The 99,116-nt window shown below is 70.4% G+C and carries 86 protein-coding genes, 1 tRNA gene and 4 pseudogenes; 48 read left to right on the top strand and 43 right to left on the bottom strand.

Annotation, left to right across the window (positions count from 1 at the left end):
- From CSC68_RS09605 to CSC68_RS09590, 4 genes and pseudogenes are all read left to right on the top strand, one after another.
- Positions 1-1,310: N-acetylmuramoyl-L-alanine amidase (locus CSC68_RS09605; RefSeq protein ID WP_162203330.1), on the top strand; the 1,310-nt coding region annotated here is incomplete at its 5' end.
- An 85-nt stretch (positions 1,311-1,395) separates the two neighbouring features.
- Positions 1,396-3,246: pseudogene (mutL, locus tag CSC68_RS09600) on the top strand (DNA mismatch repair endonuclease MutL).
- A 14-nt stretch (positions 3,247-3,260) separates the two neighbouring features.
- Positions 3,261-4,178 (top strand): DUF1684 domain-containing protein, encoded by a 918-nt coding sequence (locus CSC68_RS09595; protein WP_425501236.1) that lies wholly within the window; start codon positions 3,261-3,263, stop codon positions 4,176-4,178.
- The gene (locus CSC68_RS09590; protein WP_162203329.1) at positions 4,178-5,110 is read left to right on the top strand and encodes a TraB/GumN family protein; all 933 of its coding nucleotides are present in this window, start codon (positions 4,178-4,180) and stop codon (positions 5,108-5,110) included. The genes CSC68_RS09595 and CSC68_RS09590 overlap by 1 nt, the downstream gene beginning before the upstream one ends.
- On the opposite strand, the gene rnfB is transcribed toward CSC68_RS09590, so the two are convergent.
- The gene (gene rnfB, locus CSC68_RS09585; RefSeq protein ID WP_162203328.1) at positions 5,107-5,526 is read right to left on the bottom strand and encodes an Rnf electron transport complex subunit RnfB; all 420 of its coding nucleotides are present in this window, start codon (positions 5,524-5,526) and stop codon (positions 5,107-5,109) included. The genes CSC68_RS09590 and rnfB overlap by 4 nt on opposite strands.
- A 101-nt stretch (positions 5,527-5,627) precedes the next feature.
- Here rnfB and CSC68_RS09580 point away from each other — a divergent pair, with 101 nt between their 5' ends.
- The gene (locus CSC68_RS09580; RefSeq protein ID WP_246193518.1) at positions 5,628-6,110 is read left to right on the top strand and encodes a hypothetical protein; all 483 of its coding nucleotides are present in this window, start codon (positions 5,628-5,630) and stop codon (positions 6,108-6,110) included.
- Between the two features lies 1 nt (position 6,111).
- Here CSC68_RS09580 and CSC68_RS09575 read toward each other — a convergent pair whose 3' ends face one another.
- The 8 genes from CSC68_RS09575 to CSC68_RS09540 all read right to left on the bottom strand — a co-directional run bounded on the left by CSC68_RS09575 (position 6,112) and on the right by CSC68_RS09540 (position 19,042).
- Positions 6,112-6,705, bottom strand: coding sequence for an HAD family hydrolase (locus CSC68_RS09575; RefSeq protein ID WP_162203327.1), 594 nt, complete (start codon positions 6,703-6,705; stop codon positions 6,112-6,114).
- Positions 6,706-6,841: 136 nt separating this feature from the next.
- Complete coding sequence (gene metG / locus CSC68_RS09570) at positions 6,842-8,953, bottom strand: methionine--tRNA ligase (protein ID WP_162203326.1); 2,112 nt, start codon at positions 8,951-8,953, stop codon at positions 6,842-6,844.
- A 135-nt stretch (positions 8,954-9,088) separates the two neighbouring features.
- The gene (locus CSC68_RS09565; protein WP_162203325.1) at positions 9,089-9,526 is read right to left on the bottom strand and encodes a DUF2147 domain-containing protein; all 438 of its coding nucleotides are present in this window, start codon (positions 9,524-9,526) and stop codon (positions 9,089-9,091) included.
- A 125-nt stretch (positions 9,527-9,651) separates the two neighbouring features.
- Complete coding sequence (locus tag CSC68_RS09560) at positions 9,652-12,492, bottom strand: TonB-dependent receptor plug domain-containing protein (protein ID WP_162203324.1); 2,841 nt, start codon at positions 12,490-12,492, stop codon at positions 9,652-9,654.
- Positions 12,493-13,303: 811 nt separating this feature from the next.
- Positions 13,304-13,453 carry a hypothetical protein gene (locus tag CSC68_RS09555; protein WP_162203323.1) on the bottom strand — a complete coding sequence of 50 codons (150 nt, stop codon included), beginning with the start codon at positions 13,451-13,453 and terminating at the stop codon, positions 13,304-13,306.
- 15 nt (positions 13,454-13,468) lie between these two features.
- Complete coding sequence (locus tag CSC68_RS09550; protein WP_162203322.1) at positions 13,469-14,092, bottom strand: SEL1-like repeat protein; 624 nt, start codon at positions 14,090-14,092, stop codon at positions 13,469-13,471.
- Between the two features lie 83 nt (positions 14,093-14,175).
- Positions 14,176-16,143, bottom strand: coding sequence for a S9 family peptidase (locus CSC68_RS09545; protein ID WP_246193517.1), 1,968 nt, complete (start codon positions 16,141-16,143; stop codon positions 14,176-14,178).
- 103 nt (positions 16,144-16,246) lie between these two features.
- On the bottom strand, positions 16,247-19,042 hold the full coding sequence (locus CSC68_RS09540) for a TonB-dependent receptor plug domain-containing protein (RefSeq protein ID WP_246193516.1): 2,796 nt from the start codon (positions 19,040-19,042) through the stop codon (positions 16,247-16,249).
- Between the two features lie 164 nt (positions 19,043-19,206).
- On the opposite strand from CSC68_RS09540, the gene apbC reads away from it, so the two are divergent.
- On the top strand, positions 19,207-20,280 hold the full coding sequence (gene apbC, locus CSC68_RS09535) for an iron-sulfur cluster carrier protein ApbC (protein ID WP_246193515.1): 1,074 nt from the start codon (positions 19,207-19,209) through the stop codon (positions 20,278-20,280).
- Between the two features lie 104 nt (positions 20,281-20,384).
- Positions 20,385-20,957, top strand: coding sequence for a dCTP deaminase (gene dcd / locus CSC68_RS09530; protein WP_162203321.1), 573 nt, complete (start codon positions 20,385-20,387; stop codon positions 20,955-20,957).
- A gap of 84 nt (positions 20,958-21,041) precedes the next feature.
- Here dcd and CSC68_RS09525 read toward each other — a convergent pair whose 3' ends face one another.
- The 4 genes from CSC68_RS09525 to CSC68_RS09515 all read right to left on the bottom strand — a co-directional run bounded on the left by CSC68_RS09525 (position 21,042) and on the right by CSC68_RS09515 (position 22,634).
- The gene (locus CSC68_RS09525) at positions 21,042-21,227 is read right to left on the bottom strand and encodes a LiaI-LiaF-like domain-containing protein (RefSeq protein WP_162203320.1); all 186 of its coding nucleotides are present in this window, start codon (positions 21,225-21,227) and stop codon (positions 21,042-21,044) included.
- Between the two features lie 106 nt (positions 21,228-21,333).
- Entirely contained in the window at positions 21,334-21,498 is a 165-nt protein-coding gene (locus CSC68_RS15785) for a LiaI-LiaF-like domain-containing protein (protein ID WP_170296348.1), read from the bottom strand.
- A 27-nt stretch (positions 21,499-21,525) separates the two neighbouring features.
- Entirely contained in the window at positions 21,526-21,936 is a 411-nt protein-coding gene (locus tag CSC68_RS09520) for an HIT domain-containing protein (protein WP_162203319.1), read from the bottom strand.
- Positions 21,933-22,634 carry a dienelactone hydrolase family protein gene (locus CSC68_RS09515; protein ID WP_162203318.1) on the bottom strand — a complete coding sequence of 234 codons (702 nt, stop codon included), beginning with the start codon at positions 22,632-22,634 and terminating at the stop codon, positions 21,933-21,935. Before CSC68_RS09515 ends, CSC68_RS09520 begins: the two co-directional genes overlap by 4 nt.
- 173 nt (positions 22,635-22,807) lie before the next feature.
- Between CSC68_RS09515 and rimO the strand changes: the two genes are divergently transcribed.
- Positions 22,808-24,175: a 30S ribosomal protein S12 methylthiotransferase RimO gene (gene rimO / locus CSC68_RS09510; RefSeq protein ID WP_162203317.1), complete on the top strand. Its 1,368-nt coding sequence runs from the start codon at positions 22,808-22,810 to the stop codon at positions 24,173-24,175.
- A 178-nt stretch (positions 24,176-24,353) separates the two neighbouring features.
- Here rimO and CSC68_RS09505 read toward each other — a convergent pair whose 3' ends face one another.
- The 3 genes from CSC68_RS09505 to CSC68_RS09495 all read right to left on the bottom strand — a co-directional run bounded on the left by CSC68_RS09505 (position 24,354) and on the right by CSC68_RS09495 (position 27,623).
- Positions 24,354-25,379, bottom strand: a complete 1,026-nt coding sequence (locus tag CSC68_RS09505) for a DegV family protein (protein ID WP_162203316.1) — start codon at positions 25,377-25,379, stop codon at positions 24,354-24,356.
- Between the two features lie 96 nt (positions 25,380-25,475).
- Positions 25,476-25,976, bottom strand: coding sequence for a transcription elongation factor GreB (gene greB, locus CSC68_RS09500; RefSeq protein ID WP_162203315.1), 501 nt, complete (start codon positions 25,974-25,976; stop codon positions 25,476-25,478).
- 78 nt (positions 25,977-26,054) lie between these two features.
- Positions 26,055-27,623 carry a helicase HerA-like domain-containing protein gene (locus CSC68_RS09495; RefSeq protein ID WP_162203314.1) on the bottom strand — a complete coding sequence of 523 codons (1,569 nt, stop codon included), beginning with the start codon at positions 27,621-27,623 and terminating at the stop codon, positions 26,055-26,057.
- 107 nt (positions 27,624-27,730) lie between these two features.
- On the opposite strand from CSC68_RS09495, the gene CSC68_RS09490 reads away from it, so the two are divergent.
- Entirely contained in the window at positions 27,731-29,293 is a 1,563-nt protein-coding gene (locus CSC68_RS09490) for a transglycosylase SLT domain-containing protein (RefSeq protein WP_162203313.1), read from the top strand.
- A gap of 223 nt (positions 29,294-29,516) precedes the next feature.
- Here the strand turns inward: CSC68_RS09490 and asd are convergent, their stop codons facing one another.
- Both asd and CSC68_RS09480 read right to left on the bottom strand, forming a co-directional pair.
- Positions 29,517-30,365, bottom strand: coding sequence for an archaetidylserine decarboxylase (asd, locus tag CSC68_RS09485; RefSeq protein WP_162203312.1), 849 nt, complete (start codon positions 30,363-30,365; stop codon positions 29,517-29,519).
- Entirely contained in the window at positions 30,362-31,015 is a 654-nt protein-coding gene (locus tag CSC68_RS09480) for an SCO family protein (protein ID WP_162203311.1), read from the bottom strand. The genes asd and CSC68_RS09480 overlap by 4 nt, the downstream gene beginning before the upstream one ends.
- A 121-nt stretch (positions 31,016-31,136) precedes the next feature.
- Between CSC68_RS09480 and prmB the strand changes: the two genes are divergently transcribed.
- The 7 genes from prmB to CSC68_RS09445 all read left to right on the top strand — a co-directional run bounded on the left by prmB (position 31,137) and on the right by CSC68_RS09445 (position 39,074).
- Positions 31,137-32,069 (top strand): 50S ribosomal protein L3 N(5)-glutamine methyltransferase, encoded by a 933-nt coding sequence (gene prmB, locus CSC68_RS09475; protein WP_162203310.1) that lies wholly within the window; start codon positions 31,137-31,139, stop codon positions 32,067-32,069.
- A 170-nt stretch (positions 32,070-32,239) separates the two neighbouring features.
- Positions 32,240-33,358 carry a chorismate synthase gene (gene aroC / locus CSC68_RS09470; protein WP_162203309.1) on the top strand — a complete coding sequence of 373 codons (1,119 nt, stop codon included), beginning with the start codon at positions 32,240-32,242 and terminating at the stop codon, positions 33,356-33,358.
- A 10-nt stretch (positions 33,359-33,368) separates the two neighbouring features.
- Entirely contained in the window at positions 33,369-34,409 is a 1,041-nt protein-coding gene (locus CSC68_RS09465; protein WP_162203308.1) for a 2-hydroxyacid dehydrogenase, read from the top strand.
- A gap of 128 nt (positions 34,410-34,537) precedes the next feature.
- A complete protein-coding gene (locus CSC68_RS09460) occupies positions 34,538-35,563 on the top strand; it encodes an aspartate-semialdehyde dehydrogenase (protein WP_162203307.1) in 1,026 nt (341 codons plus the stop codon).
- Positions 35,564-35,833: 270 nt separating this feature from the next.
- Positions 35,834-37,642, top strand: a complete 1,809-nt coding sequence (locus tag CSC68_RS09455; RefSeq protein ID WP_162203306.1) for a FimV/HubP family polar landmark protein — start codon at positions 35,834-35,836, stop codon at positions 37,640-37,642.
- A gap of 5 nt (positions 37,643-37,647) precedes the next feature.
- Entirely contained in the window at positions 37,648-38,421 is a 774-nt protein-coding gene (gene truA / locus CSC68_RS09450) for a tRNA pseudouridine(38-40) synthase TruA (protein WP_162203305.1), read from the top strand.
- Positions 38,418-39,074: a phosphoribosylanthranilate isomerase gene (locus CSC68_RS09445; protein ID WP_162203304.1), complete on the top strand. Its 657-nt coding sequence runs from the start codon at positions 38,418-38,420 to the stop codon at positions 39,072-39,074. The genes truA and CSC68_RS09445 overlap by 4 nt, the downstream gene beginning before the upstream one ends.
- A 115-nt stretch (positions 39,075-39,189) precedes the next feature.
- On the opposite strand, the gene CSC68_RS09440 is transcribed toward CSC68_RS09445, so the two are convergent.
- Entirely contained in the window at positions 39,190-39,546 is a 357-nt protein-coding gene (locus CSC68_RS09440; protein WP_246193514.1) for a helix-turn-helix domain-containing protein, read from the bottom strand.
- Between the two features lie 442 nt (positions 39,547-39,988).
- On the opposite strand from CSC68_RS09440, the gene CSC68_RS09435 reads away from it, so the two are divergent.
- From CSC68_RS09435 to CSC68_RS09400, 8 genes are all read left to right on the top strand, one after another.
- Positions 39,989-41,245 carry an HlyD family secretion protein gene (locus CSC68_RS09435; protein WP_162203337.1) on the top strand — a complete coding sequence of 419 codons (1,257 nt, stop codon included), beginning with the start codon at positions 39,989-39,991 and terminating at the stop codon, positions 41,243-41,245.
- Between the two features lie 62 nt (positions 41,246-41,307).
- Positions 41,308-41,472, top strand: coding sequence for a hypothetical protein (locus tag CSC68_RS09430; RefSeq protein ID WP_162203302.1), 165 nt, complete (start codon positions 41,308-41,310; stop codon positions 41,470-41,472).
- A 272-nt stretch (positions 41,473-41,744) separates the two neighbouring features.
- Positions 41,745-43,859: a peptidase domain-containing ABC transporter gene (locus CSC68_RS09425; RefSeq protein WP_425501234.1), complete on the top strand. Its 2,115-nt coding sequence runs from the start codon at positions 41,745-41,747 to the stop codon at positions 43,857-43,859.
- A 624-nt stretch (positions 43,860-44,483) separates the two neighbouring features.
- Entirely contained in the window at positions 44,484-44,846 is a 363-nt protein-coding gene (locus tag CSC68_RS09420) for a hypothetical protein (protein WP_162203301.1), read from the top strand.
- 484 nt (positions 44,847-45,330) lie between these two features.
- Positions 45,331-47,853 (top strand): bifunctional aspartate kinase/homoserine dehydrogenase I, encoded by a 2,523-nt coding sequence (gene thrA / locus CSC68_RS09415; RefSeq protein ID WP_162203300.1) that lies wholly within the window; start codon positions 45,331-45,333, stop codon positions 47,851-47,853.
- An 11-nt stretch (positions 47,854-47,864) separates the two neighbouring features.
- The gene (locus tag CSC68_RS09410; protein ID WP_162203335.1) at positions 47,865-48,785 is read left to right on the top strand and encodes a homoserine kinase; all 921 of its coding nucleotides are present in this window, start codon (positions 47,865-47,867) and stop codon (positions 48,783-48,785) included.
- A 93-nt stretch (positions 48,786-48,878) separates the two neighbouring features.
- Positions 48,879-50,168 carry a threonine synthase gene (gene thrC / locus CSC68_RS09405; RefSeq protein WP_162203299.1) on the top strand — a complete coding sequence of 430 codons (1,290 nt, stop codon included), beginning with the start codon at positions 48,879-48,881 and terminating at the stop codon, positions 50,166-50,168.
- A 72-nt stretch (positions 50,169-50,240) separates the two neighbouring features.
- Positions 50,241-50,729 (top strand): NUDIX hydrolase, encoded by a 489-nt coding sequence (locus CSC68_RS09400; RefSeq protein WP_162203298.1) that lies wholly within the window; start codon positions 50,241-50,243, stop codon positions 50,727-50,729.
- Positions 50,730-51,144: 415 nt separating this feature from the next.
- Here CSC68_RS09400 and CSC68_RS09395 read toward each other — a convergent pair whose 3' ends face one another.
- Positions 51,145-51,903, bottom strand: a complete 759-nt coding sequence (locus CSC68_RS09395; RefSeq protein WP_162203297.1) for a 3-hydroxybutyrate dehydrogenase — start codon at positions 51,901-51,903, stop codon at positions 51,145-51,147.
- Between the two features lie 126 nt (positions 51,904-52,029).
- On the opposite strand from CSC68_RS09395, the gene pssA reads away from it, so the two are divergent.
- From pssA to CSC68_RS09360, 7 genes are all read left to right on the top strand, one after another.
- The gene (pssA, locus tag CSC68_RS09390) at positions 52,030-52,644 is read left to right on the top strand and encodes a CDP-diacylglycerol--serine O-phosphatidyltransferase (RefSeq protein ID WP_162203296.1); all 615 of its coding nucleotides are present in this window, start codon (positions 52,030-52,032) and stop codon (positions 52,642-52,644) included.
- 50 nt (positions 52,645-52,694) lie between these two features.
- A complete protein-coding gene (locus tag CSC68_RS09385; RefSeq protein ID WP_162203295.1) occupies positions 52,695-54,191 on the top strand; it encodes a poly(R)-hydroxyalkanoic acid synthase subunit PhaE in 1,497 nt (498 codons plus the stop codon).
- Positions 54,188-55,258: a class III poly(R)-hydroxyalkanoic acid synthase subunit PhaC gene (gene phaC / locus CSC68_RS09380; protein WP_162203294.1), complete on the top strand. Its 1,071-nt coding sequence runs from the start codon at positions 54,188-54,190 to the stop codon at positions 55,256-55,258. The genes CSC68_RS09385 and phaC overlap by 4 nt, the downstream gene beginning before the upstream one ends.
- Complete coding sequence (locus tag CSC68_RS09375; protein ID WP_425501233.1) at positions 55,258-55,665, top strand: YfeK family protein; 408 nt, start codon at positions 55,258-55,260, stop codon at positions 55,663-55,665. The genes phaC and CSC68_RS09375 overlap by 1 nt, the downstream gene beginning before the upstream one ends.
- Positions 55,666-55,694: 29 nt before the next feature.
- Positions 55,695-55,904, top strand: coding sequence for a PspC domain-containing protein (locus CSC68_RS09370; RefSeq protein WP_162203292.1), 210 nt, complete (start codon positions 55,695-55,697; stop codon positions 55,902-55,904).
- Between the two features lie 17 nt (positions 55,905-55,921).
- Positions 55,922-56,350 carry a hypothetical protein gene (locus tag CSC68_RS09365; RefSeq protein WP_211365728.1) on the top strand — a complete coding sequence of 143 codons (429 nt, stop codon included), beginning with the start codon at positions 55,922-55,924 and terminating at the stop codon, positions 56,348-56,350.
- A 145-nt stretch (positions 56,351-56,495) separates the two neighbouring features.
- Positions 56,496-56,732: a hypothetical protein gene (locus CSC68_RS09360; protein ID WP_162203290.1), complete on the top strand. Its 237-nt coding sequence runs from the start codon at positions 56,496-56,498 to the stop codon at positions 56,730-56,732.
- A 126-nt stretch (positions 56,733-56,858) separates the two neighbouring features.
- Here CSC68_RS09360 and CSC68_RS09355 read toward each other — a convergent pair whose 3' ends face one another.
- The 14 genes and pseudogenes from CSC68_RS09355 to CSC68_RS09290 form a co-directional block, all read right to left on the bottom strand.
- Positions 56,859-57,389: a DUF4468 domain-containing protein gene (locus CSC68_RS09355; protein WP_162203289.1), complete on the bottom strand. Its 531-nt coding sequence runs from the start codon at positions 57,387-57,389 to the stop codon at positions 56,859-56,861.
- A gap of 204 nt (positions 57,390-57,593) precedes the next feature.
- Positions 57,594-57,679 (bottom strand) — tRNA-Leu (locus CSC68_RS09350).
- Positions 57,680-57,709: 30 nt separating this feature from the next.
- Entirely contained in the window at positions 57,710-58,270 is a 561-nt protein-coding gene (locus CSC68_RS09345) for a cysteine dioxygenase family protein (RefSeq protein ID WP_162203334.1), read from the bottom strand.
- Between the two features lie 99 nt (positions 58,271-58,369).
- Complete coding sequence (gene metX, locus CSC68_RS09340) at positions 58,370-59,512, bottom strand: homoserine O-acetyltransferase MetX (protein ID WP_162203288.1); 1,143 nt, start codon at positions 59,510-59,512, stop codon at positions 58,370-58,372.
- Positions 59,513-59,625: 113 nt separating this feature from the next.
- Positions 59,626-60,648, bottom strand: a complete 1,023-nt coding sequence (locus CSC68_RS09335) for a tetratricopeptide repeat protein (RefSeq protein ID WP_162203287.1) — start codon at positions 60,646-60,648, stop codon at positions 59,626-59,628.
- Positions 60,642-61,111 (bottom strand): annotated as a pseudogene (locus tag CSC68_RS09330) (cytochrome c-type biogenesis protein). The gene CSC68_RS09335 and the pseudogene CSC68_RS09330 overlap by 7 nt, the downstream one beginning before the upstream one ends.
- On the bottom strand, positions 61,108-61,683 hold the full coding sequence (locus CSC68_RS09325; RefSeq protein ID WP_162203286.1) for a DsbE family thiol:disulfide interchange protein: 576 nt from the start codon (positions 61,681-61,683) through the stop codon (positions 61,108-61,110). Before CSC68_RS09325 ends, CSC68_RS09330 begins: the two are co-directional and overlap by 4 nt.
- The gene (locus tag CSC68_RS09320) at positions 61,680-63,602 is read right to left on the bottom strand and encodes a heme lyase CcmF/NrfE family subunit (RefSeq protein ID WP_162203285.1); all 1,923 of its coding nucleotides are present in this window, start codon (positions 63,600-63,602) and stop codon (positions 61,680-61,682) included. The genes CSC68_RS09325 and CSC68_RS09320 overlap by 4 nt, the downstream gene beginning before the upstream one ends.
- A gap of 69 nt (positions 63,603-63,671) precedes the next feature.
- Complete coding sequence (ccmE, locus tag CSC68_RS09315) at positions 63,672-64,139, bottom strand: cytochrome c maturation protein CcmE (protein ID WP_162203284.1); 468 nt, start codon at positions 64,137-64,139, stop codon at positions 63,672-63,674.
- Positions 64,136-64,312 (bottom strand): heme exporter protein CcmD, encoded by a 177-nt coding sequence (ccmD, locus tag CSC68_RS09310; protein WP_162203283.1) that lies wholly within the window; start codon positions 64,310-64,312, stop codon positions 64,136-64,138. Before ccmD ends, ccmE begins: the two co-directional genes overlap by 4 nt.
- The gene (locus tag CSC68_RS09305; RefSeq protein ID WP_162203282.1) at positions 64,309-65,058 is read right to left on the bottom strand and encodes a heme ABC transporter permease; all 750 of its coding nucleotides are present in this window, start codon (positions 65,056-65,058) and stop codon (positions 64,309-64,311) included. Before CSC68_RS09305 ends, ccmD begins: the two co-directional genes overlap by 4 nt.
- 219 nt (positions 65,059-65,277) lie before the next feature.
- Positions 65,278-65,967, bottom strand: a complete 690-nt coding sequence (gene ccmB / locus CSC68_RS09300) for a heme exporter protein CcmB (protein ID WP_162203281.1) — start codon at positions 65,965-65,967, stop codon at positions 65,278-65,280.
- Positions 65,964-66,602 carry a heme ABC exporter ATP-binding protein CcmA gene (gene ccmA, locus CSC68_RS09295; protein WP_162203280.1) on the bottom strand — a complete coding sequence of 213 codons (639 nt, stop codon included), beginning with the start codon at positions 66,600-66,602 and terminating at the stop codon, positions 65,964-65,966. Before ccmA ends, ccmB begins: the two co-directional genes overlap by 4 nt.
- Positions 66,603-66,805: 203 nt before the next feature.
- Positions 66,806-67,285: a DUF3293 domain-containing protein gene (locus CSC68_RS09290; protein WP_246193512.1), complete on the bottom strand. Its 480-nt coding sequence runs from the start codon at positions 67,283-67,285 to the stop codon at positions 66,806-66,808.
- A gap of 91 nt (positions 67,286-67,376) precedes the next feature.
- On the opposite strand from CSC68_RS09290, the gene CSC68_RS09285 reads away from it, so the two are divergent.
- The 3 genes from CSC68_RS09285 (at position 67,377) to CSC68_RS09275 (ending at position 69,978) form a co-directional block, all read left to right on the top strand.
- Positions 67,377-68,534 carry a pyridoxal phosphate-dependent aminotransferase gene (locus tag CSC68_RS09285; protein WP_162203278.1) on the top strand — a complete coding sequence of 386 codons (1,158 nt, stop codon included), beginning with the start codon at positions 67,377-67,379 and terminating at the stop codon, positions 68,532-68,534.
- 96 nt (positions 68,535-68,630) lie between these two features.
- Complete coding sequence (locus CSC68_RS09280; protein ID WP_162203277.1) at positions 68,631-69,440, top strand: amidohydrolase; 810 nt, start codon at positions 68,631-68,633, stop codon at positions 69,438-69,440.
- 88 nt (positions 69,441-69,528) lie between these two features.
- Positions 69,529-69,978 (top strand): hypothetical protein, encoded by a 450-nt coding sequence (locus tag CSC68_RS09275; protein ID WP_162203276.1) that lies wholly within the window; start codon positions 69,529-69,531, stop codon positions 69,976-69,978.
- Between the two features lie 412 nt (positions 69,979-70,390).
- Here CSC68_RS09275 and rluB read toward each other — a convergent pair whose 3' ends face one another.
- The 3 genes and pseudogenes from rluB to CSC68_RS09260 form a co-directional block, all read right to left on the bottom strand.
- The gene (gene rluB / locus CSC68_RS09270) at positions 70,391-71,908 is read right to left on the bottom strand and encodes a 23S rRNA pseudouridine(2605) synthase RluB (RefSeq protein ID WP_162203275.1); all 1,518 of its coding nucleotides are present in this window, start codon (positions 71,906-71,908) and stop codon (positions 70,391-70,393) included.
- A gap of 22 nt (positions 71,909-71,930) precedes the next feature.
- Positions 71,931-72,719 (bottom strand): annotated as a pseudogene (gene scpB, locus CSC68_RS09265) (SMC-Scp complex subunit ScpB); the annotation flags it as partial.
- Between the two features lie 35 nt (positions 72,720-72,754).
- Positions 72,755-73,669, bottom strand: coding sequence for a segregation and condensation protein A (locus CSC68_RS09260; RefSeq protein WP_162203273.1), 915 nt, complete (start codon positions 73,667-73,669; stop codon positions 72,755-72,757).
- A 409-nt stretch (positions 73,670-74,078) separates the two neighbouring features.
- Between CSC68_RS09260 and CSC68_RS09255 the strand changes: the two genes are divergently transcribed.
- From CSC68_RS09255 to CSC68_RS09220, 8 genes and pseudogenes are all read left to right on the top strand, one after another.
- A complete protein-coding gene (locus CSC68_RS09255) occupies positions 74,079-74,378 on the top strand; it encodes a YciI family protein (protein WP_162203333.1) in 300 nt (99 codons plus the stop codon).
- Positions 74,379-74,467: 89 nt separating this feature from the next.
- Positions 74,468-75,541, top strand: a complete 1,074-nt coding sequence (locus tag CSC68_RS09250) for a LacI family DNA-binding transcriptional regulator (RefSeq protein ID WP_162203272.1) — start codon at positions 74,468-74,470, stop codon at positions 75,539-75,541.
- 37 nt (positions 75,542-75,578) lie between these two features.
- Complete coding sequence (locus CSC68_RS09245; protein WP_162203271.1) at positions 75,579-78,545, top strand: TonB-dependent receptor; 2,967 nt, start codon at positions 75,579-75,581, stop codon at positions 78,543-78,545.
- Positions 78,546-78,696: 151 nt separating this feature from the next.
- Positions 78,697-80,303: pseudogene (locus CSC68_RS09240) on the top strand (glucoamylase family protein).
- A gap of 8 nt (positions 80,304-80,311) precedes the next feature.
- Entirely contained in the window at positions 80,312-81,595 is a 1,284-nt protein-coding gene (locus tag CSC68_RS09235) for a sugar ABC transporter substrate-binding protein (protein WP_162203332.1), read from the top strand.
- Positions 81,592-82,470, top strand: a complete 879-nt coding sequence (locus CSC68_RS09230) for a carbohydrate ABC transporter permease (RefSeq protein ID WP_162203270.1) — start codon at positions 81,592-81,594, stop codon at positions 82,468-82,470. The genes CSC68_RS09235 and CSC68_RS09230 overlap by 4 nt, the downstream gene beginning before the upstream one ends.
- Positions 82,467-83,321 carry a carbohydrate ABC transporter permease gene (locus CSC68_RS09225; RefSeq protein WP_162203269.1) on the top strand — a complete coding sequence of 285 codons (855 nt, stop codon included), beginning with the start codon at positions 82,467-82,469 and terminating at the stop codon, positions 83,319-83,321. The genes CSC68_RS09230 and CSC68_RS09225 overlap by 4 nt, the downstream gene beginning before the upstream one ends.
- A 26-nt stretch (positions 83,322-83,347) precedes the next feature.
- Positions 83,348-86,479: a discoidin domain-containing protein gene (locus CSC68_RS09220; protein ID WP_162203268.1), complete on the top strand. Its 3,132-nt coding sequence runs from the start codon at positions 83,348-83,350 to the stop codon at positions 86,477-86,479.
- A gap of 244 nt (positions 86,480-86,723) precedes the next feature.
- Here CSC68_RS09220 and eda read toward each other — a convergent pair whose 3' ends face one another.
- The 5 genes from eda to zwf all read right to left on the bottom strand — a co-directional run bounded on the left by eda (position 86,724) and on the right by zwf (position 92,657).
- On the bottom strand, positions 86,724-87,383 hold the full coding sequence (eda, locus tag CSC68_RS09215) for a bifunctional 4-hydroxy-2-oxoglutarate aldolase/2-dehydro-3-deoxy-phosphogluconate aldolase (protein WP_162203267.1): 660 nt from the start codon (positions 87,381-87,383) through the stop codon (positions 86,724-86,726).
- A 90-nt stretch (positions 87,384-87,473) separates the two neighbouring features.
- Entirely contained in the window at positions 87,474-89,387 is a 1,914-nt protein-coding gene (gene edd / locus CSC68_RS09210; RefSeq protein WP_162203266.1) for a phosphogluconate dehydratase, read from the bottom strand.
- Between the two features lie 120 nt (positions 89,388-89,507).
- Positions 89,508-90,221 (bottom strand): 6-phosphogluconolactonase, encoded by a 714-nt coding sequence (gene pgl / locus CSC68_RS09205; protein WP_162203265.1) that lies wholly within the window; start codon positions 90,219-90,221, stop codon positions 89,508-89,510.
- Entirely contained in the window at positions 90,218-91,210 is a 993-nt protein-coding gene (glk, locus tag CSC68_RS09200; protein ID WP_425501232.1) for a glucokinase, read from the bottom strand. Before glk ends, pgl begins: the two co-directional genes overlap by 4 nt.
- 1 nt (position 91,211) lies before the next feature.
- Entirely contained in the window at positions 91,212-92,657 is a 1,446-nt protein-coding gene (gene zwf / locus CSC68_RS09195; protein WP_162203264.1) for a glucose-6-phosphate dehydrogenase, read from the bottom strand.
- Positions 92,658-93,008: 351 nt separating this feature from the next.
- On the opposite strand from zwf, the gene CSC68_RS09190 reads away from it, so the two are divergent.
- The gene (locus CSC68_RS09190; protein ID WP_162203263.1) at positions 93,009-94,094 is read left to right on the top strand and encodes an ABC transporter ATP-binding protein; all 1,086 of its coding nucleotides are present in this window, start codon (positions 93,009-93,011) and stop codon (positions 94,092-94,094) included.
- A 13-nt stretch (positions 94,095-94,107) separates the two neighbouring features.
- Here the strand turns inward: CSC68_RS09190 and ygfZ are convergent, their stop codons facing one another.
- Entirely contained in the window at positions 94,108-94,980 is an 873-nt protein-coding gene (ygfZ, locus tag CSC68_RS09185; protein ID WP_425501231.1) for a CAF17-like 4Fe-4S cluster assembly/insertion protein YgfZ, read from the bottom strand.
- 60 nt (positions 94,981-95,040) lie between these two features.
- On the opposite strand from ygfZ, the gene CSC68_RS09180 reads away from it, so the two are divergent.
- The 5 genes from CSC68_RS09180 to CSC68_RS09160 all read left to right on the top strand — a co-directional run bounded on the left by CSC68_RS09180 (position 95,041) and on the right by CSC68_RS09160 (position 98,653).
- On the top strand, positions 95,041-95,193 hold the full coding sequence (locus tag CSC68_RS09180) for a DUF1674 domain-containing protein (protein ID WP_246193509.1): 153 nt from the start codon (positions 95,041-95,043) through the stop codon (positions 95,191-95,193).
- A gap of 63 nt (positions 95,194-95,256) precedes the next feature.
- Positions 95,257-95,649, top strand: a complete 393-nt coding sequence (gene sdhC / locus CSC68_RS09175) for a succinate dehydrogenase, cytochrome b556 subunit (RefSeq protein ID WP_162203260.1) — start codon at positions 95,257-95,259, stop codon at positions 95,647-95,649.
- The gene (gene sdhD, locus CSC68_RS09170) at positions 95,646-96,029 is read left to right on the top strand and encodes a succinate dehydrogenase, hydrophobic membrane anchor protein (protein ID WP_162203259.1); all 384 of its coding nucleotides are present in this window, start codon (positions 95,646-95,648) and stop codon (positions 96,027-96,029) included. Before sdhC ends, sdhD begins: the two co-directional genes overlap by 4 nt.
- A 23-nt stretch (positions 96,030-96,052) precedes the next feature.
- Entirely contained in the window at positions 96,053-97,846 is a 1,794-nt protein-coding gene (sdhA, locus tag CSC68_RS09165) for a succinate dehydrogenase flavoprotein subunit (RefSeq protein WP_162203258.1), read from the top strand.
- Between the two features lie 21 nt (positions 97,847-97,867).
- A complete protein-coding gene (locus tag CSC68_RS09160) occupies positions 97,868-98,653 on the top strand; it encodes a succinate dehydrogenase iron-sulfur subunit (protein ID WP_162203257.1) in 786 nt (261 codons plus the stop codon).
- Positions 98,654-99,116 lie beyond the last annotated feature (463 nt).

Below are 99,116 nucleotides of genomic sequence, written 5' to 3'. Positions count from 1 at the left end.
CGGGCTGGGCCCCCGGCTGCCGTCCCGGCCGGCCGGGCCCGGGCCCCTCCCCCATCGTGTTCGACCGGCCCCCGCCGGCCGCCACCCTGCCCGTCCGCCCGGACCCGACCGCCGCCGGGGCGCGCCTGGTGATCGGGTGGCCCGGCGATGGCCCGGCCGCGGCCTCGGCGCCCGAGCCGAAGCCCGCCGTGCCGGCAGCCGCTACGACCACCGCGGCGGCCGCTCCGTCCCAGGCGCCGGCCAGCGACGCCGAGGCCCGTGCCGAGGCCGCCCGCGCCACTGCGCTGCTCACCGCCCAGGTGGTGCAGGCCGGCAGCGCGGACGCGCCGGCTTCGCAGCCGCCGGCACCGGCATCCAGCTCCGTATCGCCGCAGGCCATCCTCGAGGGACGTGCGGTCGCCACCGCCGTGACCCCCGGTGCCGCTCAGGCGCCCGTCACCAGCACCTCGCCGGGCGCCGGATCCCAGGAGGCCGGCGGGCAGCCGGCTCCGGCGGCGACTGTTGCCTCCACTCCGGCTCCCGCCCCGGTGCGGCCGGCCGCCATCCCCGCCGGCGCCCGCCCGCTGATCGTGGCGATCGACGCCGGCCACGGCGGCCAGGACCCGGGCGCGGTCGGCCCGACCGGCAAGCGCGAGAAGGACGTGACCCTGGCGATGGCGCGGGAACTGGCGCGCCAGGTCGATGCCACGCCGGGACTGAAGGCCTTCCTGGTACGCGACAGCGACGTGTTCATCCCGCTGCCCATGCGTGCCCAGCGCGCGCGCGCAGCCAAGGCCGACATCTTCATTTCCATCCATGCCGATGCCGCCGAGAACCGCAACGCGCGCGGCTCCTCGGTCTACGTGCTGTCCACCAAGGGCGCGTCCTCCCAGCGCGCACGCTGGCTGGCCGACAAGGAAAACGCCGCGGACCTGGTCGGCGGCGTGCGCCTGCAGAAGACCGAGGCGGTGCTGGCCAACGTCCTGCTGGACCTGGCCCAGAGCGGGCACATGCGCGCCTCCGAGGACGCGGCCAACCACGTCCTTGGCGGCCTCAAGCGCGTGGGCAACAACCACAAGCCCAACATCGAGCGCGCGAACTTCGCCGTGCTGCGCACGTCCGACATGCCGGCGATGCTGGTGGAGACGGCCTTCATCTCCAACCCCGAGGAGGAGAAGCGGCTCTCCGACCCGGCCTTCCAGCGCAAGGTGGCCGGTGCGGTGCTCGACGGCATCAGCACCTACTTCACCCGGCAGCCGCCGCCGGGCACGCTGTTCGCGATGCGCGCCGAGGCCAGCCTTGCCGCGGCCGGCGCCGGCGGCACGCCCTGATCCGCGCCAGGCGCCCGCGCGGCGCCGGCGCGGCGGCTATCATCACGCCTGTTCCTCCTGCCGGCCGACGTGCCGCCGTGATGCCGTGCCGATCCGACCCCTGCCTGACACCCTGATCAACCAGATTGCCGCCGGCGAGGTGGTCGAACGCCCCGCCTCGGTGGTCAAGGAGCTGGTGGAGAACGCCCTCGATGCCGGCGCGACCCGGGTGGACATCGACCTGGAGGAGGGTGGCATCCGCCTGATCCGGATCCGCGACGACGGTGGTGGCATCCCGCCGGAGGAGCTGCCGCTCGCGGTCAGCCGCCACGCCACCAGCAAGATCGCTTCGCTCGACGACCTGGAGGCGGTGGCCACGCTGGGCTTCCGCGGCGAGGCGCTGCCCTCGATCGCCTCCGTCAGCCGCTTCATGCTGGCCTCGCGTCCGCGCGATGCCGAACACGGCGCCGCGCTGCACGTGGACGGCGGCCGGGTCGGCGAGATCGTGCCCAAGGCGCATGCGCCGGGCACCACGGTCGAAGTGCGCGACCTGTTCTACAACGTGCCGGCGCGGCGCAAGTTCCTGCGCGCCGAGCGCACAGAGCTGGGCCACATCGAGGAATGGCTGCGTTCGCTGGCGCTGGCGCGTCCGGACGTGGAGCTGCGGGTGAGCCACAACGGCAAGCCTTCGCGCCGCTACCGCGCCGGCGACCTGGATGCGGCCGCGCGCCTGGGCGAGACCCTGGGCGAGGACTTCGCGCGCAGCGCGCTGCGCATCGACCACAGCGGCGCCGGCCTGCGCCTGCATGGCTGGATCGCGCAGCCGCATTATTCGCGCGCCAGCGCCGACCAGCAGTACCTTTACGTCAACGGCCGCGCGGTGCGCGACCGCAGCGTCGCCCACGCGGTGAAGCTGGCCTACCAGGACGTGCTCTACCACGGCCGCCAGCCGGCCTACGTGCTCTTCCTGGAGCTGGACCCGACGCGGGTGGACGTCAACGTGCATCCGGCCAAGCACGAAGTGCGTTTCCGCGATGCGCGCCTGATCCATGACTTCGTGTTCCGCACCCTGCAGGAAGCGCTGGCGCACACCCGCGCCGGCGTCGAGACCGGCGTCGCCCCGGCGACCGGCGCGCAGCCATCCGGCGTGGGCCCGTCCTATCCAGCGTCGTACCCGGCACCTGGCACGGAAGGCAATGGCGGCGCGCGACCCTTCGTGCCATGGACGCCGGCCCCGCAGCCCCTTGGCCTGCGCGTGGACGAGGCGGTGGGCGCCCTTGCCGCGCTGTAGGGCACCCCCGGCATCGGCCCGACGCCCGCCATGCCGCCGCTGCCGCCCCAGGAAGCGGTGCTGCCCGAGGGCAACGGCGAGGTGCCGCCGCTGGGTTACGCGATCGCGCAGCTGCATGGCATCTACATCCTGGCCGAGAACGCCGAAGGCCTGGTGGTGGTGGACATGCACGCCGCGCACGAGCGCATCGGCTATGAGCGGCTCAAGGCCGCGCACGACGGCATGGGCCTGCGCGCGCAGCCGCTGCTGGTGCCGCTGTCGCTGGCGGTGGGCGAGCGCGACGCCGACGTCGCCGAGCGCGAGGCAGAGACCCTGGTGCAGCTCGGATTCGAGGTTACCCGCAGCGGTCCGCAGACCCTGGCCGTGCGCAGCGTGCCGGCCCTGCTGGCGCACGCCGACCCGGAGGCGCTGCTGCGCGACGTGCTGGCCGACCTGCGCGAGCATGGCGCCACCCGCCGCGTGGCCGCCGCGCGCGACGAGCTGCTTTCGACCATGGCCTGCCATGGCGCGGTGCGCGCCAACCGGCGCCTGACGATTCCGGAAATGAACGCCCTGCTTCGCGACATGGAAGCCACCGAACGCTCGGGGCAATGCAACCACGGGCGCCCGACCTGGGCGCGTTTCAGTCTGGGGGAGATCGATCGATGGTTCCTGAGGGGAAGGTGAAACCCGTCCTTGCCATGGGGATGGCGCTGCTGCTGGCCTTTGCCGCCGGCTGCGACAGGCACGGAACGGCCGAAGGCGACGCCACTGCCGTCAATTCGGCGTTCCAGGCCGAACACCGGGCCTGGCGCGACCAGCGCCTGGCAGAGTTGCTGCGCCCGGACGGCTGGACCAGCCTGGTCGGCCTGCACTGGCTGGAGCTGAAGGCCCACCACATCGGCAGCGGCGAGCGCATCGGCAACACCATGCGACTGGCCTTCGGTCCGGAACGCATGGGCCTGGTCACCCGCGACAACGACGGCAGCTACTGGTTCACCCCGGAGCAGGGCGTGGAACTGACCTACAACGGCGAGCCGCTGAAGGGGAGGGTGCGCCTGTACAGCGACCGCGACGGCGTGCAGTCGGTGATCGGCTTCGACGAGGACAAGGGCAAGCTGACGCTGGTGCAGCGCGGCGACCGGCATGCGCTGCGCGTGCGCCATTCCGAGGCGCCGACGCGGGTGCAGTTCGCCGGCCTGCAGTACTGGCCGGCGGATCCGTCATGGCGGATCGAGGGCCGCTTCATCGCCCATCCGCCGGGCAAGACCCTGCCCATCGCCGATATCGTCGGCACCCAGAACAATTCTCCCAACCCCGGCGTGGTCGAGTTCGTGCGCGACGGGCGTACTTTCCGCCTGGAGGCCCTGGCCGACGGCGACGGACTGTTCTTCGTGCTGGCCGACCGCACCAGCGGCCATGGCAGCTATCCGGCCGGCCGGTTCCTGGATGCGGCGGGGCCGGACCCCAGCGGCCGCGTGGTGCTGGACTTCAACCGGGCCTACAACCCGCCGTGCGCCTTCACCCTGTTTGCGACCTGCCCGCTGCCGCCGCCGGAGAACCGGCTCGACCTGGCCATCACCGCCGGCGAGAAGAACTACGTGGGCAAGGTCCACTGATGGGCCGCCGCGCACCGCGGGCCGGCCGCTGGGCCGCCCTGCTGCTCGGCCTGCTGCTGGTCCTGCCGGCGCTGGCCGCGCCGCCGGTGCCCTTGCTGTGGAAGGTTTCCGACGCCGACAACGCGGTCTACCTGCTCGGTTCCTTCCACCTTCTGCGCCCGGACGACTATCCGCTGGCCGCGGAGGTGCAGGCCGCGTTCGACGACGCGGCGGCGGTGGTGTTCGAGCTGCCGCCGGAGGAAATGGGATCGCCCGCGGTGGCTTCGGGCATGGCCCGGGCCGCGCAGCGCCGCAGGCCGGGCACGTTGCGCGAGGACCTGGGGCCAGGGCTGTGGTCGCGCCTGGAGGCCTACGCCGGGCCCAATGGCCTGCCGCTGGCGCAACTGTCGCAGGTCGAGCCCTGGTACGTGGGGCTGGTGGTGACGCTGGCCAGCATGCAGCGCCAGGGCCTGGATCCGGCGCTGGGCCTGGATCGCCACCTGATGGAGGCGGCCGTACGCGCCGGCAAGCCCACCGCCGGCCTGGAGCGGGCGGAGCAGCAGATCGCCGTGCTCGCGGGCATGGCGCCGGCCGAGCAGGTGCAGATGCTGGCCCAGGCGCTGGAGCAGGCCGAGGAGGGCCCCGACCTGGTGGACGGCCTGCACGCTGCATGGCGGGAGGGCGACGATGCGCGCCTGTGGCGGGAAATGGGCGAGCCATTGCGGCGCGGCTACCCGGACCTGTACGCGCGGGTCAACGTCGATCGCAACAATGCCTGGTTGCCGCAGATCGAACGGTATCTGGCACGCGACCGGGGCGACACGCTGGTGGTGGTCGGTGCGCTGCACCTGCTCGGCGACGATGGCCTGGTCGAGCTGTTGCGCGCGAAGGGCTACCGGGTCGAACGCGTCTGCGACGCCTGCGCGGCGCGCCGAGCCGGCCCTCGCACTTAGGGCGCCGGCTCCATCACGATGCAGTCCACCGGGCAGGCGGGCACGCACAGCTCGCAGCCGGTACACAACGGATCCAGCACGACGTGCATCAGCTTCGGCCCGCCGATGATCGCGTCCACCGGGCAGGCCTGGATGCACTTGGTGCAGCCAATGCAGTCCGCTTCCACCACCACCGCGACGGCCGGTGGCTTGCAGCTGCCGCGGTTGCGGTCGTAGGGCACGGGCGGTACGCCCAGCACCCGCGCCAGCGCCCGCGCGCCCTCGTCGCCGCCCGGCGGGCAGTGGTCCGGGTCGGCCTCGCCGGCGGCCATGGCCTCCGCATACGGACGGCAGCCGGCATAGCCGCACTGGCCGCACTGGGTCTGCGGCAGCAGGCGGTCGAGACGTTCGACCAGTGGAGGAAGCGGAGCGGACATGCGCGAGGGATGCGGCGGGCCGGCCATTATCGCCGCTGCGCAGGTTGTGCACACGCGCCAGCCCGCGCCATCCTCGCTGCAGCCTGGACAAGGAGGATGCGATGCGCCTGGAAACGATGCTGGTGCTGACGCTCTGGGCCACGCCCGCCGCGACGCAGGAGGCCGTGGCGCCCGGACACGCGGCGTACGCGGTGCAGGTGCAGGACTTCGCCACGGCGGCGGTTCCGCGCATCGCCGATGACGCCGCGGACGGACTCGGACCGCTGTTGGCCGAGGTCCTGTCGGGCGCGCCGGACTTCGCCGGTGACCAGGTGCTGGTGCAATGGGGTTGCGGTACCGACTGCCTGCGGCTGCTGGCCGCCGACCGCGGCAGTGGAAGGCTGGTGCCGCTGCCCGGTGCGGCCTGCTGCTGGAACGGAGCCGGCGAAATGCTGGACTACCGGCCCGACAGCCGCCTGCTGGTCGTTGGAGGAAAGCTCGAAGGCTTCCCCGGCCACGGCCGGCATTACTTCGTGTTCGAGGGCGGCCGTTTCGTACGGGTGCATTTCGAGCCGGTGGCGGAGACCGGCCCGCTGGCCGACTGACTCAGGCGCAGGCGCGCCGGCCGCGCCACCAGCGTTCGTGGGCCAGGGCGAGCATGGCGCGGTCCTCCCGGCTGTCGCCGTAGGCATGGACGCGCTCGTAGCGGGACAGGTCGTAGCGGGCGAGGATGTCGGCGACCTTGTGCCCCCCGCGGTCGCCGCCGGCGTAGCGGCCGGTGAGGCGGCCGTCCACGCTTTCCAGGCTGTTGCAGATCAGCTCCAGCCCATGCCGGCGGCACCAGGGCGCGAGGTAGACGTCCAGCGAGCCGGAAACGATCACGACGGTGTGGCCGCGTTCGCGGTGCGCGGCGATGCGCTCCATCATCTCCGGCCGCACCAGGCCGGGCAGCTCGCGTCCCGCGTAATCGGCGCCGGCGGCCTTGATCTCCGAGGCCTCGCGGCCGGCGAAGACCAGGCGGGTGGCGCGGACGCGCAGGGCGGTGGCGGAGACCACGCCCAGCCGGTACCCGGCTACCCAGGGGCCGATGCTCCAGCGGGAGCTGGTGATCTGTTCCGGCGTGGCCACGCGGCGCAGGAAGCGGGCGTAGGTGTCGCAGGTGGTGACGGTGTGGTCGAAGTCGACCAGGGCCAGTTCCATTGGCGTCCTTTGCGGGTGGCGAACACTCGTAGGGACTTCTTTCCCGGGCTGCGGCTCCCTTGCCGCATGCCCCTGCGGAAGCCGGCCACGGGCCGGCGCCGCTGGCGCCCCGCCGGTCGCGGGGCGCCGTGGCAGGTCAGCGTACCGGCATGCCGGCCTGGGCGCCCTCGTCGGCGTCCAGCAGGGCCAGCGCGCCGCCGTCGAAGCCGGCCGACAGGATCATGCCCTCGCTGATGCCGAAACGCATCTTGCGCGGGGCCAGGTTGGCGATGAATACCACGTTGCGGCCGACCAGCTTCTCCGGCTCGCCGTAGCTGGCGCGGATGCCCGAGAAGATCTGGCGCTGGCCCAGCTCGCCGGCGTCCAGCAGGAAGCGCAGCAGCTTGTCCGATCCCTCGACGAAGCCACATTCCAGCACCTTGCCGATGCGCAGGTCGAGCTTGGCGAAGTCCTCGATGCCGATGTACTGCGGCGCGTCCGCGGCCGGGGCGGCCGGCGCGGCCTCCTTCGTCCCGGCCTTCTTCTCGGGCTGGGCGGGGGCGGGGGCGGCGGCGAGGGTGTCCTTGGAGGCTTCGGTCATGGCGTCGATCAGCTTGGGGTCGATACGGGTGAACAGGGGGGTATAGGCGGCCACGGCGCGACCGGCCAGGTCCACGCGGCGGTCCACCGCCAAGGTGGCGCCCAGCCAGGCCTCGGCACGGGCGATGGTCGCCGGCACGATGGGCTTGAGCACGCCGGCGATGTCGGCGAAGGCCTGGATGGCGGTGCTCAGCACCAGGTGCAGGTCGGCGCGCCGCGACGGGTCCTTGGCCAGCGCCCAGGGTGCGGTACGCGCGATGTACTCGTTGGCCAGGTCGGCGGCGGCCATGGCGTTGCGGGCCACGGCGGCGAAGTTGTCCTGCTCGTACAGCGCCGGAGCCGGTGCCACGGATTCGTGCACCTGGGCCAGCAGCTGCCCGGCCTCCTGCGCCCAGCCTTCGCTGAGGCCGGCATAGTCGCCGGGCTTGCCCAGCACGTTGCTGAAATGCACGTCCAGCAGCTTGGCGCAGCGGCTGGCGATGTTGGCGAACTTGCCGACCAGGTCGCTGTTCACGCGGGCGACGAAATCGGACAGGTTGAGGTCCAGGTCGTCCACGCCGCCGGAGGACTTGCACGCGAAGTAGTAGCGCAGCGCGTCCGGCTCCAGTCCCACGTCCAGGTAGGTGCGGGCCATGATGAAGGTGCCGCGCGACTTGGACATCTTGGCCCCGTCCACGGTCAGGTAGCCGTTGACGTGCAGGCGGTCGGGCTTGCGTAGGCCGTTGCCTTCCAGCACCGCCGGCCAGAACAGGCCGTGGAAATTGACGATGTCCTTGCCGATGAAGTGGTGCAGCTCGCCATGCACGCCGGGCTGCAGCAGCGCTTCCATCGCGGCCTCGTCGAAGCCGGGCTTGTTGCCGCTGCGGGCCAGGGCCAGCAGGCTGGAGAAGTAGCCGATCGGCGCGTCCAGCCACACGTAGAAGGACTTGCCCGGGTGGCCGGGGATCTCGAAGCCGAAGTAGGGCGCGTCGCGGGAGATGTCCCAGTCGCGCAGGCCGCCTTCGCCGTCGATCCACTCGGCCAGCTTGGCCTTGACGCCGGGCAGGGCGACGTCGCCCTTCAGCCACTCGCGCAGGCCTTCGGTGTACTGGCCGAGCTTGAAGAAGAAGTGCTCGGAGGCGCGCAGCTCCGGGGTGGCGCCGGAGACGGCCGAGCGCGGGTCGATCAGGTCGGTCGGTCCGTAGGTGGCGCCGCAGACCTCGCAGTTGTCGCCGTACTGGTCCGGGGACTTGCACTTGGGGCAGGTTCCCTTGACGTAGCGGTCGGGCAGGAACATCGCCTTGACCGGGTCGTAGAGCTGCTCGATCGAGCGGCGCTCGATGCTGCCGCGGGCGTCCAGGGCGGCGTAGAAGCGCTCGGTCAGGATCCGGTTCTCGTCCGAATGGGTCGAGTGGTACCAGTCGAAATGGACGCCGAAGTCCTGGAAGTCGCGCTCGTGGCTGGCCTTGGTGGCGGCGATGAAGGCCTCGGGGGTCACCCCGGCCTTCTCGGCGGCCAGCATGATCGGCGTGCCGTGGGTGTCGTCCGCGCAGACGTAGTGGACGGTTTCGCCGCGCTCGCGCCTGGCCCGGACCCAAATGTCGGCCTGGATGTAACCGACCAGGTGGCCCAGATGCAGCGGGCCGTTGGCATAGGGCAGGGCGTTGGTGACCAGGGTGGAGCGGGACATGGGGAAACCGGACGCGGAGGGCCGGCCATTATCGCATGCGTGCGCCGCTGGCCCGAGCCATGCCCGGCCTCCCGAACGAAGCGACCCGGCCGGGGCCGGGTCGCGGTATCGCATGCGGGTCGGGTGGCAGGCGGTTTACTGCCGTTCCCAGACCTGCGACTTGCAGATGAAGGTCACGCAGCCGGACACCTCCAGCTTCCTGCCGCCCTCGATCAGCGCCATCTTGGACTTGTAGACCTTGCCCTCGTCGGGCTTGAGGATGGTGCCGCCGGCGTACTTGCCGCCGCCCTCGGCCTTCATGCCGCGGATGATCTCCATCCCGGTGATCGGCTTGTCCTTGCGGTCGTCCTTGCACTTGTCGCAGGTCGGGTTGGGCTTGCTGGGGTTGATCAGCTCGACGATGCGGCCGTTCAGGGTGCCGTTGGCCGCCTGGGTGATCTCCACGTAGGACTTGGGCTTGCCGGTCTCGCCGTCGATGGTCTTCCAGCGGCCGACCACCGGATCGGCGGCCTGGGCCAGCGCCGGGAGCAGCACCAGGGCCGCGAGGAGGATCGATTGCCTGAGCTTGATCATGTGCACTCCGTGACTTGGGTCGATGCGGCTTCTATATACCATTCGGCGGCGGATGGTCACGGGCGGCCGCAACAAAAAAGAGCCCGGCCGAGGCCGGGCTCCTGTTCGCAACCCCAGGGGGCGGCTTACTTGCCGAAGCTGTACTTCGCTTCCAGGTACACGGCACGACCCAGGATGTCGTAGTAGTAGTTGTTCCACGGCGTGCTGCTGGTGCCGGGGTAGTTGCTGGCCTGGTGGTCGGGCATCTTGTTGGTGAGGTTGTTCACCATCAGCGAGAAGGCCAGGTCATCCGTGGCACGCCAGTTGACGCTGGCGTTGTAGGTGACGTACGGGCCCCACTTGCCGGCCTTGGCGCCGCTGGAGTGGACGTAGTCGTAGCCCTCGCCCGCATACGCGAGGTAGTTCGGGGTCGAGCCGATGCGGTTCGCGTACAGGGTGGTGGTCCAGTCGTCCTTCGCCCAGGCGATCGAGGCATCGACGCGGGTCTTGGCGTAGGAGTCGTAGTACCACATGGCGTACGGGTCACGCAGCAGGTCGATGGTGCCGGCACCCGGGGTCGGCTCCAGCTCGTGGCTCACCTTGCTGGTGTAGTTGCTGGAGAAGCTCAGGCTGCCGAAACGGCCGATGTCCAGCATGTAGTTCGCGCTGGCCGTCACCACTTCCAGCTCCTGCCGGGCGATGTTCACCTTCGGGGTGTACAGCGAGACGAGCTTGCCGTTGGCGTCGCGACCGACCCACGACAGGATGTCGTCGCAGCTGGCGACCGGCGAACCGGCGGCGCCGGTGCGGCAGTAGTACTCGCCGCGCATCAGGTCGTTGTCGTTGATCGAGTCGACTTCGTTCTCGATCTTCCAGCTGTAGTAGTCGACCGCGAACGACAGCTTGGCGGTCGGCGACCACACCACGCCGGCGTTCCACACGTCGGCCTCGATCGGCTTCAGGTCCGGGTTGCCGGAGGACTGGCCGAAGTAGGACTCGTTGTCCCAGGAACAGTCGTCGGTGTCGCCCGGCAGGTAGCCGTCCAGGCTGCAGCGGTAGTAGTCGACGGTGGAGTTGTAGTAGCCGCTCAGGCCCTGGAACGCATCGGCCAGGGACGGCGCGCGGAACGCGGTGCCGACCTTGCCGCGCAGCAGCAGGCTTTCGACCGGGCGGTATTCGACGCCGATGCTCCAGGTCGGCTTGTCGACCGTGTTGCCGGCGATGTCGAAGGCGTCGTAGCGGCCCGAGGCGGAGACGGTCAGCGACTCCAGCAGCGGCATGCGCAGCTCGGAGGTCACGGCGTAGCGGCTGCGGTGGCCGGCGCCGCTGACCGCGGTCATGCCCCAGATCTCGGAGACCAGGGTTTCCGGACCCTCGATCATGCGCGAGTCGGGGCTGTAGTCCCAGCCCTCGTTGCCGACCTCGGCCACGATCGCGAAGCCGGCGTCGCCGCCCGGCAGCGAGAACAGCGAGGTATTGCTGAACTGGACGTGGGCCAGGTTGTCCCAGGTGCGCGACTTGGTGTCGACGAAGCCGGTGAAGCTGCGGAAGTCGGCCGGATCAATGCTGCTGTAGAACGCCGCGTAGTCCGGGGTGAACACCGGGTAGGCGCCGTAGATCGGATCCAGGCCCTGCTCCGGACCCAGCACGCGGTCCAGGAAGTAGTTGTCGATCTTGTCGCGGAAGCGCACCCACGAATGCTCGGTGAGGCGGTATTCGGCGCGCGACACGTAGGCGCTGTAGTCCCAGTCGCCCAGCTGGCCGTTGGCGCCCAGGGTCACGGTCAGGGCCTTGTTGGTATCCGTGCTCATGATGTCGCGGTAACCCTTGCCGCCGATGTCCTCGGGGGCGAAGGCGCGCTGCAGGTTGAGCAGGGTGTCCGGGTAGGCCGGGTCGTAGTAGGCACCGAACGTGGAGCTGGTGCCCCACCAGGCGTAGTTCGAGCCGGACGAGTACTCGGACTCCTCGTACAGGCCCATCACCTCGGCGTACACCTGGGTGGTGTCGCTCACGTCGAGGGTGGTGTAGGAGTAGACCTGCGCCGACTCCTTGCCGTTGCGGATGGTGCGGTAGCCGGGGCTGATGAACGAACCGCAGTAGCTGCCGTAGCCGGCGCGGGTGTGCTTCTGGGTGGTGCCCTTGAAGTTGCCGGTGGTGTTGGCGCAATCGTTCGGATCGGCGAACACGTAGTCGCTGGTCAGCGCGTCGATGACCACGAAGTCGCGGGCGGCGACCGGGGCGCTGTAGCCGTTCTGGTTGTACTGGCGCGACAGGTCGCGCTGGTAGCCCCAGACCGGGGCGCGGTCGTCCACCTGGATGCCCAGCAGCGAGTTCAGGCGGCCGTCCATCGCCGAGAAGTTGTCGGCGAAGGTCAGGCGCAGGCTGTTGCCGCCGCCCTCGCTGAAGGCGCCGCCGCGGATCGAGAACTCGCCCTTGTCGACGTTCTTCTTGAGGATGACGTTGACCACGCCGGCGATGGCGTCGGAGCCGTACAGCGACGACTGGCCACCGGGCAGGATCTCGATGCGCTCGATCAGCGCGACCGGGATGCCGCTGATGTTGTTGAAGACGTCCGAGCCGTTGTACAGGGCCGGGTAGCTGGCCATCGGGCGGCCGTTGATCAGGTACTTGGTGTAGCCCGGATCCAGGCCGAACATGCTGGCGGCTTCGGCGCCCTGGGTGAACGAGGCGCTGACCTGGCCGCCCTGGATGCCACCGGTGGCAAAGCTCGCCTGCTGCAGTACGTCGGCGACGCTCTGGAAGCCACGCATCTGGATGTCTTCGGCCGAGATGACCATCACCGGGGTGGCGGTCTCGATTTCGGTCTGCGGGATCAGCGAGCCGGTGACGGTGACCGCGTTGAGATCGCGGACGCGGTCCGAATCGGACTCCTGGGCCAGGGCCACCGCGGAGGCGGGGATCAGGAGAGCACTGAGCACTGCCCGGCTCAGCAGGCTCGGCTTGAAGGTGGAAGCGTGGGGCGTCATTTCGAATTCCAGAAAAAAGGGACGTTCTTCGCCCCGTCGCGCTGCGATGCCTGCAGCCGGTGGGGCGATTGGCAAGAGCGGATTGGTTGCCCAGATCAACAGTTGCGTCCCGAACTTAACATGTGGTTAAGGCGCTGGAACAAGTTCTTAACTATCGCCCCGGGCGGTTGGATTGGCCCACTGCATGACGCATAGGTATGCGTACCTAATGGTAATTAGGCTATTCAGCCATCCTGACTGGATCGGATTTCAGGACAATGCGCGGGCGCCGGATTACCCCTCGGGCCCCGCGGGAGAAGGAGTTTCGTGATCCTTCGCGGCAGGAGGGACCGAGTCCGATCAATGCGGCCGATGGCCACGGTGCTTCAGCTGAGTCATTCAGTCAGCGCGCTCGCCGCATGTCGGTGCATGTCCCAACCGCGGGCCGGGTGCAGGCCACTTCGCGCCGCGAAGCTTTGCGGCCTTCGCCCCCGCACCCTCTCCCAAAGGAGGGAGGGCAGCACGGCGCGTAGCCCGGACAAGCCATGCCCGGGCGCGGCGCGACAGGTGTGGCCGGCCGCCGGCGGGAGAAGTGGGAACCCTGGGACCGTCAGGGCGCGTGCGTCCCTGCGAAGTCGTCCTGCAGCCTGGCGTGCTGCACGACCGCGGCCCTGGACCGTAGGACTGTTGCCTGTCCCGCGACGCGGCACCAAACGGGAGGCAGGCGCGCAGGCGTCGAAGGCTGTGCATGGCTTGTTGCGGCGGGAAGCAAGCGCCGGCCGTGCGGCCGGCATCTTCCATCCACTACGCGGGCATGCCCGCGGCCCGCAGGTCAGGCTCCGGGCCTGGATCCGAGGCCGCTCTCGTCGCGTTCCGGCGTCTGCGGTTCCTCGGCGTCGACTTGCGGTTCCACCTCCGGGACGCGGGAGCCAGGCACGGCTTCGAGCTCGCCCACGCTGACCTTGCCGATCCTGGGCTTCATCCAAATGCTGTCGTGCTAGGCCAGGTACTTGTCCGGATCCCAGTAGCGCTCGTCGTAGAACTTCGAGCCGTCGATCGGCTGGTAACCGTCGGGTCCGGGCACATAGATCTGCACGTTGCCGGCGAAGCCGGTGCGGCTGCCAGTGACCTGGCTGCGCTCGCGCCGGAGCACCGTGGCCAGGCGCGGCCGCGCGGCGGCGTCGCCGTACCGGGCGTACACGTCACGGCCTTCGGCGACCGCGCGCTTGCGCTCCCGTTCGTCCAGGGCGTTCCAGTAGCGCTCGCGCAGGCCGAGGAAACCCTCGTAGCCACGCTCGGCGGCCAGGTCCATCCAGGCGTAGGCCAGGGCCGGGTCGCGGGCGACGCCCTGGCCGTTCCAGTACATCTCCGCGACCATGCCCTGGGAGGGCTTGTCGGCGTAGAACGCGGCGCGCAGGAAGAAGCGGAAGGCTTCCTCGTGGTTGCCCTTGCGGAACTCCTCCAGGCCGAGCAGGCGGTAGCGCAGGTCGGGGTGCGCGGCGAGGAAACCGGCCCCCATCATCATCCTGTCCTCGGTGGGGTCGGGTGGGCTGGCCAGCAGGGGTGTGGCCTGGATCGCGCCGGCGAGCGCGAGCAGGCAGATGGCGGTACGGATATTCATCGGTTGCCTTGTCTTCCGTGTCGGGCGGGACCCCGATGGGGGCGATGAGGACGGCGGCAGGAAACCTGCCGCCGTCGCCGTTCCTACTGCCTGCCGATGTGCCGGTCGAAGAACTCCAGCATGGTCGTGTACAGCTTGACCCGGTTGTCCACGTCGTAGAAGCCGTGCATTTCGCCGGACTGGATGATCATCCCCTCCGGCGGGTTGCCCGCGGCCTTCAGCGCCTTGGCCATCAGCTCGGTCTGCTCCGGGACCGCGCGCATGTCGCGTGCGCCGGCGGCCAGGTACACCGGGATCCCCACCTCCGCGGCGCGGCGGGCCGGCGAGTTCTCCGCCCAGGACTTCGAGTCCGTGCCATGGGTGCGGCGCAGGTAGCGCAGGCCCGAATCGCGCTGCGGGATGTCGCCCTTCTTGAACATCATGTCGATGTCGTACACGCCGACGTAGCCGAACGCGCACTTGAACAGGCCCGGGGCGCGGATCGGCGCCATCAGCGCCGAGTAGCCGCCGAAGCTGCCGCCGTAGATGCACATGCGGTTCCTGTCGGCGTAGCCGTTCTGGACCGCCCAGTTGGTGGCGTCGATGATGTCGTTCTGGATGCCCTGGCCCCACTGCCGGTGGCCCGCATTGCGGAACGCGCGGCCATGGCCGCCGGAGCCGCGGAAGTTCACCTGCAGCACCGCATAGCCGCGGCTGGCGAACAGCTGCGCCTCGGGGTTGAAGCGCCAGTCGTCGCGCGGGCCGATCGGGCCGCCGTGCGGATTGACGATCAGCGGCAGGTTGCGGCCGTCGGAGCCGTGGGGGATGGTGAGGAAGCCATGGACCGTCATGCCGTCGCGGGCGGTGAAGGAGAACGGCTTGACCGAGGCCATCCTGGCCGGATCCAGTTGCGGCATGCGCTTCATCAGGAAGCTGGCCTTGCCGGTGTCGCGGTCGTAGAGGTACAGCTCGCCGGGATTGCGGTCGCTGTACACCGAAACGATGATCTTGCGCCCGTCCTCGGTGAAGCTGGAGAAGCGGACCATCTGGCCGTCGAAGGCGGACGCCAGCGAGGCATAGAGCTGCGCGTCCGGATGGCCCTCGTCGATCAGCTTGACCACCGGCGCGCCGGCGTCGGTGACCACGCCGATCAGCCGGGTGTCGTCGGTGGACCAGATGAAGTCGGAGACCTCGGCGACCTTGTCCTGGAACAGCGGGGTGAACGTGCCGGTCTCGAGGTCCAGCGTACCGATGGCCGGCGGCGCCTTGCCATCGTCCTGCTCGGCGTACACCGTGCCGTCGCGCGTGACATGGGTGACCGACAGGTGCTTGCCGTCGGACGCGGAGGCGTTGAGCAGCTTCCAGCTGCCGCCTTCCAGGCGGTACAGCTCGCTGCGCTCGTCGTACTCGCCGCTTTCGTCCTTGCTGGAGGAGCAGATGGCGAACCGCGGCTCCTTGCGGGAGTCCAGGGTGATGGAGCAGTTCTCCTTGGGCGCCCGCGCCAGGCGCAGCCGCCTCCCGGTCTGGGTGTCGAGCCGGACCACCTCGGAGCCGGCGCCCTCGGCCGAGCGCTCCGAGAGCGTCTCCATGATCACGTACTGGTCGTCCTGGCGCAGGCTGTCCAGCAGGGTGAAGTACTCTCCCGCGACGGTCTTGCCGCGCTGGGTGGCATCGCGGGTGCCGTGGAAGATGAGCGGTCGCGGCTGGCTGCCGTCCGCATTGACCGCGAACCATTCGCCGGTCTGCCGCGGTGCCGCGTAGCCGCCGATCTTGTCCACCGCGTTGAACAGCAGGCGCTCGGGACTGGTCCAGTAGAAGTCGCCGACGCTGCGGCCGCCCGGAAGCTGGTTGACCTTGACCAGGCTCAGGTCGCTGGTGCGCAGGACGGCCAGGACATCCTGGTCGCCCTTGTCGACGGTGATGGCGAGGTATTCCCCGTTGGGCGATATCTTGGTCACCCCGTAGGCCGGGCGATCCACGAAATCGCGGACGGACTGGAGGGTTTCGGCTGGCGCCTGGGAGGCCGCCATACAGGCCCCCGCTGCCAGCAGCAGTTTCAGGATATTGCGCATGGTCGTTCCCTGGGATGCGTGCCCCGCGTTCCTCGCGGAGCTGGAAGATTAGCAGGCAGGCGAGGGGACCCGGCGTGGCCGCCGGGTCCCGTGCCCGTCCCGGTTACCGGAAGCGGTAGGCGAACGTCGCGAACACCTCGCGTCCGATCGGGCTGTAGGCGCGCCAGAAGAACGGATACGAGTCGAATGTGTCGTCGTTCGGGTGCAGCTTGTCGAACAGGTTGTTCACGCTCAGGCCCAGGCTGGCCTTCTCGGTGATCTTCTTCTCGAACCGCGCGTTCCAGATGATGTACGGCGCGATGCGGTGCGTCTCGGCCCAGTTGGGCAGGGAGCCCCAGCGGTAGCCGTTGACGTTGAACTGCCAGTCGTCGATTTCCCAGTTCACCTCCCAGCTGGCGCGGCTGCGGAAGTTGAAGAACTGCATGTGGTCGCGCAGGTTGCGGATCTCGTCGCCCGGGAACTCCTGCTCTTCCATCTTCAGGACATGGGTCCAGCCGGCCAGGAAGTTGAACTGGCCCAGGCGGTCGGTATCGAGGCGGTAGCGGAACCGCGCGTCGACGCCGGAGGTCTCCAGCATGGACTGGTTGAACGGATACGACAGGTAGGTGTCGATCTCGTCGTCGTTGATCTGGTCCACGCCCAGGCGGTCGACCAGCCCGGTGAAGAACGCGCAGGACGCCGAGTTCGGGTCGACGGGGGCGCCGGCCCGGTCGCTGCCCAGCAGGCACGCCGCCTCCTCGCGCATCAGGTAGGCCGGGGCGATGTCGCTGACCGCGCCCTCGAGCTTGATGCGGTACGCGTCCAGGCTCACCGACATGCCGTCGGTGATGTCCCAGACCACGCCGATGGTCGAGGACTCGCCCTTCTCCTCCTCCAGTTCCTTGCTGCCCTGGCGGGTGGCGAAGACGCTATAGGTGTAGGGCGTGTTGGAGCCGCAGCCGCCGTTGGTCGTGGTCGGGTCGAGGCCATCGCGGCGGCAGCGGTACTCGTCCAGCACCGTGATGAAGAAGCCAGATTCCTCGGCGAACACGTAGTGCATGTCCGGGGCGCGGAAGCTGGTGGCGTGGCTGCCGCGGAGCAGCAGGCTGTCGACCGGGCGGTACTCCAGGCCCACCGACCAGGTAAAGGCGCCATTGACGTTGGTCACGTCGTCGTACTTGTCGTAGCGCCCGGCGAGGTTGGCCTTGAGGGTGGAGAAGATCGGCAGGCTGAACTCGACGCCCAGTGCATAGCGGTCGCGCTCGCCGCCACCGCCGGTACCGGTGAGGTTGTAGATCGGGTCCGGGCCGTCGTAGTTCGGCGCGATGCGCGGGTCGTTGTCGAGGTCGTAGCTCTGGCGCGCGGCCTCGATCACCGCGGCCATGCCCACCGGGCCGGCCGGCAGGTCGAACAGGTCGCCCGACAGCACGAAGGTGCCCTGCGAGACCTCCGCATCCGCGTCGGTCTTCACGATGGTGGTGAGCGAGCGGTAGGTGTCCGGGGCCAGCGGCGAGAAGTAGCGGTCGATGTCGAAGCTCACGACCGGGTAGGCGCCGAAGTAGGGATCAAGCAGGCCGGTCTCCGGGCCCATGAAGTACTCGTTGATCCGGTTGGCCAGGAAGCGTGGCTGGTCGACGGTCAGGCTGTAGCGCGCGTGGGAGAACGTCAGGTCCCAGTCGAAGCGGTCGCCGAAGGCCACGCCGCGCAGGCCGACGGCCACGTCGAACGAGCGCTCGCGGACCTCGGTCTGCTGCGCGCCCAGGCCGCCCAGTTCCGAGGGGGTGAAGATGCGCTGGGTGTCGACGATGGTGTCGAGGTTGGCGTCGTACACCAGCGGCGACTGCCAGAACTGCGTGGACGAGGCGATCTTGGCATCGGCCTGGGCCGCGCTCAGCTGGGCGAAGCCCTGCATGCCGTTGTCGAAGTCGTAGGTGCCGTACAGGTAGGCGGTGAGGTTCTCGTCGGAGTTGCGGATCTGCTGGGTGGCCGGATAGCCGAAGTAGCCGCAGGTGCCGCGCGTCTCGAGCTCGAACTCGCTGAAGCGGGCGCAGGTGGAGGCCGCGGTTTCCCCCTGCGGGTAGATGTACGAAGCCAGGCCGGTGCCGACCAGGCGGTCGCGCATGCGGATGCCGATCGTCGCGACGGCGTCCTCCGGATCCACCGAGGGGTCGTCGCGGTAGGAATCCATGAAGTCGCGCTGCGAGGCGAAGATCTCCTCGCGGGCCAGGTATTCGGCCGCGTAGGTCAGGCTCCAGCGCTGGCCGACCTTGCCGCCGATCCACTGCAGCCGGCCGCTGTCGCCGCCGCCCCGGGTGGTGGTGCCGGCACGGGCGGTCAGCAGGTCGCCCTCGTAGTTCGTCTTGAGGATGACGTTGACCACGCCGGCCACGGCGTCGGAGCCGTAGATCGCCGAGGCGCCGCCGGACAGCACTTCGATGCGCTCGACGGCCGAGGTCGGGATGTTCGCCAGGTTCACCGCATTGGACTGGCTGTTGTAGGGCAGCGGGTAGTCGGCCGTGCGGCGGCCGTTGACCAGGACCAGCTGGTAACCCGGGCCGAGGCCGCGCAGGTTCAGGAAGCTGGCGTTCGGGGTGAAGCCGTTCTGGTTGAGCTCGTTCTGGACCGAACCGGTGAATTCGGTAAGGGTGTTCAGCGCGTCGTATACCGTCGAGAATCCCTGCTTCTCGATGTCGTCGGCGGTAATGACGGTGACCGGAGCCGGGCCCTCGATCTCGACGCGCTTGATGCGCGAGCCGGTGACCGTGACCCGGTCGAGGCTGGTGGCGCCGGCGGATGGGGTGCTTTCGGTCTGGTCCGAAGCCTGGGGGGCTTCCTGGGCGAAGGCAGAGGCGGCCAGCGGCATGATCATGGCGGCAAACAGCGCCTTGCTCAGGAGATTGCGCTCGGGTGTGTGCTTCATCTCTGGGTCCTTTTGAGTTTTTTTGTGCTGCTCTTTCCTACTCGCGATGCTCCACTTCCCTGAACCGGGGCAAAATGAATCGAGCCCTTGCGCGACGCTAACACGGTTTTAATTACTGACGCATCAGTTGCATAAATAACTTTCTCGTCCAGCGAACAAAGCTCATGACTCCTGTCTCCCCCCTGCTGCAAATCCTTGATGCCATTGAAGATCCTGCCGACGGGCGGCCTCTGGTCGCGCCGGCCATGCGCTGGGAGGTGGGGCGCGGGGACCGCGGCGCGACGGTCCAGGGCACGACTGGTTTCACGTTTTCTCCTGAATGGGCCGGGCAAGTACGTGTGCGTGCCGAGGCCGCACTGGCGGCGCGCGGCGAGGCGCTGGAATCGTTTGCGTTGCGCCCCCGGATCGCCGCGCACGCCGTGCAGGGCAGCCTTTCTCCGCATCCGCGCATCCGCAATGTGATCGCGATCGGTTCCGGCAAGGGCGGGGTGGGCAAGTCCACCACCGCGGTGAACCTGGCCCTGGCGCTGCAGAAGCTCGGCGCGCGCGTGGGCGTGCTGGACGCCGACGTCTACGGCCCCAGCGTGCCGGCGATGCTGGGCCTGTCCGGCCGGCCCGAGAGCCCGGATGGCAAGTCGATCGAGCCGATGCGCGCGTTCGGGATCGAGGCCATGTCCATCGGCCTGCTGGTGGACCAGGACACGCCGATGATCTGGCGCGGTCCGATGGCCACCTCGGCGCTGATGCAGCTGTTCACCGACACCCTGTGGGGCGACCTGGACTACCTGGTGGTGGACCTGCCGCCGGGTACCGGCGACATCCAGCTGACCCTGGCGCAGAAGATCCCGGTGGCAGGCGCGGTGGTGGTGACCACGCCGCAGGAGATCGCCACGCTGGACGCGCGCAAGGCGGTGGCCATGTTCAACAAGGTCGAAGTGCCAGTGCTGGGCATCGTCGAGAACATGGCCGTGCACGTGTGCAGCAACTGCGGCCATGCCGAGCACGTGTTCGGCCAGGGCGGAGCGCAGGCCATGGCCGAACGCTACGGGGTGCCGCTGCTGGGCTCGCTGCCGTTGGACCTGCGTATCCGCGAGCAGGGCGACGCCGGCGCGCCGGTGGTGGCCGCGGCGCCGGAGTCGGCGCCGGCCCTGGCCTACCTGGCGGCCGCGCAGGCCATGGCCACCGAGCTGGCCCGCCGCCCGCGCGCATCGATCCCGATCGCCTCCACCCTGGCCTGAGCGGCCAGCGTCGCGACCCGCGGCCATGTCGCCGCGGGGTCGCACCGCCGCGGGCCGCACCCTACAATCGCGCGTTCACGGGCATCGCCCCAGGAAACCACTGCATGAGCATCAAGAGCGACCGCTGGATCCGGCGCATGGCCGAACAGCACGGCATGATCGACCCGTTCGAGCCAGGCCAGGTGAAGCAGGCCGACGGCAAGCGCATCGTCAGTTACGGCACATCGAGCTATGGCTACGACGTGCGCTGCTCGCGCGAATTCAAGGTGTTCACCAACATCAACTCGACCATCGTCGACCCCAAGCACTTCGACCCGAAGAGCTTCGTGGACGTGGTCGGCGACGAGTGCATCATCCCGCCCAATTCCTTCGCCCTGGCGCGCACGGTGGAGTATTTCCGCATCCCGCGCGACGTGCTGGTGGTGTGCCTGGGCAAGAGCACCTATGCCCGCTGCGGCATCATCGTCAACGTGACCCCGCTTGAACCGGAGTGGGAAGGGCACGTGACCCTGGAGTTCTCCAACACCACGCCGCTGCCGGCGCGCATCTACGCCAACGAGGGCGTGGCGCAGATGCTGTTCTTCCAGTCCGACGCCAACGACGTGTGCGAGACCTCGTACCGGGACCGCGGCGGCAAGTACCAGGGCCAGACCGGCGTCACCCTGCCGCGGACCTGAGGGCCGGGTACCCAGGCAAGGCCAGGAATCACCAAAGGAAAAGGGCGCGGGGATACCGCGCCCTTTTTTCGTTTGACCCCATGCTCAGCAGGAGCGGGCGGTTCCTTGCGGTGCCGGAAGCAGGCGGGCGATGCCGAGGGCGATCAGCAGCACCGGCCACCAGGTCGCAAGCAGGCGTGCGGCGTCGATGCCCACGCCCAGGTTGTCCAGCAGGAACAGGGTGCCGAGACCGATCAGGATCACGGCGCTGGCGGTGCGGCGGCAGTGCATGGCGGCTTCTCCGGTGTGGGTGCCGCAAATCCTGCGTCGCCGGACCGCTCCAGTCAGGTGACAGTCGTCAGGCGTTTGCCTGGCGGCCCGTCATCGCGCCGGGGCCTTACTTGCGTCGCAGGAGCATGGCCACGCCGATCACCACCAGGCCCACGGGCCACCAGGTGGCGAGCAGCGCGCCGATCCCGGTGTTGATCCACCCCAGGTTGCGGGCCAGGAAGAACAGGCCCACGACGATCAGGACGAGGGCGGCGAACAGGTTGGAACCCATGGACGTAACCGGCTGTGGAAAGGGCGCCTATCCTAGCCGCGAACGCCACTCCGCGGCAGCTGCCGCCAGCGCCTCCGGGGCGTGCCGCACGGCGCTGCCGCTGCCCCAGACCGGTCCCGGCCAGGCCGGGTCGCCCGGATGGCGGCCGACCAGGTGCACGTGCAGCTGCGAAACCACGTTGCCAAGGGCGCCAATATTGAGCTTGGCCACCCCGGGGGTCGCACGCAGGACCTGCGAGGCGCGGTTGATCTCGGCCAGCAGCAGGCGCTGCTGGTTGCCGTCCAGGTCGATCCACTCGGTCACGCCCGCCACCCGCGGCACCAGCAGCAGCCAGGGGAAGCGGGTGTCGTCCATCAGCCGCACCTGCGACAGCGGACCGTCGGCGACGAACACGCTGTCCCCGGCCAGGCGCGGATCCAGCTCGAACGCCGCGCTCACTCCAGGTGCTCCGCGAAGAAGGCCAGGGTGCGCTCGCGCGCCAGGCGCGCGCTGGGCTTGTCGTAGGCCTTCGGGTCCACGTCGCGATTGAAGGCGTGGCCGGCGGGGTAGGTGTGGACCTGCATCGTCGGCAGCTTCAACCGGTGCTGCTCGACCGCCTCGGGCGGGATCGACGGGTCCTGCTCGCCGAAGTGGAACATCACCGGCGCCCTGGGCGCGTCGACCAGGGCCGGGTCTTCGAGGAAGGCGGTGTTGCGCGCGCCGTAGTAGCTGACCGATGGCAGGCCCAGCTTAAGCGCGCCGAGCATGGCCAGGGTGCCGCCCCAGCAGTAGCCGACCGTGCCCACGCCCCCACGCGGCTCGTTGAACGCGGCCAGGTAGCGCCGCAGCCGCCGCGCGGCGGCGTCGAGGATCTGCACGGCCGCGTCGAAGCCCAGTTCCCCGGCCAGCTTGCGGCCATGGGCGTAGCCGGCCTCGTCGTAGCCCAGCTCCACCCCGCGCTCGACCGGGTCGAAGAACGACGGCACCAGCACGGCGTAGCCCTCGGACACGAAGTCCTCGGCCACCTGGCGCATGTGCGGGTTGACCCCGAAGATCTCCTGGATCACCACCAGGCCTCCGCGTGGCGCGGTCGGCGGGCCAGCCTGCCAGGTCGCGACCTGGCCGCGGGGGGTATCGAGCTGGATCCATTGGCCCATGGCGTCATCCTCGGGTGGGGGGCGCCATTATGCGGCCGGAGGGCGTTCCGGCCGCGTCTGCTGCGGCAGCCGCGCCGGGCCGGGCGACCGGAAGCGGCGCGGCGGGCCGGGTATAATCGCGCGCCCTGCGCACCGCCCGCGGTGCAGCGTCCGTCCGTCTCCCCGAGTTCCCCATGTCCGTGCAAAACCCCAAGGTCGGCTTCGTCAGCCTCGGCTGCCCGAAGGCGCTGGTCGATTCCGAGCGCATCCTCACCCAGCTGCGGGTGGAGGGTTACGACATCGTCCCGACCTACGACGACGCCGACGTGGTGGTGGTCAACACCTGCGGCTTCATCGACTCGGCCGTGGCCGAATCGCTGGACGCCATCGGCGAGGCGATGAACGAGAACGGCAAGGTCATCGTCACCGGCTGCCTGGGCAAGAAGTCCGAGCTGATCCGCGAGCAGTACCCGGACGTGCTGTCCGTGTCCGGCCCGCAGGACTACACCAGCGTGATGGAAGCGGTACACGCGGCGCTGCCGCCGAAGCACGACCCGTTCCTGGACCTGGTCCCGGACTACGGGTTGAAGCTCACCCCGCACCACTACGCGTACCTGAAGATTTCCGAAGGCTGCAACCACCGCTGCAGCTTCTGCATCATCCCGTCCATGCGCGGCGACCTGGCGTCGCGTCCGGTGGACGAGGTGCTGCGCGAGGCCGAGCGCCTGGTCAAGGGCGGCGTGCGCGAGCTGCTGGTGGTGTCGCAGGACACCTCGGCCTACGGCGTGGACCTGAAATACGCGCCGCGCACCTGGCGCGGGAAGGAATACGCCACCCGGATGAAGGCGCTGTGCGAGGGCCTGTCCGAGCTGGACGCCTGGACCCGCCTGCACTACGTCTACCCGTATCCGCACGTGGACGACGTCATCCCGCTGATGGCCGAGGGCAAGGTGCTGCCGTACCTGGACATCCCGTTCCAGCACGCCAGCCCGCGTATCCTCAGGCTGATGAAGCGCCCCGGCGCGGTCGACAAGACCCTGGAGCGGATCCAGCGCTGGCGCGCGATCTGTCCCGAGCTGACCATCCGTTCGACCTTCATCGTCGGCTTCCCCGGCGAGACCGAACAGGAGTTCGAGGAGCTGCTGGATTTCCTCGACGAGGCCCAGCTCGATCGCGTCGGTGCGTTCGCCTATTCGCCGGTGGAAGGCGCGGCCGCCAACGACCTGCCTGGAGCGGTGCCGGAAGAGGTCAAGCAGGAACGCCTGGCCCGCTTCATGGAGCGCCAGGGCGAGATCTCGGCCGCACGCCTGGAAGCCAAGGTCGGCACCGTGCAGCGCTGCCTGGTGGACTTCCTTGACGGCGAGCTGGCGATCGCCCGCTCCATGGCCGATGCGCCGGAGATCGACGGCACCGTGCAGATCCAGGACGGCCGCGATGCCGGCCTGCAGCCGGGCGAGTTCGTCGACGTGCGGATCATGGGCAGCGACGAGCACGACCTCTACGGCGAGGTCGAGTACGCCGAGACCGGCGACACCTCGCCGCTGGCGCTGCGGGGGCTCTGATCCCATCTGGCGGCGGCATGCGGCGCCGCCTGCGGGTGCGTGCGGCAGGAAGGAATCCTGCGGCGTGATTGCCGGGACGGGCGGGGCTGCGGGCAGTGGGGCATGCCCGCCGCGGACGGGCCAGGCATGCACGGGCTAGGCAGATCCGCAGCGGCCAGGGCCGCCGCGGAAGGCCGCCTCAGGGCACCCCGCTCTCGACCGGCCCGGAATAGGCGAGGGTGAGCCCGCCGGGGCCGATGTTCATCATCCCGGTGATGCTCATCTGCAGCACGTGCAGGGACACGCCCGCGCGCATGCAGGCCTCGCGCAGCTCGGCCAGCTCCGGGGTCGCGTGCAGTTCCTCCATCGCGCCGGCGTAGGACACGATCACGTGCGGGGTGTGGAGCCGTCCCTCGGCCACCCTCTCGGCGGCGAAGCGGAACAGGCGCCCCCAGGACTGCTTGCGGCCGCGGTACTTGCTCACCGGCTGGGTGTCGCCGTCGTAGCCGCGGATGATCGGCTTGATGTCCAGCGCGCTGCCCAGCACCACGCTGGTCAGGTGGATGCTGCGGTCGCCGCGCACGCGCGAGCGGGTGCGCGCATAGCCCAGGTCGTCGGGGATGTAATAGGTGTAGGTGCTGTCGACGATCCGCAGCAGCTCGGCGCGGACGTCCTTGGGCGACATCTGCGCGGCGAGCATGTCGCGCAGCGCAAGCGCCGGGATGCCCGAGCCGGCGAACATGTTGCGGGTATCGATCACCCGGAACTGGAACGGCCGCCGCATCTCGGCGGCCTGGCGCAGCCCGCGGATGTGGGTCAAAGCCAGCGCGCTGCCCTCGCTGCAGGCTTCGTAGATCGGGCTGCGGGTCGAGGTGATGGTCAGGCAGTAGACCGAGTCGTAGTCCAGGGCGAAGCGCTCGATGAAGAAGTCGCGCATCTGCGGGGCATCGAGCGGTATCGACTGGCCTTCCACGCCCTCGCCATTGCCGTTCTCGCGCATGTAGCGCGCGCTGGCCTCGGGGTCGTGCTTGTCCACGTAGGTGCGGCCGCTGATCCTGATCGGGATCGGGATCACCGCAACGTCCGGATCGGCCAGGAAGTCCTGGGGAACGTCCACGGAGGCATCGATGACGATGCCGGTGCGTGCGCGATGCGGGCCGGTTGCCGGCTCGGATGCCGCTGCGACGGCGGTTGGTACGGCGAAGCCGGCTTCGGTGGCCGTCATGCATTTCCCCTGATGCGATGGCTATTCAGGGGTGTGAAGTTCGCGGTTTGGCGAGGGGGCGTCAAGCTCCGCCCCCGTATGGACTCCGGGCGGGCCTCAGCCGTACGCCACGTCCACGACCACGAAGCGCGCCGGCCCGCCCGGCAGCTGCACGTCGACCTCGTCGTCGATCCGCTTTTTCAGCAGGGCCCGGGCCAGCGGCGAATCGATGCTGATATGGCCCTGGGCCGCGTCGGTTTCGTCGGGGCCCACGATGCGGTAGCGCGCGACCTCGCCGGTGTCCAGCCGCTCCACCTCCACCCATGCGCCGAAGAACACCGCCTCCGGGTCCGAGGGCGCGGTCTCGACCACGCGCAATGCCGGCAGGCGCTTGCTCAGGTAGCGCACCCGCCGGTCGATCCCGGCCAGCTGCTTCTTGCGGTAGGTGTACTCGGCGTTCTCCGAGCGGTCGCCCTCCGCTGCGGCGGCCGCCAGCGCCTTGACCACTTCCGGGCGCTGCACGCGCCACAGGTCGTCCAGCTCGGCCTTGAGCCGGTCGTGGCCTTCGCGGGTGATCAGGGCGGTGCTTTTCTCGGGGGGCGGACGCCAGCGCGACATGCGGATGCGACGGGTAATGCGGAGGGGCCGTGATCCTAGCGCCTGGTGGCGTCGGCGTGGAGTCGCGGCCGGTCCGTATCAGCGTCGGCCGAGGATGCTGCCGACGATGCCGCCGAGGATGCCGCGCGCGATCTGGTTGCCGATCTGGCCGCCGTACTTCTTCCCGGTCTTGCCGGCGACCGATTCGCCGATGCTGCTGCCCACGCTGCGGCCGACCGAGCCGCCGACGTTGCGCGCGGTCTGCTTGGCCACCGTCTGGACCACGCCCTGGCGGCGCCGGGTGCCGAACAGGAACTCGCCGATCTTCTGGCCGATGCCGCCTTCGCCGTCCTGCTGCGCCGCCGGAGTGCCGGCGGGCGTGCCGGCCTGCACCCGGGCGGCCAGCATTTCCGCGGCCGACTCGCGGTTGATGGGCGTGTCGTAGCGGGTGCCGACCGGGCTGCCAGCGCGCACCCTGGCCCGCTCGGACTCGCTGATCGATCCCATGCGGCAGCGCGGCGGCGCGATCTTCGTCACCTGCACTGGCGATGGGATGCCGCCGGCCTGCAGGGTGCTGACCAGGGCCTCGCCCGTTCCCAGCTGGGGCAGGGTGGCGGCCACGTCCAGCTTCGGGTTGGGCACGAAGGTCTCGGCCGCGGTCTTCACCGCCTTCTGATCTCGCGGGGTATAGGCGCGCAGCGCGTGTTGCACGCGGTTGCCGAGCTGGCCCAGCACGTTGGCCGGCACGTCGTCGGGAAACTGCGAGCAGAAGTACACGCCCACGCCCTTGGAGCGGATCAGCCGCACCACCTGCTCGATGCGCTGGCGCAGCGCCGGCGGTGCATCGTCGAACAGCAGGTGGGCCTCGTCGAAGATGAAGGCCAGCCTCGGTTTTTCGAGGTCGCCCACCTCCGGCAGGTTCTCGAACAGCTCGCTCAGCAGCCACAGCAGGAAGGTCGAATACAGCCGCGGCTTGAGGATCAGCTGGTCGGCGGCAAGGATGCCGATCACGCCGCGGCCGTCGTGGTTCACCCGCATCAGGTCGGCCAGCTCCAGCGCAGGCTCGCCGAAGAACTGGCCGCCGCCGTCCTGCTCCAGGCGCAGCAGGGCGCGCTGGATCGCCGCCACGGTCTGGGCACTGACCAGGCCGTACTCGGCCGAGACCGCCTTGCGTTCCTCGGCCACCAGGTTGAGCAGGGCGCGCAGGTCGTCCAGGTCCAGCAGGAGCAGGCCGCGGTCGTCGGCCAGCTTGAACACGATGTCCAGCACCCCGGACTGGGTGTCGTTGAGCTCCAGGATGCGCGCCATCAGGGTCGGTCCCATCTCGCTGACGGTGGTGCGCACCGGATGGCCCAGCCTGCCGTACAGGTCCCAGAACACCACCGGGCTGGCTTCCGGCGCGTAGCCTTCCACGCCGATGGCCGCGGCGCGTCCTGCCAGCTTCTCGCCGCCTTCGCCGGCTACCGCGAGCCCGGCGACGTCGCCCTTCACGTCGGCCACGAATACCGGCACGCCGATCCGCGAGAAGCCTTCGGCCAGGGTCATCAGGGTCACGGTCTTGCCGGTACCGGTGGCGCCGGCGACCAGGCCGTGGCGATTGGCGAGGGACGGCAGCAGGGTGACCGGGATGTCGTCGGTGATGCCCTTGCCGAGCAGGATCGGGTCCATGGAGGCCTCGCGGGGTGGATTGCCGGCGATTCTAGCGGCGCGCGCGCGGGTTGCCCCTGCCGCGCGGCGGGGGCTACCCTGCCTGTCGCTTCCGGAACCTGCTGCCGATGTCCTCCCGCCTTCCGATGTTGCGGCTGCTGCTGGCCGCGTTGCTGTTGTCCTGCTTCGTTCCCCCTGCCTTCGCCCAGCGCGTTTCCGCGCGTGACCGGGCCGCCGCCGAGGCCCTGGTGGCCCGCATGGGCCAGGCCGAAACCCGCTACCGCGCTGCCCTGGTCCTGGCCGCCAACGGCGATCCGCGCGGTGCGCAGGAGGGCAACGCCGCGCTGGAGGACATGGAGGACGTGATCGACGCCTGCGTGAAGCAGCGCGGCTGCCCACTGTCGGACCTGCTGGCCAGCTACAAGCGCCTGCTCAAGGACGGCGTCGACGCCAGCGGGGCCGGTCCGGACGAGGCCGGCGAAGACGACGAGCTGCTGGAGGCCGATCCGGCGCTGGCCGCCGACGTGCCCGAGGCGGTGCGCGCCGCGCGCCTGCTCGGCGACGACCGCCTGCACGCCTTCGACCGCATGGTCCGCTACAACCCGGCGATCCAGGCCGGCATCCGCCGCTGGCTGACCGACATGCGCCCGCAGCTGATGACCAGCTACGAGAACTACCAGGTCATGCGCCACCTGATGTGGCCGGAGTTCGAGAAGCGCGGCCTGCCGGAGGCGCTGCTGTTCGGCATCCTGGCCAAGGAGTCCAACGGCCGCGTGCATTCGGTCTCCCGCGCCGGCGCCGCAGGGCCCATGCAGTTCATGCCCAGCACCGGGCGCCGCTTCGGCCTGGGGCCGGACGGCACCGGTTTCGACACCCGCTACGATCCCCGCTCGGCCGCCGAGGCCAGCGCCGCCTACCTCAACGAGCGCCTGCGCGAGCTCAACAACGACGTGGAGCTGGCCCTGGCCGGCTACAACGGCGGCGAGGGCAGGGCCCTGCGCGTGCACCGCTCCAGCGGCGGCTCCGGTTTCTGGGATGCCGCGACCTATGGACAGTTCCCGCCGGAGACCCGGGACTACGTGCCGATGGTCATCGCCGCGGCCTGGATCTACCTGCATCCACGCAAGTTCGGCGTGACCTTCCCGAAGGTCGAGGCGCAGCCGGCGGCGTTCAAGCTGGTGCGCCCGGCCAGCATCTACGAACTGACCGTATGCCTGGGCAATACCGGCAACCGCGACGGCTACATGCGCACCCTGCGCAACCTGAACCCGCGCTTCGAGGCCGAGACGGTGATCCCGGCCGGCACCGTGCTGGCGGCCACCGCGCGGGTCGCCAGCCTGTACCACCGCCATTGCGAGGGCGGGCCGCGCGCCGAGCTTGCCCATGCCCTGGTGACCGCGGATCCGAACGCTGCGCTGGAGGGCGCGGGACCGCTGGGCACCGTCGCCGTCGGCAACGTCACCCCGGTTCCCGGCGTGGCCACCACGGTCGCCACCGGCCGGCCGCAGCCGGCCCGGCCAAGGTCCGCGCAGGTGCGCACCTACACGGTGGCCCGCGGCGACACACTGGGCAGGATCGCCCAGCGCCACGGCTGCAACGTCAAGCAGGTCGCGGCCGCCAACGGGCTCAAGGCGCCGGCCTACGCCCTGCGCCAGGGACAGAAGCTCAAGCTCGTCGGCTGCTCGAAGTAAGCAGGTCCCTTTCGCGCATCAAGGAAGGCCCGGGCAACGGCGCGGGGCCGCGCACGTAGCCGGGTAAGCGAAGCGCACCGCGCCCCTGCGACGTCGGGGCGCTGGCGAGGTCTGGCGCGTCGCCACGCGTGGCATCCCCGGATGCGGCCTGCGGCCTTATCCGGGCTCCGCCGGAGCCCGTGCATGCGAAGCGCTCCGGGCGCGATGCCGGAGCTGCCGCCGATCAGTGCGCCAGGTGCGCCAGCGCCTGGCCCAGCCGCACCGGCGACTCGGCCTGCAGGCCGGGCGCAAGGTTGGCGGCGCCCGGCGGCAGCAGCACGATCACGGTCGAGCCGTAGTTGAAGCGCGCCATCTCGGCGAAGCGCTCCAGCACGATGCCCTTGCCGCGGTAGTCCTTGCGGGTGATGGCATCGCCGTATTCGGGGATCTCCACGCCGCTCCAGACCGTTTCCACGCCGGAGACCAGCATCGCCCCGACCATGACCGAGGCCATCGGCCCGAAGTCGGTGTCGAAGTGGCAGACCAGGCGCTCGTTGCGCGCGAACAGGCGCGGCACGGTGCGCACCGCGGCCGGACCCACGCTGAAGAGCCGGCCCGGCACGTGCACCGTCTCGCGCAGCACGCCCGTCCAGGGCATGTGCACGCGGTGGTAGTCGCGCGGGGACAGGTACACGGTGGCGAAGCTGCCGCCGGCGAACACGCGCGCGGCCTCGGCGTCGCCCAGCAGCTCGGCGGCGGTGAACGACTGGCCCTTGGCCTGGAAGATGCGGCCATCGTCCTCGATCCGGCCCAGCTGGCTGATGCGGCCATCGGCCGGCATCAGGAGCGCGCGCGGATCCGGATCCGGCGTGCGCGCGCCCGGCTTCAGCGCCCGGGTAAAGAACGCATTGAAGGTGGGGTAGGCGGTCGGGTCCGGTTCGGCCGCCTCTTCGAGGTTCACGTCGAACTGGCGCACGACCGCGTCGATGAAGCGCTGCTTGATCTTCGGGTTGTCCGAATAGGCCAGCTGGCGGGCCAGCGAGGACAGCAGGCGGTGGGGCAGGGCCCAGGTCAGGTAGGTGCCGAGGCTCACTGTCCACGCTCCATCGCGGTCAGGGTGGCCAGGTCCGCGGCGATGGCCTGCGGCTTGAACGGCGGGCGGACCAGGCCGGCCAGGCGGCCCTTGCTGTCGAGCACGGCGATGTTGGCCGAATGGTCCACGCTGTAGTCCTGCGGGTTCTGTTCGTAGTTCCTGCCGGGCACCTTCATGAAGACGAAGCCCAGGGAGGTGGCGAACTTCTCCAGCGCCGGCACGTCGGCGGTGGCGGCAAGGGTGTCCGGGTGGAAGGCGCGGGCGTACTCGCCGGCCTTGGCCGGGGTGTCGCGCTCCGGATCGACGGAGACGAACAGCACGCGCGGACGGACCGCCTCCGGCAGCGCCTCCCCTTCCTTCTGCGCGCCGGCCAGCTCGGTCAGCGTGGTCGGACACACGTCCGGGCAGAAGGTGAAGCCCAGGAACACCAGGGTCCAGTGCCCGGCCAGTTCGCCCTGCAGCAGCGGCGTGCCGTCGGACTGGCGCAGGTTGAACGGCGGCAGCTCGCGCGGCTGCGGCAGCAGGGTCACCGTCTGCAGGGCCGGACCGGCGGGTGCGGCGTCGCGGTCGAGGAGGTGGCGCGCGACCAGCAGCCCCAGGCCTGCGGCGAGCGCGGCAGCGAGGATGTAGCCGAAAGTGCGGTTGAACATGGCGTCAGCGTCCGTGGGGCGTGGCGTCGGGCCGGCCATGATAGCCGTTGCCGGGGAAAAGGCGGCCGTTGCCCTATAATTCCCGGCCCTTCCGAGCCGGCGCCGCAGGCGCGCAGACCCCATGACCGACGCCGACGTGGCCAGCGAGCTGCATACGATCATCGACCTGATCCGCTATGGCGGCAGCCGCTTCAACGAGGCCGGGCTGACGTTCGGCCACAGCTACGACAACGCCATGGACGAGGCGACCCAGCTGGTGCTGCACGCGCTGCACCTGCCGCACGACCTCAGCCCGGTGTACGGCCAGTCGCGCCTGACCTCGGCCGAGAAGGCGAAGATCCTGGAGCTGTTCCGCCGCCGCATCGAGGAGCGCATCCCGGCCGCCTACCTGACCGGCGAGGCCTGGTTCGCCGGCCTGAGCTTCAAGTCCGATTCGCGCGCCCTGGTCCCGCGCTCGCCGATCGCCGAGCTGATCGAGAACGGCTTCGAGCCCTGGCTGGGCGGGCGCGAGGTGCGCCGCGTGCTGGACCTGTGCACCGGTTCGGGCTGCATCGCCATCGCCATGGCCCACTACAACCCGGACTGGCAGGTCGACGGCGTGGACATCAGCGACGACGCCCTGGCCCTGGCCGCGGAGAACAAGGGGCGGCTGCACGCGACCAACGTGGAGCTGGTCAAGTCCGACCTGTTCTCCGGCCTGGCCGGTCGCCACTACGACCTGATTGTCACCAATCCGCCCTACGTCACCGACGACGAGACCGACGCCCTGCCGCGCGAGTACGACTACGAGCCGGAGCTGGGCCTGCGTGCCGGCCCGGACGGGCTGGACCTGGTGCTGAAGATCCTGCGCGACGCGCCGCTGCACCTGAGCCAGGACGGCCTGCTGATCTGCGAGGTCGGCGAGTCCGAGCAGCACCTGGTCAAGCTGCTGCCGGAGCTGGACCTGGCCTGGATCGAGTTCAAGGTCGGGCAGATGGGCATCTTCGCGGTCGAGTGCCGCGAGCTGATCGCGCACAACGCGCGCATCGCCGAGCTGGCCGCCGCCCGCGGCTGAGCCGGCTGCCTGCGTCCCGCGGCCGGCGCCGCGGGACGCCTGGCGCGGACCCGCGCGCCGCGCCTAAGCCGTTACCACGGCAACGTTTTTCCGTGTGCTGACGCGCTGCAGCACCCGCGCCGATGTGCGATGCTTGGCGGCCTTGTAGAGGTCCGCACGCGGGGCGCGTCTTGAGCAGCAACACCTTCGGCAGGCTGCTGTCGGTCACCACCTTCGGCGAGTCGCATGGCCCGGCCATCGGCTGCGTCATCGATGGCTGCCCCCCGGGCCTGGAGATCGCGCCGGAGGAGTTCACCCACGACCTGCAACGGCGCGCCACCGGCAAGAGCCGCCACACCTCGGCGCGGCGCGAGGCCGACGAGGTCGAGATCCTGTCCGGCGTGTACGAGGGCCGGACCACCGGCACCCCGATCGCGCTGCTGATCCGCAACACCGACCAGCGCAGCAAGGACTACGCGAACATCGCCGCGCAGTTCCGGCCTGGCCATGCCGACTACAGCTACTGGCAGAAGTACGGCATCCGCGACCCGCGCGGCGGCGGCCGCAGCTCGGCGCGCGAGACCACCATGCGCGTGGCGGCGGCGGTGATCGCCAAGAAGTGGCTCAGGCAGCGCTACGGCGTGACCGTGCGTGGATTCATGGCCCGGATCGGCGACGTGAAGCCGGCCGGCTTCGACTGGAGCGCGGTCGAGGACAACCCGTTCTTCTGGCCGCACGCGCCGCAGGTGCCCGAGCTGGAGGCCTACATGGACGCGCTGCGCAAGTCCGGCGATTCGGTCGGCGCGCGGGTCACCGTGGTTGCCGACGGCGTGCCGCCGGGCTGGGGCGAGCCGATCTACGGCAAGCTCGATGGTGAACTGGCCGCGGCGCTGATGAGCATCAATGCGGTCAAGGGCGTGGAGATCGGCGACGGCTTCGACGTCGTCTCGCAGAAGGGCACCGGACACCGCGACCTGATCTCGCCCGAGGGCTTCGCCAGCAACCATGCCGGCGGCATCCTTGGCGGCATTTCCACCGGCCAGCAGGTCGTGGCCTCGATCGCGCTCAAGCCCACCTCCAGCCTGCGCCTGCCCGGGCCCACCGTGGACGTGCACGGCAATCCGGTCGAGGTGATCACCACCGGCCGCCACGATCCCTGCGTCGGCATCCGCGCCACGCCCATCGCCGAGGCGATGGTGGCCCTGGTGCTGATGGACCAGGCCCTGCGCCACCGCGCCCAGTGCGGTGACGTCGGCACGATCACCCCGCGCATCCCGGCCGGCGCCGGCGCGCTGGGCGAGGGGAGCTGACCGCACGGCCATGGCCAGTCCGCGTCCGCGCATCTGGGTCTCGCAGCCGCTGTTCGACGACATCGTCGACCAGTTGGCGGCCCATTGTGACGTGGACGCGGTGCGCGAGGTGACCGTGCACGCACCGGAGGCGGTGGCCGCGGCGCTGCGCGAGGCCGACGGCGCCCTCGTCACCCTCAACGAACGCATCGGCGCGGCCGAGCTGGCGCAGGCGCCGAAGCTGCGCGCGGTGGCCAACGTCGGCGTGGGCTACAACAACCTGGATATCGCCGCGCTCGACGCGGCCGGGGTGATCGCCACCAACACCCCCGACGTGCTGACCGAGACCACGGCCGACCTGGGTTTCGCCCTGCTGATGGCGGCCGCGCGCCGCATCACCGAGTCCGAGCGCTGGCTGCGCGAAGGCCGGTGGCGGCAGTGGTCGTTCTCGACCATGCTCGGCGCCGACGTGCACGGCAGCACCCTGGGCATCCTCGGCATGGGCCGCATCGGCCAGGCCATCGCCCGCCGCGGCCACCACGGCTTCGGCATGGAGGTGCTGTACCACAACCGCTCGCGCCTGCCGGAAGACGTCGAGCGCGGCGTCGGCGCAAGCTACGTGGAGTTCGACGCCCTGCTGGCCCGGTCCGACCACCTGGTACTGGTCCTGCCGTACTCGAAGGACAGCCACCACATCATCGATGCCGCCGCGCTGGCGAGGATGAAGCCGACCGCCACCCTGGTGAACATCGCCCGCGGCGGCCTGGTCGACGAGCTGGCCCTGGCCGACGCGCTGGCCGGGGGCCGCCTGGCCGCGGCCGGGCTGGACGTCTACGAGGGCGAACCCGAGGTGCGTCCCGAGCTGCTGGCGCTGCGCAACGTGGTGCTGACCCCGCATATCGGCAGCGCCTCGCTGGCCACCCGCCGGGCCATGGTGCAGCTGGCCGTGGACAACCTGCTGGCGGCGCTGGGCCTCGGCGACAACGCCGGCCGTCCGGCCAATCCGGTCACCGCGAAGAAAGCCACCGGCGCCATTACCGGCGCCGGCAAAGCCGCGACCGGCAAACGATAGGGAACCTCCGCCCGCGCCGCGCACCACCGGCGCACATCCAAGGCAGAGGTTCCCCGAACCCCGCTGACGCGCACCCCGCCTTTGCTTTCCGAATCACCAATCACCAATCACGAATCACGGACATTCCAATGAGCAACGCAGAACGCCGCTTCACCGTCGCAGTCGTTGGCGCCACCGGCGCGGTCGGCGAGACCATGCTGAACATCCTGGCCGAGCGGAAGTTCCCGGTCGCCGAGGTCATCCCCCTGGCCTCCGAGCGCTCGGCCGGTGGCGAGGTCGAGTACGCCGGCCGCAAGGTCACCGTGCGCGACCTGGCGACCTTCGATCCCAGGGGCGTGGACATCGCCCTGTTCTCGGCCGGTGGCAGCGTGTCCAAGGAATACGCGCCGAAGTTCGCCGCCGCCGGTGCGGTGGTGATCGACAACTCCTCGGCCTTCCGCTACGACGACGACGTGCCGCTGGTGGTGTCCGAGGTCAACCCGGAGGCGGCGAAGAACCGCCCGCGCGGCATCATCGCCAACCCCAACTGCTCGACCATGCAGATGCTGGTGGCGCTGGCGCCGCTGCACCGCGAGTACGGCATCGAGCGCATCAACGTCGCCACCTACCAGTCGGTGTCCGGCGCCGGCCGCTCGGCGCTGGAGGAGCTGGGCCGCCAGACCGGCGCGCTGCTCAACTTCCAGGACGCCGATCCGCAGCGCTTCCCGGTGCAGATCGCGTTCAACCTGATCCCGCACATCGACGACTTCCTGGACAACGGCTTCACCAAGGAGGAGATGAAGCTGGTCTGGGAGACCCGCAAGATCCTCGGCGACGACAGCATCCAGGTGAACCCGACCGCGGTGCGCGTGCCGGTGTTCTACGGCCACTCCGAGGCCGTGGCCATCGAGACGAAGAAGAAGGTCACGGTCGAGGCCGCGCGCGAACTGCTGGAGCGCTCGCCGGGCGTGGAAGTGGTCGACGAGCGCAAGGCCGGCGGCTACCCGACCCCGGTCACCCACGCCTCGGGTACCGACCCGGTGTACGTGGGCCGCATCCGCGAGGACATCTCGCATCCGCGCGGCCTGAACCTGTGGATCGTCTCGGACAACATCCGCAAGGGCGCCGCGCTCAACGCGGTGCAGCTGGCCGAACTGGTCGCCGCCGGCGGCTGATCCGGCAGGGTGGGGTGGGGCGTTGCCCCCCCCTCCACGGCACAGTCGAAGCCGGGGCCTAGCCCCGGCTTTTTCGTTTTCGGCGGCGTAGCCCGTAGCCCGGATAAGCGAAGCGCATCCGGGACTGGCCAGGAACGGACCCTTGCCGGCGCCGCCCCCTTGACCCGGCGTCCCCGGACCCGGCCCTTGCCCATATCCGGTCGACGCCCCGGACCATACCGCGGGGCACGGCGCTGCGGTCATAACCATGAAACGGCTATAGTTCGCGCCATGGAAAACAGGGGAAAGGGCGCGCGACGCCCGTTGCAATGGCTGGTGGCGACCGCCCTGCTGCTGATAAGCAGCAGCGCGCTGGCGCTGGGCCTGGGACAGATCCGGGTGCTGTCCGGCCCGGGCCAACCGCTGCTGGCCGAGATTCCGATCATCTCCAACCAGCCCGGCGAGCTCGAGAACGCCCGGGTGCGGCTGGCTTCGGCCGAGACCTTCGCCCGCGTCGGCCTGGCGCCGCCCAGCGGCCTGGTGCGCGACCTGCAGTTCGAGATCAGTGCCGACGCCAACGGTCGCGCCGTGGTGCGGGTGACCAGCGCCGCGCCGGTCGACACGCCGTCGCTGTCCTTCCTGCTGGAAGTGGACTGGGGCCAGGGCCGGCTGGTGCGCGAGTACTCGGCGCTGGTCGACGCCCCGCAGAGCGCGGTGGCGATCGATGCGCCGGTGATCGAGGCGCCGGTGATCGAGGCGCCGCAGGCGCTGCCGTCGGACATGATCGTGCGCGAGCCGGAACCGGCCATGCCGCTGCCGCCCCCGGCGCCCGCGCCGGCGCCGGCCACGGAAGCCCCGGCGGCTCCCGCCCCGGTGCGCGCGCCGCCGGCGCCTGCCCCGGTCGCCGCCAGCGCCGCGCCTGGCGAGGTCCTGGCCCGGGTCGAGCGCGGGCAGACGCTTTCGCACGTGGTGGCCGCCATGGACCGCCGCGGCTACAACCGCGACCAGGCGATGATCGCGCTGCTGCGCGCCAACCCCGAGGCCTTCATCGGCGGCAACATCCACCGGGTGCGTGCGGGCGCCGTGCTGCGCATGCCCGGGCAGGAGGACTTCGCCGACCGGACCACCGCCGCGTCGCTGGTGCGCGAGCAGACCGCGCAGTGGCGCCAGCTCTCGCAGCCGGTGCCGCAACCGGCCGTGGCCGGCGCCCCGGACCAGCAGGGCACCATCGAACGCGGAGCCGCTCCGGCTCCGGGGCCCGGTGCCGGAGCCGCGCCCTCCGGGGCACGGCTTGAGATCGCGCCGGCCGTCGCGGCCGAGGGCACGCAGGCGGCGACATCCGGACTGGGCAATGGTGGCGAGGGCGACATGCTGGCTAACGAACAACTGCGCCAGGCTCAGGAAGACCTGGCCGCCCGCGAATCGGAGGTGCAGGAACTGCGCAGCCGGCTCGAGGAACTTGAGAAGCTGCAGCAGCAGCAGATGAAGCTGATCGAGCTGAAGGACAGCGAGCTGGCCGCGGCGCAGCAGCGCCTGGCGCAGGTGGACAAGGCGTCCGGCGGCGATGGCCTGGGCCTGTGGCCGCTGGTGCTGCTGGTGGTGGCCGCGGGTGCGGTCGTGGCCTGGTGGTTCGCGCGCAAGCCCAAGCCGCTGCCGATCCCGGTCAGCCGCAGCCCCGGCCGTTTCGATGCCGCCTCGCTGGCTGCCGCCGCACCGTCCAACCATGTCGTGGCCGACCCGGTGGTCGCCGTCGATGCGCCGGAACTGGAGCCGCATCCGGTCGAGCATGACGCGTATGCCGACGAGGGGCCGGTGCAGGAACTGGCCTTCCCGCCGCACGAGGACGAGCCGGTGGAGGAAGCCCCGCGGGTGGAGCCGGCTCCGGCCCCGCGCGCCCCGGCGCCGGCCTGGCCTGACGACGCCTCGGCCTTTACCCCCTTGAACCCGGCCCCGGCCGGCCGCGAGCGCCTGGAACTGGCGGTGGCCTACCTGGACCTGGGCGACGTCGACACCGCGCGCACCCTGCTTCGTGAGGTGCTGGCCGGCCAGGATCCGGCCGCGCGCGACGAGGCGGCGCAGCTGCTTCGCGAGATCGGCTGACGGCGGTGCGCTACGCGCTGGGCGGCGAATACGACGGCGGCGGGGTCCAGGGCTGGCAGGGCCTGGGCCCGTCCGGTCCGCCGACGGTGCAGGCCACGCTCGAGCGGGCGCTGTCCTCGGGGGCCGACCAGGAGATCACCGTCAGTTGCGCCGGGCGCACCGACGCCGGCGTCCACGCCGAATGCCAGGTGGCGCACTTCGACAGCACCGCCGAACGCGACCCCAGGGCCTGGACCCTGGGCGTGACCGGGCGCCTGCCGCCGACGGTGTGCGTGCGCTGGTGCGTGCCGGTGGACGGGTCTTTTCACGCGCGCTTCTCCGCGCGCGCCCGACGCTATCGCTACACCCTGGTCAATCGTCCGGTGCGGCCCGCGCTGTACCGCACGACGATGGCCTGGGAACGGCGCCCGCTGGATGCGGACGCGATGCACCGTGCCGCCCAGGCGCTGCTGGGCGAGAACGACTTCAGCGCCTTCCGCACCGTGCATTGCCAGGCACCCCACGCGCGCCGCAACCTGCAGGACATCCAGGTACGCCGCAGCGGCGAAACGGTCTCCATCGAGGTACAGGCCAACGCGTTCCTGCACCACATGGTCCGCAACATCGTCGGTTCGCTGCTGGAGGTGGGGGCTGGAGCCCAGGACGAGGGCTGGATCGCCCGCCTGCTCGCGGGACGCGATCGCGCCCTGGCCGGGCCGACCGCGCCGCCCCAGGGCCTGGTATTCCTGCGTCCGCTGTACCCTGCCGAGTGGGGCCTGCCGTCGGAGGTGACGCTGTGAGCCGAGCGCTGTACCGGACAAGGATCAAGTTCTGTGGCATGACGCGCCCGGGCGACGTACGCCTGGCCAGCGAGCTCGGCGTGGATGCCGTCGGTTTCATCTTCGCGGAAGGAAGCCCGCGCCAGGTGACCCCCGTCGCGGCGCGCCAGCTGCGCCTGGCGATGGCGCCGCTGGTCAGCGCGGTGGCCCTGTTCCGCGACAACAGCGCCGAGGAAGTGCGCGAGGTCGTGCGGCAGATCCGTCCGGCGCTGCTGCAGTTCCATGGCAACGAGGACGACGCCTTCTGCCGCTCGTTTCGCGTGCCCTACATGAAGGCCGTCCCCATGGGCGAGGGCAACGCCTGGGACGCGCAGACCCTGCAGCAGCGCTGGCCCAACGCCGCCGCCTTCCTGTTCGACAGCCACGCCACCGGCGGCGCCGGCGGCAGCGGCCATGCCTTCGACTGGCGGCGGCTGCCTACTGGCCTGCACCGGCCCTTCGTCCTGGCCGGCGGCCTGACTCCCGACAACGTCTACGAGGCCATCGCCGCGACCCTGCCGTGGGCGGTGGACGTGGCCAGCGGCATCGAGCTTTCCCCCGGCATCAAGGACGGCGACGAGATGCGCCGCTTCGTCGCCGAGGTGCGCCGCGCCGACTGCGCCGAGCTGGACTGACATCCACAGCCGCGTGCGCCGTGTGCGCGCACGTGGCTTCGCGGAGTGCATGACGTCCAGGCCGGCTCGACCCGACCGGATGGCCAGGCCGCATCCTCCAGTCGGGTCGCCCGCCTCAGGCCCGCCGGCGTTCGCCGACCAGCTGGATCTCGGCCAGGCGTTCCAGCATCCGTTGCACCGGCCGGCTGGAGGCCCGGTAAGCCTGGACCAGGCGGCGCTCGGCCGGGTCGGCCACCCATTCCCCTTCCGCCGTGGGCTCGGCCGCCTTCTCGTAGGCAACCGGACCACGGCCGGTGGCCAGCCATTCGAAGCAGACCCCGGTGACCTGGGCAAGGCGCTCCAGGCGCGTGGTCGCAGGCATGACACCCACCGAACATTCCCAGTTGGCGACCGCGCCCCGGGTCACGCCGAGCTGCGCGGCAAGGGCCTCCTGCGACAGGCGCGCCCGCTGACGCGCGATCCTTATCCTCATGGAAAGCTGCATGCGTCCTCCTGCCGATCCGTGGCAGTGGCCGAAGCCTAGCGCCACGATCGAGCGCAGGGCAACGGCAGTGGCAAGTGTTCCTGGCCAGGTTGTCCAGTTCCGCTTGCAGCGGTTTCAGCCCGGTAGAAGTGCCAGTGCCTCGGGGGCGCGAGTGCAAACGCCCGTTGCAGGAACGCCGTCGTCGGCGCCTTGCCGCCCCCGCGGACCGGCGGCAGTATCGATCGCCGATGACACGGAATGTCGTCGATATCGGCCGGACGCATGGAGGCGTCCGCCGGCAGTCCAGGGAGTGGGCGATGAGGAAACATGCGGCCAACCAGTGGGCGCGTGTCCGCATGCCGGGCGCGACCGCTCGCGGCGTCCGGTATTGCCGACAAGGTCGGGGAGCGCGCAAGGCGCTCCGGCGTTCCCGGGGGCGGCGGCCATGACCCTGGAGCTGTTCCGCAGGGAAGCGCTGGAGGCCAGGCGGGGCCAGTGGCTGGGCGCCGTCTCGCTCGCGCAGCCGCTGGGACTGTGGCTGCTCACCGCGGCCGCGCTGCTGGCGGCATCGGCGGTGCTGCTGTTCCTGCTGCTAGGGACCTATACCCGGCGCTCCACGGTATCCGGGCAACTGGTGCCGACCGATGGCATGGCCATGGTGGTCGCACCCGCCACGGGCGTGGTTGTCGCGGTCGACGTGCGCGAGGGCGCACGCGTGGAGGCTGGCCAGCTACTGGCGACCGTTGCAGTGCCGCGCGTCACCCGCCAGGCCGGGGATACGCTGGCCGCGCTCGAGGAGCGCCTGCGCCGCAGGCGGGAGGGGCTGGAAGCGGCTTATGTCGCGCAGAGGGCGCAGCTTTCGGCCCAGGACGCCGGCCTGCGGAACCAGCTGGGCGCGGCGCGCCAGGAGCTGGCGCAGGTGGAGGCCGAGATCGCGACGCGCCGGGCGCAGGTACGGCTTGCGCGGGAAACCCTGCATAGGCTGCGCCAGTTGCAGGACGACCGGTACGTGAGTCTCCTGCAGATCAGGCAACAGGAGTCGACTGCACTGGCCCAGCTGGCCGAAGTCCAGGCGCTCGAGCGCCAGGCGGTCGCCACGCGCCGCCTGCTTGTCCAGTTGCAGCAGGCGCTGGACGAGCTCCCGGCACAGCGTGATGCCCTCGAAGCCGGGCACCTGCGCGACCTGGCGGCACTGGAGCAGGAACAGGTCGAGACGCGCGCAAGGGGCGAACTGGTCGTGAGCGCGCCGGTCGGCGGGATCGTGTCCACCCAGCTGGCCAAGACCGGACAATCGCTCCAGGCAGGACAGCCGCTGCTGTCGATCCTGCCAGGCGAGGGGCGCCTGGAAGCGGAGCTGCTCGTGCCAAGTCGCGCGATTGGATTCATCGCCCCGGGGGATGCGGTGATGCTCCGCTACCAGGCCTTCCCGTACCAGAAGTTCGGACACCAGCGCGGTACCGTCACCCGCATCAGCCGCAGCGCCCTGCGACCCGACGAGCTGGTTGCGCTGCTCGGCAGCGGACAGGCACTCGAACCCTTCTATCGCGTGACCGTGGCCGTTCCCGCGCAGGACATCCGTGCCTATGGAAAGGCGGAGGCGTTGCGGCCGGGGATGCTGCTGGAAGCGGACATCCTCGGCGAGGAGCGCAGGCTCGTCGAATGGCTCCTGGAACCGCTTTGGACGGTAAGGGGACGGATGGCCGGGTAAGGGGAGTGGACCGGGGGAGCCCATGGCACGGGGAACGTGCCGCAACGCGCAAGGAGGCGCATATGAGAACGCTGGAGCATCCGGATATCACCGTCATCTCGGAAGGCGTCGTGGTAGCGACGCCCCTCCGGCCCGTGCATGGAGGTGGCCTGGGCTACCTCCATGACAGGTGGTTGAAACTGGTCGCCGTCCTCCGGGAACGGGAGCCCGGTGACGACACGGTGTGAGCGGCAGCCTGCGGAGCGTGTGCGGCCCCCGGACGCCGACTCCGGGGTTGCCGCGGACGTGATGCGCAGTCGTGGATCCGTGGCGGCAGGTGGCTTCCATCCGCCGCCACGGCCCAGTGCCTGCGCGCCTGCACGTCGATCCGCCGACCCGCACGGCCGTCACCGGAAGACTGGTGCGGCAAGGCTGCTGCGGAATGACAGCCACGCTCCAACGGCTGCGCGCATGGCGCCGAGGCCTACGGCGCGAATGCGATACGCAGGGAGGAAACATCATGCTGGGCAAGCTGCGACCCGTGCTCCAGGCGGAAGCGGCCGAATGCGGACTGGCGTCGCTGGCGATGGTTTGCGCGGCGCATGGCCTGTCTGTTTCGCTGGCGGAACTGCGCCGGAAGTTCCCGCTTTCGTTGAAAGGTGCACGTCTGGACCAGCTGATCCGGGTATCGCAACAGCTCGGCCTGGCGGCGCGTCCCTTGCGCCTGGAACTGGATGAGCTGGGGAAGCTGCGCCTGCCCTGCGTCCTGCACTGGGATTTCAACCATTTCGTGGTGCTGGCCAGGGTTGGGCGCTCCGGCGCCGTCATCATGGATCCGGCCATCGGCGAGCGGCGCCTGTCGTTGCAGGAGGTCTCGAACCACTTCACCGGCATCGCCCTGGAGCTTGCGCCAAGCCCTGGATTCAAGCCGCGCAGGAGTGCTCCGAGCGTGCGTGCAAGCCAGCTCACCGGTCCTGTGCGCGGGCTCTGGGCTGCGCTCGCGCAGCTGCTCACGCTTTCGGTGGCCCTGCAGGTGTTCGTGGTCCTGGCCCCGTTCTTCATGCAGTGGGTGGTCGACCAGGTACTGGTATCGGCGGACCGGGAACTGCTGACAGTGCTTGGCCTGGGTTTCGGCCTTGCGCTCCTGCTGCAGGTCGGTATCGGCGTGCTGCGGGGCTGGTCCGTCGTCTACCTGTCCAGCCGCCTGGGGATGCAATGGGCCGGAAACGTGTTCGCCCATCTGCTGCGGCTGCCCCTGGACTTCTTCGAGAAGCGGCACCTTGGTGACATCACCTCGAGGATGTCGTCGGTGCAGGCGATCCAGAAGACGCTCACCACAAGCTTCGTGGAAGCGATCATCGATGGGCTGATGGCCGTGGCCACCCTGGCACTGATGCTTCTGTACAGCTGGAAGCTCGCACTGGTCACGCTTGCCGCGGTGGGCGTGTATATCGGAATCCGCGCACTGGCCTACAGGCCGGTGCGGGAGGGCACGGAGCGGCAGCTGGTCGCCGCGGCGAAGCAGCAAAGCCACCTGCTCGAATCCCTGCGGGGCATGCAGAGCCTCAAGGTTGCCGGCGGCGAGCCCGGTCGGCGCGCCGCCTACGAGAACCTGCTCGTCGAGACGGTCAACCACGAGGTCCGCCTGGCGCGCATGGGGTTGGGTTTCAGTGGCGCAAGCCAGCTGGTCTTCGGCGTCGAACGCATCGCGGTGATCTGGATCGGCGCCGCGCTGGCACTTCAGAACGTTTTCTCTGTGGGCATGCTGATCGCCTATCTCGCATACAAGGACCAGTTCGCCGGACGGATGGCGGCGCTGGTCGACAGATGGGTGGAGTTCCGCATGCTGCGGCTGCATGGCGAGCGGCTGGCCGACATCGTGCTGCAGGAGCCGGAGGAGGACGAGGCGTTGCCCGAACTGCCAACGCCGCCGGATATGCGCATCGAGGTGGAAGGGGTGTCGTTCCGCTACGGGGAAGGGGAGCCGTGGGTCCTCAGGGACTGCAGCTTCACCATCGAGCCCGGCGAATCCGTGGCGATCGTGGGCGCCTCGGGCGGGGGCAAGACAACATTGCTCAAGCTGATGCTTGGCTTGCTGCGCCCCAGCGAGGGGCGCATCTGCATCGGTGGTTACGACCTGCAGAAGGTCGGGCCGCGCAACCTGCGCGTCGTCGTTGGAGCCGTCATGCAGGACGACCAGCTGTTCGCGGGCAGTATCGCCGACAACATCAGCTTCTTCGATCCGCAGGCCGACCAGGAGCGGCTCGAGCAGGCCGCGCGGCTCGCCGCGATCCACGACGACATCGTGGCCATGCCCATGGGTTACCACGGCCTGATTGGCGACATGGGCAGCTCACTATCCGGCGGACAAAAGCAGCGCATCATCCTGGCGCGCGCGCTCTACCGGCAGCCGAAGCTGCTGTTCCTGGACGAGGCCACCAGCCACCTGGACGTGGCCAACGAGCGCCTGGTCAACGAGGCGGTCAAGGGTCTGCTGCTCACCAAGGTGATCGTGGCCCATCGCCCGGAAACCATCGCCAGCGCCGACCGCGTCCTGGTCATGGACCAGGGGCGGATCGTGCAACAGTTGCGGAACGAGGTCGAGGACAGGGGGCTGGTGCCCGTGCCGGGCTGACACGGGCCACGAAGAACTCCGCCATGTGGTTGGCGGACTGGTTGGAGTGACGTCCGGCTCCAGGCCGCTGGTGCGCGACGAAGCCACCGGGGCCTGGCTGGACTGCTGGCCGCGGCAGGTCCCACGCCCGAGCCGTGCGAGCGTTTCGCGGCGACCTGAGGCTGTTGCCACCGCTATGCCCGGCCGCGGCGGGAGTCCGGCCTGCGGGCAGACCCATCTGGTGTTGGTGCTTCCGTGGCGGACCCCGTATGTCGCAGAACGCGTCGGTTATTCGCCGCCCCGTAAGGGCGGGGCACGGGAAGCCCCTGACTTGGCCGTCTCCATCTCGTTCGAAGGGCGTTACGGCCACTGAAGTGGCGTCCTCCGGTCCCTGCGGTCGGCATCCGGCTGTTGGCTGCGGATGCCTTTATCAGCGATATTCCGTGGACAAGGACCAGCTCGGGAAATGAGGATGCAGGCGGACTCGGGATTCTTCGTGGGTTGGGGCACGCTATCGTTGATCAATGCGGGCTTGGCACAGTCCAAGGGCCGCAGTGGACTGGGCTGGTGGCTGGGCTCGATCCTTGTCGGCCCGTTGGCGACGCTGCTGATCGTGGTGCTTCCGCCAGCAGGGCGGGTGGGCGCATGAGCCGCGTTGCCGCGTTTTTCCTGCTGATCGCGCTGTGTCCGGTCGCTGCCGCGCAGGATGCCAGGGCCGCAGCGCAGGCGCTGTTTGCCGAATACCAGAAGCGCGGGAACGCGTTCGATACGGGCCTGGCGGACCTGTATTGCGATTCGGCGGTCGTCCGCAGCACGCGGATCTATCCGGACGGGAACCGGCGCGCACCTACTCGCGGATCACATACGCGCGCGGGAGGGCGCGAACGTGCGCATCAGCGCCACGCGCTATTCGGAGCTCAAGCGCTACTCCAGTCCCTTTCGCTGCTGGTGGGCCAGTGCGGTGGGCGCTGGGGCGTGCTGGAGGAAGTCACCGAGACGCGGCCGTAGCAGCCCACAGCCCGCGGAGCAGCTGCCGCACCTGTGGCGGCGCCGACCGGAAACCACGTGGCCGGCATCCACCGGTCGCGTGCCACGCGAGCGGTGGCCACGCGAGGCGACGCACCGGGACACGCGATTTCCGCATGCCGGGCCTGGGCGCGCGGCGCGGTCCGCTGCTAACTGTTTCTTTCGCAACGGAAATTTTCGATCGATGTGGCGTTGCAACACTTGACACGGGCCCTCGCCATCGTGTCCTCTTGACGCCCATGTCGAAGCCCAACGCCACCACTGCGATGTTCCTTCCGCCTCCGCGGCGGACGCATGCGTGCGCTTCGGCCGCCGGCATTACCGCGATTACCACCGCCACCGGTATTACCCGCCCGGTGCGGCCCGTCGTGTTCGTGTAACTGCGAAACCCACGGCCCCGCACCTGGATCAGGCGCGGGGCGACCCGCACCGATACGCGCGCTGGGCCTCACAACCGAGGTCTCCGATGTCGTCTGCCGCTGTCGCTAGTCCGTCCGAATCGAGCAAACCGTCCGCCGCCGTCCGCACCGTGGTGCACAAGTTCGGTGGCACCTCCGTGGCCGACGCCGAGCGCTACCGCCACGTCGCCGGCCTGCTGCTGGCCCGGGACGAGGAGGTCCAGGTCACCGTGGTCTCGGCGATGAAGGGCGTCACCGACGCCCTGATCGGCCTGGCCCAGGCGGCGGCCGTCGCCGAATGCGAGGGCGCGCCGGACTGGGAGGAGGCCTGGCACGACCTGCGCGCACGGCATCGCAGCGCGGCGGTGGCGTTGCTGGCCGAGCGTGCGGGCGAGGCGGTGGAATGGATCGACCAGCGCTTCGACGAGCTGGCGCGCGTGCTCGAAGCGGTGCATGTGCTCGGCAGCCTGCCCGAGGAAGTGCTGCAGCGGGTGCAGGGCCTGGGCGAGGTGTACTCGGCGCAGCTCCTGGGCCTGCACCTGCGCGCGCTGGGCGAGGACTGCGCGGTGCTGGACGCACGCGACGTGCTGGTGGTCAGCCACGGCGAGCTGGGCGTGGACGTGGACTGGGCGCGCAGCGCGGAGAAGCTGGCGCAGTGGCGCAAGGCGAACCCGCAGCGGCGCGTGGTCGCCACCGGCTTCGTGGCGCGCGATACGCAGGGGCGCATCACCACGCTCGGCCGCAATGGCAGCGATTTCTCCGGCGCCATCTTCGCCGCGCTGTTCGAGGCGGACGAACTGCACATCTGGACCGACGTGGACGGCGTGCTGTCGGCCGACCCGCGGGTGGTGCCCGAGGCGGTGCAGCTGGAGTCGCTGAGCTACGACGAGGCCTGCGAGCTGGCCTACTTCGGCGCCAAGGTCGTGCACCCGCAGACCATGTATCCGGCGATCGAGCGCGGCCTGCCGATCGTCATCCGCAACACCTTCCAGCCCGAGCACCCGGGCACCCGCATCAGCGCCGGGCGCGATCCGAGCCGTCCGGTGAAGGGCCTGACCCTGAGCCCGAACCTGGCCCTGGTGAACCTCGAGGGCACCGGCCTGATCGGCGTGCCCGGCACGGCCGAGCGCGTGTTCGCCGCGCTGCGCAACGCGCGGGTCTCGGTGGTGATGATCTCGCAGGGCTCGTCCGAGCACTCGATCTGCTGCGTAGTCCGCCAGGACGACGCCGAGCGGGCCCAGGCGGCGCTGCTCAACGCCTTCGCCCACGAACTGGCGATCGGCCAGGTGCAGCGCGTGCAGCACGTGCCGGGCATCAGCGTGCTGGCCGCGGTCGGCGACGGCATGGCCGGGCAGCCGGGCATCGCTGCGCGCCTGTTCGGGGCGCTGGGGCGCGCCCAGGTCAACATCCGCGCCATCGCCCAGGGCTCGTCCGAGCGCAACATCTCGGTGGCGATCGACAGCGAGCAGGCCACCCGTGCCCTGCGCGCGGCGCATGCCGGCTTCTGGCTGTCGCCGCAGACCTTCGCCGTCGGCGTGATCGGACCGGGCAACGTCGGCGGCGCGCTGCTGGACCAGCTGATGGCCGCGCGCGGCAAGCTGCTTGAGCGCGCGCGACTGGACCTGCGCCTGCGCGCGATTGCCTCGCGCAGCCGCCAGCTGCTGGATCCGCGCGGGATCGAGGGCGCCTGGCGCGAGGCCTACGCCGCCGCGCGCGAGCCGCTGGACCTGGACCGCTTCACCGCGCACCTGCTGGATTCGCACCTGCCGCACATGGTGATCGTCGACTGCAGCGGCAGCCCGCAGGTGGCCGACCGTTACGCGCAGTGGCTGGCCGCCGGCATCCACGTGGTCACCCCGAACAAACAGGCCGGCTCCGGTCCGCTGCAGCGCTGGCGCGAGATCCGCGCCGCGGCCCAGGGCAGCGGCGCCCGCTTCCGCTACGAGGCCACGGTGGGCGCCGGCCTGCCGGTGATCTCGACCCTGCGCGACCTGCTGGACACCGGCGACAAGGTCATCTCGATCGAGGGCATCTTCTCCGGCACCCTGGCCTGGCTGTTCAACCGCTTCGACGGCAGCGTGCCGTTCTCCAAGCTGGTGGCCGAGGCGCGTTCGCTGGGTTACACCGAGCCGGATCCGCGCGACGACCTTTCCGGCACCGACGTCGGCCGCAAGCTGGTGATCCTGGCGCGCGAGGCCGGATGCGAGCTGGGCATCGAGGACGTGCAGGTCGAGAGCCTGGTCCCGGCCTCGCTGCGCGAGTCCAGCGTCGACGACTTCATGGCGCGCCTGCACGAGGTCGACGCCGGCTTCGCCGCGCGCCTGGCCCAGGCGCAGGCCAACAACAGCGTGCTGCGCTACGTCGCGCGCCTGGATGCCCAGGGCAAGGCCTCGGTCGGCCTGGTCGAGGTGCCGCGCGACCACGCCTTCGCCAACCTGCGCCTGACCGACAACATCGTCCAGTTCACCACCCGCCGCTACTGCCAGAATCCGCTGGTGGTGCAGGGGCCGGGCGCCGGTCCCGAGGTGACCGCCGCCGGCGTGTTCGCCGACCTGCTGCGGGTGGCCGCCGGCCGCGGAGCGCGCCTGTGACGGCCGATCCGATGCCGCGCCAGGCCACGGCCTTCGCGCCCGCTTCGGCCGGCAATGCCGCGGTGGGCTTCGACATCCTCGGCTTTGCGCTGGCCGGCGCCGGCGACACGGTCACGGTGCGCCGCATCGCCGAGCCGGAAGTGCGGATCCGCGAGATCCGCGGCGCCCCCCATCCGCTGCCGCTGGAAGCCCCGCGCAATACCGCCGGCGTGGCCCTGGAGGCGATGCGCCGCGCCCTGCAGCTGCCGTTGGGCTTCGAGGTCGAGATCGACAAGGGCATCGCCCTGGGCTCGGGCATGGGCGGCTCGGCCGCGTCCTGCGTGGGCGCACTGGTGGCGGCCAACGCGCTGCTGGATCGGCCGCTGCCCCGCCACGCGCTGTATCCGTTCGCACTGGAAGGCGAGGCGGTGGCCAGCGGTGGTCGCCATGGCGACAACATCGGCCCGATGCTGCTGGGTGGCCTGGTGCTGGCCACGGCCGACCGCCTGGTGCGGATCCCGGTGCCGGAGGAATGGCACAGCCTGCTGGTGCATCCGGAAGCCGTGCTGGAAACACGCAGGGCGCGCGAGGCGCTGGCCGGAAGCTACGAGCTGTCCGGGTTCGTGGCCCAGAGCGCCAACCTGGCCCTGGTGCTGGCCGGCTGCCATGCCGGCGATGCCACGCTGGTGCGCGCGGGCCTGCGCGACGTGCTGGTCGAACCGCGCCGCGCCGCGCTGATCCCCGGCTTCGCTGCGGCCAAGGCGGCGATGCTGGATGGCGGGGCGATGGGCGCGAGCATCTCCGGCGCCGGCCCCAGCGTGTTCGGCTGGTTCGAGAACCGCGCCAGCGCCGAGGCCGCCGCGCCGGCGGTGCAGGCCGCGTTCGCCACCGCCGGCCTGGAGAGCCAGGCCTGGGTCGCGCCACTGGACAGCCCCGGCGCCAGCCTGCTGTAACCGTCGCGCAGCGGCGTGGGCGATGCCTGCGTCCCTGCGTCCCGTTCCACCGCCGGCCGCGAAGCGGTCGCCCCAAGGCCCGACGGATCCACGATGAACTTCATTTCCACCCGCAATGCCGCGCCCGCCGTGAACCTCAGCCAGGCCATCGCTGCCGGCCTGGCGCCCGATGGCGGCCTGTATGTGCCGCAGGCGCTGCCGGCACCGCGCCAGCTGCACGCCGGCGCCAGCCTGGCCGAGACCACCGCCGGGCTGCTGGCGCCGTTCTTCGCCGGCGATGCGCTGGAAGCGGAGCTGCCGGCGATCTGCGCCGAGGCGCTCGATTTCCCGGTGCCTCTGGTGCCGCTGGCGACCCCGGGCGACCACGTCCTGGAGCTGTTCCATGGCCCCACTGCCGCGTTCAAGGACGGCGGCGCACGCTTCCTGGCCGCCTGCCTGGCGCGCATCCGCCGCGGCGCGGAGCGGCCGCTGACCATCCTGGTGGCGACTTCCGGCGATACCGGCGCCGCAGTGGCCGCCGCGTTCCATGGCCAGCCGGGCCTGCGCGTGGTCGTGCTGTATCCGGACGGGCGGGTCTCGCCGCGCCAGGCGCACCAGCTGGGCTGCTTCGGCGACAACGTCTCGGCGCTGCGGGTGGCCGGCTCGTTCGACGACTGCCAGGCCCTGGTCAAGCGCGCGCTCAACGACGCGGAGCTGCAGGCGCAGGTGCCGCTGAGCTCGGCCAACAGCATCAGCCTGGGCCGGCTGCTGCCGCAGATGAGCTACTACGCGCACGCCTCGTTGACCCACCACGCGGCGACCGGGCGCGAGCTCAACTTCGTGGTGCCCACCGGCAACCTCGGCAACGCCCTGGCCGGGATCCTGGCGCGCGCACTGGGCGCGCCGCTGGGGCGGATCGTACTGGCGACCAATGCCAACCGCGTGCTGCCCGAGTTCTTCGCCGGCGACGCCTACAGCCCCCGGCCCAGCGTGGCCACCATCGCCAACGCCATGGACGTCGGCGCGCCGAGCAACTTCGAGCGCCTGCTGTGGCTGTACGGCGGCGACGAGGCCGCGCTGCGCGAGGGCTTCACCGCCATCGCCGTGGGCGACGACCTGATCCGCACCACCATCCGCACCCGCAGCCAGCTGCATGGCGAAGTGTTCTGCCCGCATACCGCCACCGCGGTGCACGTGCTGCAGGAACTGCGTTCCGATGGCACCGACGGCGACTGGGCCGTGGCGGCCACCGCGCATCCGGCCAAGTTCGAGTCGGTGGTCGAACCGCTGGTCGGGCATCCGGTGGAGGTGCCGCCAGCCCTGGCCGAACTGCTGGCGCGGCCGGCCCATGCCGACCCGGTCCCGCCGGAGTACGAGGCCCTGCGCGACCAGCTGCTGCGCTGATCCTCCGCTGGCGGCCCGGGGCCGGCCCGGGCCACTGGCTAGAATGCCGCTTTCCGCCAAGGCTCCATCCCGATGCCCTATACCCCCATCGTGGCCACGCTCGGCTACGTGCTTTCGCCGGACCGCTCGAAGGTCCTGATGATCTACCGCAACGCGCGCCCGGACGACCACCAGCTGGGCAAGTACAACGGCCTCGGCGGCAAGATCGAGCGCGACGAGGACGTGGTCGCCGGCATGCGCCGCGAGATCCGCGAGGAAGCCGGCATCGAGTGCACCTCGATGCAGCTGCGCGGGACCATCAGCTGGCCGGGCTTCGGCAAGCACGGCGAGGACTGGCTGGGCTTCGTGTTCGTGATCGACGGCTGGACCGGCACGCCGCTGCAGTCCAATCCCGAGGGCACCCTGGAGTGGGTGGAGGTCGCGCGCCTTGGCGAGCTGCCGATGTGGGAGGGCGACCGCAACTTCCTGCCGCTGGTGTTCGACGCCGACCCGCGTCCCTTCCATGGGGTGATGCCGTACCGCGACGGGCGCATGCAGTCCTGGAACTGGTCGCGCGTCTGAGCCGATGTTCCACGCGCCTCCGCGTTTTCCACACCGGGTGTGGAAAGCGTCGGGAAAAGCATGTGGATAAGCGTCGCGCGCGCTTGCGGCGCTAGCGTGTCAAGATGGGTGGCGAAGTTTTCGCCACCCCTTGCGGGCGCAGGCTCGAGGTTTTCCACACCGCCTGTGGATGGTTCGCGGACAAGTGTGTGGATAACCGCCGCGACGCCTTGCGTGACGGACTCGTCAAGATGGGTGGCGAAAAATTCACCAGGCCTTCGCGTCGGTCCCGGCAGCCCGCCGATGTTCCACGCGGCGGTCGCAGATCCCGCGATTCACGCCATGGATCAATCGTGGCCTGGCGGGCCGGCATGGGCCGCGAGCCGTAAACGCGGGCGGGGCCGCGGATGTTTACGGCGCATCGCGCCCGCATCCGTTATTGCGCGGTCCAGCCGCCATCCAGCACCAGGCACTGGCCGGTGAGGTTGCGCGCGGCCGGCGAGACCAGGAAGGCGGTGGTGCCGGCCAGTTCGTCCATGCCGATGAACACGCCCTTGGGCATGGGCTTGAGCATCACCTGCGACACCACCTCGTCCTCGGAGATGCCGCGCGTGCGCGCCTGCGCCGCGATCTGGCTGTCCACCAGCGGGGTCTTCACGTAACTGGGGCAGATGGTGTTGATGGTGATGTCGGTGTCCGCCGTCTCCAGCGCGATCACCTTGGAGAAGCCGACCAGGCCGTGCTTGGCCGCCACGTACGCGCTCTTGTAGGGGCTGGCGACCAGGGCGTGGATGCTGCCGATGTTGACGATGCGGCCGTAGCCGCGCTCGCGCATGCCCGGCAGCACCGCCCGGGTCAGGCGGGCCACGCCGACCAGCATGACCTGGACCAGGAAATCCCACTTGTCGATCGGGAACTCTTCCAGCGGCGAGACATGCTGCAGGCCGGCATTGTTGACCAGCACGTCCACCGGGCAGGAGATCGTGGTCAGCGCATGGGCGATGCTGGCATCGGAGGTCACGTCCAGCACCACGGACTCGGCCGAGCCGCCCGCGGCCCGGATCTCCGCGGCGACCGCCGCGGCACCCTCGGCCGACAGGTCGCTGACGACCAGGTGGTGGCCGGCGGCCGCCAGCTCGCGGGCGATGCCGGCGCCGATGCCGCTGGCCGCGCCGGTGATGAGGATGTTGCGCATTGGGGATCCTTCTCCGGTGGCTCGTTGCGACTTTAGCAAGCGGCCGGCGCGACGGAAGGGCGGGCGTGTCGGCGGCCGTGACCCGCGTGGGCGTATCCTGTGCGCGATTCCACCCAGGTCCCCCGCATGTCCCGCCACTTCTCGATGCTGCGCGACTTCCAGCTCGCCGACTGGTTCACCCTCGCCAATGCCTTCTGCGGCACCGGCGCGGTGTTCGCGTCGATGCGCTTCCTGCAGGACGGCCGGGTGGCGGACCTGCTGGCCGGCATGGCCCTGATCCCGCTGGCCTTCATCTTCGATGCGCTGGACGGCCGCGTGGCGCGCTGGCGCAAGTCGTCCTCGACCCTGGGCCGGGAGCTGGACTCGCTGGCCGACGTCATCTCCTTCGGCGTGGCCCCGGCGGCGCTGGCCTATGCCTGCGGCATGCAGGGCGGCTGGGACTGGCTGGTGCTGTCGTACTTCGTCGGCTGCGGCGTCAGCCGCCTGGCCCGCTACAACGTCACCGCCGAGCAGCTGGCTGGCGACGAGGGCAAGGTGAAGTACTTCGAAGGCACGCCGATCCCGACCAGCCTGGTCCTGGGGGTGGTGCTGGCGGTGGCCGCCTGGCAGGGCCATATCGGCGCCGGGCTGTGGTGGGGCCAGTGGCAGCTGGGGCCATGGCAGCTGCACCCGCTGGTGCTGCTGTTCGCCCTGTCCGGCTCGCTTATGATCAGCAAGACCATCCATATTCCCAAGCCGTAGGAGGCGCCGCCGAAGCCGCTGCTAGAATCGGCGGCGACACCGGAGGGCTCATGGCCAACGCATCTTCGCCCGGCGACCTCGACTCGCTGGCGCGCCAGTACTGGGACACCTGGGGCGGGCTGCTCGGCGTGGGGCCGTCCACCGCGACATCGGACGCGTTCGGCTTCGGAGGTGCGACGCCCGGCGAGGGGCCAGCCCCGGCCGCCTTCGACTGGTATGCGCGGATGCAGCAGGTGGCCGCGCAGTTCGCCGAGGGTGGCGGCAGCGCCGCCGACGTCGCCGGCGCCTGGCGGCAGATGCTCGGCGGACAGGCGGGCAATCCCTTCGCCGGCGTGCTCCACGGCCTGCCCGGCGGGCTTGGCGCAGCCGCGGCCGGCTGGCCGGACCAGGTGCGCCCGATCGTCGAGGCCCTGCTGCGGCCGCTGCGGCAGCAGGCTTCCGAATGGTTCGGGCGCCCCGGGCTGGGCCCGGGACGCGAGCACCAGCAGCGCCTGCAGGCGCTGGCGGCGGCGTGGCAGGAGTGGGAGGAGCGCAACGAGGCGTTCACCGCGCTGCTGTCGCGCATCAGCCAGGACGCCTTCGCCCGCTTCGAACGCCTGCTGGAACAGCAGGAAAGCCCGGAGCAGCGGCTGGCCACGGCGCGGGCGCTGTTCGACCTGTGGGTCGAAGCCGCCGAGGAGGCGTGGTCCGAGGCCGCGCTGTCCGAGGAATACCAGGAAAACTATGCCGCCCTGACCAATGCGCTGATGCGCGTGCGCAGGGGCCTGCAGCACGAGGTCGAGCGCCTCGGCGAGCTGCTCGGGTTGCCCGGGCGCACCGAGGTCGACTCGGTGCACCGCAAGGTCGCCGAGCTGGAGCGCACCGTGCGCGAGCTGCGCCGCGCCGCTGGCCTGGCGCAGGGCAGGGCGGCGTCCGCCGGCGCACCGGCTGCGCGTCCGCGCAAGGCCGCGGTGGCCGGTGCGTCGGCCGACACCGGGACGAGGAAGGCCGCGGCGCCAGCCGCGCGCAAGCCGGCCACCCGCAAGCCGGCATCCTCCGCGGAAGCCAGGCCTGCCACTCGTACCGGGGCGGCCAAGGTATCCGCGCCGAAGAAGGTGGCCGGCAAGGCCGGGACCAGGGCCGGGGGCAAGGCGCAGGCGGCAAAAGCTGCCGCCATGCCGAAGGCCGCCGCATCCGTCGCCAGGCCCGTCGCGGGCAAGCCGGCGAAGGCGGCCGCGACCAACGCCGTGGCCAGCCCGAAGCGGGCTGCCGCTGGCGCCCGGCCCGCGGCGAAGCGCGGCGGCGCGAAGGCTGCCGCCGCGGCGGGGCAGTCCGTGGCCGCGAAGAAGCCCGCCGCACGCAAGGCCGCTGGCGCGGCGTCCGCGCCCGCGAAGGCGCCCGCCACGCGCCCGGCGAAGGCGGCAGCCGCCGGCGTCCCGCGTCCGCGCAAGGCGCAGCCGGCGGCCCCGGCGCAGGCCGGCGCCCGGGTGGTCTCGATCAAGGACTGGGTGAGCCGCAACCTGGCCGCTGCCAAGCCTGACGGCGGACGCGGAGGCCGGGGCCGATGAGCGGGCAGGGCGGTCCGCTGCAGTTCGATCCGCTGGCGCTGGCACAGGAGGCGATGCAGTTCCACCGCCGCCTGACCCAGGGGCTGCGCGTCCTGGGCCAGGTGGGCGAGGTCGACTACGGCGCCACCGAACGGCAGGAGGTCTGGCGCGACGGCAAGACCGTGCTTTACCGCTTCGTCGGCGAGCGTGAGCCGACCGGGCCGGCGCTGCTGATCGTCTACGCGCTGGTCAACCGTCCGTACATGGTCGACCTGCAGGCCGACCGTTCGCTGGTGCGCGGGCTGCTGGCGCTGGGCCTGGACGTGTACGTGATCGACTGGGGCTACCCGGACCGGTCCGACCGCTACCTCACGCTCGACGACTACATCAACCGCTTCATCGACGGCGCGGTGGACCATCTGGCCGACGCCACCGGCGGCCCGGTGAACCTGCTGGGCGTGTGCCAGGGCGGTGCGTTCTCGCTGTGCTATTCGGCGCTGCACCCGGAGAAGGTGCGCAACCTGGTCACCATGGTCACGCCGGTGGATTTCCAGACCCCGGACAACATGCTGTCCGGCTGGGTGCGTGGCCTGGACGTGGACCTGTTCGTGGACGCGCTGGGCAACATCCCGGCCGACCTGATGAATGCCAGCTACCTCATGCTCAAGCCGTTCCGCCTGAACCTGCAGAAGTACGTCGGCCTGGTGGACGCGCTGGAGGATCCGAAGGCGGTCGAGGATTTCCTGCGCATGGAGAAGTGGATCTTCGATTCGCCCGACCAGGCCGGTGAAGCCTTCCGCGAGTTCATCAAGCAGTTCTACCAGGGCAATGCCTTCGTCAACGGCACCGCTCGCATCGGCGACCAGCCGGTGGACCTGGGCTTCGTCGACATGCCGGTGCTGAACATCTACGCCGAACAGGACCACCTGGTGCCGCCGTCCGCGTCGCGCGCGCTGGCTGGCCTGGTGGGTACCGACGACTACACCGAGCTGGGTTTCCGTGGCGGCCATATCGGCCTGTACGTGTCCAGCCGCGCCCAGCGCGAGGTGCCGGCGGCGATCCAGCGCTGGCTGGCGCAGCGGCAATGATGGCCGCGCGGCGCGCCCACCGGCTGGCGGGCGTGGTCGCGGCGCTGTGGCTCGCGGCCGGTGCCGCGCCTTCCGTCGCCGCCCGGGATCCGGATCGCGACGGCCAGGCCGACAGCGAGATCCGCGCCCTGGTGTCCGCCCTGGGCGAATCGGGCTGCCGCTTCCAGCGCAACGGCCGCTGGCACGACGCCGGCGCCGCGCGCGACCACCTGCAGCGCAAGTACGACCATGCCCGCCGGCGTGGACTCGACGGCACCGCCGAGGATTTCATCGAGCGCGCCGGCAGCCGCAGCAGCATCACCGGGCGCCCGTACAAGGTGGCCTGCCCGGGCCAGCCCGAGCGCCCGGCCGGGGAGTGGCTGCGCGAACGGCTGGCGCGACTTCGTGGCGGCGCCGGCCAGCGCTAGACTGCGGCCAGGTCACATCGGAGACGGACATGAGCGCAACCTCCACCGGCGGCGGCCTCACCCGCTCGCTGAACGACCGCATGATCGCCGGGGTCATGGGCGGCATCGCCCGGCGCTACGGCTGGAGTTCGACCTGGCTGCGGATCGCGTACGTGGTCGGTTCGATCATCTCGGCCGCCTTCCCGGGCGTGCTGGTCTACCTGATCCTGTGGCTGCTGATCCCGAACGAATCCGACTGAGCATGCCGGCCCGCCTCGTGCGCGGGCTGGCGCTGCTGCTCGGCTTCGCCTGGGCCTCGCCGTGGACCGCGGCCGGCCTGCTGGCGGGCATCGCCGGCCTGCCATGGGGCGCACGCATCCGGCTGGATCGACGCGACCTGGCCATCGTCTTCGTCCGCTGGCCCTGGGGGCCGGGCGGGGCGATGACCCTGGGCAACGTGGTCCTGGCCACCGGTCCCGGCCTCGACGTGCGCTGCAGCACCTACGAGCATCGCGCCGGGCGCTGCCTGCACCCGCAGGTGCGCCTCGGCGACCACGAGCGCGCCCACGTCTACCAGTACATGCTGCTGGGGCCGCTGTTCGTGCCGGTCTACTTCCTCTGCGGCGGCATCTCCGTGCGCAATCCGCTCGAGCGCGCCGCCGACCATTACGCACTGCACGGCCATGGCTGGTGGCCGTGGCGCTAAACGCAGGCTGACTGTCGCCTCCACGAAATGTCCTTGTCGCGCAGTGGAAACACGGTATGCGCACATTGGTTGCACGAGTTCCTAACGCCGGGTTGCGCAGAATCCCGCCGCCTGGTCAGACAAGAACAAGAAGAGGACAACGGCCATGTCGATCGTGCTTTACGTTGGCGGCAGCAAGGACGGGACCCGCGGCTTCATGCCGAACGGCTTCACCAAGTCCATGCTGGAAACCGTCGAATACGGACGCGAGATCTATGTCGAGCGGCTGGTGCGCCTGGCCCACTTCGGTACGGTGCGCATCATGGCGCTGGAATCCCTGTGCGAGGAACTGGTGGCCAAGCTCGCCGGGCGCCATTACGAGGCGGCCGTTAACGCGGCCTGACCTCCCAGGGGGCCGGCCGCCCGCGGAGGCCGCCGGCCCCAGGGGCAGCGGGGATGCCCACTGTCACGAAACGAAGAAGGCCCGCGCAAGCGGGCCTTCGTGCATTCCGGGCTGGAACTTCCGTTCCTACCAGTCCGCGTCGCGCGGCGCGCGCAGGATGGCCTCGCGCAGTTCGATGCCCAGGTCGTGGAACGCCCGCTCCAGGTTGGCGCGGTCGCGCGAACGGCTGATCGGCCCGTCGTAGGCCGGTTCGCCGCGGCCATCCTCGAATGATGCCGGCCACATCACGTTGAGGTTGGAGAAGGTCATCCGGTAACGGCCGTCCTTGACGTCGATGCGCAGGGTGAAACGCGCCTTCCATTCGGTCTTGCCCATGCACGCGAACAGGCTGTAGCACGGGTAGCCGATCACGCCGTTGCCGATCAGGATGCCTTCCTCCGGGCTCTCGAAGTCGATCGCGCCGCGCGAGGAATTGAGCTTGCCCAGCGCCCACAGCTTGGCCGCGGCGTAGATGCGGTCGCGCGGCGTGCCGGGAACCTCGAAGGTCTCGACGACCTCCTCGCCGCCTTCGCGTGGACGCGCGGCCTGCGCCGCATCGGCCACGGCAAGGAACGACAGGAGGAAGGCGGCGAGGATGCGTGCGCAGGTCAGGTACATGGAGGCTCCGCGGCTACTGCGCCCGCGGGCGTGGCCGCCGGCGCAGGCGCGTGGTGGGGAAGAACGGCTGGAATCTCCCATGCCGCCGCCGGTCTGTACCTTTCCGGAGAATTACAGGTTGCGCCTGATTCAGCCGCGCTGCCGCGGGCGCTGGATCGCACAAACGAAAACGCCCCGGTGCGTGGCCGGGGCGTTTCCTGCAACTGGTGCCGAAGGTGGGACTCGAACCCACACGCTTTTAAGGGCGGCGGATTTTGAGTCCGCTGCGTCTACCATTCCGCCACTTCGGCGCGGGGGCGCAGTATAGCGGACGCGGGCCGCTAGGCGCCCGGATCCGTGCAGAGCTGGCGTTCCTCGCGCCGGGTCCAGCCTGCGGCGCCGGTGTCCTCCTGCTCCGGGACGAAGACATGGCAGCGCAGCAGCGGGTGCTGGTAGACGTGCAGCGAAACGGCGACGGCCTCGTCCTGCGGATTGCGGATGGCGTGGTACTCGTGCGGCGGGATCAGGCTGCCGGCCGATCCCGGCGCAGCCTCGATGTCGTCCACCGCCTCGAAGCGCCAGCGCTCGCCCTCGCGGGCCAGCGGCTCGTAGCGGGTGATGGCCAGGCGCCCGTGCCACACGCCTTCCACGCACCAGGCGCCGTCGTGGTCGTGGATATGGGTGCCCTGGCCGGGTCCCCAGGTCATCGCCACCACGCTGTAGCCCAGGTCCGGGCTGGTGTAGAGCTCGCGGCGGGCGTAGTGGTCGGCGATCGGCTGCAGGATCTGTGGCGGCAGGCCGACCTCGCGGTCGGCGAACAGCGAGACCAGGGCGCCGCGCAGGGCGGCCGTGACCGCATGCCCGTCGCCGAGCGCCACGGCCGCGTCCAGCGCGGCCACCATCTTGTGCTTGCCCGGGAAATCCACACCAGTTGCCTGTGCCGTACGTCGCGGCGGCAGGGTAGCGGCGCGGACGTTAGAAGAATGTTTCGCGGGAAACGATCATAGCCGATCCAGGAAGCCCTGGACCGCCGGACCGAAACGGGCGAAGTCCACCAGGAAGGCGTCGTGGCCCTGGGGCGAGTCCATGCCGAGGAACTCGGCATCGGCGCCGCCGCGGGCCAGGCCCTCGGCCACTTCCTGCTGCTGCTGCACCGGGAACAGGATGTCGGTGTTGGCGCCGATCGCCAGGGTGCGCTCGATGCGGATCGTGGCCAGCCCGGCAAGCACGTCGCCGTCGCCGTACTCGGCCGCGTCGAACCAGTCCATCGAACGGCTCAGGTAGAGGTAGCAGTTGGGGTCGTAGCGGCGCACGAAGCGGCGCGCGTGGCCCTCCAGGTAGCTCTCGACCTGGAATTCCAGCCCGAACGGATCCTCCTCGCCATTGCCGTTGGCGAAGGGCGAACTCTGGTCCAGGCGCACGCGCCCGAAGCGGCCGTCCCATTCCAGCGCAGAGCGGTAGGTGATCACGCCCAGCTTGCGGGCGATGCGCATGCCCGACTCGGGCCAGGTGTCGTGGTCGTAATTTCCGCCGTTCCAGTTCGGATCCAGGCGGATGGCCTCGCGTTGCAGCGAGCGCACGGCAATGGAGAACGGCAGGGCGCGCGCGCTGCCGGAGATGTTGATGTGGCTGCGGGCGATGCCCGGATGCCGCAGCAGCAGGCCCAGCGCGGTCATGCCGCCCATCGAGTTGCCGATCACGCAGGCCAGCTGTTCGATGCCCAGCCCGCGCACCACCGAGGCGGCGGCATCGGCCACGTCCTCGATCGACAGTTCGGGGAAGGCCAGGCGGTACAGCTGGCCGGTGGCCGGATCCAGCGAGGCCGGGCCGGTCGAACCCTTGCAGCTGCCCAGCGCGTTGACGCAGACCACGAACCAGCGGTTGGTGTCGATCGGCTTGCCGGGGCCGAGCATCGATTCCCACCAGCCCGGTTCCGGGTGGTGCGGGCCGGAGGCGGCATGCGCGTCGGGTGACAGGCCGGTGAGGACCAGCACCGCGTTGCCGGCGTCGGGCGCCAGCGTGCCCCAGGTCTCATAGGCCACGCGCGCGCCGTGCAGCGCGCCGCCACGCTTCATGGGGAACGGCGAGGGCAGCGCATGGAAGCGGCTGCCGGGGGGGATGAACTCGTAATCGGATGCCGGCATAGGCGGCGCAGTGTAACGGCATCGTCCCGGCGCGGGTGTCGCCGGTGACGGCTGAAACGATCCACTGCCGCACCGGCGGGCCGGCGCAAGGCCGGCCCATCCATTGCGCAAGCTCAGGGCGCGGGCGCGCCCAGGGTCAGCTCCACCGTGCCTTCGGCCGGCAGGCGCACGCGCACCGGGGCCGATTCCACGTCGCCTTCGCCGCGGTTGGCGCTGCCGGCGGCGGAGATCCGCGCCAGCACTTCGACCTCGTCCATCGTCGACAGCTTCTGGGTCGGCATCGGGCTGTCGCGGTCGTCCAGCACCACTTCCAGCGGCAGGTCGCGCACGCGGTGGCGTTCGACCGCCACCGGCATCGGCGGGCCGTCGGGCACGCGCGCCAGCACGAACACCGCGGCCTCGCCGTCCAGGCGTGCGCGTTCGGCGAAGGCGGGATCCAGCGCGACCCTCACCTTCAGGCCCTGGCCGGGCGCCACCGCGGCCGGCGCGTCCAGCGGCGGCAGGCCGGCATCGGCACGGGCGGCGTCGATCTGTACCCGCAGGCTGCGCGCGGTGGCCTCGTCGACCCCGGACAGCAGCGATTCCCAGGTGCGCGCGGCCTCGGCGGCCTGGCCGGCCTGGCGCTGGGCGACGCCGATGAACCAGCCGGCGCGGGCATGGTCGGGGCGGAGCTGGCGTGCGCGCTGCAGCCAGGCCATGGACTGTTCGTCGAGCAGGCGCTGCGGATGCGCAAGGGCGCGGGCCTCGGCGGCGTCGACCAGCAGGTCGGGCTCGTCCGGCGCCAGCTGCAGCGCGCGCGCGTAGGCGTCGCGGGCGCCGTCGTGGTTGCCGAGGGTGGAATAGGAACGGGCCAGCAGCGCCCAGCCTTCGGGCTGGTCGGGATTGCGTTCCAGCTCGGCGGCCAGCTGGGCCACGGCCTCTTCCAGGCTTGCCGGCTCGGCGATGTTCGCGCTCGGATCGCGCAGCGCCTCGGGCGTACCGACCATCAGGTAAAGGGCGAAGGGGCCGGCGCACAGGGCCGCCACGCCGGCGACGATCGCGCCGCGGCGGGCCAGCGGCAGCAGGACCCAGGTCGAGACCGCCAGCACCACGCATAGGGCCAGCAGGCCGAACAGCAGGACAGGGGTGCTCACCATTCCTGCTCCGAGGTGTCGTCGTCGCGCTCCGGGGCGACCTGTGCACGGCGGCGCACGATGGTCCACACCACCGCCGCGCCGCCCAGCAGGACCAGGCCCGGACCGAACCACAGCAGCCAGGTGTGGCGGTCCACGGCGGCCGGTACAGCACGAACTCGCCGTAGCGCTCGACCAGGTGCTGGCGGATCTGCGCGTCGCTGCGGCCCTGGCGCATCAGCGCCAGCACCTCGCGGCGCATGTCATGGGCGATCTGTGCGTTGGAATCGGCCAGCGACTGGTTCTGGCACATCACGCAGCGCAGTTCGGCGGTGAGGGCGCGGAAGCGCGCCTCCTCGGCGGCGTCGCTGAAGGCCAGCGGGGCCGGATCGCCGGCCACCTGGGCCAGCGCCAGCGGCGCATGCGCCGCGGCCAGCAGGGCGGCCAGCAGCAGGCGCCAGGCGCGGGCGCGCACGGTGGTGCTCATTTCGTCCGCTCCACCTGTTCCAGCGCCGGCAGCAGGCGCTCGGCCACGACCTCCTCGGTCAGCGGGCCGGTGTGCTTCCAGCGCACCACGCCGGCGCCGTCGACCAGGAAGGTCTCCGGTGCGCCGGCCACGCCCCAGTCCAGCGCGTAGCGGCCCTCGTAGTCGGCCAGGACCACGAAGAACGGGTTGCCGAACTGTTCCAGCCAGCGCAGCGCGTCGTCCGGCTCGTCCTTCCAGTTGTAGCCGACCACGCGCACGCGGCGGGTCTCGGCGAACCGGGTCAGCACCGGGTGCTCCTCGCGGCAGGCCGCGCACCAGCTGCCCCAGACGTTCAGCACGTAGGGCGCGCCGCGCAGCTCGGCCGAACCGATCCGCCCCGACGGGTCGTGCAGCATCGGCAGCACGAATTCCGGCGCGGGCTTGCCGATCAGGGCCGAGGGCAGCACGTCGCGGTCGGCATCGCCGGAACGCATCACCCCGTGCAGCATCAGGCCCAGCAGGCCGACGAAGAACAGGGCGCCGATCACCACGGCGACCACCGGCAGGCCCTGCGGTTTCTGCGGAGTGTTCATGCGGTCTTCTCCTTGCTCACGCGGCGGAAGCGGCGGTCGCCGGCGGCCACCAGGCCGCCCAGCGCCATCAGCGCCGCACCGCCCCAGATCCAGCGGACGAATGGCTTGATGTGCACGCGCACCGCCCAGGCACCATCGCCCAGCGACTCGCCCAGGGCGACGTAGACGTCGGCGGTCACGCCGGGACGGATGCCAGCTTCGGTCATCACCTGGCCGCCGCTGGCGTAGGCGCGTTTCTCCGGATGCAGCAGGGCCAGCGCACGGCCGTCGCGCAGGACCTGCACGTGTCCGCGGTCGGCCAGGTAGTTCGGGCCCTGCAGCTGGTCCACGCCCTGGAACAGGAAGGCATGACGGCCGACCTCCAGGGTCTGGCCCGGCTTGAGTGCCACTTCGCGCTGCACGTTCTGCGCCTCCACCAGCAGGGCGCCGACCACGAACACGGCCAAGCCCAGGTGGGCCAGGACCATGCCCCACATCTCTGCGGTCAGGCGGCCGCTGTTGCGCAGCCGCGCCCACACGAAGCGCAGCGTGCCCAGCCCGACCCAGGCCGCGCCGGCGACGCCGAGCGCGGTCTTCCACGCGCCCTGCGGCGCGGTGAAGTAGGCGGCCACCCCGGCGCCCAGGGCCACGCCCAGCCACGGCAGCAGCGCGGCGGCCAGCTTCGACGGCTGCTCGCGCTGCCAGCGCGCCAGCGGGCCCAGCGGCACCAGCGCCAGCAGCGGCGCCATCAGCACGAAGAACAGCAGGCTGAAGTAGGGCGGGCCGACCGAGATCTTGCCCAGGTCCAGGGCATCGGCCAGCAGCGGGTAAAGCGTGCCCAGCAGGATCATCGCGCAGGCGCTGGCCAGCAGCAGGTTGTTGAGCAGCAGCAGGGTCTCGCGCGAGACCGGCTGGAAGCCGGCGCCCGGGTCCAGGCGCCCGGCGCGCAGCGCGTACAGCAGCAGCGAGCCGCCGATCACCAGGCCCAGGAATACCAGGATGAACAGGCCGCGCGACGGATCGGCGGCGAAGGCGTGCACGCTGGTCAGCACGCCCGAGCGCACCAGGAAGGTTCCCATCAGCGACAGCGAGAACGCGGCGATGGCCAGCAGCAGGGTCCAGCCGGGGAAGCTGCCGCGCTTCTCGGTCACGGCCTGGGAGTGGATCAGGGCTGCGCCCACGAGCCATGGCATGAATGCCGCGTTCTCCACCGGATCCCAGAACCACCAGCCGCCCCAGCCCAGTTCGTAGTAGGCCCACCAGCTGCCCAGGGCGATGCCCACGGTCAGGAAGGCCCAGGCCACGTTGGTCCACGGCCGCACCCAGCGCAGCCAGCGCGCATCGATGTGGCCGTCCAGCAGCGCGGCGATGGCGAAGGCGAACGGCACCGAGAACCCCGCCCAGCCGACGTACTGCATCGGCGGGTGGATGATCATCCCCGGGTCCTGCAGCAGCGGATTGAGGTCGCGCCCTTCCATCGCCGCCGGCAACAGGCGCTCGAACGGGTTGGAGGTGAAGATCAGGAAGGCGAGGAAGCCGCAGCCGACGATGCCCAGCACGCCCAGCACCCGCGCCACCACCGCCTGCGGCAGGTTGCCCGAGAGGGCGGCCACCAGCGCGTTCCACACGCACAGCACCAGCACCCACAGCAGCAGCGAGCCCTCGTGCGAGCCCCATACCGCGGTGTAGCGGTAGACCATCGGCAGCAGCGAGTTGGAGTTGGTGGCGACGTAGCGGACCGAGAAGTCCTGCGACACGAAGGCCCAGGTCAGCAGGGCGAAGGCGCCGCCGACCAGCGCCAGCATCGCGTAGCTGGCCGGGCGGGCCAAGGCCATCAGCCGCGGATCGTTGCGGTGGGCCCCGGCCAGCGGCAACAGCGCCTGCACGGCGGAGACCAGCAACGCCAGGGCCATCAGCACCTGGCCCAGTTCAGGCAGCATGGTTGCCTCCTGCGGCATGACAGGAAGCATGCGTCCCCCGGATGGACGACCTGGCGCGGGCCAGGACCATCACTGCTGTTCGGTCCCGGGCGCCGGCACCTGCACCTCGTGCTTCTGGTGCGCCACGCCCATCTTGTCGGCCACTTCCTTGGGCATGTAGGTCTCGTCGTGCTTGGCCAGCACGTTCTCGGCCACGAACACGCCGCCTTCCATGCGCCCGGTGGCGACCACCGCCTGGCCCTCGCGGAACAGGTCGGGGAGGATGCCGGTGTAGCGCACTGGCAGCTGCGCGTCGCCATCGGTCACGCGGAAACTGGCCTCCATCGAGCCGGCGGGGCGCTCGAACGAGCCTTTCTCGACCATGCCGCCGAGGCGGAAGCGGGCGCGTTCGCCGGCCTCCCCGCGCAGCACTTCGGCCGGGGTATAGAGGTAGGCGACATTGCGCTGCAGGGCCATGGCGACCAGGGCGGTGGCCAGGCCGGAAGCCAGTACCAGGACCAGCACCAGCAGCAGCCGGCGGCGGCGTTGCGGATTCATCGGGTCAACTCCACGTCCGCGGCGGAGCGCCCGGACGGTTTGCGGTCGCGGCGCGCGCGCAGGCGGGCGGCGCGCAGCTGGCGCCGGACCTGCAGCCGCGGCGCGAGGAAATCCCACAGGAACACGGCGGCGAACACGGCGTACGCGCCGATCACGTAGGGCAGGTAGCTCATGCGTCGCCTCCGGCCAGCTTGCGCACCCAGTCCTTGCCGGCCTCGCGGCGCAGGTTGTCGGCGCGGGCACGCGCCAGCAGCGAGCCGGCGAACCAGAACTTGGTGCCGATCACCATCCACCACAGCGGCGCCATCATGCTGGCGTCCATGCTGGACTGGCCGAACACGCGGATGGTCTGGCCCTGGTGCAGGGAATCCCACCACTCGACCGAGTAGCGGATCACCGGCAGCAGGGCGACGCCGACGATGGCCAGCAGGCCGGCGGCGCGGGCCGAGGCGCGGCGGTCGTCGCCGGCGTGGTAAAGGCCGATCACGCCCAGGTACAGGAACAGCAGGATCAGCTCGGTGGTCAGGCGCGGGTCCCAGTCCCACCAGGTGCCCCACATCGGCTTGCCCCAGATGGAGCCGGTGGCGAGGGTGATGACGGTGAAGCCGGCGCCGATCGGCGCGCAGGCCATGGCCAGGATCTCGCACAGCTTGATCCGCCAGACCAGGGCGATGGCCGCGTACAGTGCCATCAGCGCGAACACGAACATGCTCATCCAGGCCGAGGGCACGTGGATGTAGAGGATCCGGGCGCTGTCGCCCTGCTGGTAGTCGGCCGGCACGTGGAACAGGGCCAGCCACGCGCCGACGCCCAGGGTCAGCAGCGCCGCGGCCCAGAACCACGGCGCCCAGCGCGCCGCGAAGCGGTCGAAGTACGGCGGTGAGCCGAGGAGGTGGAACCAGCGGATCACCGGTTTCATGGAAAGGGTCACGTCGCTCGCGGTTGGCGCCGGCGGGTGGAAGCCTGCCGGACGGGCTCGTTCAGGGCATTTTTCCAGACTGGCCCCCATGGGCCAAGCCGGACGCATGGACAAAATGTCCACCCCGACAGCGCATCAGGCGCTGCGGGGCGGTTCGGCACGCGGACCATGCTGCGGTCCGTGGCGACATTCTGCCTTGATCAGGCGCAATGCGCCGGTTCAGCCCTGGGCGATGCGGATCGCCGCGGCCGCGGCCAGCGGCGCCAGCACCGTGCTGGCGACCAGGCCGGCGCCCATCAGCAGCAGGGCGCCGGTGGGGTCCAGGCCCTGCGCGGCGGCGGCCACGCTGCCGGCGCCGAACACCAGCACCGGCACGTAAAGGGGCAGGGCCACCAGGGCCACGAGGATGCCTGAGCGCTTCAGGCCCACGGTCAGGGCCGCGACCACCCCGCCCAGCAGGCTCAGGATCGGGGTGCCGAGCAGCAGGGTCAGCATCAGGATCGGCAGCTGCGCGCGCGGCAGGTACAGGAACTCGCCCAGCACCGGCACCACCAGCAGCAGTGGCACGGTGGTGGTCAGCCAGTGGCCGAAGGTGCGCACCGCCACCAGCCAGGGCAGCGGCACCGGCGCCAGCAGCCACTGTTCCAGCGAGCCGTCCTCGGCGTCGCCGCGGAACAGGCTGTCCAGCGACAGCAGGCCGGCCAGCAGCACCGCCACCCAGATCGCGTAGGGGGCGACGTGGTCGCGCAGGACCTCGCGCCCGCCGCCCATGGCCAGGGCGAACATCACCACCACCAGCAGGGCGAACAGGGCCGGCTGCAGGGCGTCGCCGCGGCGGCGCCAGACCAGGCGCAGGTCGCGCAGCAGCAGGGCGCGGGCGGACTGGCGCAGGCCGGGCGCGGCGCTCATGCCTGGCCTCCCAGCATCAGCATGCGCGTGCGCACCGGCGGCGCGGCGTACGCGCCGTGGGTGGTGAGCAGGGTGGCGCCGCCGTCCCGCAGGTGCGCCGAGACCATGCGGTTGACCAGGTTGATGCCTTCCAGGTCGAGGTTGGCGTACGGCTCGTCCAGCAGCCACAGCGGCGCCGGCGACAGCCACATGCGGGCCAGGGTCACGCGCTTCTTCTGCCCGGCCGACAGCTGCCGGGCGGGGGCGTCCTCGTAGCCGGCCATGCCGGTGATCTCCAGCGCGGCCTCGATCCGCTGGCCCTCGCGGCGGCCGTGCAGGCCGCACAGGAAGTCGAGGTTCTCCAGCACCGTCAGCTCGCCCTTGAGCGCCGGCAGGTGGCCCAGGTAGGCCACGGCGCGGGCGCGCAGGTCGGGGGCGGCGGGCTTGCCCTGGATCAGCACCTGGCCGGAGTCGGCGCGCAGCAGCCCGGCCAGCACCCGCAACAGGGTGGTCTTGCCGCTGCCATTGCTGCCCTGGACCAGCAGCGCCTCGCCGGCGTCCACGGCGAAATCCAGCGGGCCGAACACCGGCTCCTCGTTGCGGGCGAACGCCAGGCCGTGGGCGGCCAGCAGCGGGGCGTGGGCAGTGTCGGTCATCGCCGCGCATTGTAGCCGTGGGCGCTGGCGTGGCACTTGCCCGCACGCATTGCGTGGAGATGGCGCGTCCGGTAGCGAGCCGCCCGCCCTCTACCCACGGGAGAGGGGCAGGGGTGAGGGTCGGGATGCCTGGGTGCCCGGGTGTGGGCTGCGCCGGGGACCGGCCCTCTCCTCTGATCCCCCTCGTAGTGGGAGGGGGACGCCTACGGGGGCGGGACGACCCACTCCACGCAGGTCGTGTCGATGCCCTCCAGTCCATCCGCCGGCGGCGCGAGGTAGATCCGCTGCCTTACCGCCTCGCCAGTCCGCCAGTGCAGCACGCCCGCCTGGCCGAAGCGTCGGGCGAGGGCATCGGTGTCGGCGGTGGACAGGTCGGCGACCAGCCAGCCCGGTTCCGGCCAGTTGCCCTGGGGGTCGCTGGCGAGGGTCGGCAGGCGCCGCAGGCCGAGGGCGTCCAGTCCGGCCTGCAGGATGGCATCTGCACGGTGGTTGTCGGCGCCGGAGCGCGGCTGCGAGCCGGGGTTGGAGGCGGTGATCAAAGTCCAGCGCGCTGCGGGGAGGACGGCGTCGAGCCCCTGCGGCGCCGGCTGGCCCGGCCGGAGCAGCAGGATGCCGCCCGGACCATGGACTTCGTAGCGTGCTTCCAGATAGGCCCCCAGCAGTCCGCGGGTGGCCGGCTGCATTGCGGGAATGTGCTTATGCGCCATGGCCCATCATCCCCCGGGTCGCCTTTTCGTACACTCGCCCCTCCCGAGACCCCCGCGACGAACCACGATGCCGCTGCAGATCCCGCCGACCAAGCTGCCCCGGGTGGGCACCACCATCTTCACCGTGATGTCGCAGATGGCGGCCGAGCACGGTGCGGTCAACCTGGGCCAGGGCTTCCCCGATTTCCCTGTGCCGCAGCGGCTGGTGGACGAACTCGACCGGGCCATGCGCGAGGGCCACAACCAGTACGCGCCCATGACCGGTGCGCCGGTGCTGCGCCAGGCCATCGCTTCGAAGGCGCTGCGCTGCTACGGCGCCACGGTCGATCCGGACAGCGAGATCACCGTCACCAGCGGCGCCACCGAGGCGATCTTCAACGCCATCCACGCAGTGGTGCGCCCGGGCGAGGAAGTGATCGTGCTCGACCCGGCCTACGACTGCTATGAGCCGGCGATCGAACTGGCCGGTGCCCGCGCGGTGCACGTGCCGCTGGATCCGGCCACCTTTGCCGTGGACTGGGACCAGGTGCGCGCCGCGGTCACTCCGCGCACGCGCCTGCTGATGATCAACAGCCCGCACAACCCGTCCGGCGCGATGTTCAGCGCCGACGACATGCGCGAGCTGGCCGCGCTGCTGGACGGCACCGGCATCCTGCTGGTGTCCGACGAGGTGTACGAACACATCGTGTTCGACGGCCGCCGGCACGAGTCGGTGCTGCGCTGGCCGCAGCTGCGCGAGCGCGCCTTCGTGGTGTCCAGTTTCGGCAAGACCTACCACTGCACCGGCTGGAAGGTGGGCTATGCCATCGCCCCTCCGGCGCTGAGCGCCGAGTTCCGCAAGGTTCACCAGTACAACGTGTTCTGCACCTTCGCCCCGGCCCAGCACGCCTTCGCGGCGATGATCCGCGACGAACCGGAGCACGACGAGCAGCTGGGCGCCTTCTACCAGGCCAAGCGCGACCGCTTCCGCGAGCAGCTGCTGGGCACCCGGCTGAAGCCGCTGCCGGTGCCGGGCGGCTACTTCCAGCTGGTGGACTATTCGGAGGTCAGCGACCTGCCGGACCACGAGTTCGTGAAGTGGCTGACCATCGAGAAGGGCGTGGCCGCGATCCCGCTGTCCCCGTTCTACGAGACCCCGCCCTCCGGCCAGCGCCTCGCCCGCCTGTGCTTTGCCAAGAACGAGGCGACGCTGGATGCGGCAATCGAGCGCCTCAAAGCACTGTGATTGGTCATTCGTAATTCGTGATTCGAAGAAGCATGATCGCCGTCCGTGCCGCAGACACAAAGCACCACTCTTCCCAATCACCAATCACCAATCACCATGAACGACCTGCGCATCTCCCTCGTCCAGGGCGACACCCGCTGGCACGACCCGGAGGCCAACCGCGAGTACTACGGCGCGCTGATCGCGCCGCTGGCCGGTGCCACCGACCTGGTGGTGCTGCCGGAGACCTTCACCAGCGGCTTCTCCAACGAGGCGATCGACCGTGCCGAGGGCATGGACGGTCCGACCGTGGCCTGGATCCGCGAGCAGGCGCGCGCGCTGGACGCGGCGGTGACCGGCAGCGTGCAGCTGCGCACGGAGCAGGGCGTGTTCAACCGCCTGTTGTGGGCCACGCCCGATGGCGCGCTGGCGCATTACGACAAGCGCCACCTGTTCCGCTACGCCGGCGAGCACAAGCGCTATGCGCCGGGCCGCGAGCGCCTGACCGTGGAATGGAAGGGCTGGCGGATCAATCCGCAGGTCTGCTACGACCTGCGTTTCCCGGTGTTCTGCCGCAACCGCTACGGCGTGGAGCGGCCCGATGGACTGGATTTCGACCTGCAGGTGTTCGTGGCCAACTGGCCGGCACCGCGCGCGCATGCCTGGAAGACCCTGGCGCGGGCGCGGGCGATCGAGAACCTGTGCTACGTGGCGGCGGTCAACCGCGTTGGCCGCGACGGCAACGGCCTGGCCTACGACGGCGACAGCGCGGTGGTCGATTTCCTCGGCCATGCCCAGGTCGAAGCCCATGGCAGCGAGCAGGTGCTGACCACCACGCTGTCGGCCCCGGCCCTGGCTGCGCACCGCGAGCACTTCCCGGCGATGCTGGACGCCGATCCGTTCGAGCTGCGCGATCCTGCTCGCTGAACCGTTGCCGACGAACGGTTGCCCCGGTGCACGGCGGCGGCACGGGGGCCTGCTATATGCTCGCCGCACGATCCTTCCGGAGGCTCCCATGATCCGACGTACGCGTTCCGCTTCCCGTGTCCTGTCCGTGGCCCTGGTCCTCGGCCTGGGCGTACTGGCGCTGCCCCAGGCGCAGGCAGGCGAGGTGGACTGCAAGCTGCGCTTCAACCTGGAAGGCTGGTCGGTGTTCTACAAGACCGCCACCGGCACGGGCACGATCACCTGCGACAACGGCGCCAGCCGTGCGGTGAAGATCACCGCCAAGGGCGGCGGCCTGACCTTCGGCAAGTCGAAGATCGAGAATGGCGTGGGCGAGTTCTCCGGCGTCAACAGCATCGCCGACACCCTCGGCACCTATGCCACGGCCGAGGTCCATGCCGGCGCGGCCAAGTCCAGCAAGGCCCAGGTCATGACCAAGGGCGAGGTTTCGCTGGCCCTGGCGGGCACGGGCAAGGGCTGGGACCTGGGCGTGGCCTTCGGGAAATTCGTGATCGAGTGATTGTCGGCTGGTGATTGGTGATTCGTGATTCGTGACTGGTAAATCGGGATCCGGATCCGGCGAGGGGCTGGTTGCCTGTCTGGGCACCAGCCCTTTGTTTTGGGCGAGCCTGATAAAGGCCATGTCTGGCCTCTGGCGAGGCGCTTCGACGTGCGGTCGGTCCGCTCCACGCACTGACGCGTAGGAGCGCTGGGCCCCGCGGGCAGGTATTCGTCTGCTGGAAATGCGCCGGGACGACGTGGGAGGGATGCGCTGCCCCCTGGTGACGCGATGCCTGCGCGTGCACGGGCCCTGGCGGACAAGCGCACGCGAGTCGCGCATCAGCGGCCTTTCCAGGCTCCGGAAACGAACCTGCCCGCGCATGGCGGGCAGGTTGGGCGGCTCCGGGGAGCCGCGGGTACTTCAGCGGGGCTCAGCCCTGGCGCGGGCCGCGCGAGCCGCCGCCACCGGGACGGCCACCACCGCCCGGACGGCCGCCGCCACCGGGGCGACCACCGCCGCCGGGCCGCCCGCCAGCACGGTTGCCGGACGGGCGGTTGCCGGCGTTGCCGCGCGGGCCGCGATCCTGGCCCGGCGTGGCGTGGTCGGACGGGAAGTGCACCGCGTTGCCCGGATGGCCGTAGGGACGCGCGGCCTTGGGCGCACCCTGGCCGGCGCCTGCACCGGCGCCACCGGGGCGGCCGGCACCAGGACGGCCGCCGCCGGGCTTGCCGCCCGGACGCGGCTTGCCGCCGGGACCGGCGTTGCGATGGCCGCTGGGGCCGGTGCTGACGCCTTCCGGCACGTACCAGGTGCGGAACGCGGCCGGATGGCCATCCGGCAGCGGCTTCAGCGCGCCCTTCTGCTTGCGCTGCTTGACCGGCTTCTGCGACTGCTTGGCCGCCATCTCGCCGCTGACGGTCAGGCCACCGTGTGGCTTCTTGCCGCCGCGGCCGCCGCGACGGTCCTCGCGGACATGGTCAAAACGGCGCAGTTCGCGGCCCTCGTCGGCGGTGTTGTGGCCGTTGACGTAGGCCTGGCCACCCTGGCCGACGCGCACCGCGGTCTTGGCCGCGCGACGCTGGCCGATCACCGGCTGCAGGGGCAGGGTGGAAGGGGCGGTGTCATCGAGCTTGAGCTCCTTGCGCAGCGCCTCGACCTGCTCCTGCGGCAGCTCCTGCGACTGGCCGCGGAGCAGTTCACGCGGCAGGCTGACCTTGCCGTAGCGCACGCGCTTGAGGCGGCTGACCTGGCAGCCCTGCGATTCCCACAGGCGGCGCACTTCGCGGTTGCGGCCTTCCTTGACCACGACCTTGAACCAGTCATGGGAGTCGGTGCCGCCGATGCGCTCGATCTGGTCGAACTTCGCCGGGCCGTCCTCGAGCGCCACGCCGCGGGCGAGGCGGTCGACGACGCTGTCCGGCACGCTTTCCTGGCCTTCCGGGGCGCGCACGCGCACCACGTACTCGCGCTCGACCTCGTACGACGGATGCATCATCGCGTTGGCGATCTCGCCGTCGGTGGTCAGCAGCAGCAGGCCGGTGGTGTTGATGTCCAGCCGGCCGATGGCGATCCAGCGCGCACCCTTCAGGCGCGGCAGCGACTCGAACACGGTCGGGCGGCCTTCGGGATCCTCACGGGTGGTGACCTCGCCCTCGGGCTTGTTGTAGATGAGCACGCGGGCCGGCTCGGTCAGGGCGGAGGCGACGAAGGCCTTGCCGTCCAGTTCCACGCGGTCGCCGCTGCGGATGCTCTGGCCGACCTGCGCGACCTCGCCGTTGACCTTGACCAGGCCGTCGGCGATGCGCTGTTCCAGCGCACGGCGGGAGCCGAGTCCGGCCTGGGCGAGCACCTTGTGCAGGCGCTCCTCGATCTTCGCGGCCGGTGCGGCGTCCTCGCTGCGCTTGAGGGAGAGCTTGCCGAGGGTCTTGCGTGGGGTTGAATCAGTCATGGGTATTGCTCCGGCCATCGGTATCGTCCGGGGCCTGGGTTACGGGACCCTCGGCCGGGGCGGCTTCGGGGGAGTGGGAGGTGTCTTCGTCGGCGGACTCGCCGGCGGCCATATCGGCCGGGGCGGGCCCATCCGCGTCGCTGCCGGAACCGTCGGGCGCGGCGTCGCCGTCGTCGTCGGCACCCGCGTCGTCCTGCGGCTGCGACTCGCCGGGCTCGTTGGCGGCGAGACCGGCAGCGGCCGGGGCCGCGTCCGGATCCAGCGGCAGTTCCGGCTCCAGCTCGCCGATGTCCTTCAGTTCGGACAGGGGCGGCAGTTCGTCCAGGCGCTTGAGCCCGAAGTAGTCCAGGAACTGCTTGGTGGTGCCGTACAGGGCCGGGCGGCCCGGCACGTCGCGGTGGCCGACCACGCGGATCCACTCGCGTTCTTCCAGCGCCTGGATGATGTTGCTGCTGACCGCCACGCCGCGGACCTGCTCGATCTCGCCGCGGGTGATCGGCTGGCGGTAGGCGATCAGGGCCAGGGTCTCGAGGGTGGCGCGGGTGTAGCGGGTCTTGCGTTCGGTCCACAGGCGCGCCACCCACGGGTGGACCTCGGCCTTGACCTGGAAGCGGAAGCCGGAGGCGACCTCGACCAGCTCCACGCCGCGGTCGACGCAGGCCTCGCGCAGCTGCTCCAGGGCCGTTTCCACGGCGCCCGGCGGGACCGGCTCGTCCTCCTGGAACAGCCCGCGCAGCTGCGCCAGCGGCAGCGGCTGGTTGGCCGCCAGCAGGGCAGCCTCGACGATGCGGTTGATCAGCGCCTGGTCCATGAATCTCGCAGGGTCGGTTGAAGGGTGGGGCGGGATTACTCTTCCGCCGGGGCGGGAGCGTCGTCGCTCTCGTCGAATTCGCTATGGAATTCCAGCGGGGCGTTGGTGTTGCCGACCGCCAGCGACTTGACGTAGATCGGCGCCAGCGGAGCGTCCTGGACGATGTCCAGCAGCTGCTCCTTGGCCAGTTCCAGCAGCGACAGGAAGGTCACCAGCACGCCAAGGCGGCCTTCCTCCGGGGTGAACAGCGACTCGAAGCGGTGGAAGCGGCCGTCGTCCAGCCGCTGCAGCACTTCGCCCATGCGCTGGCGGACGCTCAGCGCCTCGCGGCGGATGGCATGGCCGCTGAACAGCTCGGCCCGGCGCAGCACGTCGTTGAGGGCCAGCAGCATCTCGCGCAGGTCCACCGGCGGCGGCAGGCGCACGGCCTGGCGGTCGGGCACGTGGGCCTGCACCGGCAGGGTGTCGCGCTCCATGCGCGGCAGGGCGTCGATGTCCTCGGCGGCCTGCTTGAAGCGTTCGTACTCCTGCAGGCGCCGTACCAGCTCGGCGCGCGGGTCGGCTTCCTCGCCTTCCTCGGTCGCCGGCCGCGGCAGCAGCATCCGCGACTTCACCTCGGCCAGGATCGCGGCCATCACCAGGTACTCGGCGGCCAGCTCGAACCGCAGGTCCTGCATGACGTTGATGTAGTCCACGTACTGCCGGGTGATCTCGGCGACGGGGATGTCCAGGATGTCCAGGTTCTGGCGGCGGATCAGGTACAGCAGCAGGTCAAGCGGGCCCTCGAAGGCGTCGAGGATGACTTCCAGCGCATCCGGCGGGATGTAGAGGTCCTGCGGGATCTGCAGCAACGGCTGCCCGTGGACCACCGCCAGCGGCATTTCCTGCTGCTGCGGGGGCGACGGCGGCGGTGTTTGCAGGGTCGCGTCTTGCGCGGGTTCGGAACTCATCTGCTCGGAAAACCATGCCCGGGTAGGGGCGCACGCAACGCCCCGGAACGGCCGGGATCGTGGTGCCACCTGCGATGGCGGACGTCGCGCGGCTGCGGGACGGGCGCCTCATAAGCACATCAATACAGGCCCAGGTCGCGCCAGGCGGCGGCCGGTGCCGGGGAGGTCGTCTGCGTGGCGGTTCGCGGTCAGCGGATCGGTCGTCGGGCGGCCGGGTATGGGGCGGGGATACCGCGCCCGGATTCCCCTGTGGGCCGGTCAGGCCTTGCAGTTCGGAGCCGACGGGCCGTCGCTTCACGGCCGCATATGGTGCCAAGGGTAAGCGCTGGCCGGCGGCGTGTCCAGCTTTGTCCTGTAGGCCCCGACAGGTGGCAGCTACAATCGGATCCCCGCACTTGGGATGCCAGGCATGTGGTACGTGATCGAAGGACATGATGCCGAAGGCGCGCTGTCGCGCCGGCGCGAGGCGCGGCCGGCCCATCTGGCGCGCCTGCAGGCCCTGCGCGACGCGGGGCGGCTGCTGGTGGCGGGGCCCTGCCCGGCGGTCGATGCGGAGGATCCGGGCCCGGCGGGCTTCAGCGGCAGCGTGGTGATCGCGCGGTTCGGCTCGCTGGGCGAGGCGCGGGCGTGGGCCGATGCCGACCCCTACGTGGCGGCAGGCGTCTACTCCCGCACCGACGTCAGGCCGTTCCTGCCGGTACTGCCCTGACCCCCGGCCGGGAAACTCCGCGTGACCCGGGCCTCCACGGTGGAAAAGTTGCATTCCTTGCGGCCCGGCATGGGCCAGGAGACGTGAGCATGGACCGCCAGCCGGTCACGATCCGCGATGTCGCCCGCGAAGCCGGGGTCTCGGTGGCGACGGTGTCGCGCGCCCTCAATGGCCACGCGAACGTGGCCGAGGGTGTGCGCAGGCATGTCCAGGAGGTCGCGCAGCGCCTGCGCTACAGCCCGCACGGCGCCGCGCGCAGCCTCAGCAGCCGCAGTACCCAGACCATCGGCGTGGTCCTGCCCGACCTGCATGGAGAATTCTTCTCGGAGCTGATCCGCGGCATCGGCGCGGTGGCGCGCGCACGGCGGCGGCACATGCTGCTGTCCAGCTACCACGGCGACCGCGAGCAGCAGGCGGCGGCGCTGCGCGCGATGCGCGGGCGGGTGGACGGGCTGCTGGTGATGTCGCCGTTCGCCGACCAGCCCGGCTTCCTCGAGGAGAACCTGCCGCCGTTGCCGACGGTGCTGGTCAACACGCACCAGGCCGAGCCGGCCTGGCCGGCCTTCGAGATCGACAACCACGCCGGCGCGGTGTCGATGGTCGAGCACCTGCTGGGGCTGGGCCACCGCAACATCGCCCTCATCGCCGGGCCGGAACACAACTACGACGCACGGGAGCGGCTGCGTGGCTTCCGCGAGGCGATCGCCGCGCATCCGGGCGCGGAAGGGCGCGAGTATCCGGGCGACTTCGACGAGGCCTCCGGCCATCGCGCCGGACAGGCGATCCTCGCCGCGGGCGAGCGCCCGCAGGCAGTGTTCGCGGCCAACGACATGATGGCGCTCGGTTGCCTGTACGCGTTCGCGCAGGCGGGCGTACGCGTGCCGCAGGACATCGCGCTCGCGGGCTTCGACGACATCCCGCTGGCGCGTTTCGTTCACCCGTCCTTGACCACGATGCGAGTGAGTATCGCGCAACTCGGAGGACGCGCACTGGAGCGCCTGCTCGACCAGATCGAAACGGGTCCGGACAGTGCAACGCAGGCGGACGCGGAGATCGAAGCCGACCGGCAGGTATTGGCGCCCGAACTGGTGGTCCGCGCTTCGTGCGGCGGGCATGGCGATGACGCATCCGCGTCCGTTCCGAGGGAGAACACGCAAGCCTGACCGCAATCGGGCACGTCAGTCCTGGGAGGGAACCGTGATGAAACGCCTTGGAACCAAGCGCCATGCGCGCACCCTGCTCAGTGCCGCGCTGGCAGGCTGCCTGGCACTGGGGGCAGGCGCCGCGCTGGCGCAGAGCACTGGAGCGACCATCCGCGGCCAGGTGCATGCCGACTCGGCGCCCGCCGCCGGCGCCACCGTCACCGCGGTGAACACCGCCACGGGCCTGCGCCGGACGGTGCAGGCGTCCGGGGAAGGGCGCTACACCCTGGCCGGCCTGCCGCCGGGAACCTACCGGGTCGAGGTACAGGCCAACGGCCAGGGTGCCTCGCGCGAACTGACGGTGCAGGTGGGCCAGACCGCGACCGTCGACCTCGGCGTCGGCGGGCTGCCCGAGGCCGGTCCGGCAGGCGAGGCCACCACCATGGAGACGGTGCAGGTCACCGCCCAGGCGGCGGTGGAAACCCGCACGTCGGAGGTGGCCAGCTACGTCACCCAGAAGCAGATCCAGGCGCTGCCGCAGAACACCCGCAACTTCCTCGCCTTCGCCGACACCGCGCCGGGCGTGCAGTTCATCACCGACGCCAGCGGCAACACCCGGATCCGCTCCGGTGCGCAGAGCGCCAACGCGGTCAACGTCTTCATCGACGGCGTGGGGCAGAAGAACTACGTCACCACCGGCGGCATCAGCGGCCAGGACACCAGCCGCGGCAATCCGTTCCCGCAGTCGGCGATCGGCGAATACAAGGTCATCACCCAGAACTACAAGGCCGAGTTCGACCAGCTCAGCAGCGCCGCGATCGTCGCGGCCACCCGCTCGGGCACCAACGAGTTCGAGGGCAGCTTCTTCTGGGACCGCACCAGCACCGACTGGCGCTCGCGCAGCCGCTTCGAGGAGCGCGAGGGCGCGACCAAGGCCGAGAGCAAGCAGGAGCAGTACGGCATCAGCTTCGGCGGGCCGATCATCCGCGACGTCGCGCACTTCTTCCTCGCCTACGAGGCCAAGGAGTACTCCACCCCGCGCAACTTCCTGCTCGGCCGCGGCTACACGCCCGACCAGCTGCCGGCCGACCTGCGCGCCCTGTACGGCAGCGGCACCTATACCTCGCCGTTCAAGGAGGACCTGTACTTCGGCAAGGTCGACTGGCTGTTCGGCGAGAACCACTACTTCGAGCTGACCGCCAAGTACCGCGACGAGAGCGAGACCATCCAGGTGCAGGACCAGCGCCTGCCGCCGGCGGCCACGCTCAACACCAACGAGGAGACCCGCGTCGACCTGCGCTACCAGCTGACCGCGGGCGACTGGCTCAACGACGCCCACCTCACCTACGAGGACGCGTACTGGAGCCCGGTGCCGGCCAACTTCGTGCCCGGCTACTACCTCAGCGACGGCAACTGGACCGACACCATCGTCCGCAGCGGCGGCAGCGAGAACTACCAGGACAAGGGGCAGAAGGGCTGGTCGTTCCAGAACGACCTGACCTTCAGCGGCTGGGACGGCCACACCCTGAAGATGGGCATCAAGTTCAAGAGGGTCGACCTGGAGACGCTGGAGCAGAACAAGTACAACCCGGTCTTCTACTACGACATCCGCGAGAGCCTCGAGGTGCCGGTGCACGCGGAGTTCGGCGCGCCGGTGGCCGGGTTCGGCAACGGCACGGCCTCCTCGCGCAACAAGCAGTTCGGCATCTACATCCAGGACGACTGGGAGGTCAACGAGCACCTGACCCTGAACCTGGGCGTGCGCTGGGACTACGAGGAGACGCCCGGCTACGAGGACTACGTCACCCCGCAGGAGGTGGTGGACGCGCTGCGCGCCTCCAATGCCGCGCTGCCGGGTTCGAGCGTGGACGTCGAGGACTACATCAGCACGGGCCGCAACCGCAGCGCGGACAAGGACAACTGGGCGCCGCGCCTGGGCTTCTCCTACGACTTCTTCGGCGACCAGCGCCACGTGCTGTTCGGCGGCGCCGGGCGCTCCTACGACCGCAACCTGTTCGACTACCTGCAGAACGAGGTGGCCAAGGCCAGCTGGGGGCAGTACGTCTACGACTTCGATACCCCGGCCCATCCCTGCGACGTCGCCGCCGACGCCACCTGCCGTGCCTGGGATCCGCGTTACCTGGATCCGGAGTTCCTGCGCGCCTCGTCGATGGCCGGGGCGCGGGAAGTGTTCCTCAACAACAACGACCTGGAAGTGCCGTATTCGGACCAGTTTAGCCTCGGCATCCGCAACCTGTGGGAGCTGGGCGGGCACGACTGGAACACCGAGCTGGCGTTCTCCTACGTCCGCAGCCATGACGGCATCGCCTTCCTGCTGGGCAACCGTCGCGACGATGGCCGCTTCTTCCCGGCCGATCCGCCGGACGCGACCGATCCGCCGCCGTGGGGCATCGGTTTCGCCCCGTTCTCCAACCTGATCCTGGCCCAGAACGCGCTGGAGACCCGCACCCGCTCGGTGTTCCTGAAGGTCGAGAAGCCGTACACCGGCGCATCGCCCTGGGGCGTGACCCTGGCCTATACCTGGACCGACTCGGAGCAGAACAACCCGCACGACGGCTGGCCGGGCGCGTTCAACGCCGAGCGCATCGAGGACTATGGCTGGTTCCCGGGCAAGGTGCCGGAGAACCGGGTGGTGCTGACCGGCATCTGGGACGGTCCCTGGGGCACGACCTTCTCCGGCAAGGGCACCTGGGCGGACGCCACGCCGCGCTACTACCAGAACTGCAACGTCTCGATCTCGGCCTACTGCCACTACGAGAGCTACACCCCCGACGAGGACTTCCGCCAGCTCGACCTGGCGATGGAAAAAGTCTGGGATACCGGCGGCGGGATCAGCTTCCGCGTTCGCGGCGACGTCCTCAACGTGTTCAACTGGTCCAACTACGATGGCTACGAGGACTGGCGCGGCGGTCCGGGCGAGGCGCAGAATCCGGCCTGGGGCACGCCGTTGTCGATCGCCATGCCGACGCGTACGTTCAAGCTGACGTTCGGGGTCGACTGGTGAGGACTTCCGTGCCGCCGCCGGAGCCGTTCGCGGATCCGGCCGGCGGCACGGCGCCGGGCGCGCGGATCCGGCCCCGCCGCCGGCGGCAACGAGGGAGACAGGCTTGAAACGGTGGTACTGGCATCGCTGCATCGTCGCCCTGGCGGGCGCATTGTTCCTGCTGGCAGGCTGCCGGCAGGAGATCCCGGCTCCCGACGCGGCGCTTCCGCCGCCGCCCAAGCCCGACGTGATCCTGATCGAACCCGTGCTGCCGGAACGTCCGCCACGCCCGGAGCTGCCGCCGCTGTTCCGCGACATCGAGCGCCGCACCTTCCAGTTCTTCTGGGACACCACCAACGAGCAGAACGGCCTGACCCCGGACCGCTATCCCTCGCGGCCGTTCGCCAGCGTCGCCTCGATCGGCTATGCGCTGACGGCCTATCCGATCGGCATCGAGAACGGCTGGGTCAGCCGCACCCAGGCGGTGGACCGGACCCTGACCACGCTGCGCTTCCTGCGCGACATCCCGCAGGGGCCGCAGGCCACCGGCAGGGGCGCGTACAAGGGCTTCTTCTACCACTTCCTGGACATGCAGAACGGCCACCGCTACGACAGCTGGGTGGAGCTGTCCAGCGTGGACACGGCGCTGCTGATGATGGGCGTGCTGTTCGCCCAGGCCTATTACGACGGCGATGACCCGCGCGAGGTGGAGATCCGCCGCCTGGCCGACCAGCTCTACCGCCGGGTGGACTGGAAGTGGCTGCAGGTGCGGCCACCGCTGGTTTCGATGGGCTGGTTCCCGGAGAGCGGATTCATCCAGCACGACTGGATGGGCTACAACGAGGCCATGCTGCTGTACATCCTGGCCCTGGGCTCGCCGACCCACGCGGTCGAGCCGGAGGCCTGGACGGTGTGGACCCGCACCTACAACAACGACTGGGGCGTGTACTACGGACAGGAGTACCTGAGCTTCGGCCCGCTGTTCGGCCACCAGTACAGCCACGTCTGGATCGACTTCCGCGACATCCAGGACCAGTACATGCGCGAGCGCGGGATCGACTACTTCCTCAACAGCCGCCGCGCCGCGCTGGCCCAGCGCGAGTACGCCATCGCCAACCCGATGAAGTGGAAGGACTACGGCGAGAACGTCTGGGGCCTGACCGCCGGCGACGGCCCGCAGAACACCCGCCAGATCTACCGCGGCGAGGAGCGCGAGTTCCGCCACTACTCCTCGCGCGGTGCCGGCCTGCGCGAGAACTTCGACGACGGCACCATCGTCCCGACCGCGGCGATCGCCTCGATCGTGTTCGCGCCGGAGGTGGTGATCCCGGCCACCGAGGAGATGCACCGCCGCTACGGCGACTACCTGTACTCCAGCTACGGCTTCCTGGACTCGTTCAATCCCAGCTTCAACTACGACATCCCGCTCAAGACCGGGCGCATCGTCCCCGGCAAGGGCTGGGTGGCCAGCGACTACATCGGCATCGACCAGGGGCCGATCCTGGCCATGATCGCCAACTACCGGAACGAGTTCGTTTGGTCGGTGATGAAGAAGAGCCCGTACATCCGCACCGGCCTGGAACGGGCCGGCTTCCGCGGGGGCTGGCTTGCGCCCGACGACGAGGAGGAGGAAGGCATGCAGGTCGACGCCCGCGCCGCCGCCGCCCGCGCACTGGGCATGGCCGAATCGCGGCCGCCGCCGCCGAGGCGCAGCGCAAGGCGCAGCAGCGCAGGGAAGAGGCGTCCGCGGCCAATCGTTCGCAACCGCCGGAGCAGTGATGCGTGCCATGCGGCTGCTGCGCACCTGCCTGCTGCTGCCTTTGCTGGCCGGGTGGCTTGCCGCGTGTGGCAGGGACCCGGCGCAGCAGCCGGTGCGTTTCTGGGCCATGGGGCGCGAGGCCGAGGTGGTGGCCGAACTGGTCGACAAGTTCGAGCGCGATACCGGGATCGAGGTGGAGATCCAGCAGATTCCCTGGACCGCCGCGCACGAGAAGCTGCTGACCGCTTTCGCCGCCGACGCCCTGCCGGACGTATGCCAGCTGGGCAATACCTGGATCCCCGAATTCGCCCAGCTGGGCGCGCTGCAGCCGCTGCAGGCGCGGGTGGACGCCTCGGCGACCGTGGACCAGGCCGATTACTTCCCGGGGATCTGGGACACCGCAGTGGTCGACGGCGAGCTGGTCGGCGTGCCCTGGTACGTGGACACGCGCCTGCTGTACTACCGCAAGGACCTGCTGCGCGAGGCCGGCGTGGCGCAGGTACCACGCACGTGGGCGGAGTGGGAGCAGGCGATGGCGGCGATCATGGCCCAGGGCGTGCCGGGCCGGCACGCGATCCTGATGCCGCTCAACGAGTTCGAGCAACAGCTGTCCTTCGCCCTGCAGCAGGGCGACCCGCTGTTGCGCGACCACGACACCCGCGGCAATTTCGAAAGCCCCGGCTTCCGCCGCGCGCTGGCGTTCTACGCCGGCATGTTCGAGCGGGGCTGGGCGCCGAAGGTCTCCGAGACCCAGATCTCGAATGTCTGGGACGAGTTCTTCCGCGGCTCCTACGTCTTCTACCTGTCCGGGCCCTGGAACATCCGCGAGTTCCGCCGCCGCCAGCCGCCGCAGCTGGAAGGGCAGTGGGGCACGATGCCGCTTCCCGGCCCCGACGGCCCGGGCGCGGGCATCGCCGGTGGCACCAGCCTGGTCCTGTTCCGCGGTTCGCCGCGTTCGGACCAGGCCTGGAAACTGGTGGAGTTCCTCTCGCGCCCGGACATCCAGCAGCGCTTCCACGCCATGATCGGCGACCTGCCGCCGCGCCGCAGTGCCTGGGAGCACCCGCAGCTGGCCGGTGATCCACTGGCCGCCGCGTTCCGCGACCAGCTGGAGCGGGTCGAGCCGGCGCCCAAGGTGCTGGAATGGGAGCGGATCGTGCAGGAGATGCGCCTCGTGACCGAGCGGGTAGTGCGCGGCGGCCTGGCCCAGCACGCCGCGGCGCGCGAACTCGACCGCAAGGTCGACGCGATCCTGGCCAAGCGCCGCTGGATGCACGAGCGCGCCGCCGAGGCGCAGGGGGCGGCCCGATGAAGGCGCGCCTGGCCGGATGGATCTTCGCCTTGCCGGCGCTGATCGTGCTGGGCGTGTTCTTCGCCCTGCCGGTGCTGTCGGCGCTGGCGCTGAGCCTGACCGACTTCGACCTCTACGCGCTGGCCGATCCGGCCAACCTGCGCTTCGTGGGGTTGCGGAACTACCTGGAGCTCCTGCAGACGCCGATGTTCTGGAAGGCGCTGTGGAACACCACCTACTTCGTGGTGGTGGGCGTGCCGCTGTCGGTGGCGGTGTCGCTGGGCGCGGCGCTGCTGCTCAACGCGCCGGCGGCACGGTTCCGGGCGCTGTTCCGCACCGCGCTGTTCGCACCCGTGGTCACCACCCTGGTCGCGGTGGCGGTGATCTGGCGCTACCTGTTCCACACCAGCTACGGCCTGGTGAACTGGGCGCTCGGCCAGGTGGGCATCAGCCCGGTCGACTGGCTGGGCGATCCGCGCTGGGCGATGCCGACCATCATCCTGTTCGCGGTGTGGAAGAACTTCGGCTACAACATGGTGATCTTCCTCGCCGGCCTGCAGGCCATCCCGCGCGACCTGTACGAGGCTGCGCGCATCGACGGGGCCTCGCGCTGGCAGCAGTTCCTGCACATCACCCTGCCGCAGCTGGGCCCGGTGCTGCTGGTGGTCGGCGTGATCACCGTCTCCGGCTACTTCCAGCTGTTCGCCGAGCCCTACGTGATGACCCGCGGCGATCCGCTGCAGAGCACGGTCAGCGTGCTGTATTTCATGTTCGAGGAAGGCTTCAAGTGGTGGAACCTCGGTCGTGCCTCGGCCGTGGCCTTCCTGCTGTTCGTGGTCATCCTGGCGGTGACCACGTTGATGCTGCGGCTGGGACGCCGCAGGGGGGTGGTATGAGTGCCGGGCAGTCCACCGGCCGCGAGGTCGGGCAGTCGCGCCTGCATGCGCTGCTGGTCAATGGCGCGCTGCTGCTGCTGGCGCTGGCGAGCCTGGCGCCGCTGCTGTGGATGGTGTCGGTTTCGTTCATGCCTACCGGCGAGGCCGCCCGCTTCCCGCCGCCGTTGCTGCCCTCGGCGGTCACGGGAGAGAACTACCACGCGCTCTTCGCGCGCACCGGCATGGGCCGCAACTTCCTCAACAGCCTGCTGGTGGCCGGCGCGATCACGCTTGGCTCGCTGCTGGTCAACACCCTGGCCGGCTACGCCTTCGCCAAGCTGCGCTTCCGCGGCCGCGAGCGGGTGTTCCAGCTGCTGCTGGCGGCCCTGGTGGTGCCGGCCCAGGTGGCGATGCTGCCGCTGTTCCTGCTGATGAAGCAGCTGCACCTGGTCAACACCTATGGCGGCGTGGTGATCCCGGCGCTGGCCAGCGTGTTCGGCATCTTCCTGGTGCGCCAGTACGCGCGCTCGATCCCGGACGAGCTGCTGGAGGCGGCCCGCATCGACGGGGCGGGGGAGTGGCGGATCTTCTTCTCCATCGTCCTGCCCATGCTCAAGCCGGTACTGGTGACGCTGGCGATCTTCTCCTTCATGGCCGCCTGGAACGACTTCATGTGGCCGCTGATCGTGCTCACCGACCAGGAGCACTACACCCTGCCGGTGGCCCTGGCCACGCTTTCGCGCGAGCACATCATGGACGTGGAGATGATGATGGCCGGCGCGGTGGTGACGGTGGTTCCGGTGCTGCTGCTGTTCCTGCTGCTGCAGCGCTACTACATCCAGGGCCTGCTGCTGGGCAGCGTCAAGGGATAGGAGGTTCGTAGATGGTGCCTGTGGCGATGCATGGAGCCATCCTGCTGTCGGGCGCACTGGCGCTGCATCCCGTCGTCGCCGGCGCGCAGGCGCGGGTGCTGGACGGGTTCGAGGATCCGGCGCCGTGGAGGGTGGTCGCGTCCGACCAGGTCAGCGGTGCGATCCGCCGCGTCGAAGGCGTCCGGGGCGGGGCGCTGTGCCTGGACTACGATTTCAACGGTGTGTCCGGCTACGCAGGCATCCAGCGCGACCTGCCGCTGGAATACCCGGAGAACTACCGCTTCTCCTTCCGCCTGCGCGGCGACTCGCCGGCCAACGACCTGCAGTTCAAGCTGGTTGACGCCAGTGGCGACAACGTGTGGTGGGTCAACCGCCCGCGCTACGACTTCCCGGGCCAATGGACCGAGGTGCGCTACCGCACCCGGCATATCGACAAGGCCTGGGGGCCGGATCCCGACCGCATGCTCCGCCGCAGCGGGAAGATCGAGTTCACCATCTACAACAACGCCGGCGGGCGCGGCAGCGTGTGCTTCGACGAGCTGGCGCTGGAGCCGCTGCCGCCGGAGCCGGAGACGCCGCCGACCGCCGTCGCGGTGGAGGCGAGTGCTTCGGCCGGGAACGCTGCGCGCATCATCGATGGCGACCCTGCCACGGCATGGAAGGCCGGCGGACGGCAGCGGGTGGTACTGGACCTGGGCCAGGAGCGCGAGTTCGGTGGCCTGGTCCTGCGCTGGGCAGATGCCCGCCAGCGCCCGCAGCGCTATGTGGTCGAGCTGGAAGGGGGCGATGGCCAGTGGCGCCCCGTGCGCACGGTCGAACAGGGACGCGGCGACAGGGACTGGCTCGCCTTGCCGGAGTCGGAGGCAAGGCGCATCGCGCTGCGGCTGGAGGGTGGCCGCTACGCATTGGCCGAAGCCCAGGTACAGCCGCTCGATTTCTCCACGCATCCCAACGACTTCATCAAGGCGCTGGCGCGGGAACTGCCACGTGGCTGGTTGCCGCGGGGCTTCAGCGGCGAGCAGCCGTACTGGACCATCATCGGGGCCGATGGCGGCAACGAGCAGGGCCTGGTCGGCGAGGATGGCGCGGTCGAACTGGCCCGTGGCGACTTCAGCATCGAGCCGTTCGTGCTCGACGGCGGGCGGCTGCTCAGCTGGGCCGACGTGAAGCCGGTGCAGCGCCTGCCGGGCGAAGGCCTGCCGATGCCGGAGGTGGAGTGGACCCCGGCCGAGGGTGGGGATGCGCCCGCGCTGCAGGTTTCCGCCTTCGCCCATGGCCAGGCCGGCGATTCGCGGGTGGTGGCGCGCTACCGCCTGCGCAACCGGCATCCGCAGCCGCGCGAGTACGTGCTGGCGCTTGCGGTGCGGCCGCTGCAGGTCAATCCGCCGGCACAGTTCCTCAACACCATTGGCGGCGTCAGCCCGATCCGCTCGCTGGCGATCGATGGCGGCACGGTCACGGTGGACGGCAAGCCCCGGATCTTCGCGACGCAGTCGCCGGACCAGGCATTCGCTACGCCTTTCGATGCCGGCCTGGACGTGCAACGCCTGGCTGCCGGCGATATCCCGAGGGAAACTTCGGTCGTCGATCCGACCGGTCTGGCTTCGGGCATGCTCCTGTACCGCTGGCGGCTGGCACCAGGCGAGGAACGCGAGGTGGCGCTGGTCGCGCCGCTGGATGGCGAGGTCGCGCCTGGACCCGGCTTCGACGCCGCCCGTGCCGCCGAAGAGACGGCGGCACGCTGGCAGGCGCTGCTGGGCCAGGTGGAACTGCGGCTGCCGGCGCAAGGGCGCGACTTCGCCGCCACCGTGCGTACCGCGCTGGCGCACATGCTGATCTCGCGCGTCGGTCCGCGCCTGCAGCCGGGCACGCGTTCCTACTCGCGCAGCTGGATCCGCGACGGGGCGATGATCTCCGAAGGCCTGCTGCGCCTGGGACGGCCGGAAGTCGTGCGCCAGTACCTGGAGTGGTACGCGCCCTACCAGTTCGAGAACGGCAAGGTGCCGTGCTGCGTGGACGCCCGCGGCAGCGATCCGGTCCCGGAGAACGACAGCCACGGCGAGCTCATATTCAACATCGCCGAGTACTGGCGCTTCACCGGCGACCGCGAGTTCCTGCAGCGCATGTGGCCGCACGTGCGCGGCGCGTTCGACTACATGGAGCGGCTGCGGGCCAGCGAGCGCACCGAGGAGAACCGCCGGCGCGACCCGGCCTTCTACGGGATGATGCCGGTGTCGATCAGCCACGAGGGCTATTCGGCCAAGCCGATGCATTCGTACTGGGACAACTTCTGGGCGCTGCGCGGCTACAAGGACGCGGTGGAAGTGGCCCAGGCGCTGGGCCTGCGCGACGAGGCGCGGCGCATGGCCGCCGCGCGCGACCAGTTCCGCGCCGACCTCGCCGCCTCCCTGCGTGCGGCAACGGCCCGCCACCGCATCGACTACCTGCCGGGCGCCGCCGAGCTGGGCGATTTCGATCCGACTTCGACCACCATCGCCCTGGCTCCGGGTGGGGAGCAGGACTGGTTGCCGCGCGACCTGCTGGAGAACACCTTCGAGCGCTACTGGCAGCACTTCGTCGAGCGCCGCGACGGCCGTCGCGAGTGGAAGGACTATACGCCGTACGAGTGGCGCAACGTGGCCGCCTTCGTGCGCCTGGGTTGGCGCGACCGCGCCTGGCAGGCGACGGAATATTTCTTCGCCGATCGCGCGCCGCAGCCCTGGAACCAGTGGGCCGAGGTGGTCTCGTCCACGCCGCGCAAACCATTTTTCGTCGGCGACCTGCCGCACGCCTGGGTGGCCTCGGACTTCGTGCGCTCGGCGCTGGACATGTTCGCCTACCGCCGCGAGCGCGACGACAGCCTGGTGCTGGCGGCCGGCGTTCCGCTGGACTGGCTGGAAGGCGAGGGCATCCGCGTGCGCGGCCTGCATACCGCCCATGGCCGGCTTGGTTACGCGCTGCGTCGACGCGACGGGCAGCTGCAGCTGGACGTGGCCGGAGATGCAGGGCTGCCGCCGGGCGGGCTGGTGCTGCGGTGGCCGTATCCGGGCGAGCCGGGTGCCACGACGGTCGATGGCCGGCCGGCGAAGTGGTCGAACGGCGAGCTGCGAATCAGCCGGCCAGGCGTGAAGGTGCGGGTCGCGGTTCGCAACCCGTAACGTGGTGGCGCTCTTCTCCCCTCTCCTTCCGGGAGAGGGGTGGGGCGGGGAACATCACTTGGGCGCCGACCTTCACTCCAACCTTCAGCACGAGGCGAAGCGCCGCATCGTAGCCCGGATAAGCGAAGCGCATCCGGGTCGGATGTACGGGAACGGATCCCGGATGCGGCCTACGGCCTTATCCGGGCTACAACAACAAGAAAGCCGGGCATTGCCCGGCTTTTTCCTTGCACGGATGCGTGCATCAGCCCGCGCGTGCAGCCGCCACGATTCCCGCGGCCTTGGCTGCGCTGGCCTCGACCTTGTCCCACTCGCCGGCCTTGAGCCAGGTCTTCGGCACCATCCAGGAGCCACCGACGCAGACCACGTTCGGCTGGGCCAGGTATTCGGCCGCGGTGTCCTCGGTGATGCCGCCGGTGGGGCAGATCTTCAGCTCGCCCATCGGGCCGGCCAGGCCCTTGAGCATGGCCAGGCCGCCGACCGCATTGGCCGGGAACAGCTTGCACACGCGGAAGCCGCGCGCCATCAGCGACAGGAACTCGGTCGGGGTGGCGCCACCGGGCACGGACGGGATCGGCGCCTTCGCCAGCGCATCGGCCAGCTCCGGCGGCGTACCCGGGGTGACCAGGAAATCGGCGCCCAGCTCGATGCACTTCTCCATCTGCTCGATGGTCAGCACCGTGCCCATGCCCACTGCGATGCCCGGCAGTTCTTTCTTCAGCGCGACCAGCGCATCCAGCGCGCAAGGCGTGCGCAGGGTCAGCTCGATCGCGGTCAGGCCGCCCTTGAGCAGCGCGGCGGAGAGCTTGCGCGCCTCGTCGACGCTGTCGGCGGTGACCACCGGCAGGATGCCGGCCTGGCGCAGCAGCTGTTCGGCCTTGGCCTGGGTCTGGGCGATGCTCATGGATCGTATGGCTCCGTGCGTGGATCGCGGCCGGCGGCCGCGCTTGCGATGAGGAACGGCCGCCGCGCCGGGAGCGGGGCGGCCGCGGGCTCAGTTGTCCTTCTCGGCGTGCGGCGCCAGGGCCGCCTCGGCCCGGCCGCCAAGCTCGTACTCGGCGTCGTAGTCCCAGGCGGTGCCGTCGTGCGCCGGCGGGCCGCAGGAGATCGACGTCGCGCCCTGGTCGGCCGGGCCGACGTTGGCGCGGTTGTAGGCGAACAGGTTGCGGCCCAGGTCGTGCGCCGGGCGGCTGGTGTTGGGCGCGACTTCGCGCGCGTTCCACTCGGCCGCGTCGACCAGCACTTCCAGCACGCCGGCCTCGCTGTCCAGGCGGACGATGTCGCCGTCGCGGATCTTGCCGATCGGACCGCCGCGCGCGGCTTCCGGGGTGACATGGATCGCCGCGGGGATCTTGCCGGAGGCGCCTGACAGGCGGCCGTCGGTGACCAGCGCCACCTTGCGGCCCTGGTTCTGCAGCATGCCCAGCAGCGGCGCCAGAGAGTGCAGCTCGGGCATGCCGTTGGCGCGCGGGCCCTGGTAGGTGACCACCGCGACGAAGTCGCGCGGCAGCACGCCGGCGGCATGCAGCTTGTTGAGCTTCTGCGGCGCATCGACCACCACCGCCTGGGCCTCGACACAGCGGTGCTCCGGCTTGACCGCCGACAGCTTGATCAGGCCGCGGCCGATGTTGCCGCGGAGCAGGCGCAGGCCGCCCTGGGCTTCGAACGGCGCGGCGACGGTACGCACCACGGTCTCGTCGGCCGACACCGTCGCCGAGGGCGCGGAGGACAGCCTGCCGTCCTCCAGCCGCGGTTCGCGGGTGTAGGCGCGCATGCCTTCCGGCACCACGGTGGTGAGGTCGTGCATCAGGCCCGCGTCGAGCAGCTCGCGGAACACGAACGGCACGCCGCCGGCGGCCTGGAAGCGGTTCACGTCGGCCTCGCCGTTCGGATACACGCGCGCCAGCAGCGGTACCACCTGCGAGATCTGGTCCATGTCGTCCCAGGTCAGGACGATGCCGGCGGCGCGGGCCACGGCGATCCAGTGGATGGTGTGGTTGGTCGAGCCGCCGGTGGCCATCAGCGCGACGATCGCATTGACGATGGCGCGCTCGTCGATCAGGCGGCCCAGCGGACGGTAGTCGTCGCCCAGCGCGGTCATCTGCAGGACGCGGCGCACGGCCTCCTCGTCCAGCGCCTTGCGCAGCGGCGTGCTCGGGTTGATGAACGAGCTGCCCGGCAGCTGCACGCCCATCGCTTCCAGCAGGACCTGGTTGGAATTGGCGGTGCCGTAGAAGGTGCAGGTGCCGGCCGAGTGGTAGGACTGCGCCTCGACTTCCAGCAGCTCCTCGCGGGTGGCCTCGCCGGCGGCGTAACGCTCGCGCACCTCGGCCTTCTTCTTGTTGGGAATGCCCGGCGGCATCGGGCCGGCCGGCACGAACAGCGCCGGCAGGTGGCCGAAGGCCAGCGCGCCGATCAGCAGGCCCGGCACGATCTTGTCGCAGATGCCCAGGTACAGGGCCGCGTCGAAGGCGTCGTGGCTCAGGCCGATGGCGGTGGCCTGGGCGATCACGTCGCGCGAGAACAGCGACAGCTCCATGCCGCCGCGGCCCTGGGTGACGCCGTCGCACATCGCCGGCACGCCGCCGGCGACCTGCGCGGTGGCGCCCAGCTCGCGGGCCAGGCTGCGGATCCGCTCCGGATAGTGCTCGTACGGCTGGTGCGCCGAGAGCATGTCATTGTAGGCGGTGATGATGCCCAGGTTCGGCGTGGCGCCGCCGCGCAGGCGGGCCTTGTCGTGTTCGCCGCAGGCGGCGAACACGTGCGCCAGGTTGGCGCAGCTGAGCGGAGTGCGGTTGGGACCGTTGCGGACCGCCTCGTCGATGCCGGCCAGGTAGGCGGCGCGCGACGGTGCACTGCGCTGGCGGATGCGCTCGGTAACGGCTTCGATCTTGGGATGCAGGCTCATGGCGTTCCAGGGGAGGCGGAGCTGGCGCCGCGGAAGGGCGCGGGCGGGCTGCGAAGGCAGGACGGCGAAGCGGGGCGTACCGCCCCGACTATCAGACAGGTGCGGGCGGAGGGCCGCGCATCAAGCGCACCAATGGACGCGCAGTGGGCTGGCGGTCAGGCCCAGCACCGCGCGGATCGGCATTTGACGCACGTCGTCGCCGGCCAGGGCGCGCTCCAGTACCTCGCGCTTGGCCTCGCCACGCAGCAGCAACAGGTGCTGGCGGCAGCGGGCCAGGCCGGCGCGGGTGAGGGTGATGCGCGTGGTCCATTCGGCGGCGACCGGGCAGCCGGTGGCGTCGAGCACGGCGTAGTCGTCCTGCGAGGCCAGCGCGGCGTCGAGGTCGACCGAGCCGGGGAACAGCGAGGCGGTGTGGCCGTCGTTGCCCATGCCGAGCACCGCCACGCAGGGATCCTGCGCACCGGCCGAATCGCGGTTGGCGGCCTCGACGCAGGCGGCGGCCGACAGGCCTTCACGCACCAGCGGCTCGAAATGCAGGCCGGGCGCACGTTCCAGCAGGCTCTCGCGGATCAGTTTCGTATTGCTGGCCGGATGGTCGGCCGGCACGAAGCGGTCGTCGACCAGGCCGACGCTCACCTTCGACCAGTCCAGCGGCGCCTGCGCCAGCCGGCTGTAGGCCGGCGCCGGGGTGGTGCCGCCGGAGAGCAGGGCACGGGCACGGCCGCTGGCGGACAGGTCGGCGGCGATCGCCGCCTGGATGTCGGCCGCGATGGCCTCGCCCCAGGCCTCGACGCCCGCGTGCTCGATCCATTCGATGCGCGGATCGGCCTTCATGCCGCGGCCTCCCGGCGGACCAGGTCCACCGCGTAGGCGGCCGCGCCGAGCAGGCCGGAATGCGGATGCAGCACGGCTAGCGAGGGCACGCGGGCCATGGTCGGCGAGAACCGGCCCTTGTATTCGAAGCGCTGGCGGAAGCCGGAATGGCGCAGCGAGTCCAGCATCTTCGGCACCAGGCCACCGGTGAGGAACACCCCGTCCCAGGCGCCGATGGTCAGCACCAGGTCGCCGGAAATGGCGCCGAACACCGCGCAGAACACGTCGACCGCGCGCATGCACAGCGGATCGCCGGCGGCGGCGCGGGCGGTGACGTCCTTGGGCTCGAGCAGGCCCGGGTCGTGGCCGGCGATCTCGCACAGGGCGCGGTGGATGTTGACCAGGCCCGGGCCACAGATCAGGCGCTCGTTGGAGACGCGGCCGAATTGCGCCGACAGGATCTCCAGGATGCGGATCTCCTCCGGCGTGCCCGGCGGGAAGCTGACGTGGCCGCCTTCGGTCTCCAGCGGATAGCAGCGGCCGTCACGTACCACCAGGCCGCCCACGCCCAGGCCGGTGCCCGGGCCGAGCACGGCATAGGTGCGAGGCTCGCTGGGCGGGGCCGGGGTCCAGGACACGCCACCGATCGGCACCACGTCCTCGGCGCGATACAGGCTGATGGCCATGGCCTGGGCGGCGAAATCGTTGATCAGGTGGACCTGGTCGAAGCCAAGCATCTCGCGGGTGCGCGGACGCGAGATCACCCACGGGTGGTTGGTGATGCGCGCCTCGTCGCCGTCGACGCGGCCGGCCACGGCGAACACGCCACGACGGGCGCTGGCCTGGGCCTGCTCGAGGTAGTGGCGCGCAGCCTCGGCCAGCGACGGGAACTCGGCGACCGCGAACTCGCGCACGCTGTCCTCGACCAGCGGCGTGGACGCGCTGGGATCGGCCAGCGCGAATCGGGCATTGGTGCCGCCGATGTCGGCGATCAGGAACGGATCGGCCATGTCAGCGATCGTCGCGGGACGGACGCGCCACGGCGTCGAAGCTGCTGGGCAGGAACACCGCCGCGTCATCCGGGCCCCAGCTGCCGGCCGGATAGGGCTGCAGCGGCGAGTTGTCGGCGCGCCAGGCGTCGACCACGCTGTCGATCCAGGCCCAGGCGGCCTCGACCTCGTCGTTGCGCACGAACAGGGCGTGGTTGCCGTGGAAGGCGTCCAGGAACAGGCGCTCGTAGGCGATGCGGCGGTTCTGGCCGGTCTCCGACGACAGCTGCAGTTCCAGCGGATGCAGCTCCAGCGTGCCCCATTCCGGGCCGGCCAGGCTGCTCATCAGGCCCAGCTCGATGTCCTCCTGCGGCTGCAGGCGGAAGGTCAGGCGGTTAGGCACGGCGTTGTTGCGGTCCGGGCGCTCGAACAGCCAGTGGGTCACCGGCTTGAGGGTCACGGTGACCACGGTCGAGCGCTCGGCCATGCGCTTGCCGGTGCACAGGTGGAACGGCACCCCTTCCCAGCGCCAGTTGTCGATGTGCGCGGTGACGCCGACGAAGGTTTCGACATCGCTGTCATCCGGCGGCGAATAGGCCTGGACCGGCTCGCCATTGATCATTCCCGCGGTGTAGCGGCCGCGCACGCTGTGGCGACGCGCCTCGCTGGCGCAGAACGGGCGCAGGGCACGCAGCACCTTGACCTTCTCGTCGCGGATGCGGTCGGCCTCCAGCGAGGCCGGCGGCTCCATCGCCACCAGGCACAGCAGCTGCAGGATGTGGCTCTGGACCATGTCGCGCAGCGCGCCCGAGCGGGCGTAGTAGGAGTTGCGGCCGTCCACGCCCTCGCTCTCGGACACCAGGATGTGCACCGAGTCGATGTAGTTGCGGTTCCACACCGCTTCCAGCAGGGCGTTGCCGAAGCGCAGCGCCAGCAGGTTCTGCACCGCCGCCTTGCCCAGGTAATGGTCGATGCGGAAGATCCGGTCCTCGTCGATCAGCCTGCCGATGGTGGCGTTGATCTCGCGGGCCGAGGCCAGGTCGGCGCCGATCGGCTTTTCCAGCATCAGCCGGCTGGGCGCGGCGAACGCGCCACCCAGGGCCAGGCCTTCGCAGGTGCTCATGTACAGGCCGGGCGGGATCGACAGGTAGCTCACGCAGGGGCGGTCGGCCAGGTCGCGCACGGCCTCGGCCACCGAAGCCGGGGTGCGCATGTCCACCGAACGGTAGTCCACGCGCTCCAGGAACGCCTCGACCTGCTCGGGCGTCGGCGAATAGTGCGACAGGCTGGCGAAGCGCTCGCGCAGGATGCCGCGGAACTTCTCGGTGTCGTGCGGGGACAGCGCCAGCGCACGGACGCGGAAGCCTTCCGGCAGCAGGCCGTCGCCCATCAGGCGCAGCAGCGAGGGGAACAGGTAGCGCTGCGCCAGATCGCCGGTGGCGCCGAACAACAGCAGGGTGTCATGCATCCGGTGGGCTTCCGTGGGGTGGGGCATCGGTTCGGTGGCTTTTCTCTGATCGCACCCGCGGGGCGGGTGGAAGTGGACGGATTACCGCGAGGTGATGCGTCAAACTGCCGAAATATGGCCGCCACCATGCGGGTTGTCCAGTGGGCGGAACGGTGTCCACGGAAACGTTCCCGGGACATGCTGTGGCGTATGTTCGCGGCAGGGACGGTGCGCAGGGGGGCGTGTGCAGGGGCTGGGCCGGGCCACGCACCGCGCCACGACGCGTGCACCGCGAGTCGTGACATCATCGGTGCCCGCGTTGGCGGCATCGACGATCGCCGTGCCGGCCGCGGGGTGAATACGTATGCGGAGATGCGGAGGGCGGACGTGCAGCTGGATCGGGTGCGCAAGGTCTACGGCAACGGCCAGGTGGCCGTGCACGAAGCCTCGTTCACGATCGCCGACGGCGAGCTGGTGGTGCTGGTCGGGCCGTCGGGCTGCGGCAAGTCGACCCTGCTGCGCATGATCGCCGGGCTGGAGGAAATCACCGCCGGGACGCTGCGCATCGGCGGCCGCGTGATGAACGACGTGGCCCCGCGCGACCGCGACATCGCCATGGTGTTCCAGAGCTATGCGCTCTATCCGCACATGACCGTGGCCGGGAATCTGGCGTTCGGCCTGAAACTGCGCGGCGCCCCGCGCGGCGAGGTGGAGCGGCGGGTCGCCTCGGCCGCGGCGATGCTGGGCCTGGAAGGCATGCTGCACAAGCGCCCGGCCGAACTGTCCGGCGGCCAGCGCCAGCGCGTGGCCCTGGGCCGGGCGCTGGTGCGCGAGCCGTCGGTATTCCTGCTGGACGAACCGCTGTCGAACCTGGACGCCAAGCTGCGCCACAGCACGCGCACCGAGATCGCGCGCCTGCACCAGCGGCTTGGCACGACGATGGTCTACGTGACCCACGACCAGGTCGAGGCCATGACCCGGGGCGAGCGCATCGTGGTGCTGGATGGCGGCCGGGTGCAGCAGATCGACACGCCGATGGCGCTGTACGACCGTCCGGCCAACCTGTTCGTGGCCGGGTTCCTCGGGAGCCCGGCGATGAACGTGCTGCGCGGCAGGCTCCGTGCGTCCGACGGCCTGCACCTGGAGACCGCGCCGGGCGAGGGGGTGCCCCTGGCCGGCGCGACCGTCCCGCAGGCCTGGCTGGACCGGGACGTGGTGCTGGGCGTGCGGCCAGAGCACCTGCTCCCGGTCGACGGCGATGGCCTGGAGGTCCGGGTCGAGGTGGTCGAGGCGGTTGGCAGCGAGGCCTACCTGCACCTGGATTTCGCCGGCCAGAAGCTGGTGTCGCGGCTGGCGCCTGCCGACCTGCCGGCGCCGGGCGACGGAATCCGCCTGCGGCCGGATCCGCGACGCCTGCATTTCTTCGATCCGCAGGACGGCCGCCGGCTCGCGGCCTAGCCCGCGGGACAGGTCAGGGCGGGGTCGTTTCCTGGAGCGGCTCCGGCAAGGCCGGTTCGTCGCCGGCGGCCAGGGGGGACTCCGCCAGTTCCAGTGGCAGCACCGCCAGCGCCAGGCGCGGGGCCGTGCCAGCCGCCGCCACCACGCTGCCGATCGCGCGGCCGTCCTGCACCACGTCGGCGCCGGCGCCGACCCCGTCGGCGACCCGTAGCAGCACCAGCTGGCGCTTGGCCTTCCCCAGGAAGTGGGTGCGGGCCACGATCTCCTGGCCCGGATAGCAGCCCTTGCTGACGCTGTAGGCATCCAGGCGCTCCAGGCCCAGCTGCTGCGGCGTCCATTGTTCGGCCTGCGGTGCGGGCAGGCGCGGGATCCCGGCGCGCAGGTCGGCCACGTTCCAGGCGTCCAGGGCCTGGGCGGAGTGCGGGGCAGGGGCGCTTCCAATCCTTACGGTGCGGCCGGCATCGATGGCCAGGCGCAGCCCGTCGGCCGCGTCTTCCGCTCCCTCCAGGGCGCCGCGAGGCAGCCGCGGGATGTAGAAGGCCCCCGCCACGTGCAACTCGGCCCGGGGTGTGAGCGTTACCTTGCGCCGGAACACGAACCGGCGCAGTGCATCGCCGACCAACGTCGCATTGGCATCGGGCAGGACCAGACGCAAGCTCTCGGCGCTGGTGCGCAACAGGGCGAAGAGGGCGATCACGCGCCCCTTCGGGTTGAGCCATGTGCTCCAGTGCCAGGTGCCGACGTCCAGCTTCTGCACGTCGCTGGCGAACTGGGCGTGGGCGAAGGCCACCGCGTCCGGGCCGTCGAGCGCGAGCACGGACCACCCGTCCAGCGTGAAAAAGTCCCCATGATTCAAGGGGCTTGGAACAGGCTGGTTGTCAGGCACGTTACCCCCGGCTTAAGATTTTGTGTGTTGCAAGGACTATCCATGATAGGTCAAAGCCCCGTGGTTCCAGAGGATGAAGACGCGCCGGATGCCGCGCCGCCGCTGGGCAACGACGCCGGCAAGGAGCCGCCGCGCGAGATCGGCGGACGCGAGGGGCCGGAGCCGACCCGCTACGGGGATTGGGAAAAGAACGGGCGCTGCATCGATTTCTGATCGATCGTAACGCCCGAGCCACGCGGGCGGTTGGCCCGCACAGCCGAGACTAAGAGCCAGCGAATGAGCAGCCGCGAACGCCCCTTGTCACCCCACCTGCAGGTGTACCGCTGGCAGGTCCAGATGGTGACCTCGATCCTGCACCGCGCAACGGGCATCGTGCTCGCCGGCGGTGCCCTGGTCCTCGCCGGCGGCCTGCTGGCACTGATGCTTGGCCCGGCCAGCTGGGAATGCTTCACCGGCCACGCCGGCGCCTGGTACGGCAAGCTGTTCCTGTTCGGCTGGACCTGGGCCTTCGCCTACCACCTGTGCAACGGCATCCGCCACATCGTGCAGGACTTCGCCCACGGCTACAGCATCCCGGTTTTCGTCCGCAACAGCTGGCTGTCCATCGTCGGCAGCCTGGTGATCACCGCGATCGTGTGGGCCCTTGCGCTGAACGGAGGTGCCGCGTGAGCCGTTACCGTACTCCCCTGAAGAACGTGCGCGGCCTTGGCGCGGCCAAGACCGGCACCGAGCATTTCGTCCACCAGCGACTGACGGCCACCGCCCTGGTGTTCCTGTCGCTGTGGTTCGTGTACTTCGTCGTGGGCCTGGTCGGCAGCGACTACCTGGCCGCCACCGAGGCCGTGTCCAAGCCCTGGAACGCGGTGCTGCTGGTCGGCTTCCTGGTCGCCACGTTCTGGCATGCCCAGCTCGGCCTGCAGGTGGTCCTCGAGGACTACGTCCACAACTCGCTGGCCGCCCTGGCACTCCAGGTCAGCGTGAAGTTCATCGCGGTGCTTGGCGCGATCGTCAGCATCTTCGCCGTGGCCCGCATCGCCCTGGCCGGCTGAGCGCGCAAAGGAAAAAAGACTCGATGTCCGCCTACAAGATCACCGAACACAAGTACGACATGGTCGTCGTCGGCGCCGGTGGCGCCGGCCTGCGCGCCACCTTCGGCCTGGCCCAGAAGGGCCTGCAGACGGTGTGCCTGACCAAGGTCTTCCCGACGCGCTCCCATACCGTCGCCGCGCAGGGCGGCATCTCCGCCGCCCTGGGCAACATGGGCGAGGACGACTGGCGCTACCACTTCTACGACACCATCAAGGGGTCGGACTGGCTGGGCGACCAGGACGCCATCGAGTACATGTGCCGCGAGGCCATCCCGGCCATCATCGAGCTGGAGCACTACGGCGTGCCGTTCTCCCGCACCGAGGACGGCAAGATCTACCAGCGTCCGTTCGGCGGCATGACCACCCGCTACGGCGAGGGTCCGTCGGCGCAGCGCACCTGCGCGGCTGCCGACCGCACCGGCCACGCCATCCTGCACACCCTGTACCAGCAGTCGCTGGCGCACAACGCCCGCTTCATGATCGAGTACTTCGCGCTCGACCTGATCATGGACGAGGAGGGCGTGTGCCGCGGCGTGCTGGCGCTGGACATGGCCGAGGGCTCGCTGCACCTGTTCCGCGCCCACGGCGTGGTGCTGGCCACCGGCGGCTACGGTCGCGCCTACTTCAGCGCGACCTCCGCGCACACCTGCACCGGCGACGGCGGCGGCCTGGTGGCCCGCGCCGGCCTGCCGCTGCAGGACATGGAGTTCGTGCAGTTCCACCCGACCGGCATCTACGGCGCCGGCTGCCTGATCACCGAGGGCGTCCGCGGCGAAGGCGGCATCCTGCGCAACGCCAACGGCGAGCGCTTCATGGAGCGCTACGCGCCGCACTACAAGGACCTGGCCTCGCGCGACGTGGTGTCGCGTTCGATGACCATCGAGATCCGCGAAGGCCGCGGCGTCGGCGAGCACAAGGACCACATCCTGCTCGACCTGACCCACCTGGGCCCGGGCGTGATCGACGAGAAGCTGCCGGGCATCGCCGAGAGCGCCCGCATCTTCGCCGGCGTCGACGTGCACAAGCAGCCGATCCCGGTGATCCCGACCGTCCACTACAACATGGGCGGCATTCCGACCAACTACCACGGCGAAGTCGTACGCAAGGTCGGCGACGACCCGGATGCGGTCGTCCCGGGCCTGTACGCGATCGGCGAGGCCGCCTGCGTGTCGGTGCATGGCGCCAACCGCCTGGGTTCCAACTCGCTGCTGGACCTGGTCGTGTTCGGCCGCGCGGTGGCCAACCGCTGCGCCGAGACCATCAAGAAGGGCGCGCCGCACAAGCCGCTGGCTTCGGATGCCTGCGACAAGGCCCTGTCCCAGCTGGACAAGCTGCGCAACGCCAACGGCGACACCCCGACCGCGGTGATCCGCGACCGCATGCAGCGCACCATGCAGGCCGACGCCGCGGTGTTCCGCACCAGCAAGACCCTGCAGGAAGGCTGCGAGAAGATGGCGCAGATCTTCGACAGCTTCCAGGACGTCAAGGTCTCCGACCGCTCGCTGGTCTGGAACTCCGACCTGATCGAGACCTACGAGCTGCACAACCTGCTGCTCAACGCCGTCGCCACCATCAACTCGGCCGAGCAGCGCAAGGAAAGCCGCGGCGCCCACGCGCACGAGGACTACCCGGATCGCGACGACGCCAACTGGCAGAAGCACACCCTGGTCACCGTCGACGCGGAGACCGGTAAGACCAGCTTCGACTACCGTCCGGTGCACATGTACACCCTGAGCAAGGATGTGGATGTGGTGCCGCCCAAGCCACGCGTGTACTGAGCCAGGGCGAGAGAAAGACCAATGGCAGAGTTTGCACTCCCGAAGAATTCCCGCATCACCAAGGGCAAGCACCATCCCGCGCCGGCCGGCGCGACGAACGTGCGTACCTTCAAGGTGTACCGCTGGAGCCCTGACGACGGCGCCAACCCGCGCACCGACACCTACGAGATCGACCTCGACAAGTGCGGTCCGATGGTCCTGGACGCGCTGATCAAGATCAAGAACGAGATCGACCCGACCCTGACCTTCCGGCGGTCCTGCCGCGAGGGCATCTGCGGTTCGTGCGCGATGAACATCGACGGTACCAACACCCTGGCGTGCACCCGCGCGATCGCGGACTGCCACAAGGCCGAGGTGCCGATCTACCCGCTGCCGCACATGAACGTGGTCAAGGACCTGGTCCCGGACCTGACCCACTTCTACGCGCAGTACGCCTCGATCAAGCCCTGGATCCGCACCCAGACCCCGCCGCCGCCCGACCGCGAGCGCCTGCAGTCGCCGGAAGACCGCAAGAAGCTCGACGGCCTTTACGAGTGCATCCTGTGCGCCTGCTGCTCGACCAGCTGCCCGAGCTACTGGTGGAATGGCGAGCGTTACCTGGGCCCGGCGATCCTGCTGCAGGCCTATCGCTGGATCATCGACTCCCGCGACGAGGACACCGGTGCCCGCCTGGACGACCTCGAGGATCCGTTCAAGCTGTACCGCTGCCACACCATCATGAACTGCGCGCGCACCTGCCCGAAGGGCCTGAACCCGGCCCTGGCGATCGCCGAGATCAAGAAGCTGATGATGGCGCGCCGCGCCTGATCCGCAACGCAGCAAGGGATGACGAAGAGGCCCGGTCCAGCGACCGGGCTTTTTCTTTGTCCGGATATGGCCGACGGGGCAGGGTAGCGATCTGTCGGCTCCCTGGATTGCGCGCCGGGGTGGAGCGCGTGAAGACGCGCTACGTAGAACACGCACCGTGCACCAATGCACGGGCTGAAATGGACGTGAACACCGCATCCGCAGCAGCCGCGTGAAGACGGGTGCCTGCATCGCAAAAAATTTCGCGAAACCTCTTCCCAAAGATTTTCGATAGGCGCACAATGCGCGCCCTCCCAACGACACACGGTGTCGCTGAGGGGTCCGGAAACGGGGTCACTTCTTCACGAAGTACTTGCGGTTTTACGGAAGTCGCCTATACTGGGCGGCTCGCTCACCTGGAACGCATTGGCGCACGGGTGAGGGGTTCGGGAAACGCCCTCTTCACGAGGTGTTGACGGAACCG

The sequence above is a fragment of the Pseudoxanthomonas suwonensis genome, from assembly GCF_010093235.1.
GTDB lineage: Bacteria > Pseudomonadota > Gammaproteobacteria > Xanthomonadales > Xanthomonadaceae > Pseudoxanthomonas > Pseudoxanthomonas suwonensis.
The sequence above is the reverse complement of the archived record's forward strand: the minus strand, read 5'-3'. Positions and strand labels throughout refer to the sequence as shown.

What these genes read in the sequence shown, in the direction of transcription:
- zwf (WP_162203264.1), bottom strand. Translation starts at nt 92,657, where the DNA reads ATGCATGACACCCTGCTGTTGTTCGGCGCCACCGGCGATCTGGCGCAG.
- CSC68_RS09370 (WP_162203292.1), top strand. Translation starts at nt 55,695, where the DNA reads ATGAGCGCAACCTCCACCGGCGGCGGCCTCACCCGCTCGCTGAACGAC.
- apbC (WP_246193515.1), top strand. Translation starts at nt 19,207, where the DNA reads ATGACTCCTGTCTCCCCCCTGCTGCAAATCCTTGATGCCATTGAAGAT.
- CSC68_RS09190 (WP_162203263.1), top strand. Translation starts at nt 93,009, where the DNA reads ATGCGGAGGGCGGACGTGCAGCTGGATCGGGTGCGCAAGGTCTACGGC.
- CSC68_RS09525 (WP_162203320.1), bottom strand. Translation starts at nt 21,227, where the DNA reads ATGCACTGCCGCCGCACCGCCAGCGCCGTGATCCTGATCGGTCTCGGC.
- CSC68_RS09575 (WP_162203327.1), bottom strand. Translation starts at nt 6,705, where the DNA reads ATGGAACTGGCCCTGGTCGACTTCGACCACACCGTCACCACCTGCGAC.
- CSC68_RS09420 (WP_162203301.1), top strand. Translation starts at nt 44,484, where the DNA reads ATGAGCCGCGTTGCCGCGTTTTTCCTGCTGATCGCGCTGTGTCCGGTC.
- thrC (WP_162203299.1), top strand. Translation starts at nt 48,879, where the DNA reads ATGAACTTCATTTCCACCCGCAATGCCGCGCCCGCCGTGAACCTCAGC.
- CSC68_RS09250 (WP_162203272.1), top strand. Translation starts at nt 74,468, where the DNA reads ATGGACCGCCAGCCGGTCACGATCCGCGATGTCGCCCGCGAAGCCGGG.
- pssA (WP_162203296.1), top strand. Translation starts at nt 52,030, where the DNA reads ATGTCCCGCCACTTCTCGATGCTGCGCGACTTCCAGCTCGCCGACTGG.
- CSC68_RS09495 (WP_162203314.1), bottom strand. Translation starts at nt 27,623, where the DNA reads ATGGACCCGATCCTGCTCGGCAAGGGCATCACCGACGACATCCCGGTC.
- CSC68_RS09345 (WP_162203334.1), bottom strand. Translation starts at nt 58,270, where the DNA reads ATGGTGGCCGCGCTGGACGCGGCCGTGGCGCTCGGCGACGGGCATGCG.
- CSC68_RS09550 (WP_162203322.1), bottom strand. Translation starts at nt 14,092, where the DNA reads ATGAATATCCGTACCGCCATCTGCCTGCTCGCGCTCGCCGGCGCGATC.
- CSC68_RS09595 (WP_425501236.1), top strand. Translation starts at nt 3,261, where the DNA reads ATGGGGATGGCGCTGCTGCTGGCCTTTGCCGCCGGCTGCGACAGGCAC.
- CSC68_RS09290 (WP_246193512.1), bottom strand. Translation starts at nt 67,285, where the DNA reads ATGCAGCCGGCCACCCGCGGACTGCTGGGGGCCTATCTGGAAGCACGC.
- ccmA (WP_162203280.1), bottom strand. Translation starts at nt 66,602, where the DNA reads ATGACCGACACTGCCCACGCCCCGCTGCTGGCCGCCCACGGCCTGGCG.
- sdhA (WP_162203258.1), top strand. Translation starts at nt 96,053, where the DNA reads ATGTCCGCCTACAAGATCACCGAACACAAGTACGACATGGTCGTCGTC.
- CSC68_RS09260 (WP_162203273.1), bottom strand. Translation starts at nt 73,669, where the DNA reads ATGAGTTCCGAACCCGCGCAAGACGCGACCCTGCAAACACCGCCGCCG.
- CSC68_RS09395 (WP_162203297.1), bottom strand. Translation starts at nt 51,903, where the DNA reads ATGCGCAACATCCTCATCACCGGCGCGGCCAGCGGCATCGGCGCCGGC.
- CSC68_RS09335 (WP_162203287.1), bottom strand. Translation starts at nt 60,648, where the DNA reads ATGGTGAGCACCCCTGTCCTGCTGTTCGGCCTGCTGGCCCTATGCGTG.
- CSC68_RS09220 (WP_162203268.1), top strand. Translation starts at nt 83,348, where the DNA reads ATGCATGGAGCCATCCTGCTGTCGGGCGCACTGGCGCTGCATCCCGTC.
- CSC68_RS09305 (WP_162203282.1), bottom strand. Translation starts at nt 65,058, where the DNA reads ATGAAACCGGTGATCCGCTGGTTCCACCTCCTCGGCTCACCGCCGTAC.
- CSC68_RS09555 (WP_162203323.1), bottom strand. Translation starts at nt 13,453, where the DNA reads ATGAAGCCCAGGATCGGCAAGGTCAGCGTGGGCGAGCTCGAAGCCGTG.
- CSC68_RS09455 (WP_162203306.1), top strand. Translation starts at nt 35,834, where the DNA reads ATGGAAAACAGGGGAAAGGGCGCGCGACGCCCGTTGCAATGGCTGGTG.
- rluB (WP_162203275.1), bottom strand. Translation starts at nt 71,908, where the DNA reads ATGACTGATTCAACCCCACGCAAGACCCTCGGCAAGCTCTCCCTCAAG.
- pgl (WP_162203265.1), bottom strand. Translation starts at nt 90,221, where the DNA reads ATGAAGGCCGATCCGCGCATCGAATGGATCGAGCACGCGGGCGTCGAG.
- glk (WP_425501232.1), bottom strand. Translation starts at nt 91,210, where the DNA reads ATGGCCGATCCGTTCCTGATCGCCGACATCGGCGGCACCAATGCCCGA.
- CSC68_RS09440 (WP_246193514.1), bottom strand. Translation starts at nt 39,546, where the DNA reads ATGAGGATAAGGATCGCGCGTCAGCGGGCGCGCCTGTCGCAGGAGGCC.
- CSC68_RS09285 (WP_162203278.1), top strand. Translation starts at nt 67,377, where the DNA reads ATGCCGCTGCAGATCCCGCCGACCAAGCTGCCCCGGGTGGGCACCACC.
- thrA (WP_162203300.1), top strand. Translation starts at nt 45,331, where the DNA reads ATGTCGTCTGCCGCTGTCGCTAGTCCGTCCGAATCGAGCAAACCGTCC.
- CSC68_RS09230 (WP_162203270.1), top strand. Translation starts at nt 81,592, where the DNA reads ATGAAGGCGCGCCTGGCCGGATGGATCTTCGCCTTGCCGGCGCTGATC.
- metG (WP_162203326.1), bottom strand. Translation starts at nt 8,953, where the DNA reads ATGTCCCGCTCCACCCTGGTCACCAACGCCCTGCCCTATGCCAACGGC.
- sdhC (WP_162203260.1), top strand. Translation starts at nt 95,257, where the DNA reads ATGAGCAGCCGCGAACGCCCCTTGTCACCCCACCTGCAGGTGTACCGC.
- CSC68_RS09355 (WP_162203289.1), bottom strand. Translation starts at nt 57,389, where the DNA reads ATGTACCTGACCTGCGCACGCATCCTCGCCGCCTTCCTCCTGTCGTTC.
- CSC68_RS09505 (WP_162203316.1), bottom strand. Translation starts at nt 25,379, where the DNA reads ATGACGGCCACCGAAGCCGGCTTCGCCGTACCAACCGCCGTCGCAGCG.
- CSC68_RS09255 (WP_162203333.1), top strand. Translation starts at nt 74,079, where the DNA reads ATGTGGTACGTGATCGAAGGACATGATGCCGAAGGCGCGCTGTCGCGC.
- CSC68_RS09515 (WP_162203318.1), bottom strand. Translation starts at nt 22,634, where the DNA reads ATGGGCCAATGGATCCAGCTCGATACCCCCCGCGGCCAGGTCGCGACC.
- ccmE (WP_162203284.1), bottom strand. Translation starts at nt 64,139, where the DNA reads ATGAATCCGCAACGCCGCCGCCGGCTGCTGCTGGTGCTGGTCCTGGTA.
- CSC68_RS09410 (WP_162203335.1), top strand. Translation starts at nt 47,865, where the DNA reads ATGCCGCGCCAGGCCACGGCCTTCGCGCCCGCTTCGGCCGGCAATGCC.
- metX (WP_162203288.1), bottom strand. Translation starts at nt 59,512, where the DNA reads ATGCCGGCATCCGATTACGAGTTCATCCCCCCCGGCAGCCGCTTCCAT.
- dcd (WP_162203321.1), top strand. Translation starts at nt 20,385, where the DNA reads ATGAGCATCAAGAGCGACCGCTGGATCCGGCGCATGGCCGAACAGCAC.
- phaC (WP_162203294.1), top strand. Translation starts at nt 54,188, where the DNA reads ATGAGCGGGCAGGGCGGTCCGCTGCAGTTCGATCCGCTGGCGCTGGCA.
- CSC68_RS09590 (WP_162203329.1), top strand. Translation starts at nt 4,178, where the DNA reads ATGGGCCGCCGCGCACCGCGGGCCGGCCGCTGGGCCGCCCTGCTGCTC.
- edd (WP_162203266.1), bottom strand. Translation starts at nt 89,387, where the DNA reads ATGAGCCTGCATCCCAAGATCGAAGCCGTTACCGAGCGCATCCGCCAG.
- CSC68_RS09225 (WP_162203269.1), top strand. Translation starts at nt 82,467, where the DNA reads ATGAGTGCCGGGCAGTCCACCGGCCGCGAGGTCGGGCAGTCGCGCCTG.
- CSC68_RS09545 (WP_246193517.1), bottom strand. Translation starts at nt 16,143, where the DNA reads ATGCGCAATATCCTGAAACTGCTGCTGGCAGCGGGGGCCTGTATGGCG.
- CSC68_RS09245 (WP_162203271.1), top strand. Translation starts at nt 75,579, where the DNA reads ATGAAACGCCTTGGAACCAAGCGCCATGCGCGCACCCTGCTCAGTGCC.
- rimO (WP_162203317.1), top strand. Translation starts at nt 22,808, where the DNA reads ATGTCCGTGCAAAACCCCAAGGTCGGCTTCGTCAGCCTCGGCTGCCCG.
- CSC68_RS09235 (WP_162203332.1), top strand. Translation starts at nt 80,312, where the DNA reads ATGCGGCTGCTGCGCACCTGCCTGCTGCTGCCTTTGCTGGCCGGGTGG.
- CSC68_RS09320 (WP_162203285.1), bottom strand. Translation starts at nt 63,602, where the DNA reads ATGCTGCCTGAACTGGGCCAGGTGCTGATGGCCCTGGCGTTGCTGGTC.
- CSC68_RS09275 (WP_162203276.1), top strand. Translation starts at nt 69,529, where the DNA reads ATGATCCGACGTACGCGTTCCGCTTCCCGTGTCCTGTCCGTGGCCCTG.
- prmB (WP_162203310.1), top strand. Translation starts at nt 31,137, where the DNA reads ATGACCGACGCCGACGTGGCCAGCGAGCTGCATACGATCATCGACCTG.
- CSC68_RS09565 (WP_162203325.1), bottom strand. Translation starts at nt 9,526, where the DNA reads ATGATCAAGCTCAGGCAATCGATCCTCCTCGCGGCCCTGGTGCTGCTC.
- CSC68_RS09160 (WP_162203257.1), top strand. Translation starts at nt 97,868, where the DNA reads ATGGCAGAGTTTGCACTCCCGAAGAATTCCCGCATCACCAAGGGCAAG.
- CSC68_RS15785 (WP_170296348.1), bottom strand. Translation starts at nt 21,498, where the DNA reads ATGGGTTCCAACCTGTTCGCCGCCCTCGTCCTGATCGTCGTGGGCCTG.
- CSC68_RS09540 (WP_246193516.1), bottom strand. Translation starts at nt 19,042, where the DNA reads ATGAAGCACACACCCGAGCGCAATCTCCTGAGCAAGGCGCTGTTTGCC.
- CSC68_RS09400 (WP_162203298.1), top strand. Translation starts at nt 50,241, where the DNA reads ATGCCCTATACCCCCATCGTGGCCACGCTCGGCTACGTGCTTTCGCCG.
- CSC68_RS09430 (WP_162203302.1), top strand. Translation starts at nt 41,308, where the DNA reads ATGAGAACGCTGGAGCATCCGGATATCACCGTCATCTCGGAAGGCGTC.
- CSC68_RS09425 (WP_425501234.1), top strand. Translation starts at nt 41,745, where the DNA reads ATGCTGGGCAAGCTGCGACCCGTGCTCCAGGCGGAAGCGGCCGAATGC.
- ccmD (WP_162203283.1), bottom strand. Translation starts at nt 64,312, where the DNA reads ATGAGCTACCTGCCCTACGTGATCGGCGCGTACGCCGTGTTCGCCGCC.
- CSC68_RS09325 (WP_162203286.1), bottom strand. Translation starts at nt 61,683, where the DNA reads ATGAACACTCCGCAGAAACCGCAGGGCCTGCCGGTGGTCGCCGTGGTG.
- CSC68_RS09375 (WP_425501233.1), top strand. Translation starts at nt 55,258, where the DNA reads ATGGCCGCGCGGCGCGCCCACCGGCTGGCGGGCGTGGTCGCGGCGCTG.
- CSC68_RS09385 (WP_162203295.1), top strand. Translation starts at nt 52,695, where the DNA reads ATGGCCAACGCATCTTCGCCCGGCGACCTCGACTCGCTGGCGCGCCAG.
- CSC68_RS09580 (WP_246193518.1), top strand. Translation starts at nt 5,628, where the DNA reads ATGCGCCTGGAAACGATGCTGGTGCTGACGCTCTGGGCCACGCCCGCC.
- greB (WP_162203315.1), bottom strand. Translation starts at nt 25,976, where the DNA reads ATGTCGCGCTGGCGTCCGCCCCCCGAGAAAAGCACCGCCCTGATCACC.
- CSC68_RS09460 (WP_162203307.1), top strand. Translation starts at nt 34,538, where the DNA reads ATGAGCAACGCAGAACGCCGCTTCACCGTCGCAGTCGTTGGCGCCACC.
- CSC68_RS09360 (WP_162203290.1), top strand. Translation starts at nt 56,496, where the DNA reads ATGTCGATCGTGCTTTACGTTGGCGGCAGCAAGGACGGGACCCGCGGC.
- CSC68_RS09560 (WP_162203324.1), bottom strand. Translation starts at nt 12,492, where the DNA reads ATGACGCCCCACGCTTCCACCTTCAAGCCGAGCCTGCTGAGCCGGGCA.
- CSC68_RS09480 (WP_162203311.1), bottom strand. Translation starts at nt 31,015, where the DNA reads ATGTTCAACCGCACTTTCGGCTACATCCTCGCTGCCGCGCTCGCCGCA.
- ccmB (WP_162203281.1), bottom strand. Translation starts at nt 65,967, where the DNA reads ATGAGCGCCGCGCCCGGCCTGCGCCAGTCCGCCCGCGCCCTGCTGCTG.
- eda (WP_162203267.1), bottom strand. Translation starts at nt 87,383, where the DNA reads ATGAGCATCGCCCAGACCCAGGCCAAGGCCGAACAGCTGCTGCGCCAG.
- CSC68_RS09490 (WP_162203313.1), top strand. Translation starts at nt 27,731, where the DNA reads ATGTCCTCCCGCCTTCCGATGTTGCGGCTGCTGCTGGCCGCGTTGCTG.
- CSC68_RS09280 (WP_162203277.1), top strand. Translation starts at nt 68,631, where the DNA reads ATGAACGACCTGCGCATCTCCCTCGTCCAGGGCGACACCCGCTGGCAC.
- rnfB (WP_162203328.1), bottom strand. Translation starts at nt 5,526, where the DNA reads ATGTCCGCTCCGCTTCCTCCACTGGTCGAACGTCTCGACCGCCTGCTG.
- CSC68_RS09465 (WP_162203308.1), top strand. Translation starts at nt 33,369, where the DNA reads ATGGCCAGTCCGCGTCCGCGCATCTGGGTCTCGCAGCCGCTGTTCGAC.